Below are 115343 nucleotides of genomic sequence, written 5' to 3' on the forward strand. Positions count from 1 at the left end.
GAGAAGCTTATGAATTGAAAAATAAATTGGACAAATGGTTTAAATTTAGTGATGAAAAAACGGCTAAAAAGGGGTTGGAGGAATGTTTATTGGTTATGAGTAGTTCTACCATTGAAGCATTTCACAGAGTTGAAAAAACATTTAACCGATGGAAACAAGAGATTCTACAATCTTTTATGTACCCATTTAACAACGGTTATATTGAAGGTGTTAATAACACGATTAAAGTGACCAAACGCATGTCTTATGGAATTAAAGATTTTGATCGATTGAAAAATAAAATATTATGGCGACAAGAGGTTCGAAGGGTATTCGTATAAAAAACTCCCTTCAATTAAGAGAGGGTGGCATGAAAATCACACCACCACATTTGACAGAGAACCAATAATAATTAGAAAGGAATAGCAGGAAAAAGAGTTTTTCTTTTTTTAAAGCCGTTCTAGGTTTTTATTCTTTGGAGTAAAGCAAAATCAACTAGAAATTCATAGTGAAGTTAAACGACTTGCACTATTAGTAGCATTCAAATTATACCTTTATTTAAATCCGGTATTACAATGACCTCGAATTCTAATCTACACTGAAAGTATAAAAAAAAATTACAATTTTCATGTAATGTAGTGTCGGAATTACCTCAAACCTTTCACCAGCACACGATAACAAAACTTCAAATCTGAAAAAATAAAAATTATATGACAAATTCACTAATAACTTCTAAAAATTAGTAGTAACTGAGCCACAAAATGTGACAGACTTCTAAAATTAGTTTCGTTATACTAGCAACAACTCCTTAACTTGAACCTTGAGAGGAAGAATTAAGTGACAATTTATTTAGACGCTATTTGGCTTTTAAACTTTTTATTAGATTGGATGATTCTTCTATTAGTGCAAATGGTCACTAGGGATAATACGAAAGGTATTAAAATACTATTAGGAGCTTTTATCGCATCTATTTTAGTGCCAATTACTTTATTTCTTCCTAATACACTAATAACTACTCCATTCGGTAAAGGGATTTATTCACTATTTATTGTATTAAGTGCTTTTGGCTATAAAAATATACGCCAATTTCTAAAAAAGCTTTTCACTTTTTATTTTATTTCATTTGCTCTCGGAGGTGGATTGATTGCCTTACATTTTATGCTTGGTCAACAAATAACCGCATCTGAGAATAGCATTTTAACTTTCCGAACGGGCTATGGTGATCAAATAAGTTGGTTATTTGTTTGTATTGGATTTCCGTTCGTTTGGTGGTTCACAAAGTCGAGATTGGACAAGCATGCTCTCGAAAAATTCAAACAAGATCAATTATTCGAAGTAACAATCCACATTCGGGGTGAAGGGTTTTCAACTACAGGGTACATGGATAGTGGAAATCAGCTAGTTGATCCATTTAGCCGAAAACCGGTAATTATATGTGATCAAGGATTCATGTCTAATTGGTTCACGAAGGATGAATTAATACAAATGGAGAAAGCTCAAGAAAATTTGGATTTTGATTCTGTACCAAGTAAGTGGGAGGAGAGCATACAGGTTGTTCCATATCAAGGTGTTGGTGGGAATCGTACCTTCATGATTGTGCTAAAACCGGATAAACTTCTACTAACCTATGAAAATAAACAAATTTCTACGACTAAAATTCTAATTGGTATTCAATTTAGAGAATTAGTATCTGATGGAAGTTATCATTGTTTATTACATCCATACATTTTAAAAAATTCGGTAGCAACTTCTGCATAATAAAGAGATAAAGGAGAGAATAACAGATGAGTAAATGGAAGTTTAAAATTCAATTATGGTGGTACAAAATATTAATTAAATTAGGGTTTAAGTCAGAAGAAATCTATTACATAGGAGGTAGTGAAGCATTACCACCTCCATTGTCTAAAGAAGAAGAACAAGAATTGTTAAAACGACTACCAGTAGGTGATAAAGCGGCTAGGGCTATGCTAATTGAAAGAAACTTGCGACTAGTAGTTTATATTGCAAGGAAATTTGAGAACACTGGAATTAACATTGAGGATTTAATTAGTATCGGAACAATTGGATTAATAAAAGCAATTAATACATTTAATCCAGAGAAAAAAATCAAGCTTGCTACATACGCTTCTAGGTGTATTGAAAATGAAATTTTAATGTATTTAAGAAAAAACAATAAAACAAAATCAGAGATTTCTTTTGACGAACCATTAAATATTGATTGGGATGGAAATGAATTATTGTTATCTGATGTTTTAGGTACAGATGATGACATTACAATTAAGGATATAGAAGCAAATGTTGATAAAAGTTTACTGAAAAAAGCATTGGAACAGTTAAATGCTAGAGAGAAGCAAATTATGGAATTACGGTTTGGATTAATAGGTGATGAAGAGAAGACCCAAAAGGATGTAGCAGATATGCTAGGTATATCTCAATCGTATATTTCTCGACTTGAGAAAAAAATTATTCGTCGTTTACAAAAAGAATTTAATAAAATGGTTTAAACCTATATAGGACAATGTTCAAGCAATAATTGAGTGATTTTTAAGCTGAACTTCTTGCATAAAAATTCCTTCCGGTGGTGATACTGAACCTTGAATAGCATCTCCAACCGGGAGGGTAGAACATGACAAGACATAAAGTAGAAATTTGCGGTGTAGACACCTCTAAATTACCAGTACTAAAGAATGATGAAATGAGAAAATTGTTTCGACGTGTGCAAGAAGAAGGTGATTTATCAGCAAGAGAACAATTAGTTAATGGAAATCTACGTCTGGTATTAAGCGTTATTCAACGATTTAATAATCGTGGTGAGTATGGGGACGATTTATTTCAGGTTGGCTGCATTGGTCTAATGAAATCTATTGATAACTTTGATTTAAGCCAAAATGTTAAATTTTCAACATATGCTGTCCCTATGATTATTGGTGAAATTAGAAGGTACTTAAGAGACAACAATCCTATACGAGTATCTCGTTCCCTACGTGATATTGCTTATAAAGCTCTGCAAGTTAGGGAAAGGCTGATTAGTAAGACATCAAAGGATCCAACACCTATGGAAATAGCAAAGGAAATGGGAGTTCCCCACTCAGACATTGTGTTTGCAATGGATGCTATTCAGGACCCCGTCTCGCTATTTGAACCAATTTATAATGATGGTGGCGATCCTATATTTGTAATGGATCAACTCAGTGACGAGAACGATAAGGATTCAAATTGGTTAGACAAACTATCCTTAAAAGAAGGAATGCATCGATTAAATGATAGAGAAAAGATGATTTTAAATAAACGTTTCTTCCAAGGAAAGACGCAAATGGAAGTAGCTGAAGAAATCGGAATTTCTCAAGCTCAAGTTTCAAGATTGGAAAAGGCTGCTATTCAAGAAATGAATAAAGAGATGTTTGAATAATATTTATACCCTTGTCTCGATTGAGACGGGGGTATTTTCTGTTTTAGTTATATTTGGTATATGTTTTATTATTTTTCTACAGGCGAGTATTAGAATTAAATAGCAAGACCTTAACATAAAAACCAATGACATAATATAAGAGATGAATTTTAATAAATAAGAAAAATACAAGCAGTCGTGCATATAGTTATATAAAGGTGGTGTTTGTATGGTAACTCTTACTGAATTACAAATTAAAGATATAATAATGGTAGAGGATGGAAAGAAATTAGGAAATATCACGGATCTAGAAATTGATGTTGATAAAGGGAAAATAATCCATTTAATTATTGGTACAAAAGGGAAAATGATGGGGTTGTTTGGAAAAGAAGAAGAGTTAACTATTCCTTGGGAAAATATTGTAACAATTGGCTCGGATGTTATTTTAGTTAAAAAAGCTATACAGCCAAAATTATATACAGAACACAATGGTTATGGTTCTAAATAATCAAACGAGAAATCAGTAGAGAATTGTGGTAAAATAGTGGAAAATACGAGGAGATTTGCTGTGGAACCTTTTCAAAAAATAGACAACTCAACAACATTGATGATCAAAGAATGGATGGATGAACAATCAAATTTAGTTGCTGGAATGACAACTCGTCATGGTGGAGTTAGTAAATCACCATTTGCTACCATGAATCTTGGTTTTCATGTCCAAGATGAATACCAAGATGTACTTGATAATCGTCATTTACTGTCATCAATTTTACAACAACCATTGGATAACTGGGTAATGGGTGAGCAAATTCATGGTACTAAGGTAAAAGTCATTAATGAAATTGATTTAGCAAAAGGCGCTAAATATCATGAAGATGCACTTTCAGGCGTAGATGGCCTCCTTACTAATCGACCTGGGGTCTTATGTACCGCTATGTTCGCAGATTGTGTGCCATTGTTCTTTTATGATTCTAACTCCAGTTGGATAGGAATTGCTCATGCAGGTTGGCGCGGCACTGTAAATAAAATTGCTGTAGAAATGATTCTGGCATTTGTAGAACAAAATGTTGATATAAAAACATTGAAAGTGGCAATAGGTCCATGTATTAGTAAGATGGCCTATGAGGTTGATGAGAAAGTGATTCAAAATATTCCTGAAACGTTTAAATCTAACGTAATAACCTCAACTGGGAGTGGCAGATATTTATTAGACTTACGTCAGCTAAATAGAGAAATAATAATGCAAGCAGGTGTGTTAGAAGAAAATATTAGTGTAACAGGTTATTGTACCTACCAGCATGATATATTTTTTTCACATCGACGCGACAATGGAACAACCGGACGTATGTTAGGTTTTATTGGTTATAGGGAATAATAGGGTAAGGAAGGAGAAGTAACATTGGAAGTACAAGCTAATTTTAAAAAAATTCAGGAAAATATTAAACAAATATGTAATAATATAAATAGAAATCCAGAAGAAATAACCGTTATCGGTGTGACGAAATATGTTACAATTGAGCGAGCCCAAGAAGCAGTTGATGCTGGTGTTAAAAACTTAGGTGAAAATCGCCTTGAAGGATTTCAAGAGAAATATGCAACAATTGCTAATAACGCTTTATGGCATTTTATTGGCTCACTGCAATCCAGAAAAGTTAAGGAATTAATAAATGAATTAGATTATATTCATTCCTTGGATCGCAAATCTTTAGCAAAAGAAATTAATAAACGAGCGAACCATACTGTCCCTTGTTTTGTTCAAGTTAATGTCAGTGGTGAAGAATCTAAACATGGGCTAAGTCCTGAACAGGTACATACATTTATTGAACAACTTAAGAATTACAATAAAGTTGAAGTAGTTGGTCTGATGACTATGGCACCTTATGTTGATGACGAAACTCGAATAAGAAACACATTCCGTGCGTTAAGAGAGCTTCGTGATGAAATTAAAGGGGAAAATTGGGACCACGCTCCTTGTCAGTATTTATCGATGGGCATGAGCAATGACTATCAGATTGCTATCGAAGAAGGAGCAACCCATATAAGGATCGGATCTAGCTTAGTAGGTTCGACAAAATAGAGGTGAAAACATGAGTTTGAAAAATAAAATTAAGACATTTTTTACTGATGAGGACGAGTACGAATATGTAGAGGAGGAACAATCATTTCCTGTTGCGGAAACTAGACAAGAAAGACGTCAAAATGTGGTTAGCTTAAAGTCAGTTCAAGCTGCTTCAAAAGTTGTCTTATGTGAACCGAGAGCGTTTAGTGAAGCTCAAGAAATTGCTGATCATATCGTCAATAGAAGAGCAGTCGTAATTAATTTACAACGGGTTCAGCATACAGAAGCAAAACAAATTGTGGATTTTTTAAGTGGAACAGTTTATGCGGTTTCGGGTGAGATTCAAAAACTGGGTTCACAAACTTTTCTTTGTACACCGGATAATGTTGATGTATCGGGTAGTATTTCCGATATATTAGAGGAAGAAGATTTAGAAAAAGGGTGGTAAACTAGATGTATTTATTATTTGATATACTTTCAACAGTGCTTTCATTCTATAGTTTTGCGCTTATCGCTTATATTTTGATGTCTTGGTTTCCTGGAGCCAGAGAGTCATCATTTGGTAAAATCTTAACGAATATTTGCGAACCTTATTTAGAACCGTTTAGAAAAATCATACCACCCCTTGGCATGATTGATATTTCTCCTATCGTTGCTATTTTGGTATTGAGATTTGCCTCAGACGGTATATGGGTATTATATGGCTTCCTTACTTAAGTTAAAAGCACATGGTATCTGTAAGTGAAACTTGGCTTTATTGCCAAGTTTTTTGATTTTTTCATTACAATAGATTATATAGGTGATACAATGGATATATACCAACATTTCAGAAAAGAAGAACAACCTTTTATTGATCAAGTTATTTCTTGGAAAGAACAAGTTGCTCAGACTTATCAACAAAAAAACAGTGATTTTTTAGATCCGAGAGAACAAAAAATATTTGCTTCCATCATTGGAAATGATTCTGATTTTACTTGGGCTTTTTTTGGTGGAGGAGAAAAATCGGAAAGAAAGCGTGCTGTGTTAGCTCCATATTATGAAACAATTTCGGATAATGATTATGAATTGACATTACTGGAAAGTACGTATCCGGTAAAATTCATTTCTTTAGCACATGGTGATGTGCTGGGTGCTTTTTTATCAATGGGTGTAAAAAGAAAAAAGTTAGGCGATTTAATTGTAAAAGATGGAGTTATTCAAATAGTTGTTGCATCTGAAATAGACACGTATGTAAAGATGAACTTAACGAATATAAAAAAGGCAACTGTTTCCTTTGAAGAGAAGCCGTTAGGTAATCTAACTACAAATGATGAGAAATGGGTATCAAATCATGGAACGATATCATCATTACGATTAGATGTTGTCGTGAAGGAAATATATAGTATTTCTAGACAAGTTGCTGTAGCATCGATTCAAAAGGGGCTTGTTAAAGTTAATTTTCGAGTGGTTGAAAACCCTGCATTTTTATTAGAGCAAGGAGACCTTCTTTCTTTAAGAGGGAAGGGAAGAGCAAAGTTATCAGAAATTCATGGGCTTTCAAAAAAAGATAAATGGAAGGTTACATTCGAAAAATTAAAATAATTTATAACTTTTTGCAGGATTTTATTCATTTATGTCGAAAGTTTTGAATACCGCAGTTATCGAAATTACTTCTTAAGGAGGTGGCCGATGTGCCATTAACACCGTTAGATATTCATAATAAAGAGTTCACACGAGGATTTAGAGGCTACGATGAAGATGAAGTGAATGAATTTTTAGATCAAGTAATTAAAGATTATGAATTAGTCGTTCGTGATAAAAAAGAATTAAAAGAACAAGTGGAACAGTTAAATGAAAGATTGGGGCATTTTTCTAATATTGAGCAAACTTTAAACAAATCTATTCTTATTGCACAAGAAACAGCCGAGGAAGTTAAAGGAAATGCAACGAAAGAATCAAAGTTAATTATTAAAGAAGCAGAAAAAAATGCGGATCGTATTATAAATGAGGCATTACAAAAATCACGACGTATATCCATTGAAGTTGAAGAACTAAAAAAACAAGCAAAAGTATTCCGTACACGTTTGAAAATGCTGGTTGAAGCTCAGTTAGAACTGATTCAGGATGATGATTGGGATGGCTTGTTTGACACAGAAGTGGAACAAGATGAGGAAGTTTATGAAAAAGAAACAGAAAGAAACTATTAAATCTTGACGTTTTAAGAAATTTTACATATAATTCATTAACATGAGTGAAATGAAAAAGTGAAATTTAAATGATCGATAAATACATTGCGAGGGAAAGTATAGCAGTAATCTCTGTTAAAGCGAGCTAGGGATGGTGGAAGCCTAGTACAGTCTACAGTTAGAAAATCACCCTTAAGTATTCACTCCGAACAATTTTAAGTAAGAGTGGACGCCTCATTCACGTTACGAATTTCAAGTGGATTTTTGTATATTTTTCAATTCGAAAAAATATACAAAATCTATTAAGGGTGGTACCGCGAGCCTTCTCGTCCCTTTTGGGATGATGAGGGCTTTTTTATTTGTATTAAAACGGGATGTTTATAGAAAGACTGCTACTATAAAAGTACCCGCTGTATGGTCCAACCAACGATTATTTAACTATTCGATAAGTAACAAGGAGGAAGTAATATGGATTATAAACAAACACTATTGATGCCACAAACTGATTTCCCGATGCGTGGTAATTTACCAAATAAAGAACCGAAGATGCAAGAAAAATGGGATGAAGATAACATATATGAGCAGGTGCAGAAGAGAACAGAAGGCAGACCACTTTTTGTATTGCACGATGGTCCTCCTTATGCAAATGGCGATCTTCATATGGGCCATGCCTTAAATAAAGTATTAAAAGACTTTATCGTTCGGTATAAGTCAATGGCAGGCTATCATGCTCCTTATGTTCCTGGTTGGGATACACATGGTCTTCCAATTGAAACAGCACTAGCAAAAAAGAAAGTAAACCGCAAAAAAATGTCTGTTGCTGAATTTAGACAAAAATGTGCGGAATATGCTTTAAAACAAGTAGATAATCAAAGAACACAATTCAAACAACTAGGTGTTAGAGGGGATTGGGAAAATCCTTATATTACTTTAGATAAAGACTACGAAGCAGCACAAATTAAAGTGTTTGGTGATATGGCTAAGAAAGGCTATATTTACAAAGGATTAAAGCCAGTGTACTGGTCTCCTTCATCAGAATCAGCATTAGCTGAAGCAGAAATTGAATATCAGGATAAACGCTCTGCTTCTATCTATGTTGCTTTTGATGTAAAAGAAGCAAAAGATGTCTTAGACGGTGATGAAAAATTCATTATTTGGACTACTACACCATGGACAATTCCTGCTAATTTAGCAATTGCGTTACATCCAGACCTAGAATATGCAGTCGTAAAAGTTTCTGATAACAAATTTATTATTGCACATGAAATGCTAGAAACTGTTAGTTCTGTATTAGAATGGGAAAATCCGAAGGTTGTAAAAACATTTAAAGGTAAAGATGCAGAAAATCTTGTTGCTAAGCACCCATTCTACGATCGTGATTCATTAGTTATTCTTGGTGATCATGTAACAACAGAAAGTGGTACTGGACTCGTACACACTGCTCCTGGTCACGGGGAAGATGACTTCTTTATAGGGAAAAATTATGGCCTGGAGGTTTTATGTCCAGTCGATGAAAAAGGGAACTTTACTGATGAGGCACCTGGCTTTGAAGGCATGTTTTACGATGCAGCGAATAAGGACATCACTCAAAAGTTAGAAGAGGTTGGAGCGTTATTAAAACTTGAGTTTATCACTCACTCTTATCCACACGATTGGAGAACCAAAAAACCAACTATTTTCCGTGCAACAAATCAATGGTTCGCATCGATAAAAGACTTTAGAGAAGATATTTTGAAAGAAGTTAAACGAATTAATTGGTATCCGAATTGGGGAGAAACACGTCTTTATAATATGGTGCGTGACCGTGAAGATTGGTGTATTTCTCGACAACGTACATGGGGAGTGCCTATCCCAGTATTTTATGGAGAAGATCGTACGCCTATTATTACAGACGAAACAATTAGTCATGTATCCAACTTATTCCGTCAGCATGGGTCTAATATCTGGTTTGAATGGGATGCAAAAGATTTACTTCCAGAAGGATTTACATCAGAAAGTAGTCCAAATGGAACATTCACCAAAGAAACAGATATTATGGACGTTTGGTTTGATTCAGGGTCTTCACATGAAGGTGTATTAGCAGAACGTCCTGAATTAAGACGTCCCGCAGATGTTTATTTGGAAGGATCAGATCAATACAGAGGTTGGTTTAACTCCTCTATTTCTACATCTGTTGCTGTTACAGGTAAATCACCATATGAGACGATTATAAGTCATGGTTTTGCTCTAGATGGAAAAGGACGTAAAATGAGTAAATCTGTAGGGAACGTTGTTGTGCCTTCTAAAATTATGAAACAATACGGTGCAGATATTTTAAGACTTTGGGTAGCATCAGTTGATTATCAAGCTGATGTAAGAATATCTGATGATATTATTAAACAAACATCTGAAGGTTACCGTAAAATCCGTAATACATTCCGTTTTATGCTTGGAAATTTACATGACTTTGATCCAAAAACAAATACTATTGCAGATGAAAATTTACAAGAAGTAGATCGATATATGTTGATGCAATTACAAGAGCTAATTGAGAGAGTACGTTATGCGTATGATCATTATGAGTTCTCAACGATTTATCATAATATTCATAACTTCTGTTCGATTGATTTAAGCTCTTTCTATTTAGACTTTGCTAAAGACGTCCTATATATCGAAGGTGAAGATAGTATTAGACGTCGTAGTATTCAAACCGTCTATTATGAAATTATTACAAACTTAGTGAAGCTTTTATCTCCAATCCTTTCTCATACTGCAGATGAAATTTGGAGCTATATTCCTGGGGTCGAAGCGGATAATGTACAGCTAACTGATATGCCAGACCCTAAAGAAATTTCTAATAAAGATGATTTAAAAGCTAAGTGGGATCATTTCATGGAAGTTCGCGATGATATATTAAAAGCACTTGAGGAAGCACGTACAGAGAAAATCATTGGGAAATCCTTAGAAGCAAGTATCAAAATTACACCTAAAGACGAACAAACAAAATTATTATTAGAAAACATTGAACACTTGCATCAACTATTAATCGTATCGGAAGTAGAAGTTACTGATCTTAAAGGTGCGAAGGAATATGACCATGTTCATATTTCAGTTGAAAAGCATGCTGGTGAAAAATGTGAACGTTGCTGGGTTGCTTCAGACACTGTTGGAACGGATGAGGAATACCAAGAACTATGTACACGATGTGCTGATATTGTAAAAGAGCACTATGCTAATGTGGAATAAAATACTAAAAACAACTATCTCATTAAAATTGAGATAGTTGTTTTTTGTCGTGGATGTTTTTTAAATCTATGAATAGAGCTTTTTTTTAGTTTCTTTGCGACTCTCTTCTTTTTCTTAGGTCAGGTAATATTTTTTTAATCATATATAATCCAATAATTCCTGTAGTTAAAATTAAAATAGACATAATCTCATTACTAAAAATTGCTCCGAGTGTTACAAAAATTGAACTTAACATCATCGAACCGTGAAAGACCATACTATTTACCGCCATATAAGAGCTTCGCTTATCATCGGTTGGAATACTTGCTAAGAAATCCTGTTGGATAGGCACGCGCATTAATTCTCCAATTGTTGCAATTGCCATGAATATAAACAACAACCAAATATTATTAAAATAACTTATTACAACATAGCCAATAGTAAAGATGAAAATTGAACTCAAATAGGTTTTTTCTTCATTAAGTTTAGAAACCCAACGAGTAATAAAAACGGTGAACAGAACAACTAGGATGGTATTTTCTGACTTGAGAAAACCAAGCATTTCTACACCGGAAACGTCAAAGAATAAAAAAGTTTGACTCGGCATGTCTTGGTTAAGACGAATCGCCATATAATTTTCCATATGATTTTCAATCGATTGAATGAATAGTCCGGCTAATACAAAGTACATAAATACTTTATCGCCTGCAACCTCTTTATAACTATGAAACATACTAATAAATACATTTTCTTTTTTAGTTATTACTTTTTTCTCAAAGGTTTCCTTAATAAAAAAGATGACTAATATGTTAGAAAGAATGCTAGTAATTGCAAGTGTCATTAGTAGTTCAAATAAAAAATGTTTAAATGATAATGCTCCAACAATTCCTCCGACAGCAAAAGCCAAGTTAAAGCTCCAGTAAAGAAGCGAATAGACACCCTTACGTTCCTTTGGTTTGGTAATATCAATAATCATAGCATCTGCAGCGGGTCCATCTAAACCAAAGGATGCCATTACTAATAGAGTCATAAGAAAAGTTAGTTCAGGTGACGTTAGGAATGGTGAATTTGCAATCGTCATAACCATAAAGGCGAGCATTCTAATAACTCCAGCAATTACCATTAATTTTTTTCTACCCATTAAATCAGCATAATAGCCACCGTATAAACCTACTAAAAGTCCAATTACAACATTAATTAGTAATAAAATACCTGTTAGTTTGGAACCAAAATACTCAGAAAAATAAATGGCCATAAATGGGAAGATAGCTCCTGCTACCATATCTGATAAGAAAATTTGATAAATTCTTATTTTGATATTGATGTGATAATCTCTAAATTTGGTCACTTTTTATTACCCCCTTTAGGTAGTGTTATTTGAGAAAATGGTAGGAATAAGCAACATAGAATTATTGTGTATCCTAGAGGGTGACGTTGATCTAACTTCTTAAAACTGTAAAATCAATTTCTTTCTATTCCCAAAAGTTGTAGGAAAGTTGTCACATGAAAGAGATAGTAACATAAGCTGCATTTTTCTCCCTAGGCTGTTATCTAAAAAGTTTGTTACGGTGCCCATGGAAAGAAACTTATGGAACTAATATCAACTTAGCAATTATGTAGATTCTATAGATATTAGTCAACAACAATCTTTTTTTAATGCTTTTTTCGAAATAAGTTAACATAGGCTTACTACGATTTTGGATTAGCTTTGAAATTAGATGTAATTTTCAAAAGTAATGTTGCCTATAAAAAATAGTAAAGTAAACTACTGGTAAAAGAATCGGTCTTGAGGATGAGTAGGTTTACGACTTGTTACTGAAATTCTGGCTAATTGCGAATTACTTGAAAAGTGTCCTTTAACAAAACGTTTTTCAATTCTAACTACTTTTGTGATAAAATGCTATAGAATGTAGAAAGATAAAAAGAACGGGGGAAAAGGTACAATGAGGTATTATGGAATTGCATTAGTGATTGTATTAATCGATCAAATCACAAAATGGTTGGTCGTTACAAACATGGAATTAAGAGAAAGTATTGCAGTTATAGAAGGATTCTTTTATTTTACATCTCACCGAAATACGGGAGCTGCTTGGGGAATACTTGCAGGTCAGATGTTATTCTTTTACATAATTACCTTGATTGTTATTGGAATTGTTGTTTATTATATCAAAAAGTTTTCCAAAGAAAGCAGATTAATGGGTTGGGCATTAGCCTTTATATTGGGTGGTGCGATCGGAAACTTTATCGATCGACTATTTCGTAAAGAAGTAGTTGACTTCTTTGATGTTTATATTGGCAGTTACGATTACCCGATTTTCAATATTGCTGATTCAGCCCTAGTGGTTGGTGTCGGCTTGGTTATTATCGCTACTTTTTTAGATGAGAAAAAGAAAGGAAGAACAACTGCATGACATTACTGAACCATACTGTATCGCAAGAAGAGAAAGGTTTAAGAATAGATAAATTATTAGCTAAAGTAAATGAGGATGCTTCTAGATCACAGGTGCAAGCTTGGATTAAAGCAGACCTTGTTAAAGTCGATGGCGAGATTGTCAAAAGTAATTATAAATGTCAGGAAGGTACCACAATCACGTGGGAAATTCCTGAAGTAGAGGAATTAGATGTAATTCCTGAAAATATACCTATTGAGATTATTTATGAAGACAGTGATGTACTTGTTGTAAACAAGCCACGAGGAATGGTTGTCCATCCGTCTGCGGGGCATCATAGTGGTACCCTAGTAAATGCTGTTCTTTACCAATGTAAAGATCTTTCCGGGATTAATGGTGTAATTCGCCCTGGTATTGTACACAGAATTGATATGGATACGAGCGGACTTTTAATGGTAGCAAAAAATGATAAAGCACATGTTTCACTTGTTGATCAACTCAGAGAAAAAACAGTGAAACGTTCTTATTTAGCGATTGTCCATGGAGATATAACGCATGATTATGGAACGATTGATGCACCGCTTGGCAGAGACCCAAAGGATAGACAGAAAATGGCTGTTGTCGATGGTGGACGAAACGCTGTTACACACTTTGAGGTTATAAAAAGATTCGGTCAATATACTTATGTGAAATGTGTCCTGGAAACAGGAAGAACCCACCAAATCCGTGTACACCTGAAATATATTGGGTTTCCGTTAGCAGGAGATCCAAAGTACGGGCCAAGAAAAACATTAGAAATAGATGGTCAAGCTTTACATGCAGCTGAATTAGGATTTGAACATCCAAATACAAAAGAATGGTTAGAGTTTGAGGTTGAAGCACCAGAAGATTTTAAAAAGTTATTAATAAATCTAGAAAAGATGAGTTGACAGATAGATTACTTTCTGGAATAATTAAAGAAAGAATTAAATAAGACCCTTTAATACAGTCCCGTGAGGCTGAAAAGGAACCGGACGGATATAGCTTAGGAATAGGTATATCTAAAACCCCTTTTACCCACGCGGAAAAAGGGGTTTTTTTATGAGTATAAACAGAGTAGGGTTTCTTTAAGGGAGGATAGAGCAATGAATAAAAAAGCTACAGTCTTAGATAGTTCAGCAATTAAACGTGCATTAACAAGAATTGCTCATGAAATCCTTGAAAAAAATAAAGGAGTAGAGGGCCTAACACTAGTAGGAATTAAAACAAGAGGAATTCCTTTGGCAAAAAGACTCAGGGATAAAATCTTAGAAATTGAAGGTGTTGAAGTTCCTCTAGGTGAGCTAGATATTACTCTTTACAGAGATGACTTAAGTCATGCTGAAAATAATCAAGAGCCGAAAATAAATGAAACACGAATTAATGATCAAATCTATGGTAAAAAACTTATTTTAATCGATGATGTCTTATTTACAGGAAGAACGGTAAGAGCAGCAATGGATGCAATTGTAGATCAGGGAAGACCTTCGCAAATTCAACTAGCAGTTTTAGTGGATCGTGGTCACAGGGAGCTCCCTATACGTGCAGATTATATTGGTAAAAATATTCCTACTTCCCAGGAAGAAGTAATCGTTGTTGAATTAGGAGAAACGGACGACAAAGATCAAGTTAGTATTTATGAGAAATAAATAAAGACCTTTAATCAAGTCCCGTGAGGCTTGCAAGGTCGCTTAAGGATACGTGTACCTAAAACACGTTTACCTCTTTGCGACCTTCGCGAAGAGGTTTTTTATGTGAAAAAAACTCATAAGTCGGTGGGCGTCGGAAGTTACCTGATAAAAACAATTTAACACAACTAATGAACAATACCAGGAGGAAACAAAAATGGCAGAAAAAAATATGGTAATGGATGTACACGAAGTTCCAAAAATATCGAAATGGCTTATCTTTAGTATTCAACACTTGTTCGCTATGTTTGGTGCAACAATATTAGTTCCAGCATTAACAGAGCTTCCTCCAGCCGTAGCACTAGTCTCAAGTGGTACAGGGACATTGGCTTATCTATTAATAACAAAAGGAAAGGTACCAGCATACTTAGGTTCCAGTTTTGCTTTTATCTATCCAGTCCAAATGGCGATGCTTAGTGCTGAAAGTGGAATACCTGGGGCGATGGTAGGTAGCTTTTTAGCGGGTCTAGTATATGGGTTACTAGCACTTCTTATTGGGGCATTTGGTTTAAACTGGTTAATGAAGATTTTACCTCCAGTAGTTGTTGGGCCTGTCATTGTGGTTATTGGTCTAGGCCTTGCACCAACTGCAATCGATATGGCGATGAATTATCAGGGAGAATATAGTGGTACACATTTTAGTGTTGCAATTGTCACGCTAGCAATTACGGTAATCGGATCACTTTTCTTTAAAGGTTTTTTTGGACTTATCCCAATTTTAATCGGAATCATTGGTGGTTATCTGTTTGGACTAATGAGAGGAATTGTTGACACATCTGGAGTTGAAGCATCTTGGAGTGCGATTGCAAATGCAAGTTCAATTGGAGAGTTTTTTGGAGCAATCTTTTTAGTACCAGACTTTGTTGTACCATTTGTTCATTACTCGCCATTTGACGTGATTAGCTGGGAAATAGCAGCAATTATGGTTCCAGTCGCAGCAGTTACGATAGCAGAACATATTGGGGATCAAATGGTGTTATCAAAAGTGGCAGGACGTAATTTTATAAAAAATCCTGGTTTACATCGATCTATACTTGGTGACGGAGTTGCGACGGTCATTGCTTCATGTTTAGGTGGACCACCAAACACAACGTATGGTGAAAATATTGGGGTACTAGCAATAACACGAGTGTTCAGTGTGTTTGTTATTGCAGGTGCAGCAGTACTAGCTATATTATTCGGGTTTGTAGGAATTATTACAGCAATGATTGCCTCGATACCTTCAGCAGTAATGGGTGGTGTATCTATTTTATTATTCGGTATTATTGCCTCAAGTGGCTTAAGAATGTTAATTGATAATCAAGTAGATTTAGGAGAAAAACGTAATTTAATAGTATCATCTGTTATTTTAGTAATTGGCATTGGCGGAGCATTAATTAAGTTTGATGTTGGCGACGTAAGTATAGAAATAGCTGGTATGGCTTTAGCAACAATTATCGGTATCATACTTAATTTAATTTTGCCAGGCAAAGAATCAGGTTTCGGGAATGGAAACATGTTCCAGACAGACGAAGTAATTGAAGCAGCTACTGATGAAAAATAATATCTGAATAAAGAGGGACTGTCTCATTACACTAGACAGTCCCTCAGTCTAAGGGGGAGCTAGAATGAAACACTTTGTGTCGATGAAAAATCTTTCAGAACATGAAATCTTGCAGTTAATTAAACTATCAGATGAAATAAGTAATACAGGTATTCCACCTTTTAGTAACCAATTATTTGCTGCGAACCTTTTTTTTGAACCTAGTACACGAACAAAAATGAGTTTTGTTGTTGCTGAACGAAAATTAGGAATGGAAGTATTAGATTTTAATAGTGATGTTTCTAGTGTCAAAAAAGGAGAAAGTATTTATGATACTGCAAAGACGTTCGAATCGATCGGTGCCTCATTGCTAGTTGTTAGACATCCTGAAGATAATCTAGTCCAACGACTCGCTGAGCACATAAATATTCCAATTGTTAACGCGGGGGATGGAACAGGCGAACATCCAACACAAAGTTTGCTTGACTTAGTAACTATATATCAGGAATATCGAAAGTTTAAAGGCTTAAAAGTGGCAATTGTTGGTGATATCAAACATAGCCGTGTGGCTAGGTCCAATGCTTATGCACTTACAACATTGGGGGCGGAGGTCTACTTATCTTCCATGCCAGAGTGGCAAGACAATAATCTTCCTTTCCCTTACATCGGAATAGACGAAGCCGTTGAACAGTGTGATGTAGTGATGCTTCTCCGGATTCAACATGAAAGACATCAAAACCATACGATTATGTCAGCGGATCAATATTTAGAAAACTATGGCCTAACTAAAGATAGGGAAAACAGAATGAAATCTGATGCAATTATTCTTCACCCAGCACCAGTCAATAGAGGTGTTGAAATAGATGATAGTTTAGTTGAATGTGGTAGATCTAGAATCTTCAAACAAATGACAAACGGAGTATCAGCTAGAATGGCAGTTATGTACCAACTTTTAGAAAAGGGAGGAATTACTCATGCGAACAATTTTAACAAACGCAGTGCAGTTATCAGTAGATAATACATTTACTCAGTGTGAAATTTCTATAAAAGATGGTGTTATTGAACAAATAGGTGAAAAACTATCACTTCAAGCAGATGAGACAATCGATTGTAAAGGCGATTTAGTGTCACCGGGTTTTATTGATGTACATGTACATTTAAGAGAACCAGGTGGGGAAGCAAAAGAAACGATTGCAACCGGTACTAAGTCTGCAGCACGAGGTGGCTATACAACGGTCTGCTCGATGCCAAATACCCGACCGGTACCTGATAGTGAAAAAACACTAAAAGCATTGACAGAAAGAATTGAAGAAACAGCTCATGTTCGGGTATTACCTTATGCGTCAATCACAGAAAGATTACTTGGTGAGAAGCTTACAGACATGGAAAAGTTAAAAGATTTAGGTGCATTCGCCTTCACCGATGATGGTGTTGGAATTCAAACGGCAGACACAATGCTAAAAGCAATGCAACAAGCAGCAAATCTTGATATGCCAATTGTAGCTCATTGTGAAGATAACTCTTTAATCCACAAAGGAGTTATCCATGAAGGAGAAGCAAGCAAGAGGTTGAATGTTCCTGGTATTCCTTCAATCTGTGAATCAGTACAAATAGCAAGAGATGTTCTGTTAGCAGAGGCAGCAGGATGTCATTATCATGTCTGTCATGTAAGTACAAAAGAATCTGTGCGTGTGATAAGAGATGCAAAAAAAGCTGGCATACATGTTACAGCAGAAGTAACACCGCATCATTTATTATTAAATGAAGAGGCAGTTGTATCCGAGGATAGCAATTTTAAAATGAATCCTCCGCTTCGATCGCTCCAAGATCAAGAAGCATTATTAGAAGGCTTGTTAGATGGAACAATTGATTTTATTGCAACCGACCATGCACCACATACGGAAGAAGAGAAACAACAAGGTTTATTACTTGCCCCATTCGGAATTCATGGGTTTGAAACAGCATTTTCATTACTTCATACACATCTTGTAGAGACAAAAAAAGTGACATTAAAACAGTTAATTGATTGGTTGACAATTAAACCAGCACAAACATTCAACTTACCTTATGGGGAACTAAGCCCGGGTAAGGTAGCAGATATTACTGTTATTAACTTAGATCAAAAAATAAATATAGATAAACATAGCTTTTATTCCAAAGGGAAGAACACACCGTTTCATGAATGGGAAGTTAAAGGGATTCCGGTTATGACAATAGCAGAAGGAAAAATCGTTTTTGAGGAGGCTTCTTATGGAAAAGCGACAACTCGTGCTTGAGGATGGCACTACGTTTATAGGAACAGCATTTGGAAGTGAACACGCAAGTGTAGGTGAAGTGGTTTTTAATACAGGAATGACAGGATATCAGGAAATTTTATCTGATCCATCTTATTGTGGGCAAATTGTAACGATGACGTACCCTTTAATCGGAAACTACGGAATTAACCGTGATGATTTTGAAACAATCAACCCTTCCATACATGGGTTAATTGTAAAGGAAGTTTGCGATCACCCATCCAACTTTCGTAATGAAGAAAGTTTAGATAGCTACTTAAAAGCAAATGATATTCCTGGTATAGCTGGAATTGACACACGAAAACTAACAAAAATCATACGTAAGCACGGAACAATGAGAGGTGTTTTTACCGCTGTTGGGGTGAATAGTGAGGAAGCTGTAACTGAAATAAAAAACACAGCTATCATCAATGATCAAGTAGCAAAGGTATCAACTGTGAAACCATATGTAGTTCCTGGCAGAGGCTATCGAATCGTGCTTGTGGATTTTGGAATGAAGCATGGAATATTGCGTGAATTAACAAAAAGAAACTGTCATATTACTGTTGTTCCTTATCACTACAGTGCAGAGAGTATTCTCAGACTAAAGCCAGATGGTGTGATGTTAACAAACGGTCCTGGAAATCCAAAAAGCGTTCCTCAAGCCATCGAAATGATAGCCAATCTAGTAAACAAAGTACCTGTATTCGGTATTTGTTTAGGACATCAATTGTTGGCTCTAGCTTGTGGAGCAGATACAGAAAAATTAAAATTTGGTCACAGAGGTTCCAACCATCCAGTTAAAGATATAACGATTAATAAAACATTTATTACCTCACAAAATCATGGTTACGCAGTAAACGTCGATTCATTAGTGAAAACAGATTTAGAATTGACACAAATCGCACTTAATGATGATACGGTAGAAGGAATTCAGCATAGTAAATATCCAGTTTTTTCTGTGCAATATCATCCTGAAAGTTCACCAGGTCCTGACGATACGAATTATTTGTTTGACGATTTTTTGAAAAAAATAAAAAAACACCAAGCAACCATCAAGGAGGAGACATATGCCTAAACGTACAGATCTAAATAAAATCCTAGTAATTGGTTCAGGTCCGATTGTCATTGGTCAAGCAGCAGAGTTTGATTATTCAGGAACACAAGCCTGTCAATCATTAAAAGAAGAAGGATATACCGTTATTCTCGCCAACTCCAACCCTGCAACGATAATGACTGATCATACGATTGCAGATACGGTGTATATGGAGCCTCTAACAGTTGAGTTTTTGTCAAAGATTATTCGAAAAGAACAGCCAGAAGCAATTTTGCCTACATTAGGTGGACAAACAGGTTTAAATTTAGCAGTAGAGCTAGAGGCTACTGGTATATTGGATGAATACAATACTGAACTATTAGGTACTTCCCTGGATGCGATTCAGCAAGCAGAAGATAGAGAAAAGTTCAGAAACTTAATGAATGAACTTAACGAACCTGTGCCTGAGAGTGTCATCGTTAACAATGTAGAACAATCAGTTGACTTCGCTAACAAAATAGGTTTTCCATTAATAGTTCGTCCAGCTTATACATTAGGTGGCACTGGTGGTGGAATGTGTTATGACGAAACAGAGTTAAGAGATATTACACGTAACGGCTTGTCTTTATCCCCTGTTAATCAGTGTTTAATAGAAAGAAATATTGCTGGGTTTAAAGAAGTAGAGTACGAGGTTATGAGAGACAAGAATGATCAAGCTATTGTTGTTTGTAATATGGAGAATATTGATCCGGTCGGCATTCATACTGGAGATTCAATCGTAACAGCACCATCACAAACATTAAGTGATCGAGAATATCAATTATTAAGAACTGCGTCATTGAAAATAATTCGTGCATTAAAAATAGAGGGTGGTTGTAACGTACAACTAGCGCTTGATCCTTATAGTTTTCAATACTATATTATCGAAGTGAATCCAAGGGTAAGTAGATCTAGTGCACTAGCATCAAAAGCTACAGGTTATCCAATCGCTAAAATTGCTGCTAAAATAGCTGTCGGATTAACACTTGATGAAATCATTAACCCGATTACAGGTAAAACTTATGCTTGTTATGAGCCTGCGCTTGATTATGTGGTTACAAAACTTCCTCGTTTTCCTTTTGATAAGTTTACAACAGGAAATAGAACATTAGGTACGCAAATGAAAGCAACAGGAGAAGTTATGGCAATCGGGAGAACATTTGAGGAATCGATACTAAAAGGGATTCGCTCTTTAGATATTAGTGCTGAAGATTTTTGGTTAGAAAGTGTAACTAAGTTATCTATGGGTGAGTTGAAGGCTAGATTGGTGAAACCAGATGATGAACGAATATTTATCTTGGGAGAGGTATTACGTCAAGGGCTTACTGTGGATGAGATTTTTGAGCTTACAAAGATTGATCGATTTTTCTTAATTAAATTGAAAAAAATTATCGATATCGAAAATAAGCTTATGAATGAAATAGGCTCTACTGAACTACTTATAGAAGCGAAGAAAATCGGTTTTTCTGATACACAGATTGCTAGAGTTTGGGGCCAGCATGTGGATGAGATTTACCAATTGCGGATGGATATTGATCTCCGTCCAGTATATAAAATGGTGGACACATGCGCTGCAGAATTCGAGTCAGAAACACCTTATTTTTATAGCACTTATGAAGATGAAAATGAATCGGTAGTAACAGAACGCGAAAAAGTAATCGTACTTGGTTCAGGACCAATTCGAATTGGTCAGGGTATTGAATTTGATTATGCGACAGTACACTCTGTGTTAGCTATTAAAGAAGCAGGATATGAAGCTATTATCATGAATAATAATCCTGAAACAGTTTCAACAGACTTTAGTGTATCGGATAAATTGTATTTTGAACCATTAACACTAGAAGATGTGATGCATGTAGTTGAACTAGAAAACCCGATTGGAGTAATCGTACAATTTGGTGGTCAAACAGCGATTAACTTAGCTGAAGGATTACAACAAAGAGGCGTTACTATTCTTGGCTCATCATTAGAATCGATTGATACAGCCGAAAATCGTGATAAATTTGAACAATTACTTACTGAATTAAACATTGCGCAGCCAAAAGGTAGAAGTGTTAAGCATCTGGACCAAGCGATGGAAGCTGCAAATGAGATAGGATATCCGGTTTTAGTTCGACCTTCTTATGTCATTGGTGGCAGTCAAATGGAAATCGTCTATAATGATGATGAATTATATGTTTATTTGAAAAAATCAAGTCACATAAAGCATAAACATCCAGTTTTGATTGATAAATATTTGACAGGAATCGAAGTTGAAGTAGATGCAATTAGTGATGGGAAGACAACAGTGATTCCTGGAATTATGGAACATATTGAGCGAGCTGGTGTCCATTCTGGTGATTCAATGGCGGTTTATCCAACACAACGAATTAGTGAAAAAGTTAAGCAGGAGTGTGTTGATATTACCCTCAAAATTGCTTCTCGTTTACAAGTAAAGGGATTAATCAATATTCAGTTTGTCGTTCATAAAGAAGAAGTATATGTACTAGAAGTAAATCCAAGAGCAAGTAGAACGATTCCATTCTTAAGTAAAATTACAGGAGTCACAATGGCTAATTTAGCAACGAAGTGTATTCTTGGTCAATCACTAATAGAAATGGGTTATAAAGAAGGTGTGTTACCAGAGCCTTCACATGTATCGGTAAAAGTACCTGTGTTCTCATTTGAGAAACTGAGAAGCGTCGATACGATATTAGGACCTGAAATGAAATCAACTGGGGAAGCAATCGGTCGAGATAAAACTTTAGAAAAAGCGTTGTATAAAGGACTGATAGCATCTGGTTTGTCGATTCCAATGGAAGGTTCAGTTCTCCTTACAGTTGCCGATAAAGATAAACAGGAAATGATGGAAATCGCTTCAAGATTTCATCATCTTGGTTTCCAATTATACGCTACGGAAGGAACAGCATCCTTTGTAGAGGAAGCAGGAATACCTGTGAAGCAAGTAGGGAAAATCGGCTCAGAAGGACGCAATGTTTTATCTATTATTGAAGACGGTGAAGTACAATTTGTCATAAATACGTTGACATCTGGTCAGCAACCTAGATCTGATGGATTTAGAATCCGAAGAGAAGCTGTAGAGCATGGGATTGCATGTTTAACAAGCTTAGATACGGCTGAAGCGATTCTAAACGTTATTGATTCAACGACATTCACAGCTAGACCAGTCGTGGATCGAAAGGTTGTTGTATTGTGATAAATAAAGAGCTGTTGACAATTGTTGAAACAATTCAAATAGCAAAGGAAACAATCAAGATGAGACTTCAAGGGTCTGAGAAAATCAAGCACGCAAAACCGGGTCAATTTGTTCATATAAAAGTTGGCAATGAGGGGTCGCACATGTTAAGAAGGCCAATTTCAATTGCTGATGTAAATCAAGACCAACAAATTGTTACGATTATATTTAAGGTGATTGGTTCTGGTACTGATCACTTAAGCAAGTGTCACGTCGGTGATGTGATTGATGGTTTAATACCATGTGGTACAAGTTATCCTATCGAGCAAATAACGATGGATAAAGCACTATTAATAGGCGGTGGTATTGGTGTACCTCCGCTCTACTATCTAGCTAAACAGATAAAAGAGCAGGGTGTTGAAGTTACTTCTATCCTTGGATTTCAGTCTAGTGAACATGTGTTTTACCAATCTGAATTTGCTGAACTAGGGAAGTGTCATATTGTAACCAATGATGGAACACACGGATTCCAAGGTTTTGTTACGGATGTAATTGATCAACTGGACCCTACATTCGATTACTATTTCTCTTGTGGTCCTACACCGATGCTTAAAGCTGTATCTAGTAAATTACAAGATAGGAATGGCTATATTTCAATAGAGCAACGAATGGGTTGTGGAATTGGAGCATGTTATGCTTGTGTTGTGCCAACGAACGATGGCTCAAATGGTTTTAAAAAGATATGTAAAGATGGCCCCGTATTTGAAGCAAACGAGGTGGTATTATAATGACCTTGCAAATAAATTTACCTGGTCTGGTACTTAAAAATCCAATCATGCCTGCATCTGGTTGTTTTGGATTCGGTCGTGAATATAGCGATGTTTTTGACTTGAATCAGCTAGGGGCAATTATTATAAAAGCGGCAACCAAACAATCCAGATACGGAAATCAAACCCCAAGAGTCGCAGAAACTTCTTCGGGAATGTTGAATGCAATCGGTCTTCAAAACCCTGGAGTGGAAGCAATCATAAATCAGGAATTACCTTTTTTATCAGATTATGATGTACCAATTATTGCTAACGTAGCTGGTAGTAGTGTTGAGGAATATGTGGAAGTTACAAAAGCACTTACACGTACAACAACAGTTAAAGCTATCGAATTAAATATTTCTTGTCCAAATGTTAAACAAGGTGGAATCCAATTTGGTACTGATCCGGAACTAGCTGCTGAAGTAACATCCAAAGTAAAAGCAGTCAGTCATGTTCCAGTTTATGTTAAATTATCGCCAAACACATCAAATATTGTTGCAATGGCAAAAGCTGTAGAAGCTGCCGGAGCAGATGGTCTATCGATGATAAATACACTGACTGGAATGCAAATTAATCTTTCTTCCAGAAAACCTATACTTGCGAATAAAACAGGTGGGTTGTCTGGCCCTGCGATTAAACCTATTGCAATTAGAATGGTTTATGAAGTAAGACAACATGTATCCATTCCAATCATAGGTATGGGCGGGATTATGAATGCAGAGGACGTGCTAGAGTTTTTGTTAGCTGGAGCAAATGCTGTAGCAATTGGAACAGCTAATTTTCATAATCCTTTTGTATGCCCTGAAATAATCCAAGCATTACCAGGTGTCTTAGAGCAATATGGTTTCAGGTCTGTTGAAGATGCAATCGGAAAGGGGCATGAACATGGAGTTACCAATTTTTCTCGCGCTTGATTTTCCGACATGGGAAGAGACGAATCAATTTATAAACAAAAATGAATTGCAAGGAGTGCCTGTAAAGGTAGGAATGGAACTTTTTTATCGTGAAGGTCCGAAGGTTATTGAACGCTTAAAAGAAAATAATCATGCAATTTTTCTTGACTTAAAACTTCATGACATTCCTACAACAGTTAAAAAAGCAATGCGCAACATCGCGCAATTCGGTGTTGATGTTACGAACATTCATGCATTTGGTGGTAGTGAGATGATTGCTGCTGCAAAAGAAGGACTTGAACAAGGGGCTCAGAATGGTATTACTCCTAAATTACTAGCGGTCACATTGTTGACATCGATGGATGAACATACCCTTCAACATGAAATTAAGATGAATGACACGATAGATAATACTGTTGTAAGGTTTGCTAAGTTAACAAAAGAAAGCGGTGGAGACGGGGTTGTTTGCTCTGCATATGAAGCAGCAGCGATAAAGCAATCATGTGGATCAGATTTCTTAACCGTTACACCAGGAATACGTCTAGCTAATACAAACAAAGATGATCAGAAGCGAGTGGCTACACCATCATTTGCAAAAAATAACGGTGCAGATATGCTTGTTATTGGAAGAAGTATTACCCAAGCAGAATACCCCAATAAAATGTATCAGCAAGCAATAGAGGAGTGGAAAACAGTTGTTAAGTCATGAAATTGCTAAACGCTTATATGAAATCGAAGCAGTACAAATAAAAACAGATCGTTCCTTTACTTGGACTTCTGGAATAAAATCCCCAATTTATTGTGATAATCGCTTAACTTTGTCTTATCCAGATGTTAGAGAAGTAATTGTAGATGCATTCGTAGAAATTATTGGAAAAATGGACGACAAACCTGATATCATCGCTGGTTGTGCAACTGCAGGAATTCCACATGCTGCTTGGCTTGCACAGAGATTAAACTTACCGATGGTATATGTAAGATCTAAACCTAAAGCACATGGAAAAGGAAATCAAATTGAAGGTAAAATAAGTGCAGGACAGAAAGTTGTTGTAATTGAAGATCTTATTTCTACTGGAGGTTCTGCGTTAAATTCTGCATTAGCTTTGCAAGCAGAAGGTGTTGAAGTTCTTGGAACCCTCGCAATTTTCACATATGGTTTATCTAAATCATTTGAAAGCTTTTCTGAGCAAGGGATTGAGTTAAAGACAATTACGAGTTTTGATGTATTGTTGGATTACTTAGTATCGATTGATAACCTTACTGTTAGTGAAAAAGAAGGTTTAATGGAATGGCGAGATTCATTATTTGAGCGAATAAAAAGCAATTAAAAAAACGAATCACATAAGCCTGAGCTTATGTGATTTTCTTGTTTATATAAAAAAATAACGTAATTAAGTTATAATAGTATTATCATTAAATCTATAAAAGGGTAGGGATTTATTTGAGCGAATTCACAGCACTCATTGAGCGACAAAAAGCAAATGTTTTGGCTAATAAAACAAAACCTGTTTCAGATCGAATTAAATTGCTTAAACAACTAAAAAGTGTGTTAAAAAAAGAGGAAGAAAAGCTTATAACAGCACTTTTTCGTGATTTAAATAAGTCTGAGTTTGATGCTTATACAACTGAGATTGGTATCGTCTATACAGAAATAGATTTTTTCATTAAACACTTGCGTTCATGGAGTAAGCGAAAGAAGGTAAAGGCGCCACTATCACATACAGGTACAAGAAGTTACATTTACAAAGAAGCATATGGTTCAGTGCTAATTATTTCGCCGTGGAATTACCCGATTCAATTAGCAATTGCACCTTTGATTGGGGCAATTGCTGCTGGTAATTCAGTTATTTTAAAACCATCGGAATTAACCGATGCGACTTCCATCGCTTTGGCAAAAATGTTTAGTGAGAATTTTGAGGAAGAACAAATTTTTGTTGTCCAAGGTGGTCCTGAAGTGAGTAAAACACTTTTAGCTGAGGATTTTGACTACATATTTTTTACTGGGAGTGAACGAGTTGGCAAATTAGTGATGGAAGCTGCAGCTAAAAACCTAACACCAGTGACCTTAGAATTAGGTGGAAAAAGTCCCTGTATTGTAGATGATACAGCTGACCTAAAGGTTGCAGCTAAGCGGATTGCCTGGGGCAAATATACAAATGCAGGACAAACGTGTGTAGCTCCTGATTATATCTATATTGATAAAAAAATAAAGAAAGAATTTCTGGAAGAATTAAAGCGAACTGTCTTCGAATTATATGGTGAAGAACCGATAGATAATGATAGATATACTAAAATAGTTAGTGAAAAGCACTTTGACCGGTTAATCAATTTCTTGAGCAATGGCTTTACTGTATTAGGTGGAAAAACGAATCGAGAAGAGCTGGTGATTGAGCCAACTGTTTTAACTGATATATCATGGGATGATCACGTAATGGCTGAAGAGATTTTTGGTCCAATTTTACCCATTTTAGAATATGAACAGTTAGCAGAAGTGATTGGAGAAGTAAACAAACGCCCTAGTCCATTGGCACTTTATATCTTTTCAGAGAGTGACGAGGTATCCAAACAAATAATTTCATCCATTTCTTTTGGTGGTGGATGTATAAATGATGTCATCTATCATTTAAGCTCTCCATTTTTACCTTTTGGTGGAGTAGGTAGTAGTGGCATGGGATCCTATCATGGAAAAGCTAGTTTCGATACGTTTTCACATAGTAAAAGTATCATGAAGCAGACTACTAAATTTGATATTGCTTTGAGATACGGTACAACGAAAAATTCACTTAAGAAAATAAAATTATTTTTAAAGTAGATGTACCATTTTGATAAGGTAGGAGTTCAACTTATTGCCCGGGAAAGCGCATGATTCGCAATTTTTCTACTTCTTTCGCAATGTATATAGATGTATATTCTAAAAAAAGAACTAATGAAGATTGTCATTAGTTCTTTCTTAACGTTTGCTTATCTAGTATTGTTATTCTGTTCGCCGCTTGATGCATCTATCTTATTAAAAAACACTTTTATTTTGTCTTAAGTTTTTTAATAATATCTTCTTCTGGTGTCACAAACAAAGTCTTCTGATTATCATACGTGACAAAACCAGGCTTTGCACCGTTGGGCTTTTTTACATGACGTATTAATGTATAGTCAACCGGAACCGAAGAAGAATTTTTTGACTTACTAAAACTAGCTGCTAGTTGCGCTGCTTCAAAAAGTGTTTCATCACTCGGATTCTTGTCACGGATAACAACGTGTGATCCTGGGATATCTTTGGTATGAAGCCAAATTTCATCTTTAGCTGCAAGTCGATTAGTTAAGAACTCATTTTGCTTGTTGTTTTTACCTACTAATATAATGGTGCCATCACTAGCTACATATTGCTCAGGTTCAGGTTTTGTAGGTTTGTTTTTCTTTTTCTTATGCTTGCTTTTAGTTTTTAAGTAGCCTTCTTCTCTTAACTCTTCTCTTATTTCTTCAATATCTTGTACTCTCGCTTCATCTATTTGTTGAAGCAGTTCATCTAAATAGTTAATTTCTTGTTCGGCTTTCGCAATCTCTTGAATGACCATTTTTTTAGATTTTTTTAATTTTTGATAGGTTTTAAAGTAACTTTGTGCATTTTCACTCGGTGTTTTGTTTGGGTTTAATTCGATTGTTATTTCATTTTGGTCAGGATCATAATAATCAATTACTGTTGCAGATTTATCGCCTTGTTTGAGCGTATGCATATTAGCTGTCAGCAGTTCACCATAACGTTGAAACTGATCCGCTTTATCTGCTTTAACTAAAGTTTGTTTATGCTTTTTTATTTTTCTAACATTTTTCTCGCGTTCATTTTTCAAGAAACGATAGAGGTCACCAGCTTGTTGTTTAACCCGATCACGCTCGGCTTTACCTGAATAATAGTTATCTAATAAACTACTCATTGTTTCAAATTTTTCTCTTTGACCAGCTACAGATGATAAAGATAGACAATAAAAATCTTCCTTTTTATCTTTAATCAACTCTGGTTGGTATTGATGGTGCAAGAGACTAGTTTGTAATTGTTCAAAAACTGCTTTGTATGTTTCAGGCGAACCTAAATAGGCCCGATGTAAAATCTCTTTTGCAATCAAAGGAGAAAAGCCCATAAATGTGCTTACTAATTGCTTATCCAATTGCCCGGCATTAAAATCTAATTTTCGTATAAAAACATCCGAATCAACCGTAATCGGATTCAACTTCCCTTGATCAGGTGGTAATTTATATGCTTGTCCAGGCATAATGGTCCGCACACGATTTTGAGCAGGTGCTACATGTTTAATGCTATCAAGTATGTGCCCTTTTTCTTTGTCTACTAAGAAAATATTACTGTGTTTGCCCATTACTTCAATGATTAATGTCTTTACAGTTTCATCACCAATTTCATTTTTTCCTTTAATATGAAAAAAGACGATTCTTTCGTTTTCGTGTTGTACGATTTCCTCAATAAATCCACCAACTAAATGCTTTCTTAATAGCATACAAAACATGGGTGGTTCCTTTGGGTTTTGATAAGAATCCGATGTTAAATGAAATCGCGCATAACTAGGGTGCATGGACAATAGTAATGATTTATTTTTACCATGACTTCTAATTGTGAGTATTAGTTCCGTTTCTGTTGGTTGATATATTTTCATGACTCGCCCTGAGCTTAATTCGTTATCTAATTCATGTGTAATTGCTCGGGTAACTATTCCATCAAATGCCATATGAATCACCTCGCTTTTGTAATTATAGCATTTTTTTGGACGAGTCTGAATAGAAATACAATGACCGAAGAGTACATGGGGGTATGCGATGTGAATTGGTACCAATTTAACGAAGATCAATTAGAGCAGAAACTGGGTGTCAGAAGAGATAAAGGTTTATCTTCATTGGATGTTGAGAAACGATTGAAAAAATTTGGAGCGAATGTTTTTGCTGATAGAAAAAAGATATCACTGTGGCTTGTGTTTCTAAAACAATTTCAGGATTTTATGGTACTCGTTCTGCTAGCTGCAACCCTAGTGTCTGGTTTACTTGGAGAATATGTTGATGCGATTGCCATTATGGTAATTGTTTTAATTAATGGACTAATTGGTTTTTTTCAAGAACAAAAAGCAGAAAAATCATTATCTAAATTGAAAGAACTTTCAGCTCCACTTGCGAATGTGCTTCGCAATGGAAGATGGGATAAAATTCCCTCAAGTGAAGTTGTGGTAGGAGATATTATAAAAATTACAAGTGGAGACCGTGTGTCAGCAGATATGAGGATAACTAAATCAAGTAGTTTAGAATTGGAAGAATCAGCCTTAACAGGTGAATCTCTTCCTACAACAAAACATGCAACAGCAATTACACAGGATGGGTTAGAACCTGCTGACCAAAAGAATATGGCATTTATGGGAACTCTTGTAACTAGAGGAAGCGGCATAGGAATTGTTGTTGCAACTGGCATGAAAACAGCTATGGGTCAGATTGCAGAATTACTTGTTAATACAGAACAACAAGTGACACCATTAGAGCGTAAATTAATGGAGTTAGGAAAAATATTAATTTTACTTGCGCTAATCTTAACTGCCTTTGTTGTGGTGATAGGCGTTTGGCAAGGACATCCGATTTATAATATGTTTTTGGCTGGTGTTTCTTTGGCTGTAGCGGCTATTCCAGAAGGTTTACCAGCAATTGTAACCGTGGCATTATCACTTGGTGTACAAAGGATGATTCGAAAAAAAGCAATAGTAAGAAAACTGTCTGCTGTTGAAACACTAGGAAGTGCTTCAGTTATTTGTTCAGATAAAACAGGAACGATGACGGAAAACCAGATGACAGTGAAGCAATTGTATATAAGACAAAGGTATGTTTACGTTACCGGTCAAGGCTATGACATAAAAGGAGATTTCCAACAGAGTGAAAGAAATGTTAATAGTGAAGAATTAGAAGAAATGTTGTTGTATGGTGCACTATGTAATCACGCTTCATTATATAGAAAAAAGGGCAAGTGGATGATTGACGGAGATCCAACTGAAGGTGCACTACTTGTAGCAGCAAGGAAAGCAAATATTACTATTGAAGATACAGAAAAATTCAAAATTATTCATGAAATTCCTTTCGATTCAGATAGAAAAAGAATGAGTGTTGTTGTTGAAGATAATCAAAGTAATCGTTTTGTAGTAACAAAAGGTGCCCCAGACATTCTATTACCTCGTACGAATTATATAATCGACAAAGAAGGAAGGAGACCTATTCGAGCAAAAGATCAAAATAGCATTGAGCAAGCTATAAATGATATGGCTGATCATGCACTAAGGACAATTGCAATCTGCATAAAACCTTTAGAAAAAAGTCAAGCAATCGATGAGATAATGCTTGAAAAAGACCTCACGTTTGTAGGGATAAGTGGAATCATTGATCCCCCACGAAAAGAGGTGAAAACCGCCATTAGTGAGTGTCAAGAAGCTGGAATAAAAACAGTAATGATTACAGGAGATCATGCTAAAACCGCTTTGGCTATTGCGAAACAGCTTGATTTAATTCCAGAATACGGAAAAGTTTTAGAAGGTCATCAATTAAGTAAAATGACTGAAGAACAATTGAGCACGGTTATAGATGATGTTTATGTGTTTGCAAGGGTTACCCCAGAGCATAAGCTTAAGATTGTGAAAGCTTTTCAAAGAAATGGACATGTTGTTGCAATGACAGGCGACGGTGTAAATGATGCTCCAGCAATAAAGGCAAGTGACATAGGAATTAGTATGGGCTTAAGTGGGACAGATGTTGCAAAAGAAGCGTCCGCTTTAGTTTTGTTAGATGACAATTTTGCAACCATTAAGTCTGCGATTAAAGAAGGTAGAAACATCTATGAAAATATTCGAAAGTTCATTCGATATTTATTGGCATCTAATGTTGGAGAAATATTAGTAATGTTATTTGCTATGCTATTAGGTTTGCCTTTACCCCTGATACCAGTACAAATATTGTGGGTCAATTTAGTTACAGATGGCCTACCTGCAATGGCATTAGGCTTAGATCAAGCAGAGGGAGATGTTATGAAGCGATCACCAAGACATCCGAAAGAGGGTGTGTTTGCGAGAGGGTTGGCTTTTAAAATAATAAGTAGAGGGTTTATGATAGGTATTATTACATTAATTGCTTTTATGACTGCCTATCAGGGAGATCCAGATCACCTCCGTTACGCGCAAACAATCGCGTTTACAACCTTAGTGATGGCACAACTCATTCATGTATTTGATTGCCGTAGTGAAAAGTCTGTATTTTCAAGGAATCCATTTCAGAATTTATATTTAGTAGGTGCCGTTATTTCATCCATTTTACTTCTGTTAATGGTATTATACCTCGAATCACTACAAGAAGTATTTAACACAATGGATTTAGGGCTAAGAGATTGGATCTTTATTCTAGCATTAAGCTCCATACCAACTGTATTATTTGGATTCACAAAAAAGTAATGGAAAAACCTACTGCAGATCGTAGGTTTTTTTCTTTTTAAGGGTGAGTTTATTTTAAATAATCGTTTAAGATATGGTTCATTGATGACATAATGTTACTAAGTTTGATATAGTAACTATATAATTAAAGTACAATGATTAGTTACTGGATGTGATGTTGTGGTTACAAGTATGACAGGTTACGGTAGAAATGAAGTATGTGTAAGTGAAACAAATATATCAGTTGAGATTAGGAGTGTAAACCACCGTTTTTTGGATGTCTCAACAAAAATCCCCCGCTCTCTTCTAGTATTGGAAGATAAATTAAAAAAAGTGGTTCAATCGTATTTTGACCGGGGTAGAATAGATATATTTATCACAATAGAAGGACATGAGTTGGTAGAACGAACACTTCAAATTAATTGGGAGTTAATGGATCAATACATAGAAGGTTTTGAAAAGATTAAAAAACGTTATAACTTAGCTGGCGATGTACCCGTTGAAGTCGTTACAGAAATGTCCGATGTCTTTACTATTCAAGAAAGTTCCCAAGAATCTGATTTCGTACATGATTCCATTATAAAAGCACTGAAAAATGCTTGTAGACAAGTTCTGGAAATGCGTGAACATGAAGGTGAAGAATTAGTTGAAGATGTAAAATCTAGAATTGAAATGATAGAAAATACAGTAAAACTATTGGGAGAACGAAGAGATATTGTTATAATGGAATATCGAGATCGAATCAAGGAGCGTATCGAAAAATATATAAGTAGTGAATTTGTAAATGATGATTCGAAACTCTATCAAGAAGTTGCACTTCTAGCAGAAAAAGGTGATATTACCGAAGAAGTTACACGTCTCCATAGCCATGTGAGTCAATTCCTACATACGATTACACAGCAAGGTGCTATAGGAAGGAAATTGGATTTTATTTTACAAGAAATGCATAGAGAAACGAATACAGTAGGATCAAAATCAAATGATGTTAAGATTAGTGAATGGGTTGTCATGTTAAAGAGTGAGATAGAGAGGGTAAAAGAACAAATACAAAATATTGAATAAACCTTTTGTTTTTGTATATTTAGGTCATATAATATAATAAGATTTAAAAGATTTTTATAAACTTGAGATAAAACTATTAAAAGTACCACGTATTTATTTCTTGAATTCATTTAAATGATATAGTACAGAGTAACATCTGTGCAAAGAGGGGGAGCCGTTTTGAGCTTACGACTAATAAATATAGGATTTGGAAATGTTGTTTCAGCTAATCGGATAATTTCAATTGTTTCACCAGAATCTGCACCTATTAAACGTATTATTACTGTCGCAAGAGACAATAATAAACTAGTAGATGCTACATATGGTCGTCGTACGAGAGCTGTTATAATTACAGATAGTGATCATGTTGTCTTATCAGCTGTTCAACCAGAAACTGTAGGACAACGCGTAATTAGTCATGATGAAATCTCTGATGAGTAAAGCAAATCTTAGGAGGATATATGTTGATTGATGAGAAAGGAATTTTATTTATATTATCGGGTCCATCAGGGGTAGGAAAAGGTACTGTGCGAAAAGCTCTTTTTGAAAGAGATACAGAGTTAAAATATTCTATTTCAATGACCACCCGACCACAAAGGAACGGAGAAAATGAGGGAATTGATTATTTTTATCGTTCAAAGCAAGTATTCGAAGAAATGATAGAAAATAACAAGTTACTCGAATATGCCGAGTATGTTGGTAATTATTATGGAACACCAAGAGACTATGTAGAAGAGACTTTGAATTCGGGAAAAGATGTGTTTTTAGAAATTGAAGTGCAAGGTGCGCTTCAAGTAAAGGAAAATTTTCCTGAAGGTGTGTTTATCTTCTTATTCCCTCCTAGCTTAGAAGAGTTGAAAAACAGAATAATAAGCCGAGGTACAGAAACAGAAGATCTTGTTACAAATAGGTTATTGGCAGCTAGAGAAGAAATAGAAATGATGGATGCCTATGATTATGTAGTTGTAAATGATAAAATAGAAACAGCTGTTAGCAAAGTACAATCTATTGTTAGAAGTGAACACTTGAGACGCGAACGCGTTGCGAAACAGTACAAAAAGATATTGGAGGCTGATTTGGGATGATGTTAGAACCGTCAATCGACAAATTACAATTAAAAATTAACTCTAAGTACACGTTAGTAACTTTATCAGCTAGGCGAGCGAGACAAATTCAAGATACACAGCGCCACCAGCTTGATAACCCAAAATCAGTAAAATATGTAGGTATTGCCTTAGAAGAAATTCAGGCTGATAAACTAACTCACATTCCTGCTCCAGAAGAATAAAAGACATTTAACTTTCTAGGAGAATGACTTTTAATCAATGTATCTAATCTATGTTATATGAATGAAGAAATTCTTTGATGAAATTACTTCCCTCGCTTGCATCCTTGCTAGCGAGGGTTTCTTCTATAAAGATTCTTTTAGTTAGTTTTGTTAATCTTCCACGTACAACATAACGGATATCTTTATTACCGTTACAGGACAGTAGTCTTATGAAAAGCTCGAACAAATGGACTACCGCTCCAAGCATCCATTTGTAATATAAAGAACACAATAACGATCCTTTAGAAAAGAGTTCTAGCTATAACAAATGTGCTTTTATTTTCAAGAATACGTTTGATAGTATAAAATAGATAGTTAGAATAGAATGGTTAGGGGGAACTTATAATGCTTCATGGTAAAAATGTGGTGTTGGGCGTGTCAGGAGGAATAGCTGCATATAAGGCTTGTGCGCTAACGAGTAAACTAACACAACAAGGTGCAACGGTTAGAGTGATTATGACCGATAGTGCACAGAAGTTTGTCTCACCTCTAACGTTTCAGGCATTATCAAGAAACCCAGTTTACACGGATACGTTTGATGAAAAAGATCCTGAGAAAATAGCGCATATTGATGTTGCAGATTGGGCTGATTTGTGTATTATTGCTCCGGCTACAGCTAATTTGATTGGTAAAGTTGCTAATGGTATCGCTGACGATATGTTATCTACTACTTTATTAGCAACTACAGCTCCGGTATATATAGCACCCGCAATGAATGTACATATGTACAGCCACCCTGCAGTAATAGAAAATATGAAAAAAATAACTGCTTGGGGTTACCATTTTATCGAGCCAGGTAGTGGCTATCTTGCGTGTGGCTATGTTGGCAAGGGTCGTCTTGAAGAGCCCGAAACGATTATCGAGGTCATAGCTCAACATATTCAGGATCCTTTTCTAAGTGGAAAATCAGTACTTATATCTGCAGGCCCTACTAGAGAATCTGTCGATCCTATTCGGTTTTTCACAAATCATTCCTCGGGTAAAATGGGGTTTGCTCTAGCTCAAGAAGCAGCAAATCATGGTGCAGAAGTAACGCTTGTGGCTGGTCCAGTAAACTTGGAAACACCCAAAAACGTAAAGCGAATCGATGTTTTAACTGCTGAAGAAATGTATCAGCAAATGAATCACTTCTTTCCGGACCATGATATCGTCATTAAGGCAGCAGCAGTTGCAGATTATCGCCCTATTCTTACATATGATGAAAAATTAAAAAAACAAGAAGGTAATTTATCCATTGAAATGGAAAGAACAAAAGATATCTTAAAAGAATTAGGTGCAAAAAAAACTAAACAATACCTTGTTGGTTTTGCTGCTGAAACAAATGATGTCATTCACTATGGTAGAGAAAAATTAGCGAAAAAACATTTGAATGCTATTGTTATTAATGATGTAAAAGCGCAAGGTGCAGGTTTTGGTTCTGACACGAATATAGTTACATTTTTAAGTGAAAAAGGTTTCGAAAAACAGTTGGTAATGGCATCAAAAAATAAAATTGCTAAACAAATACTAGAATTAATCGATCAGGAATTGAAGGATGAAGCCAAGTGAGAATTGCAAAAGTAGTAGTTGATGTACCAGCAAGTCAAACAAATCGCGTTTTTGATTACAATATTCCCTCTAAATTCGCTGGTTCCGTTCATAAAGGTATGCGTGTTATTGTTCCATTTGGCCCAAGAAAGATAATGGGTTTTGTGTTAGATTTGACAGACGAGTCTGATTTTGATCGATTAAAAGACATAAGTGATTTAATGGATGTCACCCCTGTATTAACAAGTGAGTTACTTGACTTGGGGAAATGGTTGTCTGAGCAAACATTAAGTTTTTATATCTCAGTGTTTCAGGCAATGTTGCCCCAGGTGTTAAAGGCTAAGTATAAAAAAGAGTTACATAAATTGACGTCTGAGGAACTACCTTATCAGTTAGAAGAGATCTTTGCTTTTAGAGATTATATTTCCTATGATGAATTCATCGAAAGAGACGGGCATCATGGGAATCTTCAAAAAGCGATAAGTGATGGTGTGTTAGAAATAAATTATCTGGTTAATTCTAGAGAAACAGTTAAAAAAGAATCGATGATTACAGTGAATCGTGAAAGTTATTTAGTAGAAGAAGAACTAGCTAATTTGTCAAAACAAGCAGTTAAACAACGTCAATTACTGAGTCACTTCATAAAATATCCAGAACCGATTAGTCAGAAAACACTTCTTGAACAATTAAAAACAACTCGAGCAAGTTTAAAACCTTTATTGGAACAAGGTATTTTAAAGGAAACAAAGCAAGAGGTGTATCGTAATCCATATCGGGAAGATAAATATCCTGAAACAAAAGCGTTACCGTTAACAAATCAACAATCGGAAGCAATCGAACCAATCTTGTCATCGATTAAACAAAAGGTCCATCAAGTTTTTTTGTTACATGGTGTTACTGGTAGTGGTAAGACAGAGGTGTATTTGCAATCGATTCAAGAGGTGATTAACAAAGGAAAAGAAGCAATTGTGCTTGTTCCTGAAATTGCCTTAACACCTCAAATGGTAGAGCGATTTAAAGGTAGATTTGGGTCAAATGTTGCTGTGTTACATAGTGCCTTATCAGCAGGTGAAAAGTTTGATGAGTGGAGAAAGATTCAACGGAAACAAGTAAAAGTAGTTGTTGGTGCTAGATCGGCCATATTTGCACCATTTGAAAATGTGGGAATAATTATAATTGACGAAGAACATGAAACAAGTTATAAGCAAGAGGAACATCCAAGGTACCACGCTAGAGATGTAGCTATTTATCGTGGTGAAAAACATGATTGCCCAGTCATATTAGGTAGTGCAACTCCCACCCTTGAATCCTTTGCTAGAGCACAAAAAGGAATATATAAACTATTGACATTATCAAAACGAATGAATGATGCCAAGATGCCTAAAGTTAATATTGTTGATATGAGGGATGAGTTGCATAAAGGGAACCGATCCATGTTCTCCACTAAACTTAAAGAGGAGATTGAACTTAGGCTAAAAAAACAGGAACAAATTGTACTGTTTTTAAACAGAAGAGGGTATTCGACATTTGTAATGTGTCGAGACTGTGGACATGTGATAGAATGTCCACACTGTGATATAGCTTTAACGTATCATAGAAAAAATGAGCGTTTGAAGTGTCATTACTGTGCTCATGAAAAACAGATGCCTTCCCATTGTCCAGATTGTGAAAGTGACACAATCCGTTATTTTGGAACGGGTACACAAAAAGTGGAAGAAGCACTTTCTGAAATGATCCCGGAAGCTAGAGTTATCCGCATGGATGTTGATACAACTAGAAGAAAAGGATCGCACGAAAAACTACTTACTCAATTTGGAAGACACGAAGCTGATATTTTATTAGGTACACAAATGATCGCTAAAGGGCTTGATTTTGGTAAAGTAACTTTAGTAGGAGTGTTAGCTGCGGATTCTTTATTGCACTTACCAGATTTTCGTGCTTCAGAAAAAACATTTCAATTATTAACACAAGTGAGTGGACGTGCAGGACGACACTCACTGCCTGGAGAAGTTGTTGTTCAGACATATACACCAGAACATTACAGTGTTCAATTAGCAAGCGAATATAATTTTGAACAATTTTTCAAACAAGAAATGAACATGAGAAAGACTTTTCAATATCCTCCATACTACTTTTTAACATTAATTACAGTATCACACCCGAACCAAGTAAGAGTAGTTGAGGTTACAAAGACAATTGTACAGTTACTTAATAAACACTTATCGGAACAAGCAAGAATACTTGGCCCGACACCATCTCCACTTACTAGGGTCAAAGATAGATATCGTTACCAATGCATGGTAAAATACAAAAATGAACCGAACCAAAGAAAAATTATAAAAAAAATCTTATCCTTTTATGATGCTGAAATTCAAAAAAAAGACTTATTGATACAAGTTGACTTACAACCTTATCAATTAATGTAGAAAGGGGTACGTTAATGAAAAGAATCGTTTTTATGGGAACACCGGACTTTGCTGTTCCTATTTTACAACAATTAATAAAGGATGATTATCAAGTCGTATTGGTGGTTACACAACCAGACCGGCCCAAAGGTAGAAAAAGAACATTAACTCCACCACCAGTAAAAGTGGAAGCGGAGAAATATAAAATTCCAGTATTTCAACCAGAAAAGATAAAAAATGAATATGATTTTGTACTCGAGTATAACCCAGACATAATTGTGACAGCCGCATTTGGTCAAATACTACCTAAAGCGCTGCTAACGGCTCCAAAATTTGGTTGTATTAATGTACATGCTTCTTTACTTCCAGAGTTAAGAGGTGGGGCACCAATTCATTATGCTATTATACAAGGTAAACGACAAACCGGAATATCCATCATGTATATGGTGGAACAATTAGATGCTGGAGATATTATTACGCAACAACAGGTAACAATAACAGAAGAGGATCATGTGGGAACATTGCATGACAAACTAGCAATTGCTGGTGCGGAGTTACTTGAAATAACGTTGCCTACTATATTTAATGATAATAATGAACACAGACAACAGGATAATCAAATTGCAACCTATGCATATAATATTACAAGAGATCAAGAAAAGATTAATTGGAATAAAACAAATGAAGAGATTTACAATCATATCCGAGGGATGCATCCATGGCCAGTAGCTTTTACAACACTTCGTGGAACTACACTTAAGGTATGGTGGGGAGAGAAGTTAGACAATACGTTTAATGGGAGCGCTGGAGAGGTTGTTCGTCTTGACCTAGATGGTTTCGTCGTTTGTTGTGGTGATCGAAAAGGAATTAAAATAACTAGTTTACAGCCCGCTGGAAAGAAAAAGATGGATGGAGAAGACTATTTAAGAGGAACAGGGAGTGACCTGCAACTTGGGGAAAAGTTAGGAGAGTAATATGACAAAATACTTACTACGAAATACAGCATTAGACATTCTAATTCGAGTTGGTGAAGGTGGAGGTTTTAGTCACTTACTGATTAACCAAGCAATAGAAAAAAAAGGGTTAAGTGACCGGGATGAAGCATTGTTAACTGAAATTGTCTATGGAACGATACAAAGAAAACTTACAATAGACTACTATTTATCTCACTTTATAAAAGGAAACAAGAAATTAGATTCTTGGGTAAAATGGTTGTTGTATATGTCCATTTATCAAATGACTTATTTAGATAAAGTGCCAGACCATGCAATCATTCATGAGTCGGTAGAAATAGCCAAGAAAAGGGGACACAAAGGAATTTCCTCTATGGTAAATGGTGTGTTAAGAAGCCTTCAAAGGAAGGGATTACCTTTATTTGAAAAGGTGACCGATCCTGTACAACGGTTAGGAATCGAAACTAGTCATCCATTCTGGTTAGTAAAACGCTGGGTTGATATGTATGGCTTTGATGTAACAGAAGAAATGTGTAAAACCAATTTACACCATAAACCGATTAGTGTTAGAGTTCAACCAATGAAAATAAGCCGTGAAGATGCAATAGAGAGGTTACAAGATCAAGGATTTGAAGTGGAAATATCCAATTTTTCTAATCAAGGATTAATAATTACGCAAGGGAATGTACTAAGAAGTAATTTATTTTACGATGGCTATGTAACAATTCAAGACCAAAGTTCTATGTTAGTAGCAGAAATGCTACAATTACAAGAAGAAATGACAGTTCTTGATGCTTGCAGTGCACCTGGTGGTAAAGCAACTCATATTGCTGAAAAAATGTCCAATAAAGGTGTTGTTTTCGCATATGACTTACATGAAAAAAAGGCAAAATTAGTTGGAAAAAAAGCACTTGAATTAGATTTATCTATTATTAATGCTAAACAAGCAGATTCTAGAGATTTAGCATCATATCATGAGGAATCAAGTTTCGACCGAATCCTACTTGATGCACCTTGTTCTGGATTGGGTGTACTTAGAGGAAAACCTGATATAAAATATAGTAAAAGTGAGCAAGATATTGAAAAGCTTGCCTCCATTCAAATAGAGTTGTTGGAAAGTGTTTCTTCATTATTAAAAAAAGATGGTAAACTATTATATAGTACGTGTACAGTGGATAAACATGAAAACGATAATGTAATCGAAAAGTTTTTAGCAAGTCATCAAGATTTTGAAGTTGATTCAAGTTTTTTTGATGGTCTTCCAGAGATTATAAAAAAGAATTCGATAGGAATATCCAAATGGGGAGTTCAATTATTCCCGCAAGAATTTGATACAGATGGATTTTTTCTAACGAGATTAAAGAAAAAGAGATAGAGATTGAATCCTTCTAACGTAACTATAGTATCAAACCTTCGAAGAATTATATCAATTGTAATTTTATTTAAAAAAAGAAATTATTAGATTTGAGATAGACAAGAATTAGGTCGTTTCAAGCGGAGCCGGGGTGAGTAGATTGAATGGTTACTTTTTAACAGATAAAGGTAAAGTGAGAGACCATAATGAAGATGCTGGCGGAGTGTTTTTTAATCCACACAAACAACTGATTGCTATTATTGCAGATGGAATGGGTGGGCATAAAGCTGGAGATGTAGCTAGTCAAATGGTTATATCTTCACTCAAAGAAAAATGGAATAAAACAGAAAACGCTATAACTTCACCAGAAGCAGCAGAAATATGGCTTTCTGAAAGTATTAAAGAGACCAATAATAGCGTTTTCACCTATTCACAGCAACATGTGGAATGTGCAGGGATGGGAACAACAGTTGTCGCTGTTATCTGCACATTAGACTTTATTTCGATTGCACATATTGGGGATAGTAGGTGTTATTTGTCCAATTCTCAAGGGTTTAAACAAGTGACAGAGGACCATTCCCTTGTGAATGAACTTGTTCGTACTGGGCAAATCTCTAAAGATGATGCAGAATATCATCCTAGAAAAAATGTTTTGTTAAAAGCTTTAGGTACAGAAAAAGATGTAAATGTGGATATTCAAACAATAGGTTGGGATAAAAATGATAAATTACTCTTATGTTCAGATGGTTTATCTAATAAAGTGTCAGAATTAGAATTAGATTCCGCACTAAAACAATTTGTTAGTTTAGAAGATGTAGCCCAACATTTAATTAATATTGCAAATGAACGTGGAGGCGAGGATAATATTTCATTAACTCTTGTTCATTATAATGATTCACAGGAAGAAGGTGAATCATAGTGTTAGAAGGTCGTTTACTAAATGAGAGATATAAGATTAAGAAGATGATTGGTGGCGGAGGTATGGCGAATGTGTACCTCGCAAACGATATGATTCTTAATCGTGACGTCGCAATTAAAGTATTGCGTCTAGAATATGCTAATGATGAGGAATTCATAGCAAGATTTCATCGAGAAGCTCATTCAGCTATTAGCCTCTCACATCCAAATATAGTTAACATCTATGATGTAGGGGAAGAAGAAAACATTTATTATATGGTGATGGAATATGTAGACGGTATGACCTTAAAAAAGTACATACAAACCTATGGTCCTGTTGAGGTACAGGAGTCAATTGAAATTATGAAACAAATCACTTCTGCCATCGCTCATGCACATGCTAATGATATTGTACACAGAGATATTAAGCCACAAAATATATTAATTGATCCATATGGGAACGTAAAAGTTACTGACTTTGGAATTGCTATTGCTCTCAGTGCTACGTCTTTAACGCAAACAAATTCTGTATTAGGTTCAGTACATTACTTATCACCAGAACAAGCACGAGGTGGGATGGCCAATAAGAAGTCCGATATATATTCTTTAGGAATTGTGCTGTTCGAATTATTGACAGGGCGCTTACCCTTTTCAGGTCAAACCGCAGTTTCGATTGCTCTTAAACATTTACAGAGTAATACTCCGTCAATCCGTAGATGGAATCCTGAACTACCTCAAAGTATAGAAAATATTGTTTTAAAGGCTACAACAAAAGACCCATTTCATCGTTATGACACGGTATATGAACTAGAGGATGCTTTGGAATCTGCACTGCATCCTAGTAACCTAAACCAGGAAGTTTTCTTGCCACCAGAGGAAAGCGGTGAGGCAACAAAAGCAATACCCATAATTACAGACGAAACTTTTAAACAACATAATTCGATACAAGACACAATTGTTCATAGTAATAATAACGGAGCTACTATGAATGGTAAGGAAGAAAAAGGTGAGGATAAAAAAGGTAAGAAAGGTAAAAAAAAGAAAAAAAGAAAAAAAGTTATTTTATGGATAACTGTTATTTTTGTAGCACTATTTGGTGCTATTTTGGCGGCTCTATTTATACTTCCAAATTGGCTACAGCCTAAAGATGTTGATATACCAGATGTAGAGGGTATGGAATATGATGAGGCATATGATGAGTTAACAGCTTTAAATCTGATTGTCGAAAGAGAAGAAATGTATTCAGAGGACATTGAAGAAGGTCATGTGGTGAAAACAGACCCTGAGCCAGGAATGACCGTAAAAGAAGGGAAAACAGTAATTGTTTTTTCAAGCCAAGGTAAAGAAAAGGTAACAGTAGGTGATTATGTTGGACAAGACTATAATCAGGTTAGACAATTGCTAAGTCAAACTGGTTACAAGGAAGTAACAAGAAATGACATACATTCTGACCGTCCAGAAGGTGAAATAGTAGGTCAGGTTGAACCACAACAAGGTTCAGAAGTTGTTCCTGATGAAACAAGTGTTGTATTTGAAGTGAGTATTGGACCAGAACAGGTTGTTTTAAATGATGTGGTTGGATGGACTGAGTCTGCAGCAACAAACTATTTAACCGATAGAAATTTATCTGTAGATATAACAGAAGAATATTCTGAAGAAGTAGAAGAAGGGAAAGTAGTAAGTCAATCACCAGATGCGGGTAGTGAAGTAGAAGAAGAATCTCGAGTAGAACTCGTTATTTCATTGGGACCAGAAGAAAAACCACCATTAACGCACGAAGTGAAAGTTAGAGTTCCATATACTGCTGAAGCGAATGGAAATGATGAAGGGAACAACAGTGAGGATGTAAATCCAGTTGAACAGGAAGTAAGGATTTACGTTGGGGATATAGATTATAACATTTCAGAACTTTATGAACAAGAAACGATAACAGAAGATACCGAATTTACAATAAGATTAAATATACCTTCAAATGGCTCAGCTGAGTATAGAGTTGTGCGTGATGATCAAGTAGTAGTTCAGAAAACGATCAGATATGAAGATGTGGAGGATGAGTGAATGAATGCCAGAAGGTAAAATAACAAAGGCGTTAAGTGGCTTTTATTATGTCCAGAGTGGTAATGAACTTTACCGGTGTAGAGGTAGAGGAGTATTCAGAAAGAACAAGGTAAATCCTCTTGTAGGAGATGAAGTGGAATTTGAGTTTAGCAATCCCGGTGAGGGATACATTTTAAAAGTTAAAAAACGAAAAAATGAACTAATAAGACCACCGATTGCAAATATAGACCAAGCAGTAATTGTTGTGTCAGCAACACAACCCGATTTCAGTACATTATTATTAGATCGGTTCTTAGTGTTAATAGAATCAAAAGGAATTACTCCAATTATTTTCATCTCAAAGATGGATACGATTAAAGAGGAAGAAGAAAAATTAATACAACAATACAAAAACGATTATCAAAGTATTGGATATTCAGTTGAAACAATTTCAACAAAAAGATCTGATGATCTTAGCCAGGCAATGGATTATTTTAAAAACAAGATTTCTGTCATCGCTGGTCAATCTGGGGTTGGTAAATCTTCTATGCTAAATGCATTTAATCCTTTATTAAGCTTGGAAACAAATGAGATATCAAGAAGTCTAGGAAGAGGAAAACATACAACACGCCATGTAGAACTGATTGATATCAATGGCGGACTTGTGGCAGATACACCAGGATTCAGCTCATTGGAATTTAGTGAACTTGATCTAGAGTATTTACCTGATTGTTTTCCTGAGATGAGAGCGTTAAGTGAAGAATGCAAGTTCAGAGGTTGTATGCATAACAAGGAACCTAAATGTGCGGTAAAAGTAGCAGTTGATGAAGATGAAATTCCTGTTTATAGATATAATCATTACTTGCAATTTTATGAGGAGATTCAAAATAGAAAGCCGAGGTATTAATCATGACAAAAATAGCACCATCTATCCTTTCAGCAGATTTTGCAAACTTACAACATGAAATTATTGACGTTGAAAACGGCGGAGCAGATTATATCCATGTAGACGTTATGGATGGTCATTTTGTTCCGAATATTACGATAGGACCATTAATAGTGAAAGCAATTAGACCAGTAACAAAGCTACCTTTAGATGTTCATTTAATGATAGAAGATCCAGATAAATATATAAGGGATTTTGCCGAAGCAGGAGCAGATATTATTACAGTGCATGTTGAGGCGTGTCGTCATTTACATCGTACAGTTCATGCTATTAAAGATGCAGGTGTCAAAGCTGGAATCGTTATTAATCCTGCAACACCAGTTGAATTGATTCGCCCAATATTATCTAATGTTGATCTAGTTCTTTTTATGACTGTGAATCCTGGCTTCGGTGGACAGAGTTTTATAGAGGAAGTATTAGAAAAAGTAGAATTAGCATCACTATGGCGTAAAGAACTAAATTTGAATTTTGAGATTGAAGTAGATGGTGGTGTAAATCAATCTACAGCAAAACTTTGTAAAAAAGCTGGTGTAGATGTTTTAGTAGCAGGAAGTGCAATTTTCAATCAAAAAGACAGAAAAGAAGCGATAGAGATTATTAGAAATGCATAAGGGTAATTTTAAAAAGGTTGCTATTTTAAAGCAACCTTTTTAAGAGCTAAGAAAGCATAAAAAATCCGGAGATGTTTAGCTTTAGTGTCTAACCCGCCTGATGTCCTAAGTCAAACACCTTTGTGGTGAAAAACGTGACCCGGAGCTATCCTTAATTGTCTTAGTTGAACATGGTGCTCCAAGCTTTTCTTATTTGTAGTGTTAAAAAGGTTATTTTTAAAAAATGTACAAAAGGGTTGAAATGATATGACTACAATAGCTATAGTGGCTGGTGGTCCCGCAAAGCAAATACCTAACTTCGGTTGTTTTAAAGATAAAATTGACAAGTGGATTGGTGCTGATAGGGGCGCATTAACAATAATAAAAGAAGGGATTACCCCAACATTAGCTATAGGGGATTTTGATTCTCTTAATGAAAAAGAATTAAAAATAGTAAAAAATCATGCAGAAGAAATTGAAATATTTCCAATTGAAAAAAATGAGACTGATCTAGAGCTTGCCATCTTTAAGGCTATTGAACAACAACCTACTGACTTGTATTTATTCGGAGTTACTGGTGGTAGACTGGACCATGGAATGGCTAGTATCCAACTATTGTATCGGTTAAAAGAGAAAGAAATAAATGGAATTATTGTTGATGAAAATAATTTGATGGAGTTGAGATTTCCTGGAACCTATAATGTATATCAGGATTCATATTATCCTAATATTTCATTTCTACCTTTTTCTAATCAAGTAATAGGAATATCTCTTCATGGTTTCTACTATAAATTAGTAAACAAGAACATTTTTTGGGGCTCTACACTTTGTATTTCTAATAAGCTTCTTTTAGAAAAAGGTACTTTTTCATTTAGGGAAGGCATATTATTAGTAATAAAGAGCCGAGATGTACTTATTTAGGGTTATTATCATAGGATAATCTGAAGTGATCTTTTTGCTATTCGGAAAAGAGGAGGGGTTCTGATGAAATTTTATACCTTTAAACTCCCAAGGTTCATTGGTGGCTTTGTACGTGCTATAATGGGTTCGTTTAAAAAGGGCTAACCATACAAAAAAAGCACCCCCAAGAAGGGTGCTTTTTTTGTACTTTCAGAAAGCTTAGTCTTCGCTGTGCTTTTTTCATTGACGTATAATCAAATTATACTCGCTCTACTTTACCTGATTTCAAAGCACGAGCAGATACGTAAACGCGTTTAGGTTTACCATCAACCATAATGCGTACTTTTTGTACGTTAGCTTTCCATGTACGTTTATTAGCGTTCATCGCGTGAGAACGAGTGTTTCCTGAAGTAGTTTTACGACCAGTTACTGCACATTTGCGTCCCATGTTATTCCCTCCTAGCTTGCATGTATCTCTTTACACACTAATATAATTTATCATAGGACTTAAAATATTGCAATATTTGTTTGAACCTCTTCCGGATACTTATTTTACAGAGATATTGTGAAACTGTTTATTTGATAGGTATTTACTTATTCAACATTTTGAAAGAACTTTCACTTGACAGATTTTCAGTTTTCGTCCATTGTATAAAGGGGTTTTGTTTAAAAAGTTTTAATATAATGGAATCTGTGTGTTTATTAGACAAGCGGATAGTGAAAGATAATGACTATACAAAGAGAGAACATAATCTTTGAGTGAAACTGCTTTCATATTTATTTGTGTTATAGTAAAATTACCTTAAATTAAGATAGAACCAAGGAGGATTTGTTATGTCCATTGAACTGACTACAAAAGATGGTCATGTAACGATCACTAATGATGTAATTTCTACGGTTGCAGGTGGTGCTGCAATAGAATGTTATGGAATTGTTGGGATGGCTTCTAAAAATCAACTAAGAGATGGAATTGCAGAAATTCTTCGCAAAGAAAATTTCTCAAAGGGTGTCGTTTTACGACAGGATGGAGAAAATATACATATTGATATGTATATTATTGTAAGCTATGGAACCAAAATTTCAGAAGTTGCAAATAATGTACAATCCCAAGTTAAATATACCTTAGATAAGACATTAGGTTTGTCTATAAGTTCAGTAAATATTTATATTCAAGGAGTTCGGGTGGCCCAAGAATAGGTCAGAAGTTTCTTCTAAATAGTGAGCCTGTTCTCTTATAACTAGAATAAAGCTCTTCAACTTGAATGTAAAAGTCGAAAAGCTTGGTCTAAACATGTTAGACCGTTTAAGAAGGAGGAAGTTGGAAGTGAAGGTTAGAACGTTAGATGGAAATACTTTCGCGCAAATGGTACTCTCAGGAGCAAACCATTTAACTAATAACGCCAAAATGATTGATGCTCTAAATGTCTTCCCAGTACCTGATGGAGATACTGGAACAAATATGAATTTATCTATGACTTCTGGTGCAAATGAAGTCAAAAGCGTCAATGCTGACCAAGTAACTGATGTAGCACAAGCCCTTGCTAAAGGGTTATTGATGGGTGCTAGAGGTAACTCGGGTGTTATTCTTTCGCAATTATTTCGTGGATTTGCAAAAGGTATTGAAGGAAAAAAAAGCTTAACACCTAAAGATTTTGCAAAAGGCTTAGATGTTGGTGTTAAAACGGCTTATAAAGCAGTTATTAAGCCGGTAGAGGGAACAATTTTAACTGTTGCCAAAGATACAGCCAATAAATCAATCGAAATAGCTGAATCAACAGATGATATGATTGTATTTATGGAAGGGGTATTAAAAGCATCTAGAACCTCTTTAAAGCGTACTCCAGACCTGCTTCCAGTACTAAAAGAAGTAGGAGTTGTTGATAGTGGTGGTCAAGGACTTGTAACAATATATGAGGGGTTTTTAGCTTCGCTAAAAGGTGAAGAATTACCTACAACTAGTGAAAGTTCTATAGATATACATGATATGGTAAATGCAGAACACCATAAACTAGCACAAGATTTCATGAATACTGAAGATATTGAATTTGGTTATTGTACAGAAATAATGGTCAAATTTGAGGACGATAAATTAAAGGATAATCCTTATAATGAAGAGGAATTTAGAAGTGAATTAAGCGAAATAGGTGATTCATTACTTGTAGTTTCAGATGATGAAATAATAAAAGTCCATGTACACGTGGAAGAACCTGGTCAAGTATTAAATTTAGGTCAACGATTTGGTAGTTTTTTAAATATCAAAGTTGAAAATATGAGGGAACAACACACGTCTATTGTTGGAGACAAACCAAAGACTTCTAAAAAGACAAAAGAAAAGTCTGAATTCGGAATTGTGTCTGTTGCTATGGGCGAGGGTTTAAAAGAGCTTTTAGAAAGTCTTGGTGCGACCGTTGTAATTCAAGGTGGCCAAACGATGAATCCAAGTACTAAGGATATTACAGATGCAATCAATGAAGCGAATGCAAAAAATATAATTGTTCTTCCGAATAATAAAAATATCATAATGGCAGCTGAGCAAGCTGCTGAGCTAGCTGAAGAAAATGTGGTTGTTGTTCCGACAAAAACTATTCCTCAAGGTATGAGTGCGCTTTTAGCTTTTCATCCAGAAGCAGAACTAGATGAGAATAAGCAAAACATGATAGAGGCAAGTAAGCAAGTGAAAACAGGGCAAATTACGTATGCTGTGCGTGATACGCAAATAGATGGTATGACTATTGAAAATGGCAACTTTATGGGGTTAGCTGATGGAAAGATTAAAGTGAATGATAAAGATAAACTCACTGTAATTAAGCAGTTACTATCTGAAATGATTGAAGAAGATGACGAAATTATTACAATTCTTCAAGGTGAAGATGGTAGTGAGCAAGAAGTGAAAGAAATTGAAAGTTATATAAATGATACTTTTGAAGAATTAGAACTTGAGGTACACAAGGGCAATCAACCGATTTATTCTTATATATTTTCAATTGAATAGAATTGAATAGTTTAAAGCTCTGTCTAATCCGATAGAGCTTTTTTCTTTTTGACGTATTCTTATAAAGTTTGCACTAACTGCTATGTTGATTTCCACTTCTGGCAGTCGCTTTCCGTGGGCACGGCGTCAGCTAACTCAGAAGATTGCGCTGTTCCCTCAGGACTTTGAATTTGCTTCCTGAATTTGCACCGCACGCAGAAAATTGAACTGTATTTTCAAGGATCGACTTCCCTACGCTCTCAATCAACCACCATAAGTAGGAGTGGCTGAATAAGTGTAAAAAGATGCGCTATGCAAACGGTAAAAATAAACCTAGGTTTTTCGATGGCAGGTAAGAGCGCTCACTTGTGGGTTCATTGTCTTCATTTTTCCATTAGGACAGTATTTGAGTGCATAGCACTAAGAAAACATCTTTGTAGTTTCTAAAAGACTTCGTATATTTCTTCTCTAGAAAAGAGAGTTATTCTAAGCGAGTGTTTTTCCATAGCGTTGGATTGAGCACTCAACTTAGAAAAAACGCAAGGAAGTTACTGCAAACTTTCTATCAAGTTTTGAGGGCTGTAAGGAAACAATGTTTATGAAAACAGCCTTATTTTATGAAAAATATAACTAATTGTGAATAAGTGGAAATTAAGTTCGTTTCTCTGACATTTTAATTATACAAGTCAAACTTCATCTAAACCGTGAGATGAAGTAATGTACTTCTTTTTTGTATTTCTAACCGTTATACTTATCTTAATAAAACAATTACCTATAAGGTTGGTGTAAACTTATGAAGTTTAAATCCGTATTTGATATTATTGGTCCCGTAATGATAGGTCCTTCTAGCTCCCATACTGCTGGAGCAGCAAGAATTGGAAAATCTGCTAGAACTCTCTTCGGTCGACAACCGCAATGGGTAGAAGTTTATTTTTATGGATCTTTTGCTAAAACATATAAAGGACATGGGACGGATGTTGCTATCATCGGAGGAATCTTGGATTATAGTACAGATGATACAAGAATTACTAATTCCCTTGAAACTGCCAAAGATAAAGGCATCAAAGTGCACTTTTATCAAGATGAGGGTGCTACAGATCATCCTAATACCGCGCGCCTAAAAATGGGTGACGAGCGTGGAGATCTTGAATTAGTTGGGATTTCGATTGGTGGGGGTAAGGTAGAGATTACAGAATTAAATGGATTTGATCTTCATCTATCAGGTAATCATCCAGCCATCCTAGTTATGCATAATGATAGATTCGGAGCTATTGCATCGGTGGCTCAAATTTTAGCTAAATATAAAATTAATATTGGTCGAATGGAAGTGTCACGAAAAGATGTTGGGAAAGAAGCATTAATGGTAATTGAAGTTGACCAGAATATTGATGAATCTCTGGAGAAAGAATTAATGCATGCAAATCATATATTACAAGTTGCTAAAATCATTGACTAAAAATACAACAGCTTTGTCAGACATATAGGAGGAAACAATTATGTTTCGTAATGTTAAGGAATTGATAGAGATAACTGAAAAAGAAAACATAGCTATATCTGAAGCGATGATTCGTCAAGAGATGGACGTTCAGGATAAGACCCGTGAGGAAATTATCGGTCTGATGGAAAGAAACCTTCAAGTAATGGAAAAAGCTGTGGAAGATGGGTTGAAAGGGGTCAAATCACATTCAGGTTTAACTGGTGGGGATGCAGTTTTGCTTCAAAAATATATGGATGAACGGGATACATTATCTGGTCATTTGTTGCTAGATGCAGTTAGTAAAGCGGTAGCTACTAATGAAGTAAATGCTGCAATGGGTACGATATGCGCCACCCCAACTGCAGGTAGTGCAGGATGTGTCCCTGGTGCGTTATTTGCTGTAAAGGCTAAATTAGATCCAACTCGTGAACAAATGATAAACTTTTTATTTACATCCGGAGCTTTTGGATATGTGGTTGCAAATAATGCTTTTATTTCTGGAGCTGCTGGTGGGTGTCAGGCAGAAGTAGGTTCAGCTGCAGCAATGGCATCAGCTGCAGTGGTAGAAATGGCTGGTGGAAGTCCAAGTCAAAGTGCAGAAGCCTTTGCGATCACATTGAAAAATATGCTTGGACTTGTTTGTGATCCAGTCGCTGGATTGGTAGAGGTTCCTTGTGTGAAAAGAAATGCTGCTGGTGCTTCCAATGCTATCGTATCTGCTGATATGGCACTTGCTGGAATTACAAGTAGAATCCCATGTGATGAAGTTATTGGGGCAATGTACCGAATTGGTCAATCAATGCCAACCGCATTAAAAGAAACTGCAGAAGGAGGGTTAGCAGCAACTCCAACAGGTAAAGCATTGGCTGCTAAAATTTATGGAATATCTACAGAGAAAGAGTGAGATGAGTGATAAATGAACCCGTCATAAATATTAAAGGGGTTGGTGATAAGTTATATCAATCATTAGTTGGAATGGATATTAGAACGATTAATGACTTATTGTTTTATTTTCCGAATAGATATGATAATTATGAAATAAAACCCTTAAATCAACTTGTTCATAATGAGAAGGTTACAATCGAAGGTGAAATAATTGGAGAACCTTCCCTTACTTTTTATGGTAGAAAAAAATCAAGGTTAGTTTTAAATGTACAAGTTGAACACATGGTTGTTAAAGGGGTAATGTTTAATCGAGCTTTTGCTAAGAAACAACTTCAAGCAGGAGAAATTGTTACACTAACCGGTAAATGGGATCAGCATCGTTTGCAAATTACAATTAGTAATTATAAAAAAGGTCGAGCTAAAGCAGAAGATCCAATCCAACCTATATACCCATTAAAAGGCGATGTAACAACTAGACAACTCAAAAAGTTAATATCAACTGCATTAACTCAATATAGTCATGAAGTAGTAGAAATTCTACCTGATGAGTACTTGGAATCCTATAAACTACCACCTAGATCCGAGGCCTTGAAGCAAATGCATTATCCTGCAAACTTTCAAGCATTAAAGCATGCGAAAAGAAGATTTATATATGAAGAGTTTTTATTATTTCAATTAAAAATGCAGCTGTTAAGAAAGCGCCATAAAGAAGCCACAGAAGGAAATAGCCAAGCATACGATTATAGGAAAGTAGATCACTTTATTTCTCGTTTACCATTCAAACTCACTGATGCTCAAAATAAGTCATTAAAAGAGATATTGAAGGATTTAGAGTCCCCATATCGAATGAATCGTTTATTACAAGGTGATGTTGGTTCTGGAAAAACAGCTGTTGCTGCAATTAGTTTATATGCATCCCTAACAGCTGGTAAACAAAGTGCTCTAATGGTCCCAACAGAGATACTGGCGGAACAACACTATCAGTCGTTTAAAGAACTATTTGAAGGATATGCTAATGTTGTCTTACTGACTGGTTCGATTAAAGGTAAAAAACGAAAAGAAATTTTGGCTAAAATTAAATCACAAGAAGCAAATATTATTGTTGGAACACACGCATTAATCCAAGATGAAGTATTGTTCTCTAATCTAGGAACAGTGATTATCGATGAACAACATCGTTTTGGGGTTAACCAGAGAAAAACATTACGAGATAAAGGAATCCATCCAGATGTGTTATTTATGACAGCAACTCCCATTCCACGTACATTGGCAATTACCACATTTGGTGATATGGATGTATCGCAGATAGATGAGATGCCACTTGGTCGTAAAGAAATAGAAACATATTGGGTTAAAGAACAGATGCTTGATCGTGTCTTGGATTTTATAGCCAAGGAAGTTGAACAAGGACATCAAGCTTATGTAATTTGCCCTCTGATAGAAGAATCAGATAAATTAGATATCCAAAATGCTGTAGATCTTTATCATCAATTACAAGCTAATTATGAACCCAATATAAAAGTAGGATTGATGCATGGAAGACTGCATTCGAATGAAAAAGAAGAAGTAATGAGACAATATGCACAAAACCAAATACAAGTATTAGTCTCAACAACCGTAGTTGAAGTTGGCGTAAATGTTCCTAATGCGACCGTGATGGTCATATATGACGCAGAAAGGTTTGGTTTGTCACAGTTACATCAACTTAGAGGAAGGGTTGGACGAGGTGAGTCACAAAGTTATTGCATCTTGCTAGCAGACCCTAAAGGTGATGTAGGAAAGGAAAGAATGAGAATCATGACGGAAACAATAAATGGATTCGAACTATCTGAACAAGACCTGCAGCTGAGGGGACCTGGGGATTTCTTTGGTAAGAAGCAAAGTGGATTGCCTGAGTTTAAAGTCGGGGATATGGTTCATGATTATCGTGCGCTAGAAACAGCGAGAAATGATGCTCAAGATATAATTAATGCTGGTTGGCTACAGAATAATCCTAATTATTCAAGGTTATATAAACTACTTAAACAAGAAGTGATTTTAAACGGAGAAACATTGGATTAGTAATACTTGCATAAATTCATTTGGTATTATATATTACTATTAGTACCTAGTCATAAATTTACTTTTATTTATAATATAAAACAGTTTATAAGACCAACTGGATGGTGTCGAAAATGAAAAGAAATAAAAAAGAAAGGCAACGATTACTTAAGGAAACAATAGATGAAATGCCGTTTATTACAGACGAGGAATTAGCAAAAAAATTTCAAGTTAGTATTCAAACGATCCGATTAGATCGGATGGAATTGTCAATTCCTGAGTTGCGTGAACGGATAAAATCTGTTGCCACATATCAGTGGAATGAAACAGTCAAAGCTCTACATATTGATGAAGTTATTGGAGAAGTAATCGATCTTGAACTAGATAAACGTGCAATATCAATTCTTGATATTAACCGTGAACATGTCTTTTCTAGAAATAAAATTGCGCGTGGGCATCATTTGTTTGCTCAAGCAAATTCACTTGCAGTTGCAGTAATAGATGATGAATTAGCTTTAACGGCAAAGGCGGAAATTAAGTTTACTCGTCAAGTTAATGAAGGTGAACGCGTAGTAGCAAAAGCTAACGTTCAAATTTCTGATGAGGTAAAAGAAAGAACTACTGTTCAAGTGATTAGTTATGTTGAAAATGAAAAAGTTTTTTCAGGTGTATTTGAAATGTATCGTTCAAATCAACAAAAAGGAGATTTTATCGATGAAAATAGCCATTGATGCCATGGGTGGAGATCATGCCCCTAAAGAAATTGTTTTAGGTGCTATAGAGGCTGTGAAAGATATTCCTAACTTAGAAATAACTTTAATCGGTGATAAAGAAAAAATTGCCAAATATTTAACCTCAGACCATTCGAAAATAAGTATAATACATACAACAGAAGTGATATCAAGTGAAGATGAGCCAGTAAGAGCTGTCCGTCGCAAGAAAAATGCTTCTTTAGTTTTAATGGCAAATGAAGTAAAAGAGATGCGGGCGGAGGCTTGTATATCGGCTGGTAATACTGGGGCATTAATGAGTGCAGGCTTGTTTATAATTGGAAGGATCAAAGGGATTGATCGTCCAGCTCTTAGTCCAACCTTACCTACACAAAATGGTGAAGGATTTTTATTATTAGATGTTGGAGCAAATGTGGATGCGAAATCGCAACATTTGTTACAGTACGGAATAATGGGCTCGATTTATACGGAAAAAGTTCGTGGAGTAACTTCACCTCGTGTAGGCTTATTAAACGTAGGAACCGAAGACGGAAAAGGTAACGATCTTACTAAAAAAGCATTCAATGAATTAAAAGAAGCACCAATTAACTTTATTGGAAATGTAGAAGCACGAGATTTACTAAATGGAGTGGCTGATGTCGTTGTGACAGATGGATTTAGTGGTAATATTGCTTTAAAAACAATAGAAGGTACTGCGCTAACCATGTTTTCTATGATTAAGGAAACAATGATGTCTAATTTAAAAACTAAATTTGCAGCAAGTTTAATTAAAAATGATTTAAGAGTACTAAAAAATCAATTAGATTATTCAGAGTACGGTGGTGCAGGTTTGTTTGGATTGGCAGCACCAGTCATTAAAGCTCATGGCTCTTCAAATGCCAGAGCTATATATAGCGCTATTAAACAAGCTTGCCATATGGTCGAAAATAATGTTACACAAACAATTGAAACGACAATACATTCACTCCAGTTAATAAATGAGGAGGAATAAAATGAAAAAGGTAGCTTTTATCTTTCCAGGGCAAGGTTCTCAAACTGTGGGAATGGGGAAAGATTTGTATGAAAATTATCCGCAAATCAAAGAATCATTCAATATTGCAGACAAATTGTTAGGAAATTCGCTAACGTCGTTAATGTTCGATGGACCAGTTGAAGAACTAACAAATACGGAGAATGCTCAACCAGCATTGTTGTTAAATAGTGCTGTTATTAATAAAGTGTTAAACGAGCAAGGGATTTATCCTGAAGTGACGGCTGGTCATAGCCTAGGAGAATATAGTGCACTAGTGGCGTCAGGTGCTATCTCACTGGAAGATGCGCTACCATTAGTGCAAACAAGAGGAAGATTAATGGAAAAGGCATTCCCAAAAGGTCAGGGGACTATGGCTGCGGTACTAGGTCTTCCTAGTGATAAAATCATAGAAGTAATTAATTCTCTAAGTGATACGGATGAGACCGTCGATATCGCAAATTATAATTGTCCTGGGCAAGTTGTTATTTCTGGTACGAAAAAGGGAATTGAAATAGCTTCAGTTCAATTAAAAGAAGCCGGTGCGAAACGCGTTATCCTTTTAAATGTTAGTGGTCCTTTTCATTCAAAGTTAATGAAACCTGCTGCACAACAATTAGAAGAAGCATTTCAAACTGTTGAGATTTCGGATGCACAAATACCTATCTATGCAAATGTAACCGCAAAGAAGGAATCTGACAAAAATGAACTTACCAAGCTATTAATTAAACAACTTTATTCACCTGTTCGATTTGAAGAAATAATTGAAAATATGTTACAAGATGAATTGGATGCCATTGTAGAAATTGGAAATGGTAAGGTATTATCAGGATTGGTTAAAAAAGTAAACCGTAGGATGAAAACATTTACGCTTCAAGATTATGAGTCAGTGGAAATGTTTATTCAATGGTACAAGGAGGAATCCTAATGCTACAAGGAAAAGCAGCTCTAGTTACTGGGGCATCTCGTGGAATAGGGAGAGCAATTGCCTTAGAATTAGCAAGTCAAGGTGCTAAGGTCGCAGTCAACTTCTCGGGAAATGAGCAAAAAGCACACGAAGTTGTGGAAGAAATTGAAAATCTTGGAGCCACTGCGATTAAAATAAAAGCAAATGTGGCGAAGGAATCTGAAGTGAAAGACATGATCAAACAAGTTGTAAGTGAGTTTGGTAGTCTTGATATACTTGTTAATAATGCGGGTATTACTAGAGATAATTTATTAATGCGTATGAAAGAAGAAGAATTTGATGAAGTGATTCAAACCAATTTAAAAGGCGTTTTTCTTTGTACCAAAGGTGTCACAAGACAAATGATGAAACAAAGAAGTGGGAGAATTATTAATATTGCATCGGTAGTGGGTGTTAGTGGGAATCCTGGGCAAGCAAATTATGTAGCAGCTAAAGCTGGTGTGATTGGTATGACAAAGTCCAATGCGAAGGAATTAGCCTCTAGAAATATATTAGTTAATGCAATTGCTCCTGGCTTTATTGAAACAGATATGACGGATCAATTAACTGATGAACAAAGAGCGGGAATGTTGGAGTTAATCCCGTTAGATAAACTTGGTAAAGGGGAAGATGTAGCAAGGGTTGCACGATTCCTAGCATCAGAGGATGCAAATTATATTACTGGTCAGACTATTCATGTGGATGGCGGAATGGTGATGTAGGAAAATGTTTATGCATAATCTGAAGTGAACGAAACAAACATGGTTATACAGTTCTTATTTACGCTGTAGATCTAGTAGGAATCAATCACACTGATTAAGGTACCATGTTTGTCATATTTGTTTGTTTTTTATATTTGAAAGGGGGTGAAGTTGCTATGGCAGATACTTTTGATCGCGTAAAGAAGATCGTTGTTGACCGTTTAGATGTTGAAGAGTCTAAGGTTACAATGGAAGCTTCTTTTAAAGACGACTTAGAAGCAGACTCACTAGATGTCGTGGAGCTTGTAATGGAGCTTGAAGATGAATTTGATATGGAGATTGCTGATGAAGATGCAGAAAAAATCGGAACAGTTGGTGATGCTGTGAATTACATAAGCAGCAAACAATAATAACTTTTTCTTATTTGTGATTATTCAGGATTTCATTAGAGAAACTCGTCATTCGCCTTGCTTTTTTAGAGAATGCGAATGACGTTTTTTTGATATTTAGGAAAGTCTCGCATCGCGAGACTTTCCTCATATTTCATAGAATAAATATTGGGTAGGTGGTGAAACAATGAGTTTAAAACAATTACAGCAAGAATTAGGTTTTAATTTTAATAACGAGAATTTATTAAAGCAAGCTTTTACCCATTCATCTTATGTGAATGAGCATCGAAAAAAAGAATTTGAGGATAATGAAAGATTAGAATTTTTAGGGGATGCTGTTTTAGAACTAGGAGTATCTCAATACTTATATCGTAAGTTTCCAGGAATGGCTGAGGGAGAATTAACAAAGCTTCGAGCTTCTATTGTATGTGAACCTGCATTAGTTAATTTTGCAAACGATATTAATTTTAGCAACTACATCCTTTTAGGTAAAGGTGAAGAAATGACTGGTGGAAGAAATAGACCTGCTTTGTTGGCTGATGTATTCGAATCCTTTATCGGGGCTCTTTATTTAGACCAAGGGTTCGAACAAGTTTTACTATTCCTAGAAAGATATGTTTATCCTCAAATAAGTACAGGTGCTTTTTCGCATGCGATGGATTATAAAAGTAAACTGCAAGAGTTTGTTCAAAGAAATAAAAATAGTATTGTTGAATATGTAATTGTTGAAGAGAGAGGCCCGGCACATAATAAGGAATTTGTTGCAGAAGTAGTAATTAATACGAAGATTGCAGGAGTAGGATACGGTAGGACTAAGAAAGAAGCAGAACAACGTGCTGCTAAAAAAGCTTTAGATGATTTACAATGAGAAAAGATACTGACATCTATTAGTGGAGATGTCAGTATTTTAATTTTGTCTAACTTTGTACCTTTTATTTTTATTACCTTGGTAGGCTAATTGAAATGATGTAATATTAGTTTTTTTGAATCCTGTTGTCTGCTAGTTCTTGTACAAATGCTTGAGTCTCTGCAACGCTTAGTTGCCCCTTTTGTTTCAACATATCATATAATGATTTTAGCTCATCATATTTTTCTAAGTCATAATCTTCAGGATCCATGATGGATCGATTAACTACTTGTAACATAGTAGCCATTTCATCAATGATGAATGCTAAATTTTCTTGTGTTGGTTCATTTAGATTCAAAATAAACACTCCTTCTAATTATTAATTCAATGAATTCTTCTAAGTCCCTCTTCTTTATGATAAAATAAATTAGTTGAAATGCAAATGAATTTTGTTAAAAGACGGATTTTTGATGAAAGATAATATTATAAACTATTCATATTTTTTTAAGATTAAACTTAAGAATGTATATTTCTATAGGAGAATGATTATGTTCCTAAAACGATTAGATACTGTAGGGTTCAAATCTTTTGCTGAACGAATATCTGTGGACTTTGTTACAGGAGTTACAGCAGTAGTTGGACCTAATGGTAGTGGTAAAAGTAATATAACTGATGCAATTCGCTGGGTTCTTGGAGAGCAATCTGCAAGATCTTTGAGAGGAGCAAAAATGGAAGACATTATCTTCCAGGGTAGTGATTCTAGAAAAGCATTAAATGTAGCTGAGGTCACACTTACTTTAGATAATTCTGATCAAATGCTACCAATTGATTATGAGGAAGTCAGCGTAACGAGAAGGGTATATCGATCTGGAGAAAGTGAATTCTTGATAAATAAACAAACTTGTCGTCTAAAAGATATTGTAGATCTATTTATGGATTCTGGGCTAGGAAGAGAAGCGTTTTCCATTATAAGTCAAGGGAAAGTAGAAGAAATTTTAAGTTCCAAGGCAGAAGAACGTAGAACGATATTTGAAGAAGCTGCAGGTGTTTTAAAATATAAAAATCGTAAGAAAAAAGCAGAGTATAAGCTTGCAGAAACACAGGAAAATCTAAATCGTGTTGAAGATATTATATACGAAATTGAAAATCAATTAGATCCATTAAAACAGCAAGCAGTAATAGCGAAAGATTATTTAGAAAAGAAAGAGGAATTAAAGGAAAAAGAAATTTCTTTGTTAATTGCTGAAATTGAGGTTTTACATAAAGATTGGACTCATATATTAGCAGAAATTGAAACAGATAAACACCAAGAACTTCAAATAAAAACAAAGGTCCAACAGAAGGAAGCTAGCATTGAACAGGATAAGAGTAAAATGGAAGACCTAGATCAATCTATTGAAGAATTGCAAGAATCTTTGTTGATATTAACGCAAGAATTAGAAAATCTGCAAGGAACAAAAAAATTAATCAATGAAAGATCTTTGCATTTTGAGTCTAACAAATCGAAGCTTGAGCAGGATGGCGACACCTACAATGGTAGAGTTCAGAAACTAGAACAAGAGTACGAAAATGAACAAGCGAATCTTAAAAAAGTTACTGAAGAAAAGAATGCAACACGCTCTAAAATTGATCAATTGACGAACAGGTTATCGACGACAGAGGAAGATATTGAAGAACAGATAGAAGAATTAAAAAGTGATTATATTGAAAGATTGAATGGACAAGCAGCAAAACGAAATGAAAGACAGTCTATTGAAAAGCAATTATCACAAATTGGAACAAAAAAGAATAACCAAAACTCAAAATTTCAAGGCCTTGTCGATGAACGGGAAAAAATGAATGAAGAACTTGAGCAGCTTAATAAATCGTTGCAAATACGCACAAAGGAAAGACAAGCACTTCAGGAAAAACTTAAAAATATGAAAACGGAAATTGAAAAAGATAAGGAAACATACCAAGAATTACAGACAAAACTATATCAAGGTTATCAATACCTTGAAAAGCTAAAGTCGAAAAAAGAAATGCTTGAGGATATGAAAGAAGATTTCCAAGGTTTTTTTCAAGGTGTAAAAGAAGTACTGAAAGCAAGAGAAGAAAACGTACTTTATGATATCCACGGTGCAGTGATTGAGCTTTTAGAAGTTCCAAAAGATTATATTACAGCAATTGAGACAACGCTCGGTGGACAAGCACAACATATTGTAGTCAAAGATGAGTCTGTCGCTAGAAAAGCTATACATTGGTTAAAGCAAACGAATAAGGGTAGGGCCACTTTTTTACCAATGACAGCGATGAAAGCAAAATTTATATCGGATGATTTAATTTCTAAGGTCAACAGTCATAACGGATTTGTAGGTGTGGCGTCAGATTTAATTACTTTTGATACTAAGTATCAGAATGTGATTAAGTATTTATTAGGAAATGTTGTGATTGCAACCAATCTAAAAGATGCCAATGAAATTGCTGTCCAATTAGGTCGAAGGTTCCGAGTAGTAACCTTGGATGGGGATGTGGTTAACCCAGGAGGCTCCATGTCAGGTGGTGCACAAAAGAAAACGAATCAATCTTTGTTTACAAGGGACAAAGATCTACAAGAAATCACAAATAAGCTAGAAGAATATCAAAATAAAGCAGAGAACTTCGAATTAAAAGTAAAAAAACATAAACAATTGGTAGACGAGAAAGAAAATCAACTTGAGCAACTAAGAACTGAGATAAATCAGAAGCAACAAAAAGAGCAAGAAGTTATTTCCAAAGTTACTGAAAGAGAAGTGAATATTGCTCATTTAAATGAAAATTTACAATTATATGACCAAGATAAAATGCAGTTTGAAGCTGATTTTACGGGATTAAAGGAAAGAGATGAAACGTTAACAAAAGAACTTGAGTCTCTAAATCATCAGCTAAAAGAAATACAACTGCAAATTGATGGATTATCTGAGCAACAATCAAAACATAAGCATAATCAAAAACAGCTTGAGGAAGAAATTCATAAACTTCAAGTCACTTTTGCTGAACAAGAAGCAAAAGTTAGAAATTATAAAGAAAAGACACATAACATACGGGTATCATTAGACGAAGCACATCTTGCTTTAAATAATAATAATCAACAACTTAAGCAACTACTTGAGTTTAATAAAAATGAAGATACGGAAGAAGCAATAGATGCTAAGTTGGCAGATAAACAACAACAAAAAGATAACACAACTAATTTAATTCAACTTAGACGTCAAGATCGAATGAAACAAACTCAACAGATAACAGATATTGAAAGAGAATTAAAAGAGCAAAATAGATTACATCAATCTATGATGTATGCCATAAAAGATAAAGAAGTAAAAGCTAGTAGGTTAGATGTTGAGTTGGAGAACAGGCTGAATCATCTACAAAGTGAATATATGATTACATTTGAAAAGGCGCAAAAGGATTATGAAAAGGCTACTCAAATTGATGAAGCAAAACGTGAAGTGAAGCTTATCAAACGTTCTATTGATGAATTAGGTACAGTAAATCTAGGTGCAATTGATGAGTATGAACGGATTGAGGAACGCTATCAGTTTCTAACAGAGCAACAAACAGATTTAGTCCAAGCGAAGGAAACTTTATACAGCGTAATATCTGAAATGGATGAAGAGATGAAACGAAGGTTTGAAACTACTTTTTATTCCATAAAAGAAGAATTCACTATCGTATTTGAAAAGCTATTTGGTGGTGGAAGAGCTGAATTAAAATTGACTGATCCAACCAATATTCTTGATACCGGTGTGGATATTATTGCACAGCCTCCTGGAAAGAAATCACAGCACCTTGGACTATTATCAGGAGGGGAACGCGCTTTAACGGCTATAGCATTACTGTTTGCAATATTACGAGTAAGACCTGTGCCGTTTTGTGTATTGGATGAAGTTGAAGCGGCATTGGATGAAGCAAATGTGAATCGATTTGCAAGTTATTTGAAAGACTACAGTGACAAAACTCAGTTTATAGTTATTACACATCGTAAAGGTACAATGGAAGAGGCGGACGTTTTATATGGAGTTACAATGCAAGAGTCAGGTGTTTCAAGATTAGTTTCAGTTAAGCTTGAAGACACACCGGAATTAGTTAAAACATAAAATTTAGATTAGTTAATGAAAGGAAGATAGTATGAGTTTTTTCAAGAAGCTTAAAGATAAGTTTACAGGTAACGAAGAAACGGAAGTATCGGATAAGTATAAAGAAGGCTTATCAAAAACAAGAAATTCATTCTCAAGTAAAATAAATGATCTCGTTGCTAAATATAGAAAAGTAGATGAAGATTTTTTTGAGGATTTAGAAGAAATTCTTATTTCTGCTGATGTCGGTGTGTCTACCGTCATGGATTTAATCGATGAACTGAAAATGGAAGTAAAACGTCAAAATATTAAAGATACTTCTAAGGTGAAAGAAGTAATTTCGGAAAAACTCGTTGAAATTTATTATGGTGAAGACAACGAATCTGTAGAAAAATTGAATTTGCAAGAAGGTGAATTATCAGTTGTATTATTTGTAGGTGTAAATGGTGTAGGTAAAACCACGACTATTGGAAAAGTGGCCCATCAACTTAAACAAGAAGGAAAAAAAGTAGTACTAGCAGCTGGCGATACGTTTCGTGCTGGTGCTATAGAACAGCTTGAAGTATGGGGAGAGAGAGTTGGCGTAGAAGTCGTTAAACATAATGCTGGGAGTGATCCTGCTGCTGTCATTTATGATGGAGTAAAAGCAGCAAAATCTCGTAATGCGGATGTGCTTTTATGTGATACTGCAGGTAGATTGCAAAACAAAGTTAATTTAATGAATGAACTTTCTAAAGTGAAGCGTGTAATTGAAAAAGAAATTCCAGGTGCACCACATGAAGTGTTACTAGTGTTAGATGCCACAACAGGACAGAATGCAATGAGTCAAGCTAAAACATTTTCTGAATCGACAGATGTTACTGGAATCGTACTTACAAAACTAGATGGAACTGCTAAGGGTGGAATTGTACTCGCGATTAGAAATGAGTTGCAAATTCCTGTTAAATTTATAGGATTAGGTGAAAAAGTGACAGACTTACAGTCATTTGACGCTCATGCATTTGTGTATGGCTTGTTTGCTGATATGTTGGATGACAATCAAGAATAATTACTTGACAGATATAGGGTTATTCCGATAGTATTTTTATGACATTTATGATTGCTGAGAATAATACAATGTCGGACTACAGCTAGTTCTAGTACTATCGTGAGAGTTCCCTCACATGTAAGGGAAAGGACATTGAATTACTTTTGCTGTCTTTATCCCCAATGAACTAGTGAAATTAAGTCCAACCGTTATGAAACAGGTTTGTGCTTTGCTGACTAAAGGCATTTCACTTAAAGGGAGTGCTCAAATTGTTGGAAAAAACTACTCGCGTTAATTTTCTGTTTGATTTTTATCAAGAATTATTAACTCCTAAGCAAAGAAACTATATGGAAATGTATTATTTAGAAGACTATTCTCTAGGAGAAATATCAGAAACAAGTGAAGTTTCCAGACAAGCTGTCTATGATAATATTCGTCGAACCGAATCCATGTTAGAGGCTTATGAAAAGAAATTACAACTATATGATAAATTTCAACAGAGAATGCATTTAATCGAACAGTTAGAACAAATGGTAGTTAGTCACGAATTGAAAGATATTGATTCATTAATAAAATCGTTAAGAGAATTAGATTAGGAGGCGAGTTATATGGCATTTGAAGGTTTAGCCGACCGCCTACAGAGTACAATACAAAAGATTAAGGGCAAAGGTAAAGTAACTGAACAAGATGTAAAAGAAATGACACGTGAAGTCCGTCTTGCTTTATTGGAAGCGGATGTTAACTTTAAAGTTGTGAAAGATTTTGTTAAACGTGTAAAAGAGCGTGCTGTCGGTCAAGAGGTTATGGAAAGTTTAACACCTGGTCAACAAGTCATTAAAGTAGTAAAAGAAGAATTAACTAGTTTAATGGGTGGAGAGCAAAGTAAAATAGCAGTTGCTGACAGGTCGCCAACTGTAATTATGATGGTAGGTTTACAAGGTGCTGGTAAAACAACTACTACAGGTAAGTTGGCCAATTTATTACGAAAAAAATATAACCGAAAACCTCTACTTGTTGCAGCTGATATATATCGTCCAGCAGCAATCAAGCAATTAGAGACACTTGGTAGCCAACTGGGAATGCCTGTATTTTCATTAGGTACGGAAGTAAGCCCTGTTGAAATAGCCAACAAAGCTATTGAACAAGCAAAAGCTGAGCATAATGATTATGTAATTATAGATACAGCTGGTCGACTTCATGTGGATACTGATTTGATGGATGAATTACAACAAATCAAGACGAATGTGAATCCAAATGAAATTTTCTTAGTGGTTGATGCTATGACAGGACAAGATGCTGTTAATGTAGCAGAGAGCTTTAACGAGCAATTAGACATCTCTGGAGTAGTTTTAACTAAGTTAGATGGTGACACACGTGGTGGTGCTGCATTGTCTATAAAAGCAGTCACTGATAAGCCAATTAAGTTTGCTGGTATGGGTGAGAAGCTCGATGAGTTAGAAGCATTTCATCCAGAACGGATGGCGTCTCGAATTCTTGGTATGGGAGATGTTTTGTCTCTTATTGAGAAAGCACAAGATAATGTAGATGAGAAAAAAGCAAAAGAGTTAGAACAAAAGATGCGTTCTGCTTCATTTACGTTCGATGACTTTCTAGAACAAATGGGTCAAGTGAAAAATATGGGACCTTTAGAAGATCTTATCGGAATGTTACCGGGTGCTAACAAGATGAAAGGCTTAAAAAATGTTCAATTTGATGAGAAGCAAATTTCTCATGTGGAAGCGATCATTCAATCCATGACAAAAAAAGAAAGACAGGATCCAAGTTTGATGAATGCAAGCCGTAAGAAGCGGATAGCAAAGGGGTCTGGAAGATCAGTTTCCGAAGTGAATAGACTCTTAAAGCAGTTTGAAGATATGAAAAAAATGATGAAACAAATGACGAATATGCAAGGCGGAAAAAAAGGTAAAAAAGGAAAAGGACTTAATTTTCCATTCATGTAATGTAAAAACACTTTACAGACAAATTAAATTCTGATAGAATCTAAACTTGTGTAAAACAATTATTTATGGAGGTGCGAACACATGGCAGTAAAAATTCGCCTAAAGCGTATGGGATCAAAAAGAAATCCATTTTATCGTGTAGTAGTTGCTGATTCACGTTCTCCTCGTGACGGACGTTTAATCGAGCAAATTGGCACATACAATCCGGTAGCAAACCCGGTTGAAGTGAAATTAGATGAAGAAAAAGCTCTTGATTGGATGGCTAAAGGAGCTAAGCCAAGCGATACAGTACGTAACTTATTTTCAAACGAAGGCATCATGAAGAAATTCCACGACTCTAAAAACCAAAAGTAAAGTAGTGTGATATCATGATGAAATCCTTGATAGAAACAATAGTAACACCATTAGTTGATTATCCAGATGACATAGTAGTAACAGAAAATGAAGAAGAGCATAAAATTGTTTATCATTTGTCTGTGAATCCAGATGATGTGGGAAAAGTAATTGGCAAGAATGGTAGGATTGCAAAAGCGATTCGAACTGTTGTTTATGCAGCGGGATCGGATACGAAAAAGCGTATTTATCTTGATATTGTGTAGAAAGGGAGAGGGGGAACCTTTCCCTTTTTTCACTATCTATTAATATTATTTTATTTCGTTGGTTTCTTTATCCTTCTTGAGAGAGGCTGAAGTACAGTGAAAATTATTCAAAAAATACCTGTAAAGCAAATACTTACTGAAGCTAGTAAAAATAAACTTGAACATAGCTTTTACGAAAATAAACAGCAACTTGAACAAGAGTGTCAACAGCTTTTATTTGAGCAGAAGAAACTCCAAAATAAAAAAGGCGTTTCAAAAGAAGAGGTATATAAGAGGTTTCAAAAAGAAATAACTAAGCGGAAAGACAAGATGAAATGGTTAGATTTCCAATTAGAACAATTAAACATATTACCGATTGGAAGCGAAATAACAGAAGGTGAAGTTGAATCTCTTGTTGAAGTTGCAGAAGGTAGTAATTGGGATGAGATAATAGATGATAAAGCAATCATCGTAAAAGACGGTATTGTGATTCAAATAAAATAGCAGGTGATTTATATGAGTGATAATTTATTTAACGTTGGTAAAATAGTAAATACACATGGAATTAAAGGTGAAGTTAAAGTTGTTAGGATAACAGATTTTGAAGAACGTTTTAAAAATGGTGAAAAACTCTATTTTGTAGGAAAAGATGAAAGTCATGTTGTTCCACTAGTTATTGATGGACACCGTCAACATAAGAATTTTGATTTATTACACTTTGAATCTTATGATTCCATCAATCAAGTCGAACATTTTAAAGATGGCTTTTTGAAAATAAGTCAAGATCAACTGACACCACTTGAAGAAGGTGACTTTTATTACCATGAGATTATTGGCTGTCGCGTTCTTACTGTATCCGGAGAAGAATTAGGAGAGATAAAGGAGATATTATCTCCTGGCGCAAATGATGTTTGGGTAGTAAAGCGAGATAAACAAAAAGATATTCTCATTCCTTATATTGAAGATATAGTAAAACAAGTGAATATAGCTGAGCAAACCATTGTAATTGAACCAATGGAAGGATTGCTAGATTAATGCAAATTGACATATTAACGTTGTTTCCAGAAATGTTTGAAGGCGTGTTTAATTCTTCAATTTTAAAAAAAGCACAAGAAGCTAATGCATTTAATGTTAACTATATAAATTTCCGTGATTATACTGAAAACAAACATAATAAGGTAGATGATTATCCATATGGTGGTGGTGCGGGAATGGTCCTCACTCCACAACCTATATTTGATGCTGTGGAGGATCTTACAAAATATACAGATAGAAAGCCACGGATTGTTCTTATGTGTCCACAAGGTGAACCACATAGTCAGAAAAAGGCATTAGAGTTTTCTAATGAAGATCACCTTGTCTTTATTTGTGGTCATTATGAAGGTTATGATGAGAGAATTAGACAAAACTTAGTAACAGATGAAATATCTATAGGTGATTATGTTTTAACTGGTGGAGAACTCGGGGCAATGGTTGTTATTGATAGTGTAGTTCGACTTTTACCGGGTGTGCTAGGTAATGAGCTTTCTGCACCTGAAGATTCTTTTTCACAAGGGTTATTGGAGCACCCCCATTATACTCGGCCAGCTGACTTCCGGGGTCTTAAGGTCCCTGACGTGCTATTATCGGGCAATCATGCCAAGATAGACCAATGGCGCAAACAAGAATCGTTAAAAAGGACTTATGAACGTAGGAAAGAGTTATTAAAAGACTATCCACTTTCAGATAAAGAAATAGAATGGTTAAAAAAACTCTGAAAACTATGAGATAATGGTTGAAGTGCTATGGTAAATATGATATATTATTTGTTGTGCTTGAGATAACTCTCAAGTCGTATAAACGATGTTCCGCTTTCAGAAACTTGTTTTAGATATGAGCATTGGTTTGGAAGGAGTGTAACAGGATGCCTAATTTAATCGAAGAAGTAACAAAAGAACAACTTCGTACCGATCGTCCTGATTTCCGACCTGGAGATACATTAAAAGTTCACGTTAAAGTTGTTGAAGGAACTCGTGAGCGTATCCAGGTGTTTGAAGGCGTAGTTATCAAACGTCAAAACGGCGGAATCAGTGAGACATTCACTGTACGTAAGATTTCTTACGGTGTAGGTGTTGAACGTACTTTTCCAGTACATTCACCTCGTGTAGACAAGATTGAAGTAAGCCGTCGTGGTAAAGTACGTCGTGCAAAACTTTATTATCTTCGTGAACTACGTGGTAAAGCTGCGCGTATTAAAGAAATTCGCTAATTGTAAATGTAAAAGGAGCTTGCTTTGTCAAGCTCCTTTTTTCTCTATTTAAAATAATCTTAAAAAACTAGTTACATTATTTGTTTTAAAATAAAATCAATGAATAATAATACATATAATCCCTAATAATTACTATTGTATTAAGCTCGGAGGAGAACGTAGATGGCCAAAAAGAAAAGTGAATGGCTTGATTGGATAAAAGCGCTTATTATTGCGGGTCTTCTTGCGTTTGTGGTACGTATGTTTTTCTTTGCCCCTATTGTAGTTGACGGCCCCTCGATGTTACCCACATTAGAAAACGGAGATCACATGATTGTCAATAAGTTTAGTTATACAATCGGAGACCCGGAACGTTTTGATATCGTCGTTTTTCATGCGACTCTTGATAAAGATTATATTAAACGAGTAATTGGATTACCAGGGGAAACTGTAGAGGTGAAAGATGAAATATTGTACATTAATGGGGAAGAAGTTGACGAGCCGTTCTTAAATGATAAAATAGCGCAAATAACAAATAATCAAGTGTACACATTTGATTTTACAATGGAGGATATTCCTGGTGAATATCAAACCATTCCTGATGATCATGTATTGGTTCTGGGAGATAATAGAAGTAATTCAACGGATAGTCGTCTATTAGGACTTATTTCGTATGATCAATTAGTTGGTGAAACGAGTATTATATATTGGCCACCAAATCGGATAGGATTTACAAAAGAATAGGATGATATTATGACAATTCAATGGTTTCCTGGGCACATGGCTAAAGCAAAAAGAGAAGTACAAGAAAAATTAAAGCTTGTTGACTTTGTAATTGAACTTGTAGATGCCAGAGCACCAGAATCTTCGCAAAATCCAATGCTTCAACAAGTATTACAAGATAAGCCAAAAATGATTGTTTTAATGAAAAGAGATTTAGCTGACCCGAATCAAACAGATGCTTGGATAGATGCTTATAAAAAGAGGGATATTCCAGCATTAGCTGTTGATGTACAGCAAAAACAAGATATCCAGCGTGTAATTTCACTTGCAAAGGATTTAGGTAAGGCAAAGTTAGAAAAACTTCGTAAGAAGGGTATTAGACCTAGACCTGCACGTGCAATGATTATTGGTATTCCCAATGTTGGAAAATCGACGCTTATTAATCGTTTAGCAGGAAAAAAGATAGCAAAGACTGGTGATCGCCCCGGTGTGACAACAAGTCAGCAGTGGATTAAAGTAAAAAAAGATTTTGAGTTATTGGATACTCCAGGAATATTATGGCCTAAATTTGAAGATCAGGTTGTTGGCTACCGTTTAGCAGCTATTGGTACTATTAAGGACCAATTATTACCCTTAGAGGATATTGCTGCCTTTACAATTACTTATCTGCAAAACCATTATCCGAAAGTGTTAGAATCTAGGTTTAAAATTACGAAAAATCAAGATGATATGGCGGAAATTTTTGAAGAAATTGGTGTGCTTAGAGGTTGCTTAGAAAGTGGAGGAAAAGTTAATTATGAAAAAACTGCGGATGTAATTATTCGTGATTTACGTTCTGGTCGACTTGGGCAATTAACTTTAGAGCACCCGGAGTAGGAAAAGGTTTAGGCATTCAAAAAAGGATGCCTTTATTTTTTTTGAATTTTGCCGATAAAATAGGAATAGGAGGTTTTAGTATAGTGGGGAAACAACAAACAATAGCGGAGATTAATTATTTATTTAAAAATGACAGGTTAACGGACGAGCAACTGACATATTTGAAATTGGATGAGCGGACCGGTGTAAAAAAACTAATTGAAAAATATGAGCGAAAAATACAAAAAAAGGAACAACAAAGAGAACAATTTGAAAAAATGCTTACATATGAGCGAACTCAATATCGACAAGGAAAAACATGGATAGCTGGTATCGATGAGGCTGGTCGAGGTCCTTTGGCTGGACCGGTTGTTGCTGCTGCAGTTATTCTACATAAAGATTTTTATTTACCAGGGTTAAATGATTCAAAGCAGTTAAGTAAGAAAAAACGGGACGAATTTTATTCAATTATTACACAAGAGGCTGTATCTTTTGGGGTTGGCATTATTCATAATCAAGAGATAGATCAAATTAATATTTATAATGCAACGAAGAAGGCGATGAAAAAATCAATTCAACAACTAAATCCATTTCCGGACCATATATTAATCGATGCGGTACCATTGGAGGATGTACTTTGTACCAGTGAGTCCATTGTTAAAGGTGATCAAAAGAGCATCTCGATAGCAGCAGCAAGTGTGATTGCGAAAGTAACAAGGGACAATCTGATGGAAAGTCTACACGAAAGGTATCCTAATTATAATTTTGCATCCAATATGGGTTATGGAACAAAAGATCACATTAGTGCGATTGAGACGCATGGGCTGACTGATTATCATAGAAAATCGTTCACGATAGGTAGTAGCAAAAAAGGTTAAAGAGGAGGCTTTTTATGACAGGGACAAATCCATTTACATCTACTATACTGAAAACATTCCATTCTCAACGTGTTAATAATGAACAACAACTTAGACCTGGGAATGTCTTGTCAGGCAAAGTTCTCGAAATTTATCCTAATCAACGTGCAATGATTCAACTTGGTGGAAAACAGTTGGTAGCCCAATTAGAAACATCTTTAAACTTACATAATAGCTACTGGTTTCAGGTTAAATCAGTAGGAGACATGCTTCGGCTTAAGGTATTAGTTGACAAACCACTAACAAACAAAAATCAAGCAGAGCTACTATTAAAAGAATTAGGATTAACAGTATCAAAAGAACATCTGGATTTTATTACAACATTGATTGAAAAAAATATTCCTTTTGACAAAAATAGTTTGAGCCAAGCTCTGGAGTTGAGTAATAATCAACAGAACAGAGAGTTTTCTCAAAAGGTTTTGCTAGAAATGATGAGACGTAATTTACCAATCACATCGTCTGTTTTACAAGCCCTAATAATGAAAGACACAAGTAGTATACAGGAACAATTGATTAGTTTAAATAGTGAAATAAGTAAACAGGATAATTTATCGGCAGTGCAAAGATTATTAACAGAAAGAATAATGCCCTTTGTCAATCAATCAGTTAATGAACCAAAAACAGAAATTGTTAAAATGATTTTAGACGGTATTAATCGTCAAGATGACAAAATGTTTACACTCCTTAAAAAATCAACTTTATTGACATCACCGAGCTCATTTAATGACTGGCAAAGGTCTTGGTCAAACTGGCAAGTGGAGACAGGGATTGATTATATTCAAGGTAATGACAAAGTAGATAATAGAATCAAACTACCATTTGATTTAGATGCGAATCATTTTTTGGATGCTCTCTATAAGCTTAGAAACAATCAACTACCCATCTCACAATCTTTAATTAACCAATTCTCCCAACTCGTCAATAAACTCGATCAAAATTTAGAAAGTGCGACGATTGAAAACCAATTAAGAAATTTCATCAAAAAAAATGATTTGTTATATAAGATCAATGGCCTATTAACTGACAGTGAAAAGGTAATAATGAACAATTGGTTAGAAAACCGACTAAATAATAAATCAGGCGAATTGTTACCGGTCTTAAAAGATATAGCCTTCAAGCAACTGCCAGTTGAAATGGAAAAATTAATGACTGACCTAATAAGCAAGCTTGAGCCAAACCAACCCCAAACGAATATTGGAACTAAAGAACTATTCCTTACACAATTAAAGCAGTTTTTATTGTTTTCTGGTATTGACCACGAAAGTTTCATTCATAGAGGAAAGTTCGATCAACTAAACATCGCCAATGAGCAATCGTTAAAAAGTTTAGTGTTACAAGCGTTACAAGAAGGTAATGGCAGTCAAATGGAAAAGTTAGAGAAACTACTTCATTCGCTGAACGGGATACAGTTGACTTCTGTTCAACAAGAAGGTCCAATGATACAAACCTCCATTCATTTGCCTGCTGATAAATTTGGCCTTAAAAGTGATGTGCAAATAGATTTTGAAAGTAGAAAAGATGAAACAGGAAAGATTAATCCGGACTTTTGTCAAATAATATTCTATCTAGACTTAAATACAATTGGTGAGACAATTATAAATATGTCGATACAAAAAAGACTAGTAAACGTAACAGTATATAATCAACATTCCCAATTAGAGGACATGCTATCTAAATATAAAACAGCATTAAAAATGGGGCTAAACAAGATAGATTATCACTTATCAACCGTTCAGTTTAAATCATCAAATGTGAAGCAAAGTGTACATTCTTCAGATACAAACGAAGTTAAATCACATAGGCAAGGAGTGGATTTTCGAATATGAGCGAAATACGTTATAAAAAAGCGGCAGCTTTAAGCTACGAGGGGAAAAAAGATATTGCACCTAAAGTCACTGCTTCTGGTAAAGGATATGTTGCTGAAAACATAATCAATAAGGCTAAAGAAAATAATGTTCCCATTCAAGAAGATTCTTCTTTAGTTGCTTTGTTATCGGAATTAAATATAAATGAGAGTATTCCTGAAGAACTATATTTAGCTGTAGCTGAAGTATTTGCTTTTATTTATCAGGCCGACAAAAATATTAAATTATAAATATCATTGCTTTAGAAGACTGTTAAAGGAAGCTGAGTAAAGATGGGATAAAAAAGCTTATGTATATAAATTTATCATCAATTAGACTTTAATTTTCGAATCATTTTGAAATTTTAAAGGTAATTTGTGGACAATTTGCAATCATTTTTTATACAATGAGTTTGCAGTGATTATTTGATGGGAGGATGGAACATGAACATTCACGAGTATCAAGGCAAAGAACTTTTGCGTAAATACGGTGTTGCAGTGCCTAATGGGCAAGTTGCATATACAGTAGATGAAGCTGTAGAAGCTGCGAAAAACTTAGGAACTAGTGTATCAGTTGTTAAAGCGCAAATCCATGCTGGTGGAAGGGGTAAAGCTGGTGGTGTCAAAGTAGCTAAAAACCTTGATGAAGTGCGTACATATGCAAATGAAATTTTGGGTAAAACGCTAGTAACACACCAAACTGGTCCACAAGGCAAAGAAGTAAAGCGTTTACTAATTGAAGAAGGTTGCGATATTCAAAAAGAATACTATGTTGGATTAGTATTAGACAGAGCAACTTCTAAAGTGACGATGATGGCTTCTGAAGAAGGTGGAACAGAAATAGAAGAAGTAGCTGAAAAAACGCCTGAAAAGATTTTTAAAGAAGTAATTGATCCAGTTACAGGTTTATTACCGTTCCAAGCTAGAAGACTTGCTTTTAATATTAATATCCCTAAGGAGTATCTCTCTAAGGCCGTTAAATTTATGTTAGGTCTCTATCAAGCATTTGTTGAGAAAGATTGTTCTATTGCTGAAATCAACCCACTTGTTACGACTGGTGATGGTGAAGTACTGGCTTTAGATGCTAAGCTTAATTTTGATGATAACGCTCTATTCCGTCAAAAAGATATTCAAACATACCGTGATTTAGACGAAGAAGACGCGAAGGAAATAGAAGCATCAAAACATGATTTAAGCTATATTGCGCTAGATGGGAATATTGGTTGTATGGTTAATGGTGCTGGACTAGCAATGGCGACGATGGATATTATTAAGCATTATAACGGTGATCCTGCAAACTTCCTTGATGTTGGGGGCGGTGCAACAGCAGAAAAAGTAACAGAAGCTTTCAAAATAATACTATCTGACTCCAATGTGAAGGGTATTTTAGTTAATATCTTCGGTGGAATTATGAAATGTGATGTTATTGCTGAAGGTGTAGTAGCTGCTACAAAACAAGTAGGATTAGAAATACCTTTAGTCGTGCGTTTAGAAGGAACAAATGTTGACTTAGGTAAGAAGATTCTAGCTGAATCTGGTCTTAACATAACTGCCGCAGAGTCTATGGCAGATGGAGCAGAAAAAATAGTTTCACTTGTGAAGTAATAGATTGCAAAATTGTTTGAACTTTTAATAGAAGTAAGCCTATCTTTTTACTGGTAGGTAATTCTTACAATGTGACTGTCAGATAACCAAGGGAGGACGGACATTAAATGAGTGTTTTTATAAATAAGGATACGAAAGTAATTGTTCAAGGTATTACAGGATCTACGGCTCTCTTTCATACAAAACAAATGCTGGAGTATGGAACGAAAATTGTAGGTGGTGTCACACCCAAAAAGGGTGGGACAGAAGTGGAAGGCGTACCTGTTTTTGATACAGTGCAAGGTGCTGTTGAACAAACCGGTGCAAACGCCTCTGTAATTTATGTGCCAGCACCATTTGCTGCAGATGCTATTATGGAAGCTGTTGATGCAGAGCTAGATTTAGTTATTTGTATAACTGAACATATACCAGTACTGGATATGGTTAAAGTTAAACGCTATATGGAAGGCAAGAAAACGAGACTCGTCGGTCCTAACTGTCCTGGAGTAATAACTCCTGATGAATGTAAAATTGGAATTATGCCAGGATATATACACAAAAAAGGTCATATCGGTGTCGTTTCTCGTTCAGGAACATTAACTTATGAGGCAGTTCATCAGCTATCTGAGGAAGGTTTTGGTCAATCTACTGCTGTTGGTATTGGCGGTGACCCTGTCAATGGAACAGATTTTATTGATGCATTAAAAGCATTTAATGAAGACCCTGAGACAGAAGCTGTCATGATGATTGGTGAGATTGGTGGAACTGCAGAAGAAGAAGCAGCGGAATGGGTTAAGGCAAACATGAACAAGCCTGTTGTAGGATTTATCGGCGGAGCAACAGCACCTCCTGGAAAACGTATGGGCCATGCTGGTGCCATTATTTCAGGTGGAAAAGGAACAGCGGAAGAAAAGATTAAAGTGATGAATCAATGTGGTATTGAGGTAGCGAAAACACCATCTGTTATGGGCGAAACCTTAATTAGCGTATTAAAACAAAAAGGACTATTTGACAAATGTAAAACACATTAATGTGGTGGGCTGACGTAATTGTCAGCCCAAACTAATATATAGGGAGTTTTGTCATTGAATAAAACTAGTTTGCGACTTATACACTTACATAGATCAAAAGCGGTTACACGGCCACTTATAAGAAAAATATTAAGTAAAGATCCTTATTTAGAAAATATTTATCGACATGATCCATCTGCTTTATCTCAATATCTATCTCTCACATCTCCTCGTGCTTTTCAACTCTATCAAGATTTACATAACCCCCAATTAATACAAACCATTAAGAATGACTGTCAAACTTACCATGTTATTACTATATTAGATTCAACATATCCCCCTTTGCTAAGAACAATTATAGACCCACCATATGTTTTATATTTGCTTGGAAATGAAAAATTATTAACTGAGTTACCATCCCTAAGTGTGGTTGGAACTCGTAATCCAAGTCCAGAAGCAAAGCGTAAAATGAATAAAATAATTACGCCATTAATTTTAGAAAATTGGGTGATTGTGAGTGGAATGGCAAAAGGCATTGATGGCATAGCCCACCAATTAGCCATAGAAAATAACGGAAAGACAATTGCTGTTGTTGGGAGTGGGTTTCAACATGTTTATCCTAAACAACATGTCAATTTATTTTATGAACTTGCAAGAAAGCAGTTAATTATATCTGAATACCCTCCAAATATTCCTGCAAGAAGACATCATTTCCCAGAGAGAAATCGACTGATAAGTGGTTTAGGTACAGGTACGATTGTTGTAGAGGCTAAAGAGAAAAGTGGATCATTAATAACAGTTGACCAAGCTTTAGATCAAGGTAGAGATGTTTATGCCATACCAGGTTCACCTTTATTTGAACAGACGAGCGGCTGTCATAAAATGATTCAAGATGGTGCTAAATTAGTACAAAATACCCATGATATTACAGAGGATTGGACAAATAACCAGGGTAAATGGTGTCGTATTTTGTCTGATAATACAGAGTGTAAGCTTGTGAATGGTACAAAAAATGAATTTCATGTTTGACAAATTAGCAATAAGTATTTAATAATAGGGAAGATTTATCAACTAAATAAATAAAATGTAAACTAAAAGAATTTTTTATTAAAAATGTTATTATTCAAAACAAATGATAAACCTCTTGGGAGGAAAAGACATGGCAGATTACCTTGTAATTGTTGAATCTCCAGCAAAAGCAAAAACTATTGAAAGATATTTAGGTAAGAAATATAAAGTTAAGGCATCGATGGGGCACATTAGAGACCTCCCCAAAAGTCAAATGGGTGTGAATGAAAATGAGAATTATGAACCGAAATACATTACAATCCGTGGTAAAGGTCCTGTCTTAAAAGAATTAAAAATGGCAGCTAAAAAAGTGAAAAAAGTATATCTAGCAGCTGACCCCGATAGAGAAGGGGAAGCAATTGCATGGCATTTAGCCCATAGTCTAGATATTGATGATCAATCTGAGTGCCGTGTAGTCTTTAATGAAATAACAAAAGATGCGATTAAAGAATCATTTAAGCATCCAAGAACAATAGATATGAATTTAGTAGATGCACAGCAGGCAAGAAGAATCTTAGATCGCTTAGTCGGTTATAACATTAGCCCACTATTGTGGAAAAAGGTGAAAAAAGGCTTAAGTGCTGGAAGGGTTCAATCTGTAGCTGTAAAAATGATCGTAGATAGAGAAAGAGAAATAGAAAAATTTGTTCCAGAAGAATATTGGTCAATTGAATCAACTTTCTTAAAAGATCAGGAAGAATTTGAAGGATCATTTTTTAGTATTGATGGAAAGAAAGTGGAACTACCTAACAGAGAAGCTGTCGATAAAATTCTTTCTACATTAAAAGGGAATAGTTTTAAAGTAGATAAGGTAAATAAGCGGGAAAGAAAAAGAAACCCATCAGCACCATTTACTACCTCATCCTTACAACAAGAAGCAGCCAGAAAGCTAAACTTTAGAGCTAGAAAGATAATGATGGTCGCTCAACAATTGTACGAAGGTATAGATTTAGGGAAAAAAGAAGGTGGAATTACTGGTTTAATAACGTATATGCGTACTGATTCTACTAGAGTTTCTGAGACAGCCAAAAAAGAAGCAACAGAATACATCACAGAAACGTATGGCAAAGAATTCTTAGGAACACCTAAAGAAGCAAAAAAAGCTGAGGGTTCACAAGACGCACACGAAGCAATTCGTCCAACATCAGTACACCGTGATCCTAAATCATTAAAAAGCGTTTTATCAAGAGATCAATATCGTTTGTATAAATTAATTTGGGACCGGTTCACTTCAAGTTTAATGGCACCAGCAATTATGGACACAGTTACTGTTCATCTTTTAAATGAAGGTGTTGAATTTAGAGCTACAGGTTCTACACTAAAATTTAAAGGTTTTATGAAAGTGTATATCGAAGGTCGGGATGATAATAAGGAAGAGAAAGACAAGTTATTACCAGATTTAGAAGAAGGAATGCTTGTGGAGGCAAAAGAGATTGAACCGAATCAACACTTTACTCAACCACCACCAAGGTACACGGAAGCACGTTTAGTAAAAACACTTGAAGAACAAGGAATTGGACGGCCATCTACCTATGCACCAACATTAGACACGATTCAAAGAAGAGGGTACGTCACACTTGATAATAAACGATTTGTACCGACTGAATTAGGTGAAATTGTATTGGATTTAGTAATAGAGTTTTTCCCCGAAATTGTTGATGTAGAATTCACCGTTAAAATGGAAGGTGATCTTGATTCGGTTGAAGAAGGAAAAACGGAGTGGGTCAATATTATTGATGGTTTTTACCAGGGCTTTGCTAAACGTTTAGAAGTAGCCGAAAAAGAAATGGAAAAAATTGAAATTAAAGATGAGCCTGCAGGTATTGACTGTGAAAACTGCGGCAACGAAATGGTTTACAAAATGGGTAGGTATGGAAAGTTTTTAGCTTGTTCCAACTTTCCGGAATGTAGAAATACTAAGCCAATATTAAAAGAAATTGGTGTGAAATGTCCGAGTTGTAAAGAAGGAAATGTTGTTGAAAGAAAAACTAAAAAGAGAAGAACATTCTATGGATGTGATAATTATCCTGAATGTGAATTCATTTCTTGGGATAAGCCTATATCAAGGCCTTGTCCAAAATGTGATTCTTTATTAGTAGAGAAGAAGTCTAAAAAAGGTACACAAATTCAGTGTACAGAATGTGATTACAAAGAAGAATCACAAAATTAATTTAAAAAGGCATCTGCATATGTAGATGTCTTTTTTTGAGGTGATAAATTATGAAAAAATTGTAAATGTCCAACTCTAGCTTCTACTCCTCGAGGTCTTAAGAAAAACAAGTAGTAAAGAGAGCATCAAATAGAAGTTTGTCTTAATTTATTTAAGTGAGAAAGGTGCCTAGAGGTTTTCTTATGGTTTAGGACTCTGTATAAGCGTTCAGTAATGAAAACTACAATATTTAGTCAAGTGATACAAACGATTTGAAAGGACTATAGCCTAAAAAGGAATTTGTTGTAATAGAATTGCTGCAATCAGTTAATACTGTTTTTAAATTAATAAAATATTTTGTGTTATTAGATAATTGATTTGTTTTAATTAAATACAACTTCGTTTTGTACCTTATAGGGTTCATAATGCTTTTTTGCAAATCTCCTTACCTTTATAGTTGTTGTATTGACAATTTCTGAGCAAGAAGCTATAATTTCCCTTCAGTAAGTGATTTTACTTGACAGTAAGAAAAGTGAAATTGTTTTGTGAAAGCAACAATTCAGAATTTTGTTACAATTTTGTTAATTCGTTGCATAGTTAAGATGAAATATGTTAAGATTTAAACGCCTTGACTGAAGTGGTGAAATAATGAGTTTATTCAAAGAATCTAATGAATTGTTTATAGAGTTTTTAAAAATTGAAAAAAATGCTTCTCCTATTACGATTACTAACTATATGGATGATATTAACTCCTTTGTTCAATATCTATATGAGGAAGGAATTCAGATATTTGCTTCTGTTGATAAACAGATAGTTGACTCCTTTATGTTGAGCCTTTATGAACAGAATCTTTCTCAAAGTAGTATTTCAAGAAAACTATCCAGTTTACGCAGTCTCTATAAGTTTATGGAAAGAGAAAAGTTAGTATTAAACAATCCTTTTATACATGTCAGTGTATCTAGACCTAAGGAACAGGAACCAAGTTTTTTTGAAAAAGAAGAATTGGAGAAACTTTTTTCGGTTAGCGACTTAGAAAGTCCGTTAGGCCAAAGAAACCAAGCGCTTTTAGAATTACTTTACGCTTCTGGAATTCGCGTGAGTGAATGTGTAGAATTAAATTTAAAGGATCTCGATTTTGATCTTAATACTTTATTTGTGACTGGAAAAGGAAATAAGGATCGGTATGTTCTGTTTGGGACTTATTCTGAGAAAGCTTTAAAATTATACATAAACAATGGAAGACATTCTTTGCTCAGAAAAACGAACAATCCTAGCGACCATCTTTTTTTAAATGCAAAGGGTAGTTCTTTAACAACAAGAGGTGTTCGCTTGATTTTAGATAAGATGGTGAAAAGTGCATCCTTAACTGTAAACATACATCCACACAAGCTAAGGCATACCTTTGCAACACATATGTTAAATGAAGGTGCTGATTTGCGAGTTGTCCAAGAATTACTAGGGCATGAACATTTGTCTTCAACACAAATTTACACGCATGATTCAAAGGACCGTTTGCGTAATATATATAGAAATAGCCATCCTCGGGCTAAAAAACGGGAATAATGAAAAGAGGTGGAGAAAATGAATCAAGAATTTCATGCTACTACGATATTTGCCATAAGACATAATGGGCAATGTGCAATGAGTGGCGATGGTCAAGTAACATTAGGGAATGCTGTGGTAATGAAACATAAAGCGAAGAAAGTTCGTAGATTATTTAAAGGTCAAGTGTTAGCAGGTTTTGCCGGTTCAGTAGCTGACGCTTTCACATTATTTGAAAAGTTTGAAGCGAAGTTAGAAGCTTACGAAGGAAATTTATCCAGAGCCGCAGTCGAATTGGCTAAAGAGTGGAGGAGTGACAAAGTACTACGTAAGCTTGAAGCTATGCTGATAGTAATGAATAAACAAGAGATGTTATTGGTGTCTGGAACTGGAGAAGTAATTGAACCTGACGATGGAATACTAGCAATAGGTTCTGGAGGTAATTATGCATTAAGTGCAGGCCGGGCTTTAAAGAATTACAGTAGTGATTTAACTGCAAAGGAGATTGCCCAGGCAGCATTAGATATTGCTGGAGATATATGTGTGTTTACCAATGGGCACGTAACATTAGAGGTGCTTGATTAATTAAAGGGGGTTTTTTAAGATGTCCATGAATATGACTCCAAAACAAATCGTCGCGCAATTAGATAAATATATAATCGGTCAAGTAAATGCTAAGAAATCCGTCGCCATAGCACTTCGAAACAGGTATCGACGGATGCAATTAGATGAGAAGATGCGTGAAGAAATAGTACCTAAAAATATATTAATGATTGGACCAACAGGTGTAGGTAAAACAGAAGTTGCAAGACGTTTGGCAAAACTTGTAGGTGCTCCATTTGTAAAAGTAGAGGCGACTAAATTTACTGAGGTAGGCTATGTAGGCCGTGATGTAGAGTCCATGGTACGAGATTTAGTTGAGATGGCAGTTCGAATGGTAAAGGAAGAAAAAATGGTTGGGGTAATGGATAAAGCAGAAGACTTAGCAAATAAACGATTAGTTAAAATCATTGTTCCAAAAGAAAAAAAGCAAAGTTCATTTAAAAATCCATTAGAAATGTTTTTTTCACCTCAACAAGATGATACAGATCAAAATCAAGACCAAAATGAAGACAAACAAGAGATTGAAAATAAACGTAAGCAGGTTAAAAAACAGTTGGCGTTGGGTGAGCTAGAAGACAAGATAGTTACAATCGAAGTAGATGAACAAACCACTTCGATGTTTGATATGCTGCAAGGTTCGGGTATGGAACAAATGGGAATGAATATGCAAGATGCTTTTGGTCAATTAATGCCAAAGAAAACAAAAAAAAGAAAACTCCCAGTATCTGAAGCAAGAAAGCTGTTAACACAACAAGAAGCTCAGAGACTTATTGATATGGATGAAGTTGCACAAGAAGCAGTAAGAAAAGTTGAACAATCAGGTATTATTTTTATTGATGAGATTGATAAGGTGGCTGCAAAGAGTGATCAACAATCGGGCAACGTTTCTAGAGAAGGTGTCCAACGAGACATTTTACCAATCGTAGAAGGATCAACCGTTGTTACCAAACACGGTGCTGTGAAAACAGATCACATTCTTTTTATCGCTGCAGGAGCATTTCATATGGCAAAACCATCAGATTTGATACCAGAACTTCAGGGACGCTTTCCGATTCGGGTTGAGTTTGATAAATTATCGATTGATGATTTCAAGAAAATTTTAGTAGAACCCTCTAATGCGTTGTTAAAACAATATGAGGCCTTATTGGCGACAGAAGGTATAAATGTGACGTTTACAGACGAGGCTGTTACAAAACTTGCAGAAGTGGCTTACGAAGTGAATCAGGATACAGATAATATTGGTGCCAGAAGATTGCATACAATTTTAGAAAAGCTGTTAGAAGAATTATCATTTGAAGCATCGGATATCACAATGGGTACAATTGAAATCACGGAAAGTTATGTAAATGAGAAGCTAAGTTCTATTGCTAAAAACAAAGACTTGAGCCAATATATTCTATAAACATTATGAACTGGAGGAGCAACATGGAACTATTAGATCGCGCAAGAAAAATTAATTCAATGTTACAAAAAGCAACAGGTAAATCGGTGAATTTTAATGAGATGTCAGCTACATTAAGAGATACAATTACTGCAAATATATTTGTAGTGAGTCGTAGAGGGAAGCTTCTAGGATTCGCAATTAACCAACAAATTGAAAATGAACGAATGAAATCAATGCTTGAGGAAAGACAATTTCCTGAAGAATATACAGATAGTTTATTTACAATACAAGAAACTACAGCAAATATTGATATTGATAGTAAGTTTACAGCTTTCCCTATAGAAAACAAAGATTTATTTAAAAGTGGTTTAACTACTATTGTTCCCATTATTGGTGGCGGTGAACGTTTAGGTACACTTGTTTTAAGCCGTTTGACACAGAGCTTTAATAATGATGACTTACTTTTGGCAGAGTATGGTGCTACGGTAGTTGGTATGGAAATTTTACATGAAAAAACAGAAGAGATAGAAATGGAAGCTAGAAGTAAAGCTGTGGTTCAGATGGCAATTAGCTCATTATCCTATAGTGAGTTAGAAGCAATCGAGCATATTTTTGAAGAACTAGATGGTAATGAAGGGTTACTAGTAGCAAGTAAAATTGCTGATAGAGTAGGAATTACTCGTTCTGTAATCGTTAACGCATTAAGAAAGCTTGAAAGTGCTGGAGTTATTGAGTCTAGATCTCTAGGGATGAAAGGTACTTATATTAAAGTGTTAAATAATAAATTCCTAGTCGAATTACAGAAATTAAAGTCAAATTAATTATATGATTAACAAAAAGGATGTCCTTTAAATATAGAAGGACATCCTTTTTGTTGTGTAAAAAGCCTAAAGCAAAGTTACTTCCAATAAATAGTCATATTTATTTTTTAAATTCCATTTAATATTTTTGAAATCTATGTAATAATAATGAAGCGGATGTGACGCATTTCGACATTTTTTTCATTTTGTGTAACTATCGAAAATTTAGTACTTTTGACTTATTAATGTTGATAAATAAATTAAATAATAGCAACTAAAGTAAGATTATGTCAAAATTCCATAGACACTTAATTACATTTAAATTACAATATTCGATAAAGATAGACGTTTTCTGACTGTAGATATAAATCTGGAGGAATTAATACGATGTCACTATTTAGTAATACTATAAGTACCTTAGAAAAATCACTTGATTATGCATCTTTAAAAAACCAAACGATTGCTAATAACATTGCCAATGTTGATACTGCTAATTATAAATCTAAGAACGTCGTTTTTAAGGACGTACTTGATAGTCAATTAGGGAGTACATTTCAAGCAAAAAGAACACACGAGAAACATATTCCTTTTCAGTCTAGTACTTTTGAACAAAACGGGCTAAAAATCGTTTCGGACAATAGTACTACATATAACCATAATGGGAATAATGTCGACGTAGATAAAGAAATGACGAATTTAGCAGAAAATCAAATCTATTATCAGGCATTAGTTGATCGTATAAATGGTAAGTTTAATAGTCTTTCATCAGTTATTAAAGGGGGTAGGTAGCGTTGAGTATATTTAATTCGTTAAATACTAGTGCGAGTGCTTTAACTGCACAACGACTTCGCATGGATGTTATTTCTTCTAATATTGCAAATGCTGATACAACTAGAGCAACAATCAATGAAAATGGTGAATATGAACCGTATCGTCGTAAAATGGTCACTTTTGAATCAAAAGATTCAGGGTTCACTTCTTTTTTAAGAAGAGCAACTAATAGCCAAGCAAGTTCTGGAAACGGAGTTCGGGTAAAGCAAATAACAGAAGATGAAGAACCGTTTCAGTTAGTTTACAACCCAAATCATCCAGATGCTGGAGTAGATGGGTATGTTCAATTGCCAAATGTTGATCCATTGCAAGAAATGGTTGATATGATGAGCGCTACCCGTTCATATGAAGCAAATGTAACTTCTATAAACGCAACAAAAAGTATGCTTCAAAAAGCATTAGAAATAGGAAAATAATAATTAGGAGGAGTTTTAATGGAATTAGCAAAAATTGGATCACTTCAAAAACCAGCTTTGTCTTTACAAAACACAACACAAACTAAACCCACTGTTGCTGAAGCGCAAAATGAATTTTCCTCAAGTTTAAAAAATGCAATAGAACAATTAAATGAAGTACAAGTAGCATCAGATAAAAAAACAGAGGCATTAGCTAACGGGCAAATTGATGACTTACACGATGTAATGATTGCCTCTCAGAAATCTAGTATTGCATTACAAACGGCAGTTGAGGTACAACGTAAAGGAATCGATGCATACAACGAAATTATGAGAATGCAAGTGTAGGAAGTGGACTTTCTGACAACAAGAATGAACTACATTAAAAGACTAGAGCTTCCTATTAATGGTGTGCTTGTGTTGGAGGCAAAAGATGAAACGAAAATTGGAAATATATAGAGAAAAAATTATAAATTATTGGACTTCAAGGTCAAAAGCTCAAAAAGGGATGTTTGCCGGTCTTATTTTTTTGTTTCTATTCCTTATTATTGCTGGGAGCTTCCTAGCCGGTCAAACAAAAATGGTACCACTATATAATAACTTGTCACTACAGGAAGTAGGACAAATTAAAACAGAGTTAGATGCAAGAGGTGTTTCTTATGAGTTAGAAAATGGAGGAACAACTCTTCGTGTCCCTACGGAACAAGTCGATTCCCTACTTGTCGATTTAGCTGCACAGGGCATTCCAAATAGTGGTAGTATTGACTACTCATTTTTTAGTGAAAATGCTTCTTGGGGTGTCACTGATAATGAATTTGAAGTAATGAAACTTGATGCAATGCAAACAGAGTTAGCAAACCTAATGAAAAGTATAAATGGTATAGATGAAGCTAGTGTAATGATAAATAAACCAGAAGATCCTGTATTTGTTAGTGATCAGACGCAAGAAGCATCAGCTTCGATAGTAATAAACACACAACCTGGTTATCAGCTTGAAGATAGTCAAATTAAATCTTTATATCATTTAGTTTCTAAAACTGTTCCAAACCTACCTACTGATAATATCGTCATTATGAATCAAAATTTTGAGTACTTTGACTTAAATGATTCAAATTCTTTTGCAAATGGAGATTCCTATACTGCACAGCAAGGTATAAAGCAAAATATTGAAAAAGACTTACAACGTAGAATACAACAAATGATTGGAACAATGATTGGTGGAGACAAGGTCATTGCTTCTGTAACAGCGGATATCGATTTTACACAAGAAAATAGAATTGAAGAATTGATAGAACCTGTTGATGAAGAAAACATGGAAGGCTTACCTGTTAGTATTGAAAGAATTACCGAAGCCTATACAGGTGCCAATGCGGCAGCTGCAGCAGAAGCGGGAGTTGGTGATGAAGAGGTGCCAAACTATCCAGCAGATGCCGAAGCAGGAGACGGTGACTATGAAATGGTTAAAGAGTCTATTAATAATGAGTTTAATAGAATCCATCGTGAGATTGTAGAAAGTGATTATAAAATCCGTGATTTGGGGATTCAAATTGCTGTTGATAATACAAAAGAGACAGATGCTGACGAAGTGGAATATTTAACGCAACAAGAACAATTAGAAGTAGAAGAAGGTATTGCTTCTATTTTGAATTCAATTGTTACTACGTCGATTGACAAATCATATGGTGAAGTAGTACCAGAAGAGAAAACTTCCATTGTTTTTCAAGAATTTAATGGGAGACAAGCACCTACTGATATGGCTGTACCAACAATTCCTGTTTGGATCTATGTTATTGGTGGTTTGCTTGTACTAGCAATTATCGTATTGATTATAGCTTTAAGAAAACGAAATAATAAAGAAGAAGAAGTTGAATTTGTAGCTGAGGAAACAGAGCAACAAATCAACACAATTCCAGACATTGAAGAAAAAGCCGATACAGAAGGAACTGTTAGAAGAAAACAATTAGAAAAAATGGCAAAAGATAAGCCAGAAGACTTTGCAAAGCTACTAAGAAGTTGGATTGCAGATGACTAGGAGGCGTCCTTTATGGTAAGGCACAAAGAATCGTTATCAGGGAGGCAGAAAGCAGCTATTCTATTGATATCACTAGGTCCAGATGTGTCAGCACAAATTTATAAACATTTGACGGAGGAAGAAATAGAAAAACTAACACTGCAAATCTCTTCTGTAAAAAAAGTAGAGTCTAATCAAAAAGAAGATGTATTGGATCAATTCCATCAATTAGCTATAGCACAGGATTATATCTCTCAAGGAGGTATAAACTATGCTAAAACAGTTCTTGAGAAAGCACTAGGGCAACAAGAGGCTTCTGATATTATTAACCGATTAACATCTTCTTTACAGGTGAAACCTTTTGATTTTGCTAGGAAAGCAGAGCCAGCACAAATTCTGAACTTTATACAAAACGAACATCCGCAGACGATTGCACTTGTTCTTTCTTACCTTGATGCGGATCAAGCTGGACAAATATTATCTGAACTCCCTCAAGAATTACAAGCTGATATTGCAAAAAGGATTGCAGTTATGGATTCAACATCACCTGAAATTATATATGAAGTTGAACAAGTTCTAGAAAGAAAACTATCTACGACAGTTACACAAGATTATACTCAAACAGGTGGAATTCAAGCTGTGGTTGAAGTGTTAAATGGAGTGGATCGTAGTACAGAACGTACAATACTAGATGCACTAGAAATACAAGACCCAGAACTAGCAGAAGAAATTAAGAAAAGAATGTTTGTGTTTGAAGATATTGTTACTCTCGATAACCGCGCAATTCAAAGAGTTATCAGAGAAGTTGAAAATGATGATCTTCGCTTATCCTTAAAAGTAGCTAGTGAAGAAGTAAGAGAGATTGTCTTTAAGAACATGTCTACTCGAATGGCAGAAACATTTAAAGAAGAAATGGAATTCATGGGACCTGTACGATTACGAGACGTTGAAGAATCACAATCGAGAATTGTCTCTGCAATACGTAGGTTAGAAGAAGTCGGAGAAATTGTTGTTGCACGTGGTGGAGGGGATGATATCATTGTCTAGCGGTTATAGATATGATGAGAAACCTACTAGTAAAGTGATTGGTATTAAACCTGTTCAAATAAATGTCCACAAGTCGGTTGAAGATAATGATAATGATGCAAGTGAACAATTACTAAGTATAGAAAAAGAGTTGAATGATGCGTTAACTCAACTTGAACAAACGAAACTTGAAACAACCAAATTAGTAAATGCAGCTAAGGAACAAATTGATAAAGAAAAACAAATATGGGAAACAGAAAAAAAGCAACTTATTGAAGATGCTCAATTGTCTGGATATCAAGATGGATTCGATTCTGGAAGCAAAGAAAGTATGGATCAATATAAACAACTAGTTGACCATGCAAAAACAATAGTGGATGAAGCAAAGACAGATTATTTGAGAACAATTGATCAAAGTGAAGAAGAAATTTTGAAAATTGGAATAAACGTAGCTTCTAAAATAATTCATACTGTTATTGATGAAGGTGACGAGTTTATTAATATTGTGAGGGATGTTTTAAAAGAAGTCAAAGAACAAGCTTCAATTAATATTTTTTCACATCCAGAAGACTATCAGATAATCTTAAATCATAAACAAGAGTTGTTAAATATTATTAGTTCTAAAGCGGTACTTTCTATATATCCAGATAGCGATTTGGAAAAAGGTAGTTGTATCGTGGAGACACCTTTTGGGAAAATAGATGCTAGTGTTCAGAGTCAATTACTTGAATTGAGGAATAAACTGTTTCATATCACGGAGGAGTTTGAGCGTGAATATTGATGGATATTTAGATGAAATCAACCAAATTGATACGTACAAACGATACGGGAAAATTCATCGAGTTATTGGACTAATGATTGAATCCAAAGGGCCTGAAGTAAGTGTTGGAGATGTTTGCTATATTCACACATCAAAAAAGAAGAATTCTAAAATACTTGCAGAAGTTGTTGGTTTTAATGAAGAAAAAGTACTGCTAATGCCCTACTCGACCATTAAAGAAATTGGTCCAGGATGTTTAGTGGAGGCTACTGATCAACCACTGACAATTAATGTTGGAAGAGGACTAATTGGTAAAGTAATTGATTCTTTAGGACACTCACTAGATGGCTCGTTATTACCAAAGGGTCTAACCAGTTATCCATCGGAACAATCACCACCGAATCCATTAGCTAGACCCAGAATTTTAGAACCTATCCAAATAGGTGTGAAGACTATTGATGCTTTGCTTACTGTAGGGAAAGGACAGCGTGTTGGGATTTTTGCTGGTAGTGGTGTAGGTAAAAGTACCTTACTTGGTATGATCGCTCGAAATAGTGATGCTGATATCAATGTAATAGCTTTAATAGGTGAACGTGGTCGAGAGGTTAGAGAATTCATTGAAAAAGATTTAGGTGAAGAAGGATTAAAGAGGTCAATTGTAGTAGTCGCAACTTCTGATCAACCCGCACTTATGCGAATAAAAGGTGCCTATACAGCAACAGCAATCAGTGAATATTTTCGAGATCAAGGTTTAAATGTCAATCTAATGATGGATTCAGTCACACGTGTTGCAATGGCACAAAGAGAAGTAGGGTTAGCAACTGGTGAACCACCAACAACGAAAGGTTATACACCATCAGTGTTCGCTATGTTACCTAAACTATTAGAAAGAACTGGTACAAGTGAAAAAGGAACGATTACAGCTTTTTACACTGTTCTTGTCGATGGAGATGATATGAATGAACCAATTGCTGACACAACAAGGGGTATTTTAGATGGACATATTGTCTTAGATAGAAAACTTGCTGAGCAAGGTCAATTTCCGGCAATAAACGTTTTGAAATCAGTAAGTAGAGTTATGCCCGAAATTACATCAAAAGAAGAACAGCAATTGGCACAAAATGCCCGATTTATACTAGCTACTTATGAAGAAAACTATGAATTGATTCAAATAGGTGCATATAAAAGAGGTGCAAGTAAAGAGATTGATCAATCAATCCAATTACATCCGAAGGTTGTTAGCTTTTTGAAACAAAAGACTGATGAAGATATTACAAGAAATCAAGCGCTTCAGCAATTGGCTGATTTGATAGGCAGGAGTGGTAGTTAATGGCCAATACAAAGGCTTTTCAAAAAATCTTATCTTTTCGTGAAAGAGAGAAAAATGAAGCTCAAATAGCTTATAAACAGTCAGTGGAAAGCTTTGAGGATGTCGCAACTCAACTTTATAATTTATTAAGAAAAAAAGAAGATGTTGAAAATAAGTACAACTACTATTTGGAAACAATGGGCTCTGTTACAAATATAGCAACACATTACTCCTATATTGAGAGAATTAAAGAAAAAATAACAAGATTAGAAACTTCAGTTAATGAAGCAAGACATGTTATGGACGCTAAACAATTAAAATTAACTAATGCTCATATTGAAACAAAAAAGTACGAAAAATTAATAGAAAGAAAAAAACTAAAGCTGAAAGAACATGAACTTGAGCAAGAAAACAAATTAATGGATGAAACCTCTATTATACAGTTTTTAAATAACAGGGATAGGTGAGTATATGGCTCGTGATTCAGTTGTAGAAAAAGAAAATAAAAAAGCAGGTCCTTTTCAATGGCTAGTAGTGATTGTCATACCAATAATATTCGCAATTACTCTTGCTCTTATTATCTTATCTTTTATGGGTGTTGATGTTATTGGGAATGCAAAAGGTTTTGCCAACCATATTCCGTTTCTATCCTCTGTGGTGTCGACTGAGGAAGAACTAATAGAGAATAATCAATTAGAAGAACTTCAGACTGAGATTGATTCACAATCATCACAGATTGACCAACTTTCTTCAGAATTAAGCGTAAAAGAACAAACAATAGATGAATTAAATCAACAAGTTTTAAAACTAGAAAAACAGATTGAAGATTATGAGTCAGGTGAACAAGATAAGACAGAGACTGTAACAACCATTACCAGTTCATTTAAAAATATGGAGCCGGAAACTGCAGCTCCAATTATTTCTAATCTAGATAATCAACTTGCAGCTTCTATTTTAGAAAGTTTACCAGATAGAGAACGTGGTGCAATCCTTGGTGCATTAGATCCAGAATTAGCAGCACAAATTACCCAATTATTACTGGAATAAGAGTTACAATTTTCTAATCATTAAATTTGAAGGGAGGTGAATACGAAGGTGAATATAGGTGCAGTTATGTTACCAACTACCGATAAAGTAATAAAGGTTGAAAACAAACAAGTGAAGACGGCACAGCAGTTTATCAACGCATTAAACAAAGCAGTAGACTCTACAATAGCAAATGCGGATAAATTACCTGAAACCGAGACAAAAGATTTAGTTAAGAAATTACTTACCAAGTTAATGAATGAACAAGGTTCAACAGAACTGACTGGAAATCAAGCAGATATTACCAGCGAAGTTGAAGCACTAAATGGTGTAGAATTGACAAGTAATAATCTTTTAGAAAACTACTCATCCTTAATTAGTGATATTAATTTAAACAATCCGATAGATACAGAAACCACTGTTGAGACTATTAGTTTAAACCAAGGTGTAAAGATTGTTGAACAACTTTTGGATAACTTGAAGAATGATGTATCCGAAGAAGGTATCGAACCAACAGAAGTTGAGCAAGTTGTTGAACTGCTGCAAAATGAATTAACACAAAAGAATAGTGATTCAAATGTAATAAGTATGTTTCAAGCACTGTGGATGGACGTTCAAGATGTTTTTACACAAATAGATAAAAATTCAATTCCAAAAGAAACCGAATTGAAACTATTAAAACTCTTAGAGCAATGGACTGCGTTGGAGAAGACATCAGGTTCGCAGTTTAATATCGAGCAATTGTCAACAAAGGACAGTGCCAAAGCGCAATTGATTTGGGATAAGATATTACAGACGTATCAAAAACGCATGGATCCACAAATGCAACAAAAATACCAATCTAGTTCAACAGTAACAACAACTGATGTCGCTAAGTGGGTTAAAACAGCACTAGCAAATTATCAAACAGAGGCTACTGAAACAAAACAGGTTAGTAATTCTGGTTTTCAAGCAACGAATATGCCGGTTTCTAAAGTAGAGCAATTTGTTTTACACCTAAACCAAACTTCAACAAGTGATCAAGAAGCTTTACAAAAAAAGCTGGTTGAAGAGTTTCAAAGAGTCATTAAATCTAGCAATTTTAGTTCTAGTGTAAATGGTTCAAATCAACTAGTATTGAAGCTTCGTCCTGAAAACTTAGGGGATATAATGGTTAGGTTAACCCAGATGAATGGCGAAATGATAGTTAAAATAACAACTACGTCTCAAGTAGCTAAAGAGATGTTGGAAGGTAATATCCAACAATTAAGGCATATGTTCGCACCACAACAAGTTGTAATAGAAAAACAAGAACTACAGTTGTTCCAGCAAGAACAACAAACATCGCAGCAAAGTAAACAGTCGTCATCAGGAGAATCTGATTCTAATGCCTCACAAGAAGGATCTGACAACAAACAGCAAGATAGTGAAGACAATGAAATGAGTTTTCATCAAATACTTATGAATGAGAAAGTTTAGGTGACAAAATGACTAAAATTGACCCTTCGTTATACTTAAGCAATCAAACAAGAGGTACAACGGGCTCTAACTTAGGAAAAGATGAATTTATGAAGATTTTAATGGCTCAGTTGAAAAATCAAGATCCTTTGAATCCGATGGAAGATAAGGAATTCATTTCACAGATGGCTAATTTTTCTTCATTAGAGCAAATGATGAATATGTCTTCTTCTATGAGTCAATTGGTAAATAATCAGACCATTTCACCTGTAATTCAGTATAGCCATTTGATTGGAAAAGATGTTTCCTATAATAAGCTAAATGAAGAAACAGGCACGGTTGTTGTTCCAAATGAACAAATGAAAAGTTCCGTTATAGCTGTTAGCCAAAAAGAAGGTTATGCGGTACTAGAGTTGGAAAATGGTTCTAAAGTTTTCACTGATGAAGTTTTGAAGGTAATTGATCCTTCTAAGAAATAAAGGATGGTGAATGTAGATGGATCACCGAATACAACATCTGCATCAACGAGCGCTACTTCCGAAGGTAAATCCAACTAAAAGTAATAAGAGTGAATCGATTGGATTTAAAGATGTCTTATCAGAAGTACAAACATTAAAAATTAGTAAACATGCAAAAGATCGTTTATCAGAAAGAAATATATCAATCGATGACGTGCAGTGGGAAAAGATTTCCCGAAAGGTAGACGAGGCTAAACAAAAAGGAATATCTGATTCATTGGTTGTGACAAATGATGCTGCATTGCTTATCAGTGCAAAGAACAACACGGTAGTAACTGCCATGGATCGCGCTGAAGCATCAAGTCGAATTTTCACGAATATAAACGGGACTATTTTGATCGATTAGGCTGGACCCTGAAAGGGAAGCCACTCAAACTGCTGAATGACAGAAGCAGTAACTATAAAATGGAAGGAATGTTGGCTTATGCTACGTTCGATGTATGCTGGAATTTCAGGAATGAAAGGTTTTCAAACAAAATTAGATGTTATAGGTAACAATATTGCAAATGTAAACACAACCGGTTTTAAAAAGGGGCGCGTGACTTTTCAAGACATGATGAGTCAAACGCTAACAAATGCATCAGCACCAACTGGAATTCGTGGTGGGGTAAATCCTGCGCAAGTAGGACTTGGCTCACAAACAGGTTCAGTTGATAACATCCAAACACAAGGAAGTAGACAAACAACAAATAGAACATTGGATGTAGCTTTAGAAGGTGATGGTATGTTAGTTTTTGGACAAGGGTTTGATGCAAATGCTGATGATGCAACATTTGAAACAAACGGAATAAGTCAAAATCCAGATGTGGAACTTCAATATTCAAGAGCAGGTAACTTATATCTAGATAATAGCGGAAATATTGTAAATCCTAATGGACAATATTTAATGGGATTTAGTGCTGATGCGACAAATGATAATATTTTAACGGAAGAAGTTGGATCAATAAAAATCCCTGGTGGTGCTGAAAGCTTTAGTATTCAAGGTGACGGAACAGTTAACTATGTTGAAAATGGTCAAACAAAAGTTGCTGGACAAATTATTTTATCTAAATTTTCGAATCCAGGTGGTCTTCAAAAAGTTGGTGGAAGTATGTATCAATCAACCATGAACTCAGGTCAAATTTATAATGATGGAAATAATGATGATGTTTATGATGCTGCAAATGACACAGTATTGTTTGCTCCAGAGTCTGCTGGAACAGCTTCAATAATCTCAGGTTCATTAGAAATGTCTAACGTTGACTTGGCTGAAGAATTCACTGAAATGATAACAGCTCAACGTGGATTCCAGGCTAATACAAGAATCATCACAACATCTGATGAAATTCTACAAGAATTAGTAAACCTTAAACGATAAAGGAGGTAGGGAGTAAGGCTTTTAGCTAAGCTCCCACCATTTATGATTCATTTGACTAGGTTAAACGGAGACAAGTTTATGGTAAATGCTTTATACATTGAACAGATTCAATCGTTTCCTGATACAACATTAACGCTTACCAATAATAAGAAGCTAATTGTGCAGGAACATGAGAATGAGGTAGTCCAGTTAGTAAGTGAGTTTTATAAAACGATAGGTTTGCAAGGATGTCTTAAGGAAATAGGTGAAGCTGATGAATCCTAAACTATTCAAAGCTATGATTGCAATATTAATAATTATAACGATTATCGGTGTTGTTGCTTTAGTTTTAGTTCTTAATGTTTCTGGAGAAGAAAAAGATGATAAAGAACTTAGTATAGATAAAATGGTTGATTATTCTTTTACTACAGCAGAAATGCAAACCGATTTACAGGATGGAAGTTTTGCTCAAATACAATTTCAAATTGTTACTGATAGCAAGAAAGCCAAAGAAGAAGTAACAATGAGGGAATTCCAAATAAAAAATATTTTTATAAAAGAATCTGTTGAGTTAACTGAGAAAGACTTTAAAACTGGTCTTTCTGAATTAGAAGAAAAAATGAAGTCAAGCTTAAACGAATTAATGGACGAAGGTAATGTTACAAGCGTTTATATTGTAAGTAAAATAATCCAGTAATAATAGCTCCGAAATGGAGGTGGGACTTTTGGCTCAGGAAGTACTATCACAAAATGAAATTGATGCTCTATTATCCGCACTTTCATCGGGAGAAATGGATGCTAATCAATTAAAACAAGAAGAAAAAGATAAAAAAGTAAGAGTTTATGATTTTAAAAGAGCTCTCCGTTTTTCGAAGGATCAAATTAGAAGTATTTCAAGAATACATGAAAATTTCGCGAGACTTTTAACTACCTATTTTTCTGCACAACTACGCACCTATGTAAATATATCTGTTGCATCGGTTGATCAAATTCCGTATGAAGAGTTTATTCGATCGATTCCTACGATAACGATACTAAACATATATAGTGTTGCGCCTTTGGATGGAAGGATTATATTTGAATTTAATCCGAATATTGCTTATGCAATGTATGACCGAATGTTGGGTGGTAAGGGGAACAGTGTTAATAAAATAGAAAACCTTACTGAGATTGAGACAAAATTAATGTCTCAACTATTCGAAAAGGCACTAGACAACCTTCAGGAAGCTTGGAGCTCGGTCGTTGATATAGATCCTATGTTAGAAGAGTTTGAAGTAAATCCGCAGTTTTTGCAATTAGTTTCACCTAATGAAACAGTCGTTGTAGTATCGCTTAATACGACAATAGGTGAAAGCAGTGGAATGATTAATATTTGTATCCCTCACGTAGTTCTTGAACCGATTATTCCTAAATTATCTGTTCATTATTGGATGCAAACCGAGAATACGAAAGAAAGAAAACCGGAAGAATATGAAAACATTGCTAAAGGCTTAGAAGATGCCGTGCTCGATATGAAGGTATTACTAGGTAAATCATCTATTAGTATTAATGAGTTATTAAATTTGAATAAAAATGATGTTATTCATTTAGACCAATCAATTGATAAACCTTTACAACTTCAAGTTGATAATGAATCAATGTTTCTCGTTCAACCGGGTAAAAACAGACAAAAACTTGCAGTCCAGATTGTTGAAGAAATAAAAGGGGGGAATTAATATGATGAATGATGGCATGTTATCCCAGGATGAAATTGATGCTCTACTTAATAATACAGCTAATGAAGACCCTGAGGAGAATGTGGAAGATGCTCCTGCCATTGAAGATTATCTATCCTCTTTGGAACAAGATGCCTTAGGAGAAATTGGTAATATTTCCTTTGGAAGCTCAGCCACTACATTATCAACTTTATTAAACCAGAAAGTGGATATAACAACTCCAACTATCTCGGTTATTAAAAAAAGTAAGTTAGAAGATGAATTCCCACATCCCCATGTAGGTATAGAGGTTAAATACACCGAAGGATTTAGTGGAGTGAATTTATTTGTATTACAATCAAGCGATGCTTCTATCATTGCAGATCTAATGTTGGGTGGTGAAGGTGAAGCTAGTTCCGAAGAACTTAATGAAATTCATCTTAGTGCTGTACAAGAAGCAATGAACCAAATGATGGGAACAGCAGCAACAAGTATGTCTACAGTGTTTAGCAAACGGGTAGATATATCACCACCTGCTATAACCTTACTAGATAAAGAAGAAAGCGAAAAATATATTCCAGAAGAAGACGTTCTAATAAAAGTATCATTCCAATTAAAAATTGGAAGCCTAATAGACTCTAATATCATGCAGCTATTGCCAGTACAGTTTGCTAAAGATTTAGTTAATGATCTATTAAATCCACCAGAACAAGAAAGTAAGCCAGAGGAACCAAATGAAACGATTAGTAGCCAGCCTGAGATAACAAAGCATAGCGAAGAGAAGGTTGTTAACTCTAATCCTAATCCTCGGTCGAACCAAAGTGGGTCAAATCCAAAACAGTTAGGTGAATTATCACAGGCTAATACACCTATTCAAACTGCTGAATTTTCTAGTTTTAATGAGATTGACTTACCAGCAAAAGAAAAGCACAACTTAGATATGCTTCTAGACATTCCATTAAAAGTTACAGTAGAGCTAGGCCGTACACAACGTACTGTTAAAGACATTTTGGAGTTATCTTCCGGTTCTATTATTGAGTTAGATAAATTAGCTGGAGAGCCAGTAGATATTCACGTGAATGACAAATTAATCGCTAAAGGTGAAGTAGTTGTTATTGATGAGAATTTTGGTGTGCGTGTTACAGATATTGTAAGTCAAACAGATCGATTAAAAAAGTTGAAGTAGAGACGAAGGGGAGATTAACATGAGTAAAAAAATACTAATAGTAGATGACGCGGCTTTTATGAGAATGATGATTAAAGATATTTTAAGTAAGAATGGATTTGATGTAGTAGGAGAAGCACAAGACGGTGCACAAGCTGTTGAAAAATTCAATGAATTATCTCCTGATTTAGTAACAATGGATATTACTATGCCTGAAATGGACGGCATTACAGCGTTAAAAGAAATTAAAAAAGGAAATCCTGACGCTAAAATTATTATGTGTTCTGCAATGGGCCAGCAAGCAATGGTTATTGATGCTATCCAAGCTGGGGCAAAAGACTTTATAGTAAAACCATTCCAAGCTGATAGAGTAATTGAAGCTATCCAAAAAGCGTTAGATTAATATGGACTTGGTGCAAAGATGTTAAAAAAAATTGTGTGTCTGTTTTGTTTGAATCTTGCCCTGGTATATATGGTTGGTACATCTAATGTTAGTTATGCTTCGACTATGGTTGACGATTGGCTAAATGAAAATGAAGAAGAAATAGAAAATTCTCCGACGAATGATCAGATAAATGAAGATGACCAAATAAATGAAGATACTCAAATAGATGAAGAAGCTGAAATGAACGTAAAAAAAGAATCGATAGGATCGTTGATTATAAAGCTAGTATTTGCATTAGCGTTAGTGATAGGACTCATTTATCTTCTTTTAAAGTTCATTAATAGTAAAAATAAAATGTTCCAAAAGGTAAGGGCTTTAGAGAACTTAGGTGGAATTTCACTAGGAGCAAACAAGTCATTACAGGTAGTTCGAATAGGGGACCGCGTATATGTTCTTGGTGTAGGTGAAAATGTTGATTTACTATCTGAAATTACAGATGGCAAGACAAAAGAAGACCTGCTAAAAGAAGATGTAACAGAGTTTAATCCTAGTAACTTGTTTGCTTCGATTCTCAAAAAGAAAGAGGATAAAGACGAGAATCAAACTAATCAGTCGTCAGAGAATTTTCAAAATTTATTTCAGAAAGAGTTATCCACATTGGTTCAAGGAAGAAAAAAACTAACAGACCGTTATAAACGTGAGGAAGACAAAAATGAATGAATTTATTGACATTTTTTCTGGCACAGATCCTGCTAACGTCTCAACTTCAGTCAGGCTATTATTACTATTAACTATTTTTTCTTTAGCACCGAGTATTATCATTCTGATGACCTGTTTTACGCGTATTATTATCGTATTATCCTTTGTTAGAACATCATTAGCTACGCAACAAATGCCACCTAACCAAGTGTTAATAGGTATTGCGTTATTTTTAACCTTCTTTATTATGGCACCAACGCTCCAAGAAATTAATGAACAAGCTCTCACACCTTTATTCGAGGAAGAGATTACTTTGGATGAAGCTTATGAAAGGGCTAGTACACCGATAAAAGAATTTATGGCTAAACATACTAGACAAAAGGATTTAGCATTATTCATGAATTATTCTCAAATGGATCGACCTGAGTCAGTTGAGGATATCCCATTAACAACGCTTGTCCCAGCTTTTGCTATTAGTGAGCTAAAGACTGCTTTTCAAATGGGCTTTATGATCTTTATTCCTTTTCTAGTTATTGATATGGCTGTAGCGAGTGTTCTGATGTCTATGGGAATGATGATGCTCCCTCCCGTCATGATATCTTTACCATTTAAAATACTGTTGTTTATTCTAGTTGATGGTTGGTATTTAATTACCCATTCATTGTTAGATGGATTTTAATTGTATCGAATCGGAAAGGGAGATGAGTAATGAGTGGAGAATTTGTTATATCTTTAGCTGAACAAGGAATTACTACTGTACTACTTGTTACTGGTCCTTTGCTTATACTGGCATTAGTGGTTGGGTTAATTGTCAGTATTTTTCAGGCCACTACCCAAATACAAGAACAAACCCTTGCTTTTGTTCCAAAAATAGTAGCCGTATTAGTAGGACTTATATTTTTTGGACCGTGGATGCTGTCGAGAATGGTAGAATTTGCCGCAAATATATTCCAAAATCTTAATCAGTTTGTAGGGTAATGAAATGCTAGAGTCTATAAACTTAAATGCTGTTCCTGGGTTTCTATTAATACTCGTACGCGTTACCTCTTTCTTTGTAACAATGCCCATTTTTTCTTATCGGAATGTACCTACTCAGTTTAAGATTGGTATTGGTTTTTTCTTAGCATGGATTATGTTTTATACATTAACAATTCCAGAAATTCCAATTGATAGCACTTATATATTATTAATTTTAAAAGAAGCGGTTGTTGGTTTGGCAATTGGTCTAATTGCATTTATTATTTTATCTGCCATTCAAATTGCCGGTGGTTTTATAGATTTTCAGATGGGTTTTGCTATAGCCAATGTAGTCGATCCACAAACAGGAGCACAAACTCCATTAATGGGTCAATATTTTTATACGATTGCATTACTGTTCCTCTTAACCGTTGATGGACATCATTTATTAATAAATGGGATTTTTTATAGTTATGAAGCAATTCCGATTGATCAGATGATTGACTTTACTAACGAAAATATTGCTTATTTAGTCATTCAAACATTTAATGATATGTTTATCATTGCATTTCAGATGGCTATTCCTGTAGTTGGTTGTTTGTTTTTGGTGGATGTTGCCTTGGGGATTATAGCTAGAACAGTACCCCAGTTAAACGTGTTTGTTGTCGGTTTACCATTGAAGATTTTTGTTGGACTTTTTATTCTAACAATCTTTATCAGTTTCTACATCATGCTTATAAAAAATCTTTTTGAATTGTTACTGGAAACGACACAAGCGTTAATGCGTTTATTCGGAGGTGCTTAGATGAAATTGTATTTAGATCTACAATATTTTGCAGGTGAAAAGACAGAAAAAGCAACTCCGAAAAAAAGGCAAGATTCGCGTAAAAAGGGCCAGGTTGCTAAAAGCCAAGATGTTAATACAGCTATATTATTATTTTTTGTATTTATTATATTTATAGTTATTGGAAGTAATTTAAAAAACTCAATGATGACCCTATATGAAAAATTTTTCACTGAGTACATCAAGTTACCTGTTACTGAAAACAGTTTACACGACGTATTAATTGAAGCTTCTATCGAGATGGCAAAAACGCTTGCTCCTATTATGGCGATAGCCATCGTGGCAGGACTAGCATCCAATTTCTTGCAAATAGGATTTTTATTTACGACAAAACCATTAGAAATGAAGTTAAATAAATTAGATCCTATCCAAGGTGCAAAACGAATTTTTTCTGCTAGAGCCCTCGTAGAGCTCGTCAAGTCATTACTGAAAATTACAGTTGTAGGTACGATCACCTTTGCCATCTTGTGGATGAATAAAGGTGAAATGATGATGTTAGCTGCAAAAGATGTAAATAGTGCATTAGCCTTTTTTGGCAATATGACTATTACCATGGGAATAGCAGCTTCCATAGCATTACTGATAATTTCAGTCATTGATTATACCTATCAAAGGTATGATTATGAAAAGAACATCAAAATGTCCAAAAATGATATAAAAGATGAATATAAAAATATAGAAGGTAATCCACTGATTAAATCAAAAATTAAAGAAAAACAACGTCAGATGGCAATGAGAAGAATGATGAGTGAAATTCCTCAAGCAGATGTCGTTATTACAAATCCTACACACTATGCTATTGCGATAAAGTACAACGAAAATAAAGCTGATGCTCCATATGTTGTTGCTAAAGGTGTCGATTTTGTGGCTTTTCGGATAAGAGAAATTGCTAAAGCAAACAATGTTACATTAGTGGAAAATCGACCTTTAGCAAGAGCATTGTATGATCAAATTGAGATCAATGAAGTCATCAATGAGGACTTCTTTCAAGCTGTTGCAGAAATTCTGGCTTATGTTTACCAGTTGAAAAGAAAAGCTTAGCGTGTAATTAAGGAGCGGGAATAATGAAATTAAAAGACTTATCTGTCTTACTAGGTGTTATATTGATTATCGTTATGTTAGTTATTCCTTTACCAGGATGGCTATTAAGTGTGCTTATTTTAATGAACATCTCATTAGCACTTATTGTTATTTTAGTATCCATGAATACAAGTGAACCTTTACAGTTTTCTGTGTTCCCCTCTTTACTATTGTTACTAACATTATTTCGACTGGGTTTAAATGTATCAACAACTCGATCTATTTTATCAGAAGCTGAAGCCGGCGGAGTGGTAGAAACGTTTGGTACATTTGTTATTGGAGATAACCCTCTAGTTGGTTTTGTAGTCTTTACAATTCTTGTTATTATACAATTTTTAGTTATTACAAAGGGTAGTGAGCGAGTATCGGAAGTGGCTGCCCGTTTTACTTTAGACGCTATGCCTGGTAAACAGATGAGTATAGATGCAGATCTTAACGCTGGTATGATTAATGAACATCAAGCAAAAGAACGAAGATCAAAAATAGAAAATGAAGCAGATTTTTATGGAGCAATGGATGGTGCTAGTAAATTTGTTAAAGGTGACGCTATTGCTGGTATTATTATCGTTCTTATTAATATCGTATTTGGTTTAATTATCGGAATGATGCAAATGGGACTGAGTTTTGGGGAAGCTATAACAACATATATGCAATTAACTGTAGGGGATGGATTAGTAAGTCAAATACCAGCACTTCTAATCTCAACTGCTACAGGGATAGTTGTTACGCGTGTTGCGTCTGAAGGTAATCTAGGAACAGACGTAACTACACAGTTGTTTAGATATCCTACTTTGTTATATATTGCTGCTGGAACTATATTCTTGTTAGGACTTACACCAATTAACTTTATGCTAACGACATCGATTGCATTAGTTTTGGGCTTTGGTGGATATTGGTTGTCTAAACCGGTTAAGGAACCTGATATAAATCAGGATGCAGAAGATGAACAAGTAGAATCAGATCAAATGAAGGCTCCGGAAAATGTAGTTGGCTTATTAAGTATGGATCCAATTGAATTTGAATTTGGATATGCATTAATTCCCTTGGCTGACACAAACCAAGGTGGAGATTTACTAGATAGAATTGTCATGATACGTAGGCAATTAGCAATTGAACTTGGTTTAGTAATACCGGTAGTAAGAATAAGAGATAATATACAGTTAAACCCGAATGAATACTGTCTTAAAATAAAAGGGAATGAAGTAGCTAAAGGTGAAATATTACTTGACCATTATTTAGCAATGAGTCCTGGTATGGAAGACGATGAGATTGATGGGATTGATACAACAGAACCAGCATTTGGTTTACCCGCAAAATGGATAAGTGAAGAAAATAAAGACGAAGCTGAGTTATCTGGATACACCGTAGTTGACCCGCCATCAGTTGTATCTACACACATTACTGAAGTAATCAAGAGCCACGCACACATGTTATTAGGGCGACAAGAAACAAAGCAACTAATTGATCACTTAAAGGAAACTTATCCTATTTTAGTTGAGGAAGTTACACCAGAACCTTTAGCAACTGGAGATATACAGAAAGTTTTAGCAAAACTACTTAGGGAAGGTGTTTCAATCCGAAACTTACCGATTATTTTCGAGACACTTGCTGATTTTGGTAAAATGACTAATGATACAGACTTACTAACAGAGTATGCGCGTCAAGCATTGGCAACCCAAATAACCAAACAATATGTTCAACAAGATAATTCCCTTAAAGTCATTACAGTAGCGAATGAGGTGGAAAGAATCATTGCCGAACATATTCAGCAAACAGAACACGGAAGTTACCTGTCCCTTGATCCTGATTCACAACAATTAATTATACGTTCTGTAACAGAAAAAGTTGAACAGTTATCGCTACAAGAGGAAACACCAATTATATTGTGTTCACCAACAATCCGAATGTATATAAAACAGTTACTAGAGCGTTTTTTCCCACAAGTGGTTGTTCTATCATATAACGAACTGGAACCAAATCTAGAAGTACAAAGCGTTGGGGTGGTGAATGTTGCATGAAGGTAAAAAAAATAATTGCGCCTACGATGCCAGAAGCAATGATGAAAGTGCGTAAAGAACTTGGATCGGATGCAGTAATTTTAAATTCTAAAGAGATTCAACAGGGTGGTTTTTTAGGTCTTTTTAAAAAAAAGAATATTGAGGTTATTGCTGCACTAGATCCACAGCCAAAACCGCAAAAACGAGAAAGTATTCAAAATAAAGAAGTGAAAATTAAACATCCTGTTCTATTTGAAGAAAAACGTGATCAAAATCAAACAGAAGTGATTAATGAAGTAAGAGAGTTAAGGAAATGGATAGAAAAGAATGCTTCAGTGCAGGAAACTATATTTCCACCAGTATATCAAGCAGCGTTTGATTTGCTGGTGGAAAAAGAGGTTAAGGTTGAACTCGCTAAGGATTTGGTTAAAGCTGTACTGGAAGAAAATAAAGATAAAGAAATTACTTATGAGCAAGTAAAAAAACAACTTAGCTTAGGCATTGCTAGCAGGTTACATTCTTCTGATTTTAGTGGAATTGACTATCGCAAAAAATTTGTTCATTTGGTAGGTCCAACTGGGGTTGGTAAAACAACAACCATTGCAAAAATTGCCGCAAATAGTATGTTGAAAGATGGGAAGAAAGTCGCCTTAATCACTACTGACACTTACCGTATTGCAGCTATTGAACAACTTAAGACTTACTCTAAGATATTAGATATACCATTAGAAATTGCTTATACAATTGATGATTATCGGAAGGCAAGAGAAAAGTTTAATGAATATGATCTAGTACTCGTTGATACTGCTGGTAGAAATTTCAGAGATTCCAAATACATTAAGGAACTTGGTAAAGTAGTTGACCTTAACCACGACCTTGATACGTATCTAGTACTTTCATTAACAACTAAATCAAGTGATCTTGAAGATATTTATCGTCAATTTGAGAACATTCCGATAAAGCAGCTAATATTCACAAAAAAAGATGAAACCAACACTTACGGTTCAATCCTCAACTTGTCACTAACCAATGAAATAGGAATCGCATATATTACGAATGGTCAAGATGTCCCAGATGATATCAAAGGCTCATCTGTTCAAGAAATTTGTGAAATGATAGTTGGTGTAAGTGCAGATGAGTGATCAGGCTGCTAATTTACGACGGAAGATTGAACAATTAAAAGGGAATAAGCAAGCTAAAACAATCGCTATAATAAGTGGAAAAGGTGGAGTTGGTAAGTCTAACTTTGCACTTAACTTTTCAATCGGATTATCCGACCAAGAGAAAAAAGTATTAATATTTGATTTAGATATAGGTATGGGGAATATTGACATTTTATCAGGGTTGAGCCCAAGACAATCTATTGTAAATATGTTTGCTCACAATTTGTCGATTCATGATATTATAGAGACAGGACCAAATGCTGTATCTTACATTGCAGCCGGATCTGGTCTATCAGAAATTTTTACAATGGACGAACAAAAATTCAACTTTTTTCTCAATCAATTAGATGAATTAATGACTAGTTATGATTACATTATATTTGACATGGGTGCTGGTGTATCCAATGGAAGCATTTATTTCATGCTTGCTGCAGATGAATGTATTGTTGTAACCACTACTGAACCGACATCTTTAACAGATGCATACGCAATTATTAAGCATGTCACTAGTCAAAATTATCAACTACCGATGTTTTTAGTTGTCAATCGAGCCCATTCAAGTAAAAGTGGTCAGGAAACTATTAATCGTTTACAACAGGTTGTTAGACGGTTTTTAGAAAGAGAGTTAATGCCGATTGGAATTATTCCAGAAGATAAAACAGTGTTTAAAGCAGTAAGTAGTCAAACACCTTTTATGCTCTATGATCCGGATGCACGCGTTAGCCTTGTTATGAAGCAAATAGTTAAACAATATGTAAGCGAAAAAATCAATATTGAGAAAAAGACACCATTTTCTTTCATAAAGAGGCTAAAACAGATTATTACAGAAAGGTAGACTAGCATGAAGACGATAAAAGTTTTAGTTGTAGATGACTCTGCATTTATGCGAAAAATGATTTCAGATATTGTAAATTCAGATCCAAACATTACAGTGGTGGGTACAGCAAGAAATGGAAGTGATGCATTAGAAAAAGTTGCTGATTTGCAACCAGATGTCATTACTTTAGACGTAGAAATGCCAATAATGGATGGTATTTCTACGTTGAAACAATTAATGAAAACAAATCCTATTCCAGTTATCATGTTATCAAGTTTAACTAAAGAAGGTACGGATAAGACCGTACAATCGATGGCACTTGGAGCTGTTGATTTTATTGCAAAACCTTCAGGGTCTATCTCTTTAGATATAAAAAAGGTGGAAAAAGAGATTGTTTCTAAAGTACTTGGTGCAGCCAAATCCCAAGTACATAAAATTACTAACGATTTTAAGGTTGAGACTCCTGTCAGGACGATGATTCAGAATCCAGAAAAATTTTCTGATAACTTGTTAGTTGCCATTGGTACTTCTACAGGCGGTCCAAGAGCGTTACAACAAGTAATTACGAGATTACCTAAAGACTTTCCTGCGCCAGTTGTCATTGTGCAACATATGCCAAAAGGTTTTACAAAATCATTAGCACAAAGGTTGAATACACTATCCGCAATCCAGGTAAAAGAAGCAGAAAATGGAGAGGTAATACAAAAGGGCACTGCTTATATTGCACCAGGTGGTTTTCATTTTAGGGTAATAAAAAAAGGCGCTTCCTTAATTGCTCAAGTCACTAAAGAGGAACCTAGAAATGGTCATCAACCATCAGTAGACGTTCTGTTTGAATCCCTTGCCTATTTGAAGTTGTATCATGTTTATACAGTAATAATGACCGGAATGGGAGCAGATGGCGCTAAAGGCTTAACTTATTTAAAAAATGAAAAACCAGAATCCATAACAATCTCTGAATCTAAGAACACGGCTGTCGTATATGGAATGCCCCAAGCAGCAGAAAAAACAAATTTAGTAGATTACGTTTTAGATTTACCTGAAATAAGTAATGAGCTAATTAACCAAATAAAAGCCAGAGGTGATAAGACATGGAAATGAATGAGTATCTAGAGGTGTTTATCGAAGAGAGCAAGGAACATATTCAATCATTGAATGATAATTTACTTGTTTTAGAGAAGGACCCGACTAACATAAATACAGTGAATGAAATATTCCGCTCTGCCCATACATTAAAAGGGATGTCTGCAACAATGGGATATCAAGATACGGCTAATCTTACACATCAAATGGAAAATGTTCTAGATGCTGTTCGTAATCAGAAGTTAGTTATGAATTCGGAAATCTTAGATGTTGTGTTAGAAGCTGTAGATTACCTAGAGGCGATGGTAATGGATATAGCAGGTGGTGGTGATGGAAAAAGAGATGTTGAAGGATTAGTTAAGCAGTTAGAGGCAATTGAAAATGGTGAAGCAGTGGCTGTAAACTCTGATTCAAAGACAAATACAAGTGTTTCTAATAATAGCTCTTTTGATCAGTTAGATCAATTTGAAATAACTGTTTTACAAGAGTCTGAAGAAAAAGGATATCATAATTTAGAAGTAAACGTTAAATTACAAGATGCCTGTCTGTTAAAAGCTGCACGAGTATATATGGTGTTTGAGATTTTGGAACAGATTGGTGAAGTGATTAAGTCACAACCAAGTGTACCTGAATTAGAAGAAGAAAAATTCGATTTGGAATTCACTGTGCTATTAGTTACACAAGAAAGTACAGAAAATGTTGAAAAAAGAATTATGAAAGTCTCAGAGATTGACAAAGTAACTATAAAACCTTTTAACGTAGAAGGTGGATATTCTAAAAATCAATCGGATCAACCCCAACCCGAGCAAGATGGACAAGTTAATAACGACAAAGTAGCGGCTAAAGAACAAACAACAAATAACCAAACTACAACTAAGGCTGCAGTAAATAATAAAACAATTCGTGTAAATATCGAACGGCTCGACGGTCTTATGAATTTATTTGAAGAACTAGTTATTGACCGAGGACGTTTGGAGCAAATCTCTGATAATTTAAAACATGCTGAATTACAAGAGACTGTTGAACGTATGACAAGAATTTCAGGAGACTTGCAGACGATTATACTTAATATGAGAATGGTACCTATTGAACAGGTATTTAATAGATTTCCAAGAATGGTTCGACAACTTGCAAAAGACTTAGGTAAACAAATTAATTTAGAAGTTATAGGCGCTGATACAGAGTTAGACCGGACTGTTATCGATGAAATTGGTGATCCTTTAGTTCATTTGATTCGTAATGCACTAGATCATGGTGTTGAATCACCGGATAAACGTTTAGAAAAAGGTAAACCTGCTGAAGGAAATTTACAACTAAAGGCATACCACAGTGGAAACCATGTATTTATTGAAATATCAGATGATGGTGCTGGTATTAATCGGGATAAAGTAACAAATAAAGCTATCTCCAATGGGGTTATTACAAATGAACAAGCAGAAGTGCTTACGGATTCACAAGTGTTTCAGTTAATTATGGAAAGTGGTTTTTCAACTGCTGACACTATCTCAGATGTTTCGGGGCGTGGTGTTGGATTAGATGTTGTTAAAAATACAATAGAGTCTCTTGGGGGAAGTATAACAATAGAGTCTGAGGCTGGAAAAGGTTCTGTATTCTCTATTCAACTTCCATTAACATTATCGATTATTTCTGTACTTCTTGTTGAGGTAGAAAAAGAAAAATATGCTGTACCACTCTCTTCTATCATAGAGACAGCTATTGTTAATAAGTCAGAAATATTAAGTGCTCATAATAAAAAAGTAATTGATTTTAGAGGTAAGGTAGTTCCACTAATTTCATTAAAACAAGTGTTTGACGTGCCTTCATCCTCTGACGAAGATGAATTTTATTCCATTGTCATCATCCGTAAAGGCGATAAGATGGCCGGGTTAATTGTTGACACATTTATCGGTCAGCAAGAGGTGGTTCTAAAATCACTTGGAGATTATCTAACAGATGTATTTGCAATATCGGGAGCGACTATTTTAGGTGACGGACAGGTAGCTTTAATAATTGATACCAATTCATTAATAAAGTAGAGGAGAGTTTGCTATGACAGAAGGAAACGAGCAAGAGATAAAGGCTATTGTTTTTCAATTAAGAGAAGAAGAGTATGCTGTATCTGTTACCCAAGTTAGAGGGATAGAACGCGTAGAACATATTACTAGAGTGCCGCAAACTGCTAGTTTTGTTAAAGGAGTTATTAATTTAAGAGGAGTAATAACTCCAATTATCGATTTAAAGAAACGTTTTAGTATGGAAGCAACGGAGTTTACAGACAGTACAAGAATCATCATCGTTTACATTGACGGTATGGAAGTTGGGCTAATTGTAGATGCTGCTTATGATGTGATTGACATTCCACATGATGCCATTGAACCACCACCAGAAGTGATAGGTACGGTTGATGTTGATTATGTTGATGGAGTAGCGAAGTTAGATTCACGTCTACTTATGCTCTTGAACTTAGAAAAGGTCCTTTCTAATAAGGAAATTAAAGATTTTCAAAGTGTGGAAGTGTAAAAATAACATGTCTTTTATGGATAAGTTAACAAGTTACCAATTAGATATTTTAAAAGAGATAGGTAATATTGGGGCAGGTAATGCCGCTACTGCCCTATCTAAGTTACTAAATAGAAAAGTAGATATGAATGTTCCTTCTGTGCGTGTCGTTGATTTCGATGAAATGATGGAGATGGTTGGTGGACCAGAAGTTATCATTGTTTCTGTATTTTTGAGAATTAATGGAGAGGCACCTGGAAGTATGTTTTTCGTCCTCTCGCCTGCAGAAGCAGAAGTATTTGTACAACAAATTATAGATGATAAAGAGTTCTCACTAAATAATCCTCCTTTTGAAGAATTAGGATTATCTGCGTTACATGAAGTAGGAAATATACTAGCGGGATCTTATCTTTCTGCATTATCAGACCTTACTTCTATTAATATGCAGCCTTCTGTTCCTTCGCTCAATATGGATATGGCAGGTGCAATATTAATGCAAGGTCTTGTAGAAATATCTCAAGAAAGTGATTATGCGATTATCATTGATACGAAGATAAACGAGCAAGATAATGAAAACAGAGAAATACAAGGACATTTTTTCCTATTACCAGATCCGGAATCATTTAAAAAAATCTTCACTGCTTTAGGTGTTAAAGATCAATGATGGTTACTGAAAATGTTGTTAAAGTTGGAATTGCCGATCTAAAGTTTGCTAAGTCACCGGAGGTTTTGCGAACATCTGGATTAGGCTCTTGTGTAGGTGTTGTCGTCTATGACTTGTCTCAAAAGGTTGCTGGTATGGCTCATGTGATGTTACCTGATTCTACCCAATCAAGACGAGATAATTTAAATTTACTAAAATATGCAGACACATCTATCAATATACTAGTTGATGAAATGGTGAATAATGGTGCAAGAAAATTTGCCATGAAAGCCAAAATGGCAGGTGGAGCTCAAATGTTTTCCTTCACCTCAACGAGTGATATGTTACGAGTAGGAGCGCGAAATATAGAAGCTGTAACAAAAATGTTAGAGATGTACCGAATCCCGATTGTTGCGCAGGATGTTGGAGGTAACAGTGGTAGAACGATTGAGTTTTGTCCAAGTACTGGAAAATTAAAAATTAGAACCGTCAACCAAGGTGAAGCAGAGATTTAACAACTTAGAAGTAGATAGCAACAAGACTATTGCGAGGTGATTTTGATGTCTAATATTTCAACTACACAGGATATGCTGTGGGACAACTGGATAAAAGAACAGGATAATGATACTGGAAACAAATTAATTGAGAGTTATTTTTATTTGGTAAATTATCACGTACAAAGGATTGCTGCTCATCTACCGAATAGTGTTAGTAAAGATGATATAAAAAGCTTAGGCTTATTTGGTCTTTATGATGCACTTAAGAAGTTTGAGCCATCTCGTGATTTAAAGTTTGATACGTACGCATCTTTTCGAATTCGTGGTGCAATTATGGATGGGCTACGTAAGGAAGATTGGTTGTCTAGATCCGCAAGAGATAAAACAAAACAAGTAGAGAGAACATCCCAATTACTTGAGCAAAAATTACAGCGACAACCTACATCAAATGAAATTGCAAAAGAATTAAATATAACTGCTAGTGAAATAGAGGAAATCGTAAAAGACAGTCTGTTTGCTAATCTGTTATCAATAGAAGAAAAATCCTCAGACTCTAATGATGATTATAAAGAAGGGGTTGGCTACAATTTACCCGATGAAAATAACCCACTTCCAGAACAACACCTAATTAGGGGTGAAGATTATCAAGAATTAGAAATAGGCATTCAACAACTTAATAGTAATGAGCAAATGGTTGTTAGTTTATTTTATAAAGAAGAGCTAACATTTACTGAAATTGGTCATGTACTGGAACTAACTACATCAAGAATTTCTCAGATACACAAACAAGCTATTTTCAAGTTAAGAAAAACATTATCCCAAAATGTATAAGTTTATAGGTTTTTTAAAATAAATCTAAAGGGGATTAGGGTGTGAATCGATTAAATGAATTCTTTGATTTAACTATTTCTAAAGATCTAATGTTAGTAACACTTAGCTTTAAAAAAAATAAAGAATATAATGGTGAAAACTTAAATGAAGATGAGTTAAAAAAATATCTATCTGATCACAATATATTATTTGGAGTAGATGAGAAGGTAGTTAAGCAATTGACAACTTCATTTAATATTGAACAATTACCAATTGATATTGCAAAAGGACTCCCTGCAATTAATGGAAAAGATGGACAAATTCATTTTTTGGACAAGGGGAAAACACAAGTTGAGCATAATGAAAAATCTGATTTTAGAGATGTGTTTAAAATCCCTTCCAAAAAAAACGGTGAAAAGATAGCCTTTATCACTGCCCCAACAACAGGTGATAAAGGTATAAATGTGTACGGTAAAGAGGTCAAGCAAATTCCTGGTAAAAAAATTCGTATAAGAGCTGGGAAAAACGTTGAGTTTGTTGAATCTGAAAATGCATTTTATGCAAAAGCAGATGGTCAGTTGAGTATTGGTGAAAAAGTCATTCAGGTGTTTCCAACATATGAAGTGAGAGGGGACCTATCTCTTAAAACTGGCAACTTAAATTTTGTCGGATCGATTACCATCCATGGAAATGTACCGGCTGGCTATTCGGTGAAAGCAGAAGGAGACGTGCAAATATTTGGCATGGTTGAAGCGGCTTATATTGAAGCGGGTGGAAGTGTAATAGTTTCAGAAGGGATTGCTGGATTAAGAAAAGGAACGATTATTGCTGGTCTTGATTTAAAGGCTGGTTACATTAATCAAGCAATAATTGAGGTAGGACGAGATATTATCATTAATAATTCTATTTTGCATAGTCATTGTGTTGCACAGGAACATATTTACTGTCAAAATGGAAATATAATTGGCGGTATGTACTCTGCAGGTAAAACAATTGAGGCCAAAGATATAGGCAACAAAATGAATACAAAAACAGAATTAGCTTTTGGTATAAACAAAAAGCTTGGAGAGTATGAGAAAGCGCTTCAATTAGAAAAAAAGAAACTAGTAGATAATAAAGAAAAGTTGCAGTTATTAGGTGACAGTCTAGCGGCAAAAAAAGAATCATCTGTTGGTTTAACTTCAAAAGAGAGAATCGTCTTACTAAAACAACGCAATACAATGGAACAAACCATACATAAATTAGAAGAGATAACCAATGAGTTAAATGAATTACAAGTTTCTATCGGGGATTTGGAAGGCTTGAAATTAGTTGCTAAGGGTTGTATCTATCCGAATGTAGATTTAACTTTTGGAAAATATAAAAGGTCAGTAACTAGTATTTATAAATATTCTCAAGTATTATTAGACAATCATGAGATTGCAATTCAACCACTTTAAGCAAGCTTAAGGATGCGATTATTATGAGTTGGAAATCTGTAGAAATGCAAGTTGCTCTTCCTCGTACCCAAGATGCAGGTAGAATACAAGATCAAATGCAACAACGGGGGAGAATTGATCAAGAATCTCTTGCTAGTAACCAATTAGTAAAGGAAGAAATGAAACGAAAACAAGTAAATGACTATAATCAAAAGAATAATGTTAATAATAAAAAACAAGAGCCTAACAATCAAGCATGGATGAACAAACGGTCAAAGAATGAAATGGAGAATGATGCACTCGTTGTTTCGACCGACCACCCCTATTTAGGAAAACAAATTGATTTCAATGGCTGAGAGGGATTTTATGACATCTATTTTATTTTTAGTTAGCTTTTTATTACATGTAATGACATTTATCTTTTTAAAAACGTTGAAAGATAAAGTGAATTTATTTGATGATCTGGAAGCTAAACAAAAAAGTAACATTAAAGAAATGGAAGATTTGTTGGCAGTTTACCTAATAGAAATAAAAGAAGAAAATGACAAATTATTGCATGTTTTAAAAGAAAATGAACAACCTAAACCGAGATTAAATACGAAAGCAAACCATGTGGACATTCAGTCCAACCCAAAAAATAATACTAAATACGAATTGACATCAAAGCCTGTTTATGAAGATGAAATGAATAAAAGTAAGGACTATAAGGAATATTCTCCACCTGTTGACAATAATGGACAAGATGTATTGGAGCAATCCGTTGCTTCAAGGGTTTATTCATTGCATAATCAAGGGAATTCAGTTGAAACTATCGCAAAAAAACTTGATTGTGGGAAGACAGAAGTAGAGCTTATGTTAAAATTTCATCGTAAAAACTCATAAAATTGCTTGATTGCTCGAATTGCATGTGTTATATTTATTTTTGGTGTTAATCACACACGTTTGTGGATTATGTGAGAGGTGCTAACCAAACAAAGTTAGTTCTTACGTAAAAATGAAGCAGGCGGAGGCTAAAAAACCAATCTAGGAGGAAACATATTATGGCAGTTATTTCAATGAAACAACTACTAGAAGCAGGTGTACATTTCGGACACCAGACACGCCGTTGGAATCCAAAAATGAAGAAGTATATCTTCACAGAGCGTAACGGTATTTATATTATCGACCTTCAAAAAACAGTTAAAAAGGTTGATGAAGCTTACAATTACGTGAAAGAGGTTGCAGCTAATGGCGGAACTGTTCTTTTCGTAGGTACTAAGAAACAAGCTCAGGAATCTGTAAAGGACGAAGCAATCCGTTCTGGTATGTACTTTGTTAACCAACGTTGGTTAGGTGGAACATTAACTAACTTCGGTACTATTCGTAAACGTATTAATCGTTTAAAAGAAATAGAACGCATGGAAGAAGATGGAACGTTTGAAGTTCTTCCTAAGAAAGAAGTTGTAGGACTTCTTAAAGAAAAAGAACGTCTTGTGAAATTCTTAGGCGGGATTAAGGAAATGAAAAAAATTCCTGACGTATTATTCATTATTGACCCTCGTAAAGAGCGTATTGCGGTAGCAGAAGCACACAAATTACACATTCCAATTGTAGGAATTGTTGATACTAATTGTGATCCAGATGAGATTGATTATGTTATCCCAGCTAACGATGATGCAATTCGTGCTGTGAAACTTCTAACTGGTAAAATGGCAGATGCTATTTTAGAAGCAAAACAGGGAGAAGTAACAGAAGAGCCTGCTGTTGAAGAAACTAAAGAAGTTGAAGCAGCAGCAAAAGAGTAACGAAGGTTTAGGGTGATAGAAGGGGAACCTTTTATCACCTTTTTTTAAGAAATAATCGTATGATTTAGGTACATAATTATTAAAGGAGGAATTTGTAATGGCTGTAACTGCAAAAATGGTAAAAGAACTTCGCGAAAAAACTGGTGCTGGAATGATGGACTGTAAAAAAGCACTTCAAGAAACTGATGGAGATATTGATCAAGCAATTGACTATCTACGTGAGAAAGGTATTTCTAAAGCTGCTAAAAAAGCTGATCGTATAGCTGCAGAAGGTTCTACTCATGTTGAGGTGAAAGGGAACTCTGCTGTTTTATTTGAAATGAACTGTGAAACGGATTTTGTTACAAAGAATGATCAATTTAAAGACCTCTTAGCTGAATTAGGAAAGCATTTAGTTGAGCAAAAACCAGAGTCAGTTGAAGCAGCACTAAAACAAAACCTTCATGGTGATGGAACTAATTTAGAGGAATATATTAATTCTAATATTGCTAAAATTGGTGAAAAGTTATCACTTCGTCGCTTTACTATTTTTGAAAAGACGGATAGTGATGCATTTGGTGCATATATCCATATGGGTGGAAATATTGGGGCATTAACTATTTTAGAAGGGTCAAATGATGAAGCTACTGCAAAAGATGTTGCGATGCATATTGCAGCAGTTAATCCTCGCTACGTATCTCGTGATGCGGTGTCTCAGGAAGAGGTTGAAAAAGAGCGTGAAGTTCTAAAAACGCAAGCTTTAAACGAAGGAAAACCAGAGAAAATCGTTGAAAAAATGGTAGAAGGTCGTCTTGGTAAATTCTTTGAAGAAATTTGTTTATTAGAGCAAGGTTTTGTTAAGAATCCGGACGAAAAAGTGAAAAAAGTATTGGCTGATAAAGGAGCAACGATCAAAGGGTTTGTTCGTTATCAAGTAGGAGAAGGAATCGAAAAACGTGTAGATAATTTTGCTGAAGAAGTAATGAGTCAAGTTAAAAAATAATTAGCATAAGCTTCAATATATTAGTCTAACCTTGACAATAATAGAATGTAGTTTCTTATATGGTTAACGGTTCGTTGAAATTATACAAAATGGGGAACACATTGTGTTCCCTTTTGTATAACTTGGTAGCAGTAACGTTCAATGAGATGATTTACTGGTTAATCAGCATTTGAAAGAGTATGATAGAATAAATGTTTCTTTAAAATAAATACTATTAATTACATAAATGGAGGTTATTATGACAACTGCTCGCTACCGTAGAATTGTGTTAAAATTAAGTGGAGAAGCCTTAAGTGGTGAACAAGGGTATGGCATAGAACCTAAAGTTATTCAGTCTATTGCATCACAAGTGAAAGAAGTTGCTGAATTAGGAGTTGAAGTTGCTGTAGTTGTTGGTGGAGGCAATATTTGGCGTGGTAAGGTTGGAAGCGAAATGGGGATGGATCGTGCTAACGCTGATTATATGGGAATGCTAGCTACAATTATGAATTCCTTAGCTTTACAAGATAGCTTAGAAAATCAAGGCATTCCAACTAGAGTACAAACATCAATTGAAATGAGACAAGTTGCTGAGCCTTATATTAGACGAAAAGCGATTCGCCATTTAGAGAAAAAGCGAGTAGTAATATTCGCTGCAGGCACTGGTAACCCATATTTTTCTACAGATACTACTGCAGCATTGCGAGCGGCCGAAATCGAGGCGGAAGTTATCTTAATGGCTAAGAACAATGTAGATGGTGTATATACAGATGATCCGAAAATTAATAAAGATGCAACTAAATACACAGAATTGTCGTATTTGGAAGTTTTGAATGAAGGATTAGGTGTAATGGATTCAACAGCCTCATCTTTATGTATGGATAATCATATACCATTACTTGTTTTCTCTATTTCAGAAGAAGGCAATATTAAGCGAGCTGTTCTTGGCGAGAAAATCGGAACTATAATAAGGGGGAAATAAAATTGTCAAAAGAAATTATCAAAGATACACAATCAAAGATGTCACAAGCAGTACAATCATTTTCAAAACAGTTATCAACAGTAAGAGCAGGAAGAGCTACCCCATCTTTACTAGATAATGTTTATGTCGACTATTACGGTGCAACTACACCACTTAATCAATTGTCTACAATCTCAGTACCTGAAGCAAGACTCTTAGTAATTACACCTTTTGATAAATCTTCTACTTCAGATATTGAAAAAGCTATTCAAAAGGCTGATCTAGGTTTATCACCTTCAAGTGATGGAAACGTAATAAGAATTAATATACCTGCACTTACAGAAGAAAGACGTAAAGATTTAGTCAAAGTAGTTGGGAAATATGCAGAGGAATCTAAAGTTCAAGTTAGAAACATACGCAGGGATGCTAATGATAGCTTAAAGAAAGCTGAAAAAAATGGTGACTTAACTGAAGATGAGTTAAGAGGATTTCAAGACGACGTCCAGCAGGAAACTGATAAACATATAGTAGAAATTGATAAGCTAACTAAGCAAAAAGAAAAAGAAATTATGGAAGTTTGAGTCTATAACATGTAAAATAATGATTAGAAAAACTCGGCATTCGCATCAACTTTTAGCGAGTGCCGTAGTTTTGCTTATACTATCTACCGACACAACTTGTTAATTATGATAGTATTAAGTAAGGCCCTCTTTACAAAGGGGGTTTTTGCACGTATAAGGGGTATAAGACAAGTCAAATTGCTATACTTATAAAATACGTATCATTTACTTTTATGATAAGCTTGTCTATATT

General features: G+C 35.0%; 117 protein-coding genes and 1 other annotated feature. Of the genes, 113 read left to right on the top strand and 4 right to left on the bottom strand.

The window, feature by feature from the left end; translation table 11 throughout:
* From QQS35_RS05855 to ileS, 12 genes are all read left to right on the top strand, one after another.
* Positions 1 to 320: transposase (locus QQS35_RS05855; RefSeq protein WP_285930906.1), on the top strand; the 320-nt coding region annotated here is incomplete at its 5' end.
* A 496-nt stretch (positions 321 to 816) separates the two neighbouring features.
* Positions 817 to 1737, top strand: coding sequence for a sigma-E processing peptidase SpoIIGA (gene spoIIGA / locus QQS35_RS05860; RefSeq protein WP_285930979.1), 921 nt, complete (start codon positions 817 to 819; stop codon positions 1735 to 1737).
* A 26-nt stretch (positions 1738 to 1763) separates the two neighbouring features.
* Positions 1764 to 2483, top strand: coding sequence for an RNA polymerase sporulation sigma factor SigE (gene sigE / locus QQS35_RS05865; RefSeq protein ID WP_285930980.1), 720 nt, complete (start codon positions 1764 to 1766; stop codon positions 2481 to 2483).
* 122 nt (positions 2484 to 2605) lie between these two features.
* Positions 2606 to 3388 (top strand): RNA polymerase sporulation sigma factor SigG, encoded by a 783-nt coding sequence (gene sigG / locus QQS35_RS05870; protein ID WP_285930981.1) that lies wholly within the window; start codon positions 2606 to 2608, stop codon positions 3386 to 3388.
* 208 nt (positions 3389 to 3596) lie between these two features.
* Positions 3597 to 3875, top strand: coding sequence for a YlmC/YmxH family sporulation protein (locus QQS35_RS05875; protein WP_285930982.1), 279 nt, complete (start codon positions 3597 to 3599; stop codon positions 3873 to 3875).
* Positions 3876 to 3935: 60 nt separating this feature from the next.
* Positions 3936 to 4742: a peptidoglycan editing factor PgeF gene (gene pgeF / locus QQS35_RS05880; protein ID WP_285930983.1), complete on the top strand. Its 807-nt coding sequence runs from the start codon at positions 3936 to 3938 to the stop codon at positions 4740 to 4742.
* 24 nt (positions 4743 to 4766) lie between these two features.
* A complete protein-coding gene (locus tag QQS35_RS05885) occupies positions 4767 to 5444 on the top strand; it encodes a YggS family pyridoxal phosphate-dependent enzyme (RefSeq protein WP_285930984.1) in 678 nt (225 codons plus the stop codon).
* A gap of 10 nt (positions 5445 to 5454) precedes the next feature.
* Positions 5455 to 5874, top strand: a complete 420-nt coding sequence (locus QQS35_RS05890) for a cell division protein SepF (protein WP_285930985.1) — start codon at positions 5455 to 5457, stop codon at positions 5872 to 5874.
* A gap of 5 nt (positions 5875 to 5879) precedes the next feature.
* Positions 5880 to 6143, top strand: coding sequence for a YggT family protein (locus QQS35_RS05895; RefSeq protein WP_285930986.1), 264 nt, complete (start codon positions 5880 to 5882; stop codon positions 6141 to 6143).
* A 90-nt stretch (positions 6144 to 6233) separates the two neighbouring features.
* Positions 6234 to 7007 carry a YlmH family RNA-binding protein gene (locus tag QQS35_RS05900; protein WP_285930987.1) on the top strand — a complete coding sequence of 258 codons (774 nt, stop codon included), beginning with the start codon at positions 6234 to 6236 and terminating at the stop codon, positions 7005 to 7007.
* 89 nt (positions 7008 to 7096) lie between these two features.
* Positions 7097 to 7612: a DivIVA domain-containing protein gene (locus tag QQS35_RS05905; protein WP_285930988.1), complete on the top strand. Its 516-nt coding sequence runs from the start codon at positions 7097 to 7099 to the stop codon at positions 7610 to 7612.
* A 75-nt stretch (positions 7613 to 7687) separates the two neighbouring features.
* Positions 7688 to 7928 (top strand) — a binding site (T-box leader).
* 131 nt (positions 7929 to 8059) lie between these two features.
* Entirely contained in the window at positions 8060 to 10816 is a 2757-nt protein-coding gene (ileS, locus tag QQS35_RS05910; protein ID WP_285930989.1) for an isoleucine--tRNA ligase, read from the top strand.
* An 85-nt stretch (positions 10817 to 10901) separates the two neighbouring features.
* Here ileS and QQS35_RS05915 read toward each other — a convergent pair whose 3' ends face one another.
* Positions 10902 to 12143: an MDR family MFS transporter gene (locus QQS35_RS05915; protein WP_285930990.1), complete on the bottom strand. Its 1242-nt coding sequence runs from the start codon at positions 12141 to 12143 to the stop codon at positions 10902 to 10904.
* Positions 12144 to 12738: 595 nt separating this feature from the next.
* Here QQS35_RS05915 and lspA point away from each other — a divergent pair.
* From lspA to QQS35_RS05980, 13 genes are all read left to right on the top strand, one after another.
* Positions 12739 to 13206 (top strand): signal peptidase II, encoded by a 468-nt coding sequence (gene lspA / locus QQS35_RS05920; protein ID WP_285930991.1) that lies wholly within the window; start codon positions 12739 to 12741, stop codon positions 13204 to 13206.
* Positions 13203 to 14114 (top strand): RluA family pseudouridine synthase, encoded by a 912-nt coding sequence (locus QQS35_RS05925; RefSeq protein WP_285930992.1) that lies wholly within the window; start codon positions 13203 to 13205, stop codon positions 14112 to 14114. The genes lspA and QQS35_RS05925 overlap by 4 nt, the downstream gene beginning before the upstream one ends.
* A 195-nt stretch (positions 14115 to 14309) precedes the next feature.
* Positions 14310 to 14852 carry a bifunctional pyr operon transcriptional regulator/uracil phosphoribosyltransferase PyrR gene (pyrR, locus tag QQS35_RS05930; RefSeq protein ID WP_285930993.1) on the top strand — a complete coding sequence of 181 codons (543 nt, stop codon included), beginning with the start codon at positions 14310 to 14312 and terminating at the stop codon, positions 14850 to 14852.
* Between the two features lie 196 nt (positions 14853 to 15048).
* On the top strand, positions 15049 to 16434 hold the full coding sequence (locus QQS35_RS05935) for a solute carrier family 23 protein (protein WP_285930994.1): 1386 nt from the start codon (positions 15049 to 15051) through the stop codon (positions 16432 to 16434).
* Between the two features lie 64 nt (positions 16435 to 16498).
* Positions 16499 to 17431 (top strand): aspartate carbamoyltransferase catalytic subunit, encoded by a 933-nt coding sequence (locus tag QQS35_RS05940; RefSeq protein WP_285930995.1) that lies wholly within the window; start codon positions 16499 to 16501, stop codon positions 17429 to 17431.
* On the top strand, positions 17388 to 18689 hold the full coding sequence (locus QQS35_RS05945; RefSeq protein WP_285930996.1) for a dihydroorotase: 1302 nt from the start codon (positions 17388 to 17390) through the stop codon (positions 18687 to 18689). The genes QQS35_RS05940 and QQS35_RS05945 overlap by 44 nt, the downstream gene beginning before the upstream one ends.
* The gene (locus tag QQS35_RS05950) at positions 18664 to 19764 is read left to right on the top strand and encodes a carbamoyl phosphate synthase small subunit (RefSeq protein WP_285930997.1); all 1101 of its coding nucleotides are present in this window, start codon (positions 18664 to 18666) and stop codon (positions 19762 to 19764) included. The genes QQS35_RS05945 and QQS35_RS05950 overlap by 26 nt, the downstream gene beginning before the upstream one ends.
* A complete protein-coding gene (gene carB, locus QQS35_RS05955; protein ID WP_285930998.1) occupies positions 19757 to 22957 on the top strand; it encodes a carbamoyl-phosphate synthase large subunit in 3201 nt (1066 codons plus the stop codon). The genes QQS35_RS05950 and carB overlap by 8 nt, the downstream gene beginning before the upstream one ends.
* The gene (locus QQS35_RS05960) at positions 22954 to 23724 is read left to right on the top strand and encodes a dihydroorotate dehydrogenase electron transfer subunit (RefSeq protein ID WP_285930999.1); all 771 of its coding nucleotides are present in this window, start codon (positions 22954 to 22956) and stop codon (positions 23722 to 23724) included. Before carB ends, QQS35_RS05960 begins: the two co-directional genes overlap by 4 nt.
* Positions 23724 to 24659 (top strand): dihydroorotate dehydrogenase, encoded by a 936-nt coding sequence (locus tag QQS35_RS05965; RefSeq protein WP_285931000.1) that lies wholly within the window; start codon positions 23724 to 23726, stop codon positions 24657 to 24659. The genes QQS35_RS05960 and QQS35_RS05965 overlap by 1 nt, the downstream gene beginning before the upstream one ends.
* Positions 24631 to 25347, top strand: a complete 717-nt coding sequence (gene pyrF / locus QQS35_RS05970; RefSeq protein ID WP_285931001.1) for an orotidine-5'-phosphate decarboxylase — start codon at positions 24631 to 24633, stop codon at positions 25345 to 25347. Before QQS35_RS05965 ends, pyrF begins: the two co-directional genes overlap by 29 nt.
* Positions 25334 to 25966 (top strand): orotate phosphoribosyltransferase, encoded by a 633-nt coding sequence (gene pyrE, locus QQS35_RS05975; protein ID WP_285931003.1) that lies wholly within the window; start codon positions 25334 to 25336, stop codon positions 25964 to 25966. The genes pyrF and pyrE overlap by 14 nt, the downstream gene beginning before the upstream one ends.
* 113 nt (positions 25967 to 26079) lie before the next feature.
* The gene (locus QQS35_RS05980) at positions 26080 to 27450 is read left to right on the top strand and encodes an aldehyde dehydrogenase (RefSeq protein ID WP_285931004.1); all 1371 of its coding nucleotides are present in this window, start codon (positions 26080 to 26082) and stop codon (positions 27448 to 27450) included.
* Between the two features lie 208 nt (positions 27451 to 27658).
* On the opposite strand, the gene QQS35_RS05985 is transcribed toward QQS35_RS05980, so the two are convergent.
* On the bottom strand, positions 27659 to 29368 hold the full coding sequence (locus QQS35_RS05985; RefSeq protein WP_285931005.1) for an Rqc2 family fibronectin-binding protein: 1710 nt from the start codon (positions 29366 to 29368) through the stop codon (positions 27659 to 27661).
* Between the two features lie 90 nt (positions 29369 to 29458).
* On the opposite strand from QQS35_RS05985, the gene QQS35_RS05990 reads away from it, so the two are divergent.
* The 15 genes from QQS35_RS05990 to spoVM all read left to right on the top strand — a co-directional run bounded on the left by QQS35_RS05990 (position 29459) and on the right by spoVM (position 46228).
* Positions 29459 to 32107, top strand: a complete 2649-nt coding sequence (locus tag QQS35_RS05990; protein WP_285931006.1) for a calcium-translocating P-type ATPase, SERCA-type — start codon at positions 29459 to 29461, stop codon at positions 32105 to 32107.
* 159 nt (positions 32108 to 32266) lie between these two features.
* Positions 32267 to 33148 carry a YicC/YloC family endoribonuclease gene (locus QQS35_RS05995; protein WP_285931007.1) on the top strand — a complete coding sequence of 294 codons (882 nt, stop codon included), beginning with the start codon at positions 32267 to 32269 and terminating at the stop codon, positions 33146 to 33148.
* Positions 33149 to 33307: 159 nt separating this feature from the next.
* Positions 33308 to 33568, top strand: a complete 261-nt coding sequence (gene remA, locus QQS35_RS06000; RefSeq protein ID WP_093210849.1) for an extracellular matrix/biofilm regulator RemA — start codon at positions 33308 to 33310, stop codon at positions 33566 to 33568.
* A gap of 23 nt (positions 33569 to 33591) precedes the next feature.
* The gene (gmk, locus tag QQS35_RS06005) at positions 33592 to 34212 is read left to right on the top strand and encodes a guanylate kinase (protein ID WP_285931008.1); all 621 of its coding nucleotides are present in this window, start codon (positions 33592 to 33594) and stop codon (positions 34210 to 34212) included.
* Complete coding sequence (gene rpoZ, locus QQS35_RS06010) at positions 34209 to 34415, top strand: DNA-directed RNA polymerase subunit omega (protein WP_285931009.1); 207 nt, start codon at positions 34209 to 34211, stop codon at positions 34413 to 34415. Before gmk ends, rpoZ begins: the two co-directional genes overlap by 4 nt.
* A 384-nt stretch (positions 34416 to 34799) precedes the next feature.
* The gene (coaBC, locus tag QQS35_RS06015; RefSeq protein ID WP_285931010.1) at positions 34800 to 36002 is read left to right on the top strand and encodes a bifunctional phosphopantothenoylcysteine decarboxylase/phosphopantothenate--cysteine ligase CoaBC; all 1203 of its coding nucleotides are present in this window, start codon (positions 34800 to 34802) and stop codon (positions 36000 to 36002) included.
* Complete coding sequence (priA, locus tag QQS35_RS06020; protein ID WP_285931011.1) at positions 35999 to 38407, top strand: primosomal protein N'; 2409 nt, start codon at positions 35999 to 36001, stop codon at positions 38405 to 38407. Before coaBC ends, priA begins: the two co-directional genes overlap by 4 nt.
* A gap of 14 nt (positions 38408 to 38421) precedes the next feature.
* The gene (fmt, locus tag QQS35_RS06025) at positions 38422 to 39360 is read left to right on the top strand and encodes a methionyl-tRNA formyltransferase (protein WP_285931012.1); all 939 of its coding nucleotides are present in this window, start codon (positions 38422 to 38424) and stop codon (positions 39358 to 39360) included.
* 1 nt (position 39361) lies between these two features.
* Positions 39362 to 40714: a 16S rRNA (cytosine(967)-C(5))-methyltransferase RsmB gene (rsmB, locus tag QQS35_RS06030; protein WP_285931013.1), complete on the top strand. Its 1353-nt coding sequence runs from the start codon at positions 39362 to 39364 to the stop codon at positions 40712 to 40714.
* Between the two features lie 130 nt (positions 40715 to 40844).
* The gene (locus QQS35_RS06035; RefSeq protein WP_331490693.1) at positions 40845 to 41612 is read left to right on the top strand and encodes a Stp1/IreP family PP2C-type Ser/Thr phosphatase; all 768 of its coding nucleotides are present in this window, start codon (positions 40845 to 40847) and stop codon (positions 41610 to 41612) included.
* Positions 41612 to 43648 (top strand): Stk1 family PASTA domain-containing Ser/Thr kinase, encoded by a 2037-nt coding sequence (gene pknB, locus QQS35_RS06040; RefSeq protein ID WP_285931014.1) that lies wholly within the window; start codon positions 41612 to 41614, stop codon positions 43646 to 43648. The genes QQS35_RS06035 and pknB overlap by 1 nt, the downstream gene beginning before the upstream one ends.
* Positions 43649 to 43652: 4 nt before the next feature.
* Positions 43653 to 44534 carry a ribosome small subunit-dependent GTPase A gene (gene rsgA / locus QQS35_RS06045; protein WP_285931015.1) on the top strand — a complete coding sequence of 294 codons (882 nt, stop codon included), beginning with the start codon at positions 43653 to 43655 and terminating at the stop codon, positions 44532 to 44534.
* Positions 44535 to 44536: 2 nt separating this feature from the next.
* Positions 44537 to 45184, top strand: a complete 648-nt coding sequence (rpe, locus tag QQS35_RS06050) for a ribulose-phosphate 3-epimerase (protein WP_285931016.1) — start codon at positions 44537 to 44539, stop codon at positions 45182 to 45184.
* Positions 45185 to 45430: 246 nt separating this feature from the next.
* On the top strand, positions 45431 to 46084 hold the full coding sequence (locus QQS35_RS06055) for a thiamine diphosphokinase (RefSeq protein ID WP_285931017.1): 654 nt from the start codon (positions 45431 to 45433) through the stop codon (positions 46082 to 46084).
* A gap of 63 nt (positions 46085 to 46147) precedes the next feature.
* Positions 46148 to 46228: a stage V sporulation protein SpoVM gene (gene spoVM / locus QQS35_RS06060; RefSeq protein ID WP_285931119.1), complete on the top strand. Its 81-nt coding sequence runs from the start codon at positions 46148 to 46150 to the stop codon at positions 46226 to 46228.
* Positions 46229 to 46322: 94 nt separating this feature from the next.
* Here the strand turns inward: spoVM and rpmB are convergent, their stop codons facing one another.
* Positions 46323 to 46511 carry a 50S ribosomal protein L28 gene (gene rpmB / locus QQS35_RS06065; RefSeq protein WP_285931018.1) on the bottom strand — a complete coding sequence of 63 codons (189 nt, stop codon included), beginning with the start codon at positions 46509 to 46511 and terminating at the stop codon, positions 46323 to 46325.
* 386 nt (positions 46512 to 46897) lie between these two features.
* Between rpmB and QQS35_RS06070 the strand changes: the two genes are divergently transcribed.
* The 11 genes from QQS35_RS06070 (at position 46898) to rnc (ending at position 58080) form a co-directional block, all read left to right on the top strand.
* Positions 46898 to 47260 (top strand): Asp23/Gls24 family envelope stress response protein, encoded by a 363-nt coding sequence (locus tag QQS35_RS06070; protein WP_285931019.1) that lies wholly within the window; start codon positions 46898 to 46900, stop codon positions 47258 to 47260.
* 127 nt (positions 47261 to 47387) lie between these two features.
* On the top strand, positions 47388 to 49055 hold the full coding sequence (locus QQS35_RS06075) for a DAK2 domain-containing protein (RefSeq protein ID WP_285931020.1): 1668 nt from the start codon (positions 47388 to 47390) through the stop codon (positions 49053 to 49055).
* 772 nt (positions 49056 to 49827) lie between these two features.
* Positions 49828 to 50490 (top strand): L-serine ammonia-lyase, iron-sulfur-dependent subunit beta, encoded by a 663-nt coding sequence (gene sdaAB / locus QQS35_RS06080; protein ID WP_285931021.1) that lies wholly within the window; start codon positions 49828 to 49830, stop codon positions 50488 to 50490.
* Positions 50491 to 50530: 40 nt separating this feature from the next.
* Entirely contained in the window at positions 50531 to 51415 is an 885-nt protein-coding gene (gene sdaAA / locus QQS35_RS06085) for an L-serine ammonia-lyase, iron-sulfur-dependent, subunit alpha (RefSeq protein WP_285931022.1), read from the top strand.
* Positions 51416 to 51420: 5 nt separating this feature from the next.
* Entirely contained in the window at positions 51421 to 53457 is a 2037-nt protein-coding gene (gene recG, locus QQS35_RS06090) for an ATP-dependent DNA helicase RecG (RefSeq protein ID WP_285931023.1), read from the top strand.
* A 113-nt stretch (positions 53458 to 53570) separates the two neighbouring features.
* Entirely contained in the window at positions 53571 to 54167 is a 597-nt protein-coding gene (gene fapR, locus QQS35_RS06095) for a transcription factor FapR (RefSeq protein ID WP_285931024.1), read from the top strand.
* The gene (gene plsX, locus QQS35_RS06100; protein WP_285931025.1) at positions 54151 to 55158 is read left to right on the top strand and encodes a phosphate acyltransferase PlsX; all 1008 of its coding nucleotides are present in this window, start codon (positions 54151 to 54153) and stop codon (positions 55156 to 55158) included. Before fapR ends, plsX begins: the two co-directional genes overlap by 17 nt.
* Before the next feature lies 1 nt (position 55159).
* Positions 55160 to 56104: an ACP S-malonyltransferase gene (gene fabD / locus QQS35_RS06105; protein ID WP_285931026.1), complete on the top strand. Its 945-nt coding sequence runs from the start codon at positions 55160 to 55162 to the stop codon at positions 56102 to 56104.
* Positions 56104 to 56844, top strand: coding sequence for a 3-oxoacyl-[acyl-carrier-protein] reductase (fabG, locus tag QQS35_RS06110; protein ID WP_285931028.1), 741 nt, complete (start codon positions 56104 to 56106; stop codon positions 56842 to 56844). Before fabD ends, fabG begins: the two co-directional genes overlap by 1 nt.
* A 155-nt stretch (positions 56845 to 56999) precedes the next feature.
* Positions 57000 to 57233 carry an acyl carrier protein gene (locus QQS35_RS06115; protein ID WP_285931029.1) on the top strand — a complete coding sequence of 78 codons (234 nt, stop codon included), beginning with the start codon at positions 57000 to 57002 and terminating at the stop codon, positions 57231 to 57233.
* 166 nt (positions 57234 to 57399) lie between these two features.
* Positions 57400 to 58080 (top strand): ribonuclease III, encoded by a 681-nt coding sequence (gene rnc, locus QQS35_RS06120; protein WP_285931030.1) that lies wholly within the window; start codon positions 57400 to 57402, stop codon positions 58078 to 58080.
* A gap of 106 nt (positions 58081 to 58186) precedes the next feature.
* Here the strand turns inward: rnc and QQS35_RS06125 are convergent, their stop codons facing one another.
* Entirely contained in the window at positions 58187 to 58417 is a 231-nt protein-coding gene (locus QQS35_RS06125) for a DUF1128 domain-containing protein (protein ID WP_285931031.1), read from the bottom strand.
* 190 nt (positions 58418 to 58607) lie between these two features.
* Here QQS35_RS06125 and smc point away from each other — a divergent pair, with 190 nt between their 5' ends.
* The 62 genes from smc (at position 58608) to frr (ending at position 115111) form a co-directional block, all read left to right on the top strand.
* Positions 58608 to 62174: a chromosome segregation protein SMC gene (smc, locus tag QQS35_RS06130; RefSeq protein WP_285931032.1), complete on the top strand. Its 3567-nt coding sequence runs from the start codon at positions 58608 to 58610 to the stop codon at positions 62172 to 62174.
* 31 nt (positions 62175 to 62205) lie between these two features.
* Entirely contained in the window at positions 62206 to 63201 is a 996-nt protein-coding gene (gene ftsY / locus QQS35_RS06135; RefSeq protein WP_285931033.1) for a signal recognition particle-docking protein FtsY, read from the top strand.
* Positions 63202 to 63449: 248 nt separating this feature from the next.
* Positions 63450 to 63776 carry a putative DNA-binding protein gene (locus tag QQS35_RS06140; RefSeq protein WP_285931034.1) on the top strand — a complete coding sequence of 109 codons (327 nt, stop codon included), beginning with the start codon at positions 63450 to 63452 and terminating at the stop codon, positions 63774 to 63776.
* 12 nt (positions 63777 to 63788) lie between these two features.
* On the top strand, positions 63789 to 65141 hold the full coding sequence (gene ffh / locus QQS35_RS06145; RefSeq protein ID WP_285931035.1) for a signal recognition particle protein: 1353 nt from the start codon (positions 63789 to 63791) through the stop codon (positions 65139 to 65141).
* 81 nt (positions 65142 to 65222) lie between these two features.
* Positions 65223 to 65495, top strand: coding sequence for a 30S ribosomal protein S16 (rpsP, locus tag QQS35_RS06150; RefSeq protein ID WP_285931036.1), 273 nt, complete (start codon positions 65223 to 65225; stop codon positions 65493 to 65495).
* A 17-nt stretch (positions 65496 to 65512) separates the two neighbouring features.
* Entirely contained in the window at positions 65513 to 65740 is a 228-nt protein-coding gene (locus QQS35_RS06155; protein ID WP_285931120.1) for a KH domain-containing protein, read from the top strand.
* 96 nt (positions 65741 to 65836) lie between these two features.
* The gene (locus QQS35_RS06160) at positions 65837 to 66223 is read left to right on the top strand and encodes a YlqD family protein (protein ID WP_285931037.1); all 387 of its coding nucleotides are present in this window, start codon (positions 65837 to 65839) and stop codon (positions 66221 to 66223) included.
* 12 nt (positions 66224 to 66235) lie between these two features.
* Entirely contained in the window at positions 66236 to 66754 is a 519-nt protein-coding gene (gene rimM, locus QQS35_RS06165) for a ribosome maturation factor RimM (protein ID WP_285931038.1), read from the top strand.
* Positions 66754 to 67476 (top strand): tRNA (guanosine(37)-N1)-methyltransferase TrmD, encoded by a 723-nt coding sequence (gene trmD / locus QQS35_RS06170; protein WP_285931039.1) that lies wholly within the window; start codon positions 66754 to 66756, stop codon positions 67474 to 67476. The genes rimM and trmD overlap by 1 nt, the downstream gene beginning before the upstream one ends.
* Before the next feature lie 146 nt (positions 67477 to 67622).
* Complete coding sequence (gene rplS, locus QQS35_RS06175) at positions 67623 to 67967, top strand: 50S ribosomal protein L19 (RefSeq protein ID WP_285931121.1); 345 nt, start codon at positions 67623 to 67625, stop codon at positions 67965 to 67967.
* 162 nt (positions 67968 to 68129) lie between these two features.
* On the top strand, positions 68130 to 68690 hold the full coding sequence (lepB, locus tag QQS35_RS06180) for a signal peptidase I (RefSeq protein ID WP_285931041.1): 561 nt from the start codon (positions 68130 to 68132) through the stop codon (positions 68688 to 68690).
* Positions 68691 to 68699: 9 nt separating this feature from the next.
* Positions 68700 to 69545, top strand: a complete 846-nt coding sequence (gene ylqF, locus QQS35_RS06185; protein WP_285931042.1) for a ribosome biogenesis GTPase YlqF — start codon at positions 68700 to 68702, stop codon at positions 69543 to 69545.
* A gap of 83 nt (positions 69546 to 69628) precedes the next feature.
* Complete coding sequence (locus tag QQS35_RS06190; RefSeq protein ID WP_285931043.1) at positions 69629 to 70402, top strand: ribonuclease HII; 774 nt, start codon at positions 69629 to 69631, stop codon at positions 70400 to 70402.
* A 14-nt stretch (positions 70403 to 70416) separates the two neighbouring features.
* On the top strand, positions 70417 to 72267 hold the full coding sequence (locus QQS35_RS06195; protein ID WP_285931044.1) for a hypothetical protein: 1851 nt from the start codon (positions 70417 to 70419) through the stop codon (positions 72265 to 72267).
* Complete coding sequence (locus QQS35_RS06200; protein WP_285931045.1) at positions 72264 to 72536, top strand: EscU/YscU/HrcU family type III secretion system export apparatus switch protein; 273 nt, start codon at positions 72264 to 72266, stop codon at positions 72534 to 72536. Before QQS35_RS06195 ends, QQS35_RS06200 begins: the two co-directional genes overlap by 4 nt.
* Positions 72537 to 72728: 192 nt before the next feature.
* A complete protein-coding gene (gene sucC / locus QQS35_RS06205) occupies positions 72729 to 73889 on the top strand; it encodes an ADP-forming succinate--CoA ligase subunit beta (RefSeq protein ID WP_285931046.1) in 1161 nt (386 codons plus the stop codon).
* Positions 73890 to 73996: 107 nt separating this feature from the next.
* Complete coding sequence (gene sucD, locus QQS35_RS06210) at positions 73997 to 74899, top strand: succinate--CoA ligase subunit alpha (RefSeq protein WP_285931047.1); 903 nt, start codon at positions 73997 to 73999, stop codon at positions 74897 to 74899.
* Between the two features lie 54 nt (positions 74900 to 74953).
* Entirely contained in the window at positions 74954 to 75907 is a 954-nt protein-coding gene (gene dprA, locus QQS35_RS06215; RefSeq protein ID WP_285931048.1) for a DNA-processing protein DprA, read from the top strand.
* A gap of 130 nt (positions 75908 to 76037) precedes the next feature.
* Positions 76038 to 78116 (top strand): type I DNA topoisomerase, encoded by a 2079-nt coding sequence (gene topA, locus QQS35_RS06220; RefSeq protein ID WP_285931049.1) that lies wholly within the window; start codon positions 76038 to 76040, stop codon positions 78114 to 78116.
* Between the two features lie 627 nt (positions 78117 to 78743).
* Positions 78744 to 79658 carry a tyrosine recombinase XerC gene (locus tag QQS35_RS06225; protein WP_285931050.1) on the top strand — a complete coding sequence of 305 codons (915 nt, stop codon included), beginning with the start codon at positions 78744 to 78746 and terminating at the stop codon, positions 79656 to 79658.
* A gap of 18 nt (positions 79659 to 79676) precedes the next feature.
* Positions 79677 to 80222, top strand: coding sequence for an ATP-dependent protease subunit HslV (gene hslV, locus QQS35_RS06230; RefSeq protein ID WP_285931051.1), 546 nt, complete (start codon positions 79677 to 79679; stop codon positions 80220 to 80222).
* A gap of 19 nt (positions 80223 to 80241) precedes the next feature.
* Positions 80242 to 81642 carry an HslU--HslV peptidase ATPase subunit gene (hslU, locus tag QQS35_RS06235; protein WP_285931052.1) on the top strand — a complete coding sequence of 467 codons (1401 nt, stop codon included), beginning with the start codon at positions 80242 to 80244 and terminating at the stop codon, positions 81640 to 81642.
* A gap of 23 nt (positions 81643 to 81665) precedes the next feature.
* Positions 81666 to 82445: a GTP-sensing pleiotropic transcriptional regulator CodY gene (codY, locus tag QQS35_RS06240; RefSeq protein WP_285931053.1), complete on the top strand. Its 780-nt coding sequence runs from the start codon at positions 81666 to 81668 to the stop codon at positions 82443 to 82445.
* A 366-nt stretch (positions 82446 to 82811) separates the two neighbouring features.
* On the top strand, positions 82812 to 83213 hold the full coding sequence (gene flgB, locus QQS35_RS06245; protein ID WP_285931054.1) for a flagellar basal body rod protein FlgB: 402 nt from the start codon (positions 82812 to 82814) through the stop codon (positions 83211 to 83213).
* Positions 83214 to 83215: 2 nt separating this feature from the next.
* Positions 83216 to 83671: a flagellar basal body rod protein FlgC gene (flgC, locus tag QQS35_RS06250; RefSeq protein ID WP_285931055.1), complete on the top strand. Its 456-nt coding sequence runs from the start codon at positions 83216 to 83218 to the stop codon at positions 83669 to 83671.
* Between the two features lie 18 nt (positions 83672 to 83689).
* Complete coding sequence (gene fliE, locus QQS35_RS06255; RefSeq protein ID WP_285931056.1) at positions 83690 to 83998, top strand: flagellar hook-basal body complex protein FliE; 309 nt, start codon at positions 83690 to 83692, stop codon at positions 83996 to 83998.
* Positions 83999 to 84083: 85 nt separating this feature from the next.
* Positions 84084 to 85682 (top strand): flagellar basal-body MS-ring/collar protein FliF, encoded by a 1599-nt coding sequence (gene fliF, locus QQS35_RS06260; protein ID WP_285931057.1) that lies wholly within the window; start codon positions 84084 to 84086, stop codon positions 85680 to 85682.
* Between the two features lie 12 nt (positions 85683 to 85694).
* Entirely contained in the window at positions 85695 to 86708 is a 1014-nt protein-coding gene (gene fliG / locus QQS35_RS06265) for a flagellar motor switch protein FliG (protein WP_285931058.1), read from the top strand.
* A complete protein-coding gene (gene fliH / locus QQS35_RS06270) occupies positions 86701 to 87468 on the top strand; it encodes a flagellar assembly protein FliH (protein ID WP_285931059.1) in 768 nt (255 codons plus the stop codon). The genes fliG and fliH overlap by 8 nt, the downstream gene beginning before the upstream one ends.
* Positions 87458 to 88777, top strand: coding sequence for a flagellar protein export ATPase FliI (gene fliI, locus QQS35_RS06275; protein WP_285931060.1), 1320 nt, complete (start codon positions 87458 to 87460; stop codon positions 88775 to 88777). Before fliH ends, fliI begins: the two co-directional genes overlap by 11 nt.
* Positions 88777 to 89223 carry a flagellar export protein FliJ gene (gene fliJ, locus QQS35_RS06280; protein WP_285931061.1) on the top strand — a complete coding sequence of 149 codons (447 nt, stop codon included), beginning with the start codon at positions 88777 to 88779 and terminating at the stop codon, positions 89221 to 89223. The genes fliI and fliJ overlap by 1 nt, the downstream gene beginning before the upstream one ends.
* Before the next feature lie 4 nt (positions 89224 to 89227).
* The gene (locus QQS35_RS06285; RefSeq protein WP_285931062.1) at positions 89228 to 89803 is read left to right on the top strand and encodes a MotE family protein; all 576 of its coding nucleotides are present in this window, start codon (positions 89228 to 89230) and stop codon (positions 89801 to 89803) included.
* A gap of 48 nt (positions 89804 to 89851) precedes the next feature.
* A complete protein-coding gene (locus QQS35_RS06290) occupies positions 89852 to 91240 on the top strand; it encodes a flagellar hook-length control protein FliK (RefSeq protein ID WP_285931063.1) in 1389 nt (462 codons plus the stop codon).
* Positions 91241 to 91248: 8 nt separating this feature from the next.
* Positions 91249 to 91698, top strand: coding sequence for a flagellar hook assembly protein FlgD (gene flgD / locus QQS35_RS06295; RefSeq protein WP_285931064.1), 450 nt, complete (start codon positions 91249 to 91251; stop codon positions 91696 to 91698).
* Between the two features lie 16 nt (positions 91699 to 91714).
* Positions 91715 to 92083: a TIGR02530 family flagellar biosynthesis protein gene (locus QQS35_RS06300; RefSeq protein ID WP_285931065.1), complete on the top strand. Its 369-nt coding sequence runs from the start codon at positions 91715 to 91717 to the stop codon at positions 92081 to 92083.
* A gap of 78 nt (positions 92084 to 92161) precedes the next feature.
* Positions 92162 to 93094 carry a flagellar basal body rod protein FlgG gene (gene flgG / locus QQS35_RS06305; protein WP_285931066.1) on the top strand — a complete coding sequence of 311 codons (933 nt, stop codon included), beginning with the start codon at positions 92162 to 92164 and terminating at the stop codon, positions 93092 to 93094.
* A gap of 42 nt (positions 93095 to 93136) precedes the next feature.
* Positions 93137 to 93358: a flagellar FlbD family protein gene (locus tag QQS35_RS06310; RefSeq protein ID WP_285931067.1), complete on the top strand. Its 222-nt coding sequence runs from the start codon at positions 93137 to 93139 to the stop codon at positions 93356 to 93358.
* Entirely contained in the window at positions 93348 to 93770 is a 423-nt protein-coding gene (locus tag QQS35_RS06315) for a flagellar basal body-associated FliL family protein (RefSeq protein ID WP_285931068.1), read from the top strand. The genes QQS35_RS06310 and QQS35_RS06315 overlap by 11 nt, the downstream gene beginning before the upstream one ends.
* A gap of 28 nt (positions 93771 to 93798) precedes the next feature.
* A complete protein-coding gene (gene fliM, locus QQS35_RS06320) occupies positions 93799 to 94788 on the top strand; it encodes a flagellar motor switch protein FliM (protein ID WP_285931069.1) in 990 nt (329 codons plus the stop codon).
* 1 nt (position 94789) lies between these two features.
* On the top strand, positions 94790 to 95953 hold the full coding sequence (fliY, locus tag QQS35_RS06325; RefSeq protein ID WP_285931070.1) for a flagellar motor switch phosphatase FliY: 1164 nt from the start codon (positions 94790 to 94792) through the stop codon (positions 95951 to 95953).
* 19 nt (positions 95954 to 95972) lie between these two features.
* The gene (locus tag QQS35_RS06330; RefSeq protein ID WP_285931071.1) at positions 95973 to 96335 is read left to right on the top strand and encodes a response regulator; all 363 of its coding nucleotides are present in this window, start codon (positions 95973 to 95975) and stop codon (positions 96333 to 96335) included.
* 48 nt (positions 96336 to 96383) lie between these two features.
* Complete coding sequence (gene fliO / locus QQS35_RS06335; protein ID WP_285931072.1) at positions 96384 to 97037, top strand: flagellar biosynthetic protein FliO; 654 nt, start codon at positions 96384 to 96386, stop codon at positions 97035 to 97037.
* The gene (gene fliP / locus QQS35_RS06340; protein ID WP_285931073.1) at positions 97030 to 97695 is read left to right on the top strand and encodes a flagellar type III secretion system pore protein FliP; all 666 of its coding nucleotides are present in this window, start codon (positions 97030 to 97032) and stop codon (positions 97693 to 97695) included. The genes fliO and fliP overlap by 8 nt, the downstream gene beginning before the upstream one ends.
* A 29-nt stretch (positions 97696 to 97724) precedes the next feature.
* Positions 97725 to 97994: a flagellar biosynthesis protein FliQ gene (gene fliQ / locus QQS35_RS06345; RefSeq protein ID WP_285931074.1), complete on the top strand. Its 270-nt coding sequence runs from the start codon at positions 97725 to 97727 to the stop codon at positions 97992 to 97994.
* Between the two features lie 4 nt (positions 97995 to 97998).
* Entirely contained in the window at positions 97999 to 98778 is a 780-nt protein-coding gene (fliR, locus tag QQS35_RS06350) for a flagellar biosynthetic protein FliR (RefSeq protein ID WP_285931075.1), read from the top strand.
* Positions 98779 to 99858 carry a flagellar biosynthesis protein FlhB gene (gene flhB / locus QQS35_RS06355; RefSeq protein WP_285931076.1) on the top strand — a complete coding sequence of 360 codons (1080 nt, stop codon included), beginning with the start codon at positions 98779 to 98781 and terminating at the stop codon, positions 99856 to 99858.
* 23 nt (positions 99859 to 99881) lie between these two features.
* Positions 99882 to 101915 (top strand): flagellar biosynthesis protein FlhA, encoded by a 2034-nt coding sequence (flhA, locus tag QQS35_RS06360; protein WP_285931077.1) that lies wholly within the window; start codon positions 99882 to 99884, stop codon positions 101913 to 101915.
* The gene (gene flhF, locus QQS35_RS06365) at positions 101912 to 103036 is read left to right on the top strand and encodes a flagellar biosynthesis protein FlhF (RefSeq protein ID WP_285931078.1); all 1125 of its coding nucleotides are present in this window, start codon (positions 101912 to 101914) and stop codon (positions 103034 to 103036) included. The genes flhA and flhF overlap by 4 nt, the downstream gene beginning before the upstream one ends.
* Positions 103029 to 103892, top strand: coding sequence for a MinD/ParA family protein (locus tag QQS35_RS06370; RefSeq protein ID WP_285931079.1), 864 nt, complete (start codon positions 103029 to 103031; stop codon positions 103890 to 103892). Before flhF ends, QQS35_RS06370 begins: the two co-directional genes overlap by 8 nt.
* A 6-nt stretch (positions 103893 to 103898) precedes the next feature.
* Positions 103899 to 104975 carry a protein-glutamate methylesterase/protein-glutamine glutaminase gene (locus QQS35_RS06375; RefSeq protein ID WP_285931080.1) on the top strand — a complete coding sequence of 359 codons (1077 nt, stop codon included), beginning with the start codon at positions 103899 to 103901 and terminating at the stop codon, positions 104973 to 104975.
* Entirely contained in the window at positions 104966 to 106993 is a 2028-nt protein-coding gene (locus QQS35_RS06380) for a chemotaxis protein CheA (protein ID WP_285931081.1), read from the top strand. The genes QQS35_RS06375 and QQS35_RS06380 overlap by 10 nt, the downstream gene beginning before the upstream one ends.
* A gap of 13 nt (positions 106994 to 107006) precedes the next feature.
* A complete protein-coding gene (locus tag QQS35_RS06385; protein ID WP_285931082.1) occupies positions 107007 to 107477 on the top strand; it encodes a chemotaxis protein CheW in 471 nt (156 codons plus the stop codon).
* A 7-nt stretch (positions 107478 to 107484) separates the two neighbouring features.
* Positions 107485 to 108120: a chemotaxis protein CheC gene (locus tag QQS35_RS06390; RefSeq protein WP_285931083.1), complete on the top strand. Its 636-nt coding sequence runs from the start codon at positions 107485 to 107487 to the stop codon at positions 108118 to 108120.
* Complete coding sequence (locus QQS35_RS06395; RefSeq protein ID WP_285931084.1) at positions 108117 to 108614, top strand: chemotaxis protein CheD; 498 nt, start codon at positions 108117 to 108119, stop codon at positions 108612 to 108614. Before QQS35_RS06390 ends, QQS35_RS06395 begins: the two co-directional genes overlap by 4 nt.
* A gap of 45 nt (positions 108615 to 108659) precedes the next feature.
* The gene (locus QQS35_RS06400) at positions 108660 to 109427 is read left to right on the top strand and encodes a FliA/WhiG family RNA polymerase sigma factor (RefSeq protein ID WP_285931085.1); all 768 of its coding nucleotides are present in this window, start codon (positions 108660 to 108662) and stop codon (positions 109425 to 109427) included.
* A 41-nt stretch (positions 109428 to 109468) separates the two neighbouring features.
* A complete protein-coding gene (locus QQS35_RS06405) occupies positions 109469 to 110845 on the top strand; it encodes a DUF342 domain-containing protein (RefSeq protein WP_285931086.1) in 1377 nt (458 codons plus the stop codon).
* Positions 110846 to 110868: 23 nt separating this feature from the next.
* Complete coding sequence (locus QQS35_RS06410) at positions 110869 to 111180, top strand: hypothetical protein (protein ID WP_285931087.1); 312 nt, start codon at positions 110869 to 110871, stop codon at positions 111178 to 111180.
* 10 nt (positions 111181 to 111190) lie between these two features.
* Entirely contained in the window at positions 111191 to 111706 is a 516-nt protein-coding gene (locus tag QQS35_RS06415; protein ID WP_285931088.1) for a DUF6115 domain-containing protein, read from the top strand.
* A 158-nt stretch (positions 111707 to 111864) separates the two neighbouring features.
* Complete coding sequence (gene rpsB / locus QQS35_RS06420; protein WP_285931089.1) at positions 111865 to 112608, top strand: 30S ribosomal protein S2; 744 nt, start codon at positions 111865 to 111867, stop codon at positions 112606 to 112608.
* 97 nt (positions 112609 to 112705) lie between these two features.
* Entirely contained in the window at positions 112706 to 113590 is an 885-nt protein-coding gene (tsf, locus tag QQS35_RS06425; RefSeq protein ID WP_285931090.1) for a translation elongation factor Ts, read from the top strand.
* Positions 113591 to 113828: 238 nt separating this feature from the next.
* The gene (gene pyrH, locus QQS35_RS06430; protein ID WP_285931091.1) at positions 113829 to 114551 is read left to right on the top strand and encodes a UMP kinase; all 723 of its coding nucleotides are present in this window, start codon (positions 113829 to 113831) and stop codon (positions 114549 to 114551) included.
* A gap of 38 nt (positions 114552 to 114589) precedes the next feature.
* Positions 114590 to 115111, top strand: a complete 522-nt coding sequence (frr, locus tag QQS35_RS06435; protein WP_407933945.1) for a ribosome recycling factor — start codon at positions 114590 to 114592, stop codon at positions 115109 to 115111.
* Positions 115112 to 115343: the final 232 nt, after the last annotated feature.

The organism is Aquibacillus rhizosphaerae (genome assembly GCF_030282825.1).
In the GTDB taxonomy this organism is placed as follows: Bacteria; Bacillota; Bacilli; order Bacillales; family Amphibacillaceae; genus Aquibacillus_C; species Aquibacillus_C rhizosphaerae.

Bases quoted from the DNA above. Each gene is read 5' to 3' on its own strand.
- flhF (WP_285931078.1), top strand. From the start codon at position 101,912: ATGAAGGTAAAAAAAATAATTGCGCCTACGATGCCAGAAGCAATGATG.
- flgB (WP_285931054.1), top strand. From the start codon at position 82,812: ATGTCACTATTTAGTAATACTATAAGTACCTTAGAAAAATCACTTGAT.
- QQS35_RS06310 (WP_285931067.1), top strand. From the start codon at position 93,137: ATGATTCATTTGACTAGGTTAAACGGAGACAAGTTTATGGTAAATGCT.
- pyrR (WP_285930993.1), top strand. From the start codon at position 14,310: ATGAATAAAAAAGCTACAGTCTTAGATAGTTCAGCAATTAAACGTGCA.
- flgD (WP_285931064.1), top strand. From the start codon at position 91,249: ATGACTAAAATTGACCCTTCGTTATACTTAAGCAATCAAACAAGAGGT.
- fmt (WP_285931012.1), top strand. From the start codon at position 38,422: ATGAAAAGAATCGTTTTTATGGGAACACCGGACTTTGCTGTTCCTATT.
- QQS35_RS06380 (WP_285931081.1), top strand. From the start codon at position 104,966: ATGGAAATGAATGAGTATCTAGAGGTGTTTATCGAAGAGAGCAAGGAA.
- rimM (WP_285931038.1), top strand. From the start codon at position 66,236: ATGAGTGATAATTTATTTAACGTTGGTAAAATAGTAAATACACATGGA.
- flgG (WP_285931066.1), top strand. From the start codon at position 92,162: ATGCTACGTTCGATGTATGCTGGAATTTCAGGAATGAAAGGTTTTCAA.
- QQS35_RS05925 (WP_285930992.1), top strand. From the start codon at position 13,203: ATGACATTACTGAACCATACTGTATCGCAAGAAGAGAAAGGTTTAAGA.
- QQS35_RS06410 (WP_285931087.1), top strand. From the start codon at position 110,869: ATGAGTTGGAAATCTGTAGAAATGCAAGTTGCTCTTCCTCGTACCCAA.
- rpe (WP_285931016.1), top strand. From the start codon at position 44,537: ATGACAAAAATAGCACCATCTATCCTTTCAGCAGATTTTGCAAACTTA.
- fabD (WP_285931026.1), top strand. From the start codon at position 55,160: ATGAAAAAGGTAGCTTTTATCTTTCCAGGGCAAGGTTCTCAAACTGTG.
- fliG (WP_285931058.1), top strand. From the start codon at position 85,695: ATGGTAAGGCACAAAGAATCGTTATCAGGGAGGCAGAAAGCAGCTATT.
- sigG (WP_285930981.1), top strand. From the start codon at position 2,606: ATGACAAGACATAAAGTAGAAATTTGCGGTGTAGACACCTCTAAATTA.
- ffh (WP_285931035.1), top strand. From the start codon at position 63,789: ATGGCATTTGAAGGTTTAGCCGACCGCCTACAGAGTACAATACAAAAG.
- QQS35_RS06395 (WP_285931084.1), top strand. From the start codon at position 108,117: ATGATGGTTACTGAAAATGTTGTTAAAGTTGGAATTGCCGATCTAAAG.
- spoVM (WP_285931119.1), top strand. From the start codon at position 46,148: ATGAAATTTTATACCTTTAAACTCCCAAGGTTCATTGGTGGCTTTGTA.
- sucD (WP_285931047.1), top strand. From the start codon at position 73,997: ATGAGTGTTTTTATAAATAAGGATACGAAAGTAATTGTTCAAGGTATT.
- sigE (WP_285930980.1), top strand. From the start codon at position 1,764: ATGAGTAAATGGAAGTTTAAAATTCAATTATGGTGGTACAAAATATTA.
- QQS35_RS06370 (WP_285931079.1), top strand. From the start codon at position 103,029: ATGAGTGATCAGGCTGCTAATTTACGACGGAAGATTGAACAATTAAAA.
- QQS35_RS05875 (WP_285930982.1), top strand. From the start codon at position 3,597: ATGGTAACTCTTACTGAATTACAAATTAAAGATATAATAATGGTAGAG.
- fliY (WP_285931070.1), top strand. From the start codon at position 94,790: ATGATGAATGATGGCATGTTATCCCAGGATGAAATTGATGCTCTACTT.
- carB (WP_285930998.1), top strand. From the start codon at position 19,757: ATGCCTAAACGTACAGATCTAAATAAAATCCTAGTAATTGGTTCAGGT.
- pyrH (WP_285931091.1), top strand. From the start codon at position 113,829: ATGACAACTGCTCGCTACCGTAGAATTGTGTTAAAATTAAGTGGAGAA.
- topA (WP_285931049.1), top strand. From the start codon at position 76,038: ATGGCAGATTACCTTGTAATTGTTGAATCTCCAGCAAAAGCAAAAACT.
- QQS35_RS05945 (WP_285930996.1), top strand. From the start codon at position 17,388: ATGCGAACAATTTTAACAAACGCAGTGCAGTTATCAGTAGATAATACA.
- QQS35_RS06315 (WP_285931068.1), top strand. From the start codon at position 93,348: ATGAATCCTAAACTATTCAAAGCTATGATTGCAATATTAATAATTATA.
- QQS35_RS05935 (WP_285930994.1), top strand. From the start codon at position 15,049: ATGGCAGAAAAAAATATGGTAATGGATGTACACGAAGTTCCAAAAATA.
- fliJ (WP_285931061.1), top strand. From the start codon at position 88,777: ATGGCCAATACAAAGGCTTTTCAAAAAATCTTATCTTTTCGTGAAAGA.
- ileS (WP_285930989.1), top strand. From the start codon at position 8,060: ATGGATTATAAACAAACACTATTGATGCCACAAACTGATTTCCCGATG.
- fabG (WP_285931028.1), top strand. From the start codon at position 56,104: ATGCTACAAGGAAAAGCAGCTCTAGTTACTGGGGCATCTCGTGGAATA.
- QQS35_RS06415 (WP_285931088.1), top strand. From the start codon at position 111,191: ATGACATCTATTTTATTTTTAGTTAGCTTTTTATTACATGTAATGACA.
- QQS35_RS06400 (WP_285931085.1), top strand. From the start codon at position 108,660: ATGTCTAATATTTCAACTACACAGGATATGCTGTGGGACAACTGGATA.
- codY (WP_285931053.1), top strand. From the start codon at position 81,666: ATGGAACTATTAGATCGCGCAAGAAAAATTAATTCAATGTTACAAAAA.
- QQS35_RS06070 (WP_285931019.1), top strand. From the start codon at position 46,898: ATGTCCATTGAACTGACTACAAAAGATGGTCATGTAACGATCACTAAT.
- QQS35_RS06330 (WP_285931071.1), top strand. From the start codon at position 95,973: ATGAGTAAAAAAATACTAATAGTAGATGACGCGGCTTTTATGAGAATG.
- QQS35_RS05985 (WP_285931005.1), bottom strand. From the start codon at position 29,368: ATGGCATTTGATGGAATAGTTACCCGAGCAATTACACATGAATTAGAT.
- sucC (WP_285931046.1), top strand. From the start codon at position 72,729: ATGAACATTCACGAGTATCAAGGCAAAGAACTTTTGCGTAAATACGGT.
- hslV (WP_285931051.1), top strand. From the start codon at position 79,677: ATGAATCAAGAATTTCATGCTACTACGATATTTGCCATAAGACATAAT.
- fliF (WP_285931057.1), top strand. From the start codon at position 84,084: ATGAAACGAAAATTGGAAATATATAGAGAAAAAATTATAAATTATTGG.
- rsmB (WP_285931013.1), top strand. From the start codon at position 39,362: ATGACAAAATACTTACTACGAAATACAGCATTAGACATTCTAATTCGA.
- hslU (WP_285931052.1), top strand. From the start codon at position 80,242: ATGTCCATGAATATGACTCCAAAACAAATCGTCGCGCAATTAGATAAA.
- QQS35_RS05890 (WP_285930985.1), top strand. From the start codon at position 5,455: ATGAGTTTGAAAAATAAAATTAAGACATTTTTTACTGATGAGGACGAG.
- tsf (WP_285931090.1), top strand. From the start codon at position 112,706: ATGGCTGTAACTGCAAAAATGGTAAAAGAACTTCGCGAAAAAACTGGT.
- fliR (WP_285931075.1), top strand. From the start codon at position 97,999: ATGCTAGAGTCTATAAACTTAAATGCTGTTCCTGGGTTTCTATTAATA.
- QQS35_RS06385 (WP_285931082.1), top strand. From the start codon at position 107,007: ATGACAGAAGGAAACGAGCAAGAGATAAAGGCTATTGTTTTTCAATTA.
- lepB (WP_285931041.1), top strand. From the start codon at position 68,130: ATGGCCAAAAAGAAAAGTGAATGGCTTGATTGGATAAAAGCGCTTATT.
- QQS35_RS06285 (WP_285931062.1), top strand. From the start codon at position 89,228: ATGGCTCGTGATTCAGTTGTAGAAAAAGAAAATAAAAAAGCAGGTCCT.
- QQS35_RS05900 (WP_285930987.1), top strand. From the start codon at position 6,234: ATGGATATATACCAACATTTCAGAAAAGAAGAACAACCTTTTATTGAT.
- lspA (WP_285930991.1), top strand. From the start codon at position 12,739: ATGAGGTATTATGGAATTGCATTAGTGATTGTATTAATCGATCAAATC.
- coaBC (WP_285931010.1), top strand. From the start codon at position 34,800: ATGCTTCATGGTAAAAATGTGGTGTTGGGCGTGTCAGGAGGAATAGCT.
- QQS35_RS06390 (WP_285931083.1), top strand. From the start codon at position 107,485: ATGTCTTTTATGGATAAGTTAACAAGTTACCAATTAGATATTTTAAAA.
- fliQ (WP_285931074.1), top strand. From the start codon at position 97,725: ATGAGTGGAGAATTTGTTATATCTTTAGCTGAACAAGGAATTACTACT.
- pyrF (WP_285931001.1), top strand. From the start codon at position 24,631: ATGGAGTTACCAATTTTTCTCGCGCTTGATTTTCCGACATGGGAAGAG.
- rnc (WP_285931030.1), top strand. From the start codon at position 57,400: ATGAGTTTAAAACAATTACAGCAAGAATTAGGTTTTAATTTTAATAAC.
- rpsP (WP_285931036.1), top strand. From the start codon at position 65,223: ATGGCAGTAAAAATTCGCCTAAAGCGTATGGGATCAAAAAGAAATCCA.
- QQS35_RS06225 (WP_285931050.1), top strand. From the start codon at position 78,744: ATGAGTTTATTCAAAGAATCTAATGAATTGTTTATAGAGTTTTTAAAA.
- QQS35_RS06375 (WP_285931080.1), top strand. From the start codon at position 103,899: ATGAAGACGATAAAAGTTTTAGTTGTAGATGACTCTGCATTTATGCGA.
- rsgA (WP_285931015.1), top strand. From the start codon at position 43,653: ATGCCAGAAGGTAAAATAACAAAGGCGTTAAGTGGCTTTTATTATGTC.
- fliP (WP_285931073.1), top strand. From the start codon at position 97,030: ATGAATGAATTTATTGACATTTTTTCTGGCACAGATCCTGCTAACGTC.
- frr (WP_407933945.1), top strand. From the start codon at position 114,590: ATGTCACAAGCAGTACAATCATTTTCAAAACAGTTATCAACAGTAAGA.
- rpoZ (WP_285931009.1), top strand. From the start codon at position 34,209: ATGATGTTAGAACCGTCAATCGACAAATTACAATTAAAAATTAACTCT.
- rpsB (WP_285931089.1), top strand. From the start codon at position 111,865: ATGGCAGTTATTTCAATGAAACAACTACTAGAAGCAGGTGTACATTTC.
- QQS35_RS05895 (WP_285930986.1), top strand. From the start codon at position 5,880: ATGTATTTATTATTTGATATACTTTCAACAGTGCTTTCATTCTATAGT.
- QQS35_RS06195 (WP_285931044.1), top strand. From the start codon at position 70,417: ATGACAGGGACAAATCCATTTACATCTACTATACTGAAAACATTCCAT.
- rplS (WP_285931121.1), top strand. From the start codon at position 67,623: ATGCCTAATTTAATCGAAGAAGTAACAAAAGAACAACTTCGTACCGAT.
- QQS35_RS06155 (WP_285931120.1), top strand. From the start codon at position 65,513: ATGAAATCCTTGATAGAAACAATAGTAACACCATTAGTTGATTATCCA.
- QQS35_RS06300 (WP_285931065.1), top strand. From the start codon at position 91,715: ATGGATCACCGAATACAACATCTGCATCAACGAGCGCTACTTCCGAAG.
- plsX (WP_285931025.1), top strand. From the start codon at position 54,151: ATGAAAATAGCCATTGATGCCATGGGTGGAGATCATGCCCCTAAAGAA.
- flhB (WP_285931076.1), top strand. From the start codon at position 98,779: ATGAAATTGTATTTAGATCTACAATATTTTGCAGGTGAAAAGACAGAA.
- QQS35_RS05950 (WP_285930997.1), top strand. From the start codon at position 18,664: ATGGAAAAGCGACAACTCGTGCTTGAGGATGGCACTACGTTTATAGGA.
- ftsY (WP_285931033.1), top strand. From the start codon at position 62,206: ATGAGTTTTTTCAAGAAGCTTAAAGATAAGTTTACAGGTAACGAAGAA.
- ylqF (WP_285931042.1), top strand. From the start codon at position 68,700: ATGACAATTCAATGGTTTCCTGGGCACATGGCTAAAGCAAAAAGAGAA.
- smc (WP_285931032.1), top strand. From the start codon at position 58,608: ATGTTCCTAAAACGATTAGATACTGTAGGGTTCAAATCTTTTGCTGAA.
- fliE (WP_285931056.1), top strand. From the start codon at position 83,690: ATGGAATTAGCAAAAATTGGATCACTTCAAAAACCAGCTTTGTCTTTA.
- trmD (WP_285931039.1), top strand. From the start codon at position 66,754: ATGCAAATTGACATATTAACGTTGTTTCCAGAAATGTTTGAAGGCGTG.
- sdaAB (WP_285931021.1), top strand. From the start codon at position 49,828: ATGAAGTTTAAATCCGTATTTGATATTATTGGTCCCGTAATGATAGGT.
- fapR (WP_285931024.1), top strand. From the start codon at position 53,571: ATGAAAAGAAATAAAAAAGAAAGGCAACGATTACTTAAGGAAACAATA.
- sdaAA (WP_285931022.1), top strand. From the start codon at position 50,531: ATGTTTCGTAATGTTAAGGAATTGATAGAGATAACTGAAAAAGAAAAC.
- QQS35_RS06055 (WP_285931017.1), top strand. From the start codon at position 45,431: ATGACTACAATAGCTATAGTGGCTGGTGGTCCCGCAAAGCAAATACCT.
- flhA (WP_285931077.1), top strand. From the start codon at position 99,882: ATGAAATTAAAAGACTTATCTGTCTTACTAGGTGTTATATTGATTATC.
- QQS35_RS05940 (WP_285930995.1), top strand. From the start codon at position 16,499: ATGAAACACTTTGTGTCGATGAAAAATCTTTCAGAACATGAAATCTTG.
- rpmB (WP_285931018.1), bottom strand. From the start codon at position 46,511: ATGGGACGCAAATGTGCAGTAACTGGTCGTAAAACTACTTCAGGAAAC.
- QQS35_RS05965 (WP_285931000.1), top strand. From the start codon at position 23,724: ATGACCTTGCAAATAAATTTACCTGGTCTGGTACTTAAAAATCCAATC.
- QQS35_RS06115 (WP_285931029.1), top strand. From the start codon at position 57,000: ATGGCAGATACTTTTGATCGCGTAAAGAAGATCGTTGTTGACCGTTTA.
- QQS35_RS06200 (WP_285931045.1), top strand. From the start codon at position 72,264: ATGAGCGAAATACGTTATAAAAAAGCGGCAGCTTTAAGCTACGAGGGG.